The organism is Lysinibacillus sp. FSL K6-0057 (genome assembly GCF_038630885.1).
Classification (GTDB): Bacteria; Bacillota; Bacilli; order Bacillales_A; family Planococcaceae; genus Lysinibacillus; species Lysinibacillus fusiformis_F.
This window is the reverse complement of record NZ_CP152047.1, coordinates 3,338,019-3,453,361: the sequence shown is the minus strand read 5'-3', so window position 1 is coordinate 3,453,361 and position 115,343 is coordinate 3,338,019. Positions and strand designations below refer to the sequence as shown.

Here is a 115,343-nt window from a genome sequence, read left to right as displayed (position 1 = left end):
CTGAAAAAGTAGAGCGTTTATTAAAAATAGCTGCCTATTCCTTACCGAGTATTGAGCAGGAAGAGAATGAGCTATTATTAACAGATATCTTTGCTCTTTTAACTGAAGTGCTAGATGATGAAGAAAAAGCAACCATCATACGCAACGAAGTGCTGTCACAAAAGGGTGATGTGAAGCAGTGTCTTCAACAGTTTAAATTATTTGTTGATCAAGAACTTTCGGTTTAGACAATAGTAGACTATCTATTTTCAGAAAATAGCCAATACGACAAGAATCTACGCAACTAATTGTAATTAAATCAGCTTTTTGTACAATGTTCGATGTTGAAAAAGACTGATTTACTTGCCTAATTTAGTATCGTGGATTCTTTTTTTATTGTAGGGAAAGTAAAAAGACATATTATCTAGAAAGGTATTTATGTTTTTTTGTCGAATTATAGTTAAAAAATTGGTAATAGATGTGCTCACTCTGCTTAACGCTGTAAGAACTTATTGGAAGGGGGCTAGGCAATGATTGTAAATGGAATAGAAATAGATTTGGCGAATTTGGAAAAACCACTTTTACTAGTTAGTGAGGAAGATGAACTTTTATTTCAACAGCTTATCCAACCGACGATTGAACAGGAGCTTATTCAATGTCAATTAGCGCTCTCAACGAGGAAATCCATTTCATTGATCAAAGATATTTGGTTGGCTATGTATAGAGATCGAGAAAAGCTATACATCAATAGCGGCCATGCCATGCTTTACCCAATTCGTTTACTTCTTTTTGAATTAGTCACACAAGCAGAATATTTCCAACGCTTAGCAAAAAAATCACGTGGCGATGAATGTCTTTCCCTTATCTATGCAGTCATTCTTTTACAATTTGTCTTGCAGTGGTTAAAAGATCGATTTAGTGGAAATCAAGAGGTGTATGGTGCATTAAAACGGTTATACAGAGTGTCAGATGATGAATTAAGTAAGGAACCTTCCTGTGAGACGAGAGAACAAAAAATTGCACAAGCAATTGCTGTAAAAGCAATTCGCTTTGAGGTAAGAGAAAACAATCAAGAGTTTGCGAGCTTATTGTATCAGTCTTATAATTTGATTGTTTTTTTGCATAGTAAGGTAAATGAAGGAGATGTGAAAGAATCCATTTTGCCATCACTTCGACATGTAGCAGAACCTTTAAATTTGTTTTACCAAGAACGATACACAACAAATAACCCGAGCTTTACAGGATGATTGCTAGAGCAGTCTATCCTGTTGTTTTATAAAAAAGCAAAGTCATGTCAATTACTTGAGATAGTGACTTTGCTTTTATATGATTATTTCTTATCTTGATGGAATGATTTGAGTTTTTCGTAAATGCCTGCCATACGTTTTTCCTCGCCAGCAATTACAGGTTTATAGAATTCTGTCCCTACAAGTTCATCTGGTAAGTATTGCTGGTCTACCCAACCACCAAAAGTACCAATCGGCGTGTTATGTGGGTATTGATAGCCAACATGTCCTAAATCTTTTGCACCCTCGTAATGAGCATCTCGCAGATGATGGGGGATATCGCCTGTTTTACCTTCATGTATAGCCGTAATGGCAGCGTCGATTGCCACAATGGCAGAATTGGATTTTGAGGCAAGGCACATTTCAATGACAGCACTTGCAAGTGGGATACGTGCCTCTGGTAATCCCAGTCGTTCCGCAGCTTGTATGGCGGCTAACATATGAGGGCCAACTTCGGGATTTGCTAGACCAACATCCTCATAGGCCATAACAAGTAGGCGTCTGCTGACAGCCACTAAGTCGCCTGTTTCCAATAAATGGGCTAAATAATACAGAGCGGCATTGGTATCACTGCCACGCACAGATTTTTGCAGGGCAGAGAGTAGATTATAAAAATGTGAACCTTTTTTATCGCCATACACACCAATTCGGCTAATGAGATGCTCAATGACATGATCGGCAGCAATCGTTTGTCCATCCACCTCGTCACTGGCATAATAAATGGATTCTAGCAAAGTTAATGCCTTTCGCGCGTCTCCGTTCGCTGCGGCTGCAATTTGTTCAATTTGTGATGGTGTTAATGCAAAATGATATTTACCTAGTCCTCGTCTTTCATCAGCTAGTGCTTTTTCAACTAGTTCGATTAAATTTTCCTTAGTTAACCGTTTTAGCTGATAAATTTCACCACAGCGTGAACGAATCGCTGGATTTACATCATGATAAGGATTTTCTGTTGTGGCACCAATTAATACAATCGAGCCATTTTCTACATGTGGTAACAATGTATCCTGCTGTAATTTATTGAAACGATGAATTTCATCCAAAAAAAGTAGTACTTTTCCAGAAATTCTGGCTTCTTGTACAATATCTTCAACATCTTTTTTACCAGCTCGTGTGGCATTAAGTGCAAAGAAAGGGAGCTTGGAACTTCCTGCAATGGCATTGGCAATGGATGTTTTACCGATTCCAGGTTCTCCATATAGCAACATGGAGGGTACATGTTCATTTTGAATCATTTTATAAAGGGCTGTGTTGGGACCAATGAAATCCTGATGACCAACAATCTCATCAAGGGTTAAAGGGCGCATTCGAAAAGCGAGTGGTTCATTATGCAACATAATTCCCCCTTTCAGTCGTTGTCATTTTTTGCTTCGTACATGTTTTTACGCTAAAATAAAGCGCTGATATAGCTTTTGAACGATTTTGAATCGCTTTAATTAGTATATCATATCCTTCTAGGTGTATTTCCGAGTTCATCAAGAGGAGATTATGATATACTGTTGGTAGTATTTTGACTAGACTAATTGAGGGTGATAAAATGAAAATTTCAACAAAGGGCCGATACGGGCTTACGATTATGATTGAATTAGCAAAGCATTATGGGGAAGGACCCATTCCTTTGCGTAAAATTGCTGCGGAAAAGGAGCTTTCTGAAGCATATTTAGAGCAACTAGTATCTCCGCTTCGTAATTCAGGCTTAGTAAAAAGTGTACGTGGTGCTTATGGTGGTTATATGCTAGCCAATCCACCTAGCGAAATTTCAGCAGCCCATGTTATTAGTGTGCTAGAAGGACCTATTCAACCAGTAGAGGGTATTGAAAATGAAGAAGCACCTCAACGAGAGTTATGGCTACGTATTCGCGATGCAGTAAAAAATGTGTTAGATACAACAACAATTGAAGATTTAGCACAATATACAGAAGAGAATGTAGTAGAAGGCTACATGTTCTATATTTAAAAATGTTCAAGCTGAAGCGCTACTCCTACATTCACCTCATTCTTTAGGGCGGTTGTGAGCTATTCACATCTCAATGGCTATTTTTACGATGAGTGATGTGGGTTTTGCGCTTTTGTCTCGATTCAGCGAATGTTTTTTGTACCGAAAATGAAGCACCAAGTACAGAAGACTCCCTTCTCATAGAGGAGCGAAGAACGCTTGTATTGATTTTGCAAGCATTAACTGAATCAAGCTAAAGCCTCTGGCGGATGTTACAAAGTTTTAAAAGGAGCTTTTCGAGCGAGCTCGAAAAAATCCTGACTCAATTAGGCCGAGGCGTAATTGATGAAAAAAAGGAGTTTTCAACATGAATTCATATATCTATCTCGATCATGCGGCCACATCTCCGATGAATGGCCAAGTAATAGAAGCGATGACGACTGCTATGCAACAGGTATTTGGCAATGCATCCAGTATTCATAGAGCAGGTCGAGAAGCAAGAAAATATCTAGATGATGCACGTGAGCTATTAGCCAAATCTATTGGTGCCCAAGCTGGGGAAATTATTTTCACAAGTGGTGGCACAGAAGCGGACAATATGGCGATTTTAGGAACTGTCTATGCCCGTGCAAACGAAGGAAAACACATCATTACAACGCAAGTAGAGCATCATGCAGTATTACATACTTGTGAAAAACTTGAACGCGATGGCTTTGAGGTGACTTATTTACCAGTAGATCAAATGGGGCGAGTAGCGGTTGAGGATGTCCAAAAAGCTCTGCGTGAAGATACCATTTTAGTGACAATCATGTACGGAAATAATGAAGTTGGTACGATTCAACCAATTGCTGAAATTGGTGAGCTATTACGTGAGCATCGTGCCATATTCCATACAGATGCGGTTCAGGCTTATGGCTTAGAGCGCATTGATGTAAAGCAATTACAGGTGGATTTATTGAGTGTATCTGCTCATAAAATCAATGGTCCAAAAGGTGTTGGATTCCTTTATCAAAAGTCGGGCACACCGTTAGCGAGCTATGCTCTTGGGGGCGCACAAGAGAAAAAACGTCGTGCAGGTACTGAAAATATACCTGCCATTATTGGTTTTGCAACTGCAGTGCAAGTTGCAAATGAGTTGCGTGAAGAAAAGCGTTCACTATACAATCACTTTAAGCAAATTATGCTTGATGTTTTTTCGCAGGAAAAGCTAGCATTCCATGTGAATGGTGATGAGGTGCATTCATTGCCACATGTTTTAAATATTAGCTTTGAGGGCATGGAAGTAGAATCATTTTTAGTGAACCTTGATATGGCAGGAATTTATGCATCGAGTGGTTCGGCATGTACTGCTGGGTCGATTGATCCATCGCATGTGTTAGTAGCAATGTTTGGACAAAGTGCAGAAGAGCTACGAAACTCCATCCGATTCAGCTTTGGGCAGGATTTAACGGAAAAGGATATCCGAAATGCAGCGGAAAAAACGGCTCAAATTGTGAAAAAACTAGCTAAAAAATAATTTGCGCAATACCAATGTTATGTTTCTATAAATATTGAAGCATGCACTGTAATTAGATAAAAGAAAAGGTGACCACAATGAAAGAAACACGTGACCCCTCACAAATTCGAGTTGTTGTCGGCATGTCAGGTGGGGTAGATTCGTCGGTGGCAGCATACTTGTTAAAACAACAAGGATATGAAGTAATCGGGATCTTTATGAAAAACTGGGATGATACGGACGAAAACGGTGTTTGTACAGCAACAGAAGATTATGACGATGTGATTAAAGTATGTAATCAAATTGGTATCCCATATTATGCTGTCAATTTCGAGAAACAATATTGGGATAAAGTTTTCACATACTTTTTAGAAGAATATAAGGCAGGGCGTACACCAAACCCTGATGTGATGTGCAATAAAGAAATTAAATTTAAAGCATTTTTAGAGCATGCTATGAACCTTGGTGCTGATTACTTAGCGACGGGTCACTATGCACGAATTGATCGTAGTGGTGATGGCGAGGTAAAAATGTTACGTGGTGTTGATGATAACAAAGATCAAACATACTTTTTAAACCAATTATCACAAGAGCAATTGGCGCATGTGATGTTCCCGATTGGCGATATTGAGAAAAAAGAAGTGCGTAAAATTGCAGAGGAAGCTGGTCTTGCTACGGCCAAGAAAAAAGATTCAACGGGCATTTGCTTTATTGGAGAACGTAATTTCAAAGAGTTTTTGAGTCAATATTTACCAGCTCAACCGGGCAAGATGGAAACAATGGATGGCGTTGTAATGGGTCAACACGATGGCTTAATGTACTATACACTTGGGCAACGACATGGTCTTGGTATTGGTGGAGACGGCGAGCCTTGGTTTGTGCTAGGAAAAGATTTAGAACGTAATGTTCTGCTTGTCGGACAAGGCTTTGACAATGAATATTCGTATTCTACATCATTAACAGCTGTGAAAATGAACTATACTTCGACAAAAAAATTGCCTGGGAAATTTTCTTGTACAGCAAAATTCCGTTATCGTCAAACCGATACACCAGTGGAAGTTGAAATTTTACCAGACGGCCGTGCACATATTACATTCGCAGAACCTGTACGTGCAATTACACCAGGACAGGCTGTAGTACTATACAATGGAGAAGAATGTATGGGTGGCGGAACGATTGATGAAGTCTTTAAAAGTAATGAAAAACTAACATATGTTGGATAAATTGCGTTAAGACTGCTTTTACGGCCTCTTGGCTCCCTAAAAGCAGTCTTTCGCTACATAGAGGTGAAAAACGAATGAATTATAATGAACAGGGCATCCAAGCATTTCAAGAAAAACGTTATGAGGATGCTGCTCAACTATTTACAAAAGCAATCGAAGCAGAGCCTGAAAATGCTATTGGTTATGTAAATTTCGGCAATTTATTAGCCGTGTTAGAGGATACCGAACGTGCAGAACGTTTCTTCCAAAAGGCCATTACTGTGGATGAAACAGCAGCTACAGCCTATTATGGTCTAGCCAATTTATATTACAATGCTGAACGCTATGCCGAGGCTGTCAAGCTGTATGAACAAGCGCTAAAACATCATATTGAAGGTGCAGATGTCTATTATATGATGGGGAAATGCTTTGAGCGTATGGATAACTCAAAATTGGCCTTACCTTATTTACAACGTGCGGTAGAACTTGCTCCAGATGATACACAAATTCGTTTAGCCTATGCGATCGTACTATGTGCGTTAGAAATGTTTGATGAAGGGAAGAAGGAACTGGATCTCTTGATTGAACAGGATTGGAATAATGCAGATGCACATTATAATTTAGGTGTACTATATGCTGTATCCACTGAACAAACGGAAGATGCCATGTATCATTTGAAACAAGCCTTTACCTTACAACCGGAATACGACCAAGCACGTTATATTTACGATATGATTGCCCAACGATTTAACTGATAGATAATAAGCAGCGAGTTAATCTACTTGCTGCTTTTTTTATTGAAATTGTCTAGTAAAACTGCAAATCAATCGTTTATTTTTTCATAGAATGAACCCGTTTCTCTTTTATTTTTAGTTCAAACTTGGTAATGTATGTCATGCAGGAAAGGAAAAGGTGACAGGATGAATAAAGTATTTATTGCACTATTACTTGTAACAGCACTCGCTGCAATTGAAGGAACAATTGTTAGTACAGCTATTCCAAGTATTACGGCTGATTTATTAGGCGTAGACTTAATAAGCTGGATTTATTCCGCTTATTTACTAGCTTCAGCCATTGCGGCAATTATTTTTGGTAAGCTAGCTGATTTATTTGGGCGCAAACGGATGATTATTACAGGTATTATTATTTTTTTAGTAGGTTCTATGTTATGTGGTTTAGCGCAATCCATGGAGCAATTAATAGTCTTCCGAGCAATTCAAGGTATTGGCGCAGGTTCAATTTTACCCATCACATTAACAATGGTTGGTGAATTGTTTAAGACTGAAAAAGAGCGTGCCAAAGGACAAAGTTATTTAAGTATGGTATGGGGCGTGTCTGGCGTAGTAGGTCCATTATTTGGAGGCTTTATTGTTGACCAAGTATCTTGGCATTTCATTTTCTTCATTAATGTACCATTTGGTTTAGCCTCAATCTATTTAATTGCTAAACATTATAAAGAACAACTAGAAGCAGTGAAGCGTAAAATTGACTATTTAGGTGCAGCATTTTTTACAATTGGCATGGTGGCACTGCTATTTGTTATTATCGAAAACAGCAAAACACAGACTTGGTTATCAGGTCAATCGCTGCTAATGTATGGGGTTGCTCTTGTATTCTTAAGTATTTTTATCTGGGTGGAGTTGCGAGCAGAGGAGCCAATTATTCCGTTAACTCTGTTTAAAAATGGACGACTAATGGTCATTAATGCTTTAACTTTAAGCGGCATGTCTATTGTCATTGGTGTGACGGTTTATATTCCGATATTTGCCCAAAGTGTTTTAGGTAAAAATGCAACACAAGCTGGTTTATTATTAACACCGATGTCTATTTTTTGGACGGTGAACTCGATTATGGCAGGTTATTTAATCGGACGTTTAACAAATAAACGCATTATCCAAATGGGTACGATTTTACTTGTTACGGGTACGCTATTGCTGGCAAGATTATCTTCAGGTTCTAGTGATTTCAGCGTTTATTTCGCTTCATCATTAATTGGACTAGGGATGGGCTTTATCATGCCGATGTTGATGATTTCCATACAAAAGGTGGCAGATCCGAAGCAGCTTGGTATATCAATTGGTTTGAACTCCTTTACGAATACATTTAGCCAAGCAATTGGGGCAGCACTATTTGGTATGATTTTCAACCTAGCAACGAGTGAAAAAATGGCTTCATTAGGAAAAGGTGAAATTCAATTAAATGGTGAATTTGCAAAAGGTGGCTTTAATATAGAAGAAGTAAGCTTTTTAAAGGACACCATTGCGAATGGCGTCAGTTACGTATATGTCGCTACCTTTATTTTTGCCATTTGTGCTCTTATTTTCTCCTTCTTTGTAGCAACGAAATCCAAGGCGCAATAGCGAATAAACAGTAAAATCCACCTCATATTCTGTGATCATGCAGAGTGTGAGGTGGATTTTTCATTTGATGAACATATTTAAGAATGAATTTATTTTTTGAATAGAGCATTATCAATTATCTTACTGCCAGGAAGATCCGTTAAGTATTTAGCTAGATGGGCGATTGGGGTACTGTCTAGCAATGAAGGCTCTGCTTCATTTTCTTTTAAAATATTGATTTCTTTATTCAATTGCTCCATTTTTCGATCTAACTCAGCTGCTTGTAGAGCGGCTTCCTTTAATTCAAGTCGAATATGCTCGGGTACTTCTTTGTTATACTTATAATAAATTTTGTGTTCTAAGCTTGCCCAGAAATCCATTGCAATTGTACGAATTTGGATCTCTGTATAGACCTTTTCCATATGGTCTGACATAAAGATAGGGATTTTAATGATGAGATGTAGGCTTTGGTAGCCATTTTCTTTTGGATTGGCTATATAATCTTTCACCTCAACAACTTCTATATCATGCTGTGCTTGTAACATGGCGCTTACCTTGTAAATATCCTCCACGAAGGAACAGGTGATGCGAGCACCTGCTATATCACGAATATTTTCACGAACAGCCTCCATTGATGGAGGTAGCTCTTTTTTCATCATCTTTGTTAAAATACTTTTCGGTGATTTGACACGTGTAGAAATATGCTCAATTGGATTATATTCATGTATCAACTTAAATTCTTCTTGTAAGATATTAATTTTCGTTTCCACTTCTTGGAGAGCAAATTTGTAGGCTAAAAAGAAGCGTGTTAATTCAGTTTGGAATGATTTTAAAGTGTTTACTTCTAGTTCAGTTTTCATCGTTTGTAAATCCTTTCTTTCTTTGTTCGATTTTTATTTTTTGTAGGGCAGTGATTGCAATGAGATAGCCGATAATTGGTGAAATTCCATAGCCCATAATAGGCATTGGAAAATTACCAAGGAAAGTAACAAGGATTGTCATTAGAAAATATAGACCTAAAGCCATTGCCAATGTATCTTTTTTCCATGGGATAAAGAATGGATATACTAACATTAGGAGTGCTATCACACCTGCAAAAAGGAAAATACTTCCCATATCAGCCACTAAAAAAATAATTTGCTCTACATACGGGACTGGAGCTAAATGATCAAGAAACATCCATGATGCTAGGACAAATATGGCTAATATAATTAGGGTAATATACTTCCCTTTCGAATTTTCTATAGCTCGCCATAAAATAATGGTGGATGCACAAGCAAACGCAGTGAGTTGCCCTGCATCTGGTTGCATGATTAATATACCTTCTATGAGGATTATGAATCCTATAGAAAATAATAAATTTTTACTTTTTGAAAGCTTCCATAAATAAATAATTAACATAGGTAAAATAATACTAGCCATATAAAAATGAAATGGACCAACAGTTATCCATCGATGGACACCCTCTATACCATTAAACCAAAAGGGCATAATGAGTAATATAATTAATACAAATGTGATAGAAAGAGGGCTTTTATCTAAAAGTTTAAGGCTAGTTTTAGTTAAAACAACATAGCAAAAACGAACGCCTACAATCCAGATGAATAGGTTTTGTATCCAAATAGAGAAGCCTACGCCGTAAGAGATCATGGTGATTATCCCTATGAGAAGGGCGGGAAGCATAAAAAAATAAGGTAGGAAATTTTGAGTATGAAGTTTAGCCATGTGAACCCCCTATAGTTCATGCTATACAATATATAACTCACATGACAATGAAAAGGTTTCAGAAATACGAGAAAGGAATAATGCAGAAGAGGTGTGGGGTTAAAACAAAGGGAAGCTAGTTACCCCTTGTTTTAACTAATAATTTCAGCATTTAAGTTATAACGCTTATTAAACTCATCAACGAAAACTTGTAAATCAATATAGGTTCCGATATAAGGTTCTGTTTCTTGATCGCGTAAAAAGCCACATGTTGCCTTTAATGATTTTGAAAATTCCAGTAACATTTGTTCGTTGTCAAGTTGCACTTGAATCGCAAGAGAATCATCTTTTTTATTCACTTTAAAATATTTACCATCTATGATTCTCTCTAAATTTGTTTCTTGAAATGGAAAAACATAATCTTTATAAATAAGCTTCACAAGATCCCGCCTTTTTTACAATATTCTACTACATCTGTATAAGGTAAATCGCCACCAAAAATAGAGAGCGCACTCCCAATGGTTACATGAAGCTTTCCATTGGCTAATTGGTTAAATCTTTCTAAGTCTTCAATTGATCGGACGCCGCCTGCATAGGTAGTAGGGATAGATGTCCAAGCAGCTAAATCCCGTACCAAACTTTCCTGCATGCCACCCTTCTTTCCTTCAACATCGACAGCATGAATTAACAGTTCATCACAAAAACCTTCAATATAAGCAATGGATGTTGCATTGACTTCGAAATGACTAAATGTAGTCCATTTATCTGTCATGACAAACCACTTCCCGTCACGCATCTTACAACTGAGATCGATGACAAGGTGTTCTTTACCAATTAATTGATTTAAATGCTTTAAACGTGCTAAATCTAGCTGACCATCATGAAAAATATAGGATGTGACAATGACATGTGAAGCGCCTGCATCAATATACTTTTGAGCATTGTCAGCTGTGATGCCACCACCAATTTGTAAGCCTTGAGGATAAGCTGTTAAAGCGGATAAGGCAGCATCTTCATTACCTGAACCGAGCATGATAACGTGTCCACCTGTTAAACGATCTTGGGCAAACATTTGTGCATAGTAGCTAGCGTCATGATGAGAAATAAAATTTTCTACAACTGCTTGATTCGTATACCCCAAAGTGCTTCCTACAATTTGTTTTACTTTGCCATCGTGTAAATCGATGCAAGGTCTAAATTCCAATAATTTCACAATCCTTCCGTGCAACTAATTCTTATTTATCATAGCATGGAACGGAGAATAAAGGCAGAGAATTGTCATTTGTCAAAATAATGTAAAATATTGAAGCGATTATATTTTTGGCTGCTATATTTTCATGAGGCTATGGTAAAATAAAAAGATTGAAAACTATAAGAAAGGACGGACCGAACATGACAGATCACCTAGATTTATTTGAACTTAATAAATTTTTTATACTCGGACGTCCGATCGTCTCTATCTTTCATAATGCACAAAATATGTATTCGATTGTACGAGTGAAAATTCAAGAGACGAATTTGCAATATGAAGATAAAGAAATTATCGTTGTAGGTTATTTTCCACCATTACAAATGGATGAACAATATCGTTTTACTGGGATCTTAAAACAGCATCCTAAATACGGTGCTCAATTTCAAATTGAGACATTTACGAAAGAGGTTCCTGCAACTGAGCAAGGGATTATTCATTATTTATCTAGTGACTTATTCGTAGGGATTGGGAAAAAAACGGCTGAAACGATTGTTGAAAAACTAGGTGCTAATGCACTCCGTGTTATTTTAGAAGATCCTAGTGCACTCGATTCTGTTCCACGTCTATCCGCTGAAAAAAAAGAAGTCATTCATCGCACTATTGAGCAAAACTTAGGCTTAGAACGGGTCATGATTCAACTGAATGAGTGGGGATTTGGTCCCCAGCTTGGCATGAAAATCTATCAAACCTATCGAACAGAAGCCATTGAATTACTGACAGAAAATCCATACCGCTTGATTGAAGATGTTGAAGGGGTTGGTTTCTTTCGAGCTGACGAGCTAGGTGCAAAATTAGGTATAACCGGCAAACATCCTGATCGTGTCAAAGCAGCGATTTTCCATATTTTAAATACAGCTGCTTTATCGGATGGACATGTCTATCTAGATGCCGAACATGTTTTACCCCTCGTCAAGGAAATGCTTGAACAAAGCCAACGACAGGAGATACCATTCGAGGACATTTCTCAAGCCTGTATCGAACTGCGTGAAGAAGGCAAAATTTGTGGTGAAGAGACGAGGTTATATTTACCATCACTTTATTTTTCAGAGGTTGGAATTGCATCGAAAATCGTATCGCTAATTGAGCGAAATAACAAGGCTGAACATTTTAGTAAAGATGAAATTCGAAAAGCCATTGGGGAAACAGAGGAGCTACTCCATGTTACCTATGCAGAAACACAAGCAAATGCCATTGAACAGGCTTTAAATTCAGCTGTGATGATTTTAACGGGTGGCCCTGGTACGGGGAAAACGACTGTTGTACGTGGAGTCGTGGAAGTTTATGCAAAGCTTCATGGTTTATCCTTAAATCCAAAAGAGTATGCTCAAAAAGAAGAGCCTTTTCCGATCATCCTTTGTGCGCCAACTGGGCGTGCTGCTAAACGATTAGCCGAATCAACAGAGCTTCCTGCGATGACCATTCATCGACTGCTTGGCTTTACAGGGCAAGAAAAAGAGGAAGAAACAGAGCGGGAAGTGACAGGGAAGCTGATTATCGTGGATGAAATGTCCATGGTGGATACATGGCTCGCCCATCAATTATTAAAAGCTTTACATGAGGATGTACAGGTTGTCTTTGTAGGAGATCAGGATCAGCTCCCACCAGTGGGTCCAGGACAGGTATTAAAGGATTTATTAGCATCCAAACAGCTGCCAACTGTTGAGCTAACAGATGTTTACCGACAAGCAGAAGGCTCTACGATTATTGAACTAGCCCATCAAATAAAAAAAGGAACGATTCCAAAAGAGTTAACAGTTAAAACGTCTGATCGTTCGTTTATTAAAGCTTCAGCCGATCAAGTTGCCAATGTGGTCACACAGGTTGTCAAAAGTGCTGTCACAAAAGGTCAGGAAATCCGCAATATTCAAGTGCTAGCGCCCATGTATAAAGGACCGGCTGGCATAGATAATTTAAATAAAATGATTCAAGAGCTTATTAATCCAAATGATACAGGAACACGAAAAGAGCTAGTCTTTGGAGATGTCACCTATCGGATAAAAGATAAAGTCCTTCAGTTAGTCAATCAACCTGAAAGCAATGTCTTTAATGGAGATATGGGAGAGGTCATTAGTATTATTAAGGCAAAAGAGATGGTAGAAAAACAAGATTTACTGATCGTATCCTTTGATGGCATTGAAGTGACCTATCAACGAAGTGATCTCAATCAATTGACACTAGCTTATTGTTGTTCTATCCATAAATCGCAAGGCTCTGAGTTTCAAACGGTTATTATGCCTGTTGTTAGAGGGTATTCCAAAATGCTGCGGCGGAATCTTTTATACACAGGGATTACACGAGCTAAAAACTTTTTGATTTTATGTGGTGAACCTGATGTGCTTGCAGATGGCTTACAACGTACAGATGACCTACAGCGTTTCACCTCGTTACGTGCAAGACTTAATCCAATGGAAATCGATGAAGAACTTGTGAAAGTAGAGGCAGTGCCAATAGAAGATGAAGGAATGAACGAGCCTGTTTCCATTGAACAAAAGCTAACAGTAGAAACAGCCCCTTATATTCATCCAATGATTGGTATGAATGATGTCTCTCCATATGATTTTTTGGATGATTAAAATAAATACCATCAGCTATATGTACCCGATTAGACTGTCTAATCGGGTTTTTCTAATTGATCGTATCGTCACCTAATATTTGGACATTTCATATACTAGATGAGTACAAAAACATAGGAAATGTATAGGGGTGACAGCATGCCAATAATGACAGGGCAGCAGTATATTGAACGAATTGATGCTTTAAAAACGTATATTTCGATAGATGGGGAAGTCGTGACAGGAAAGGTGTCAGAACATCCTGCCTTTAAAGGAATTATGCAAAGTCAAGCGAAACTTTTTGATTTACAACATCAAGCGGCATTTCTTGAAAAAATGACCTATGAATCGCCAACTAGCAAACAGAGAGTTGGCATGTCCTTTCTTCAAGTATTGACGCCAGAAGATCTTGTGAAAAGGCGCCATGCGGCAAGGGAGTGGGCATTATCTTCTCATGGTTTTATGGGGAGAAGCCCTGATTATATGAATACAACATTAATGGCCTTGGCATCGGCGTCAGACTTTTTAAAAGATAAGCCAAATTGTTTTCCAGAGCATTTGCTGAAGTTTTATGAGTATGCTCGTGAAAATGATATTACGATGACACATACCTTTATCGAACCACAGGTAAATCGCAAGCGCTATTACTATGAGGATGAAGAAGTGACCATTGCTGCTAAAATTATTGGAAAGACAAGTGAAGGCTTAGTCATCAAAGGAGCAAGATTACTCGCAACACAAGGTGGCATAACGGATGAGCTCCTTGTTTTATCAACAAATGGCTATGATGAGGGAAAAGGTTTTGGCTTTTCTATACCGAGTAACACCAAAGGACTAAAGTTTTTATGTCGGCAATCATTTGTAGGAGGAGATTCTACCTTTGATTATCCGTTAAGTGCGCGTTTTGAAGAAATGGATGCAATCGTTGTGTTTGATGATGTAGTTGTCCCATGGGAACGCGTTTTTTACTACGAAAATGTGGAAGTAGCCAATCAATTTATGAATGTCAGCGGCTTCCAAGCTTACAGTTTACATCAAGTGCTTTCTCGTCAAATTGCGAAGACCGAATTTGTACTAGGCGTTGTGCAGTCGATTGTGGACACCATTAATATCGGTGACTACCAACATGTACAACAAAAAGTGGTGGATGTGATTGTGACATTAGAAACGATGAAGGCAATGCTAGTAAAATCAGAAATAGATGCACACAGAGATATGTTTGGCTTTCTTCGACCAGATCTCTCAACATTGCAAGTAGCCATTCAAATTTTCCCGAAAGTTTATCCAACTTTTACGGAAATTATCCAGCAACTTGGGGCAAGTGGATTGATGTCCATACCGACTGAAAAAGCTTTTGCAGCAGATGAGGGTGACCTAGAACATTATTTACAATCATTCCAAGATAAAGGCGAGGAGCGAGTAAAGAAATTCCGTTTAGCATGGGATTTAACGATGAGTAGTTTTGGCACAAGGCAAACATTGTACGAACGCTTTTTCTTTGGTGATCCTGTGCGTTTATCTAGCCTGCTCTATCAATCTTATCAACGGGAGCATTTAGTGCAAAGAGTGGAAGACTTTTTGAAAAATGATTGATTGACAGTCATGAGGCAATCCGCTATGATGTGGAGGAACAAAAAATTAATATCCCTTCGTTAGGTGAGGCTCCTATGCTGGAGATACGCTACTACCCAAAAATGTCGAGAGACGCCAATGGGTCAACAGAAATCATCGAAATAAGGTGTTTTTTAACGTAGCTGGACATATTCCTATGCCGCATAGTGCTAAAACTCAACGTTTGAAGGTAACAAGCATGCAATGTTTTTAATTGCTATTTTTTGATATGTGTATTCAACACGCCTTCATTCGTAGAAGGCGTGTTTTTGTTATGAAAGGAAGGTGATGAGAAATGGATAGTAGTCCTGAACCGAATAAGTTTCATTTAGGCAAACGGAAACAATTAAAAAGTCATCGATTTCTGATCACCGATGCAGACAAAAGGTGATAAAGGATGACCTTTTGTTTCCCTCAATAACAAAACACGAGGTGAAATGCAATGATTAAAATCCACTATTATAATAACAGCAGCAAGACAGTCCAACATGATTTCAATATGATTGATTTACAACTTCCTATCCCTAACGAAGACTTATTATGGGTAGATTTATATGCGTATAGTTATAATGAATTGAATAATATTGCAGATATATTTGGCTTTCATCCACTAGCAGTGGAAGATTGCTTACATGAGGGCTCACGTCCGAAAATGGATAGTTATGGTGATTATAAATTTTTTGTGCTCCATGCACCAATCTATAATGAGAAAAGTAATAATGAAATTACAACAGTGGAGTTAAATATTTTTATGGGACCAAACTATATTGTAACTGTGCATAAACAAAAGTTGCAATGGCTAGGCAACATGGAGAATGTTTGTATCAATAGTCCAAAATATTTGGAAAAGGGTACTGATTTTTTATTGCATACCATTATTGACGGGATTACAGACGAATACTTCCCGGTATTAGAACGAATTCGAGCACGTATAGATGAACTGGAAGAAGAAATTTATGATTATCAACCAAAAGTGGTGACAGAGGAATTTCTTGCACTGAAGCGGACAATTATTTTAATTCGTCAGGCCATTATGCCACAAAGAAGAATTTTTTCAACAATCAATGGCCAGTGGAAATTTGATATTCAAGAAGAAAATATTCCATTCTATAAAGATTTGAATGACCATCTAGAACGAATTGTCGACTCCACAGAGACTTATCGTGATTTAGTTAACAGTACGCTTGATACGTATTTTTCAATAATCAGTGGTAAATCTATTGAAAAGCTGAATTTATTAACGGTCATTTCGACAATTATGTTGCCGCTATCTGTAATTACTAGCTTTTTTGGTATGAATGTACCTTTACCTTATCAAGATTCACCCTATACAACTATTGCGATCAGTGCCTTTTTAGTCATTTTTACGTGGGGTATGTGGGTATATTTCAAAAAAATGATTGCTTAGTTCGTGTTAGTCACACTAGTACTAATTGACAGCGCAATAGATTTTTTTTATAATTTTTGATAGAAAAAGTAAAAACGATGATGGAAAAAGTACGTATTTGTCTGTGTACAAGAAAGGGATTTCTAGGCTGAAAAAATCCTCACAGCAGCAAATGCCGAAAGCTACTCCAGAGTGCAGCTAATCCCTGCCGTTCACTGACGTTACAAGTGCTAAAGAGGTAAGTAAGAATTTTTACTTACAACTAGGGTGGTACCGCGAGACTAATGACAAGTCCTCGTCCCTTTTTTGGGGATGAGGGCTTTTTTTATTTTCTTCGGTAAATCGCAGGATTCGTATCGTGATTTTACAATATTAAATAGGAGGAATTTATCCAATGAAAGCAGTAGATATTCGCCGTATGTATTTGGAATTTTTTAAAGAAAAGGGGCACCATCATGAGCCATCAGCACCACTTGTGCCGATAAATGACCCATCACTCCTTTGGATCAACTCAGGTGTTGCAACATTGAAACCATATTTCGATGGGCGTATCATTCCTGATAATCCACGTATTACAAATGCACAAAAATCAATCCGTACCAACGATATTGAGAATGTTGGGAAAACAGCTCGTCACCATACGTTCTTTGAAATGTTAGGAAACTTCTCTATTGGTGACTACTTCAAAAAAGAAGCGATTCATTACGCTTGGGAGTTTTTAACGGATAAAAAATGGATGGGCTTTGATCCAGCGTTATTATCTATTACGATTCACCCAGAAGATCAGGAAGCATATGATGTTTGGCATCAGGAAATTGGTATTCCAGAAGAACGTTTAATTCGTTTGGAAGGAAATTTCTGGGATATTGGAGAAGGTCCATCTGGTCCTAACTCAGAGATTTTTTATGATCGTGGTGTAGAATACGGCTCAGATGATAATGATCCTGAAATGTATCCAGGTGGGGAAAACGAGCGTTATCTTGAAATTTGGAACCTTGTGTTCTCTCAATTCAACCATAATCCTGATGGCACTTACACGCCACTACCAAAGCAAAATATTGATACAGGTATGGGCTTAGAGCGTATTGTATCAGTCGTTCAAAATGTACCAACGAACTTTGATACAGATTTATTTATGCCAATCATTGAAAAAATCGAGGAATTTGCCAACCGTAAATATAAGCGTCCTGGTGAAGTAGATTTAAATGAAATCTTTGGCTCAGAAGAAGATATTAATACACCATTTAAAGTGATTGCAGACCATATCCGTACAGTAGCATTTGCTATAGGCGATGGTGCCCTGCCATCAAACGAAGGCCGTGGCTATGTATTACGTCGCTTACTACGTCGTGCTGTTCGTTATGCTAAGCAAATTGGTATTGAAAAACCATTTATGTTTGAACTTGTACCAACTGTGGGTAAAATTATGGAAGACTTCTATCCAGAAGTTACGGAGAAATGCGAATTTATTCAACGTGTCATTAAAAATGAAGAAATTCGTTTCCATGAAACATTAGACGGTGGTTTGGCTATCTTTAATGAAGTAGTGGAATCTCAAAAAGCAGCTGGTCATGATTATATTCCAGGAGCAGATGCTTTCCGTTTATATGATACTTATGGATTCCCAATCGAGTTAACGGAAGAATATGCAGAAGAAGTCGGCATGAAAGTAGATCATGAAGGTTTTGAAGCAGCGATGGAAGAACAACGTGAACGTGCGCGTGCTGCTCGTCAAGATGTTGACTCGATGCAAGTACAGAATGAAGTATTAGCAAACTTAACGGTTGCAAGTGAATTTGTTGGCTATGATACGTTAACAGCTAGTACTGAAATCGCTGCAATGATCGTCAATGGTCAAGTAGCAAAAGTCGCTTCAGAAGGTCAAGAAGCATTGGTTATTTTAGCGAAGACACCATTCTACACTGAAATGGGTGGCCAAATTGCCGATAGTGGTACAATTTCAAATGATAGTTTTACGGCTATTGTAAAAGATGTTCAAAAAGCACCGAATGGTCAACCGCTTCATACAGTAGTAGTTGAATCTGGTGAAATGCATGTGGAAGATGCAGTGCAAGCAGTGGTCAATCGTGATGATCGTAATTTAATCATTAAAAACCATACAGCGACACATATTATGCAACGTGCATTAAAAGATGTGCTAGGCGATCATGTGAACCAAGCTGGATCATATGTAGGCCCTGACCGTTTACGCTTTGACTTCTCTCACTTTGGTCAAGTTACAAAAGAAGAATTACAACAAATTGAACGTATTGTAAATGAAAAAGTGTGGGATGATATAGAGGTCGTTATTGAAGAAAAAGGCATTGATGAAGCAAAAGCAATGGGTGCCATGGCCTTGTTCGGTGAAAAATATGGAGATGTTGTACGTGTAGTATCAATTGGAGATTATTCTATTGAGCTATGTGGTGGTATCCATGTTAAACGCTCTTCTGAAATTGGCTTCTTCAAAATTGTTTCAGAAGGTGGTATCGGTGCAGGTACTCGTCGTATTGAAGCTGTTACAGGTAAAGTTGCTTATGAAGCAGTAAAAGAAGAAGAAGCATTATTAAATGATGCAGCAGCATTATTAAAAGCAAATGCTAAAGATATTGTCACAAAAGTACAGGCATTACAAGCCGACTATAAAGAATTGCAACGTGAAAACGAAGCTTTATCTCAAAAAATCGCCAATGCACAAGCAGGAGCAATTGTAGATGCCGCTCAAATAATTGGAGATGTGACAGTTCTTTCTACAAAAGTGGAAGCGAAGGATAACAATCAACTTCGTCAAATGATGGATGACTTGAAAGTGAAAATGCCAAAAGCAGTCATTGTTCTTGGAGCAGTTGATGGCGAAAAAGTCATGTTATGTGCTGGTGTTTCAAAAGAATTAGTTGGTGGCAATTACCATGCGGGGAATATTGTGAAAATGGTTGCAGAAGCATGCGGTGGTAAAGGTGGCGGTCGTCCAGATATGGCGATGGCAGGTGCAAAAGATGCATCAAAACTTGATGAAGCACTACTTTCTGTGTATGATTATATTAAATCCATTTAATTAATTCACCAAAACATGTTATAATAAAGAGAAATTGGAGATGAGCGTGTTTGCACATCTCCTTATTTCTGAAAGCGAGGTGCTGGTCATGAGTTCATTTGATCAAACGATGAAATTTAATTTTCCAGAAGAATCAATGGAACAGGAAGTCAAGCAGGTAATGTTGAAAGTACATTCTTCATTAGAGGAAAAGGGATATAATCCTATCAATCAGATTGTTGGTTACTTACTTTCTGGTGATCCGGCGTATATTCCTCGCCATCAGGATGCTCGTAATTTAATTCGCAAGCTTGAGCGTGACGAAATTCTAGAGGAGCTTGTTAAATTTTATATCAAAAAGAATAACGAGGACTAGAAATGAGAATTATGGGATTAGACGTTGGGTCGAAAACTGTTGGTGTGGCAGTAAGTGATGCACTGGGGTGGACTGCTCAAGGTATTGAAACCGTAAAAATTGATGAGGCTAACGGAGAGTTCGGCATTGACCGCATCGCCGAGCTAGTAAAGGAATATACTATAACAGAATTTGTTGTAGGATACCCAAAAAACATGAATAATACGGTAGGACCGCGTGGTGAAGCATCCGAGAACTATAAAAAGTTGTTGGAAGAAACATTTTCACTACCGGTTAAGTTATGGGATGAACGTTTAACGACGATGGCTGCAGAACGCATGCTGATTGAAGCGGACGTGAGTCGCAAAAAGCGCAAGCAGGTCATTGATAAAATGGCAGCTGTGATGATTTTACAAGGCTACTTAGATAGCAAAAATTAATTGATGAGGTGACTTAGGCATGACACACGAGCATAACCATGAAGAAGAACTACATGTTCAACACATTACAGTGATTGACGAAAACGGAAACGAGCAGCTTTGTGAAGTGATTCACGTTCATGAATCTCCAGAGTTTGGCAAATCATATGTGTTTTACTCAATGGTAGGTGCAGAGGAAGATGAAGATGGTTCAGTTGAAATCTTTGTATCTTCATTCGTACCATCTGAAAATGGTGAAGATGGTGAATTAACACCAATCGAAACTGAAGCAGAGTGGGATATGGTTGAGGACGTTTTAAATGCATTAGAGGATGAAAACGAAGAATAATCTTCTAACTTCAAAGCTAGGAACAAGGATCGCAGCTTGCAGTCCTTGTTCCTTTTTTATTGACACTCTTCTTTGTACAAGGATTGTTAAATTAAGGAGTGAATGCTCGAAGATATGTGAATTTTGATCCACAAATGATGAGGATTGCTCTTAAAATGAGGCGACCCGCTCAGAAGTAGAGAAGAAGTGCTCCTAAAATGTGAGAATCCGTTCAAAAGTAGGTAAGAAGTGCTCCTAAGGAGGGTGGACCCGCTCAGAAGTAGGGAAGAAGTGCTCCAAAAATAGGAGAACCCGCTCAGAAGTAGGGAAGAAGTGCTCCTAAAATGAGTGGACCCACTCAGAAGTAGAGAAGAAGTGCTCCTAAGGAGGGTGGACCCGCTCAAAAGTAGGTAAGAAGCGCTCCTAAGGTGGGGCGACCCGCTCAAAAGTAGGGAAGAAGCGCTCCTAAGGAGGGTGGACCCGCTCAAAAGTAGGTAAGAAGCGCTCCTAAGATGAGGCGACCCGCTCAAAAATAGAGAAGAAGCGTTCCTAAGATGGGGTGATCCGCTCAAAAATAGAGAAGAAGCGCTCCTAAAATGTGAGAACCCGCTCAGAAGTAGAGAAGAAGCGCTCTTAAGGAGGGTGGACCCGCTCAAAAGAAGAGAAGAAGCGCTCCTAAGATGGGGCGACCCGCTCAAAAGTAAAGAAGAAGCGCTCCTAAGATGGGGCGACCCGCTCAAAAGTAAGTAAGAAGCGCTCCTAAGGTGGGGCGACCCGCTCAGAAGTAGGGAAGAAGTGCTCCTAAGATGGGGCGACCCGCTCAAAAATAGGGAAGAAGTGCTCCTAAAATGAGGGGACCCGCTCAAAAGTAGAGAAGAAGCGCTCCTAAGGAGGGTGGACCCGCTCAAAAGTAGAGAAGAAGCGCTCCTAAGATGGGGCGACCCGCTCAGAAGTAGGTAAGAAGTGCTCCTAAGATGGGGCGACCCGCTCAAAAGTAGGGAAGAAGCGCTCCTAAGGAGGGTGGACCCGCTCAGAAGTAGAGAAGAAGCGCTCCTAAGGAGGGTGGACCCGCTCAAAAGTAAGGAAGAAGCGCTCCTAAGATGGGGCGACCCGCTCAAAAGTAGGTAAGAAGCGCTCCTAAGGAGGGTGGACCCGCTCAAAAGTAGAGAAGCTCCGCTCGAAAATAGAAGAACCTAATCAAAAAGTGCCTTAACCCCACTAAATAAAAAACTTTTTAATAATTGACATCAAATTGTCAAAAAGGAGGAAACCGTATGAATGAAGAAACGCAAGAATTTATGATTATCGGAAAAGATGGAAAGGAACAGCAGTGTCGTGTGGTCTTTACATTTGATGCAGAGGACAAGTCTTATGTGTTATTTTCTCTTGTAGATGAAAAAGGTCAAGAAATCCCAGGGGACCTTTCAGCGATGACTTTTGATTACGATGATAATACAGGTGAGATGACCAATTTACAGCCTGTTGAAACAGATACAGAATGGGAAATGATTAATGAAGTGGTGTTAACACTACTTGATGAATTTGAGGAAGAGCCACAGCTAATTACGGTGACGGACGAAGAAGGGAAAGATCAAGTTTGTGAAGTCATTCATACGTTTTCATCTGAGCAATTCGGTAAATCGTATGTTTTGTATGTACCAGCGACGGATGAACCTATGGGGGAACGAGATATTTTTGCGGCTCAATATCTGTCTGGAAATGACGGTTCTATAGAAGAATTATTACCAATTGAAACTGATGAAGAATGGGCATTTGTTGAAGATGTATTAAACGAATTGTAAAAACTCTGAGTGGCTAACAACCACTCAGAGTTTTTTGTTTATTAATAGAAATTTTCTATCAATGGTCTAAAAATATTCTATCTGTAAATGGAATTTTTGTATTTTTAAATGAATTTAAGGGATTTTCGAGAAAAAACATGTATTTCTCCTCTTCGTTTTCTGAATTTTTTAATAAATAGAATAAAAGAGGCATTGACCAATTCTGAGTAAATAGATAAGATTTGTTTTAAATTAAACCAAGTAAATTTATTTACTAAGGAGGAAATGTGATGAGATTAGGTTTGAAATTGCTTATCGGTGCATTGGTAATAGGCTTGTTGGCTGGTTGCACAAACAAAGGAGAGGCTAGTAAAGAGGACATTGTAACATTAAAAGTAGGAGCTGCCAGTGTTCCTCATGCGGAAGTATTGGAGTATTTAGCAAAAGATCTTGAAACGGATGGAGTGAAACTAGACATTACCATAATAAAAGATGCTGTTCAAACGAACCAACAAACGGCAGATGGCGAGCTGGATTTTAACTATTTTCAACATGTTCCGTTTTTAGAACAGACGAATAAAGAAAGTCATTTAGATTTAGTCAGTGTAAAAGGAATTCATATTGAACCATTTGGTGTGTATTCGAAGAAAATAAAAAAAATTAATGATTTGCCACAAAATGCAAAGGTTGCTGTACCTAATGATGTTGTCAATTTTTCACGAGCGTTATTACTTTTTCAAAATAATGGCTTGATTGAATTAGATAAAACCAAGAAAAGTGATTATACAGTCGAAGATATTACGAAAAATGAGAAGAGTATTCAATTTATAGGTGTTGATTCTCCATTACTTGTTCGTTCATTAGATGATGTCGAAGCATCTGCTATTAATACAAATTATGCCTTAGAAGGGGGCTATAATCCTGTGAAGGATGCCCTCATTATAGAAGATTCTGAATCACCCTATGTCAATATAATAGCATCGACAAATGAAAAAAAGGATGATCCAGCTATACAGACAGTTGTTAAGTGGTTAACAAGTGAAAAGGCGCGTTCTTTCTTTGAAGATCAGTATAAGGGTGCTGTTGTCCCAGCATTTTAAAGCTTTGCAATCAACATAAATGCTAAGGAGGTAGACGTGCATGATTGAGTTTATTGAAACGACAAAAGAATTCCAGGTCGGTACTTCGACTGTAACGGCCCTAAATCATATCAATTTAACGATTCAGAAGGGGGATATTTTTGGTGTTATCGGCTTTAGTGGTGCTGGTAAGAGTACACTGATTCGCACAGTAAATTTACTGGAGGAGCCAACTTCTGGACGAGTACTTGTGAATGGCAAAGAATTAACTACGCTCACTAAAAAGCAGCTTCGAGAGGAGAAGAAAAAAATCGGTATGATTTTTCAACACTTTAATCTTCTTCATTCTAAAACTGTATTTGAAAATGTGGCAATGCCTTTAATCATAAGTGGCGTAAAAAAATCGAATTTGGAAGGTCAAGTAAAAGAGGCTTTAGCATTTGTTGGCTTAGCGGATAAAACTGATCGTTATATTGACGAGCTATCAGGCGGGCAGAAACAAAGAGTCGGCATTGCTAGAGCACTAGTGACAAAACCAACTATCCTTTTATGTGATGAAGCAACTTCGGCTCTCGACCCACAAACGACCAAATCGATTTTAGCTTTACTAAAGAAGGTCAATATAGAGTATGGTATTACGATTTTGATGATTACGCATGAAATGGAAGTTATCCGGGATATTTGTAATCGTGTAGCTGTCATGGAAAATGGAAGAATCATTGAAACAGGTAATGTACTTGAAATTTTTTCTACACCAAGAGAAGAGACAACTAAAAATTTTGTCCAATCAGTTGTTCGGGACGAAATCCCATCTTCTGTTTATGAACAGTTAAAAAGTATAGATGCCTCTAAAAAAATTTACAATTTAAAATTCATAGGAGTAGACGTCGGACAGCCGATTGTCTCACAGGTAGCTAAGAAGTTTGCTGTAGATGTCAATGTTTTATTTGGCAATATCACTGAGTTACAAGGAATCCCATTCGGCCATTTAATCGTGGAGCTCGTTGGTTCTGAAAAAGATATACAAAAAGCATTTCTATTTATTCAGGCTAAAAATATTCAAATAGAGGAGGTTGTTGCACGTGAAAGTGAGCACACAAATTATTATCAACGCGGTTCTAGATACGCTGTACATGGTTAGCCTTTCTTTATTTTTTGGTGCCATTTTAGGCTTTATTTTAGGGATCATCTTAGTTGTGACGAGAAAAGGACATATTCTTGAAAATAAATTAATCTTCTCGATTGTCAATCCGATCGTCAATACATTGCGTTCCATTCCATTCATTATTTTACTTGTTGCAATCATTCCATTCACAAGATTACTCGTTGGCACCGCTATTGGTACAACTGCTGCCATTGTGCCGTTAGTCTTGCATATTGGACCATATATTTCAAGATTAATAGAAAATTCATTATTAGAGGTGGATGAGGGCATTATTGAAGCAGCCAAAGCAATGGGAGCTTCTCCATTTCAAATTATTCGAAAGTTTTTGTTGCCTGAAGCCTTTCCATCCTTAATTTTAAGCGTCACGACTGCAACGATTGGACTTATTGGTGCGACGGCTATGGCAGGAGCTGTTGGAGGCGGTGGTTTAGGTGATGTTGCTATTACTTACGGATATCAACGTTTTGATAATACGACGATATTAGTTACAGTGGTCATTTTAGTTGCACTTGTACAGGTTATTCAAAGCATTGGTAATAGTCTTGAACGAAAAATACGTAGGGTGTCTTAAGGGAGAATGTGAACATGAAAAAGCTGAAATATGTAATAGGACTTTTTACATTATTATTTTTACTAGCAGCATGTGCAGAAGCAGATGAAAAAGATACTGTGAAGGTCGGTATCCGTAGCTCAGAATTGAAAACATGGGAGTATGTAAAGGAACAGGCTAGTAAGGAGGGCATTAACCTTGAATTAGTAACATTCTCTGCGCAATATGACCCGAATCAGGCATTGGCGGAGGGAGAAGTCGATATTAATGCTTTTCAACATGTTGCGTATTTAAATTTATTTAATACGAACAATAACTCGGATTTACAGGCAATTGGCACAACGATAATGGCACCAATTGGCTTATATTCAAACAAATATAAATCGCTAGATGATATAAAAGAAGGCGCAAAAATTGCCGTGCCAAATGATCCTTCCAACTGGGGTAGAGCTTTGCTGCTGCTTCAGGAGCATGGACTACTAACCGTAACGGACACTTTTGATGGTAACGGTGGAGAAGATCGAATTAAAGGTAATCCCAAAAACTTAACAATTTTGCCTGTTGATGGTGCAACAACGCCACGTGTGATGGAGGATGCTGATTTTGCCATTATTAATAATGGTGTTGCTGTAGAAGCTGGTCTTATATTGAAAGATGCCATCATTCATGAGAGTAAAACAGCTAAACCATTTATTAATGTTATCGTGGCAAAGGCAGAAGATAAAAATAATGACACATTGAAGAAAATAGTGGAAATTTACCAGCGCGATGAAACGGGGAAATTTATTAAAGAAGTATCAAATGGCAATTATATTCCAGTGGAGATGCCGCTAGATGAATTAGCAACATGGAAGGATTTCTATTCATATTAGGGAGGAGAATCATAATGACTAAGAAAAAAGAAATAAAACTGGCCTTATATTTAATTGGAGCAGGTATGCATGTGGCTGCATGGAGGCACCCATCTGCCCAAGCAAATGCAAGCATCGATATTCAAGCATTACAAAAAGTAGCGCAGATTGCGGAAAAAGGAAAATTTGATATAGCTTTTGTTGCTGACAGTTTAGCCATTAATCATGAGTCACACCCACATATTTTAAATCGCTTTGATCCATTAATTCAAATTACGGCTTTAGCGGCGGCAACAACTAAAATTGGACTGGGTGCAACTGCTTCAACGACATACAGTGAGCCATATGTGCTAGCAAGACAGTTAATGTCTATCGATCATATAAGCAATGGGAGGGTTGCTTGGAATTTAGTAACCACAGCAGATGCCACAGGGGAAACGGCTTTAAATTTTAGTCGCGATAAGCATTGGGAGCATGACCATCGCTATGAACGTGCAGAGGAATTTATCGATGTTGTTCAATCATTATGGGATTCATGGGAAGACGACGCTTTTCTTTATGACCGAGATAATAATCGATTTTATGATCGTCATAAAGTGCATGAAACATCATTTAAGGGAAACTATTTATCTGTTAAAGGTCCATTAAATATTGCTCGTTCTGTACAGGGGCAGCCTGTAATTGTAGAGGCTGGTGCATCTAAACCAGGCCAACAATTAGCTGCACGTACAGCGGAAGTTGTATTTGTCCATTGGGATGATATTGAAAAATCGAAAGAACACTACCGTCAACTAAAGGCACAGCTTATTCCATTTGGACGTAAGGAGGAGGAACTTCTTGTTTTACAAGGAATTTCCCCAATAGTGGGTGATACAGAGGAGGAGGCAGTTCATAAATTTAATGAGTTACAGGCATTGATTGATCCATACGAAAGCTTAAAATTTGTTTCTGGGTACATGGGAAATGTTGACTTTTCAAAGTACTCCCTCGATACACCTGCTATCGAAGTGGAATTCCCAGAAGTTAATAGTATTCAAAGTCACTTTTATGAACACTTAGAGATTATTAAAAAGGAAAATTTAAAAGTTGGCGATTTGTATGCACGCCTTTTTGGACCTGCAAAGCGCGATGCTTTTGTCGGAACACCAACACAAATAGCAGATGAGATGGAGCGTTGGATATTAGAGCAAGCAGCAGATGGCTTTATGCTACAGTTTCCGTTATTACCACGCGATTTAGAGGATTTTGTTGACAAGGTTGTACCGATTTTGCAGGAGCGAGGTATTTATCGTAAAGATTATACAGGCACAACGTTAAGAGAGCATTTAGGATTGAAAAAGCCGCTGAATCGTTTTGCTAAAAGTAAGGTGACTCAGGAATGATTGATATTTTTATTCGAAATGAACGAGAGCAAAGGCTTGTTCAATATGCTCAGAATTTAGCGAAACAAATTGAGAATACAGCTAATCGATATGATGAGAGTGGAGAATTTCCGTTTGAGCATTTTAAGATTTTAGAAGATGCAGGCTATTTTCGATTAACAGTGCCTTTAAAATACGGTGGAGAAGAAATTTCTCTATACGAATTGTTATTAGTCCAAGAACAATTAGCTAAAGGTGATGCGTCTACTGCATTATCTGTTGGCTGGCACTTATTGACGTTTTTGAATGTTCGTGAGGCGAAAACATGGCCAGAGCCTATCTTTGCAGAATTATGCCGAAAAGCAGTTGAGGAAGGTTCTCTTTTGAATATTATTAACAGTGAACGTGGAAAGGGGAATATTTCTCGAGGGAGTTTACCTGGTACAATCGCTAAAAAGGTACCAGGAGGATATTGCATTACTGGTGAAAAGGCATTTGCTTCATTAGCACCGATTTTAAAACAATTCACCATTATTGCTTATCTGGAAGAAGAAAATCTAACAGCTGAGTTTCTCATTACTAAAAATGAACAAGTGGAAATTGTTGAAACATGGGATGCGATGGGCATGAGGGCAACGGGCAGTCATGATATTATTTTTCATGACACGTTTGTACCAGAAGCAGCGTTACTTTACAGACATCGTCCAAATGAAGTTAATCGTTTTTTAGCTGATGGTCGCGTGTACTCGTTAGAGATTCCAGCCGTTTATTTAGGGGTGGCAGGAGCAGCAAGAGAATATGCCATTGATTTTGCTAAAAATACGTATTCACATAGCTTAGAAAATACAATCGCTCATGCTGGTCATGTTCAGCAAAAAATTGGTGAAATAGAAGTACTTTATCAAACTGCACGAAGAACATTGTATAGTATTGCAACACAGGTTGAACAAAATCTAGTTCTTAAGGAGCAACTATCGGAGTCTGTTAGTATTGCAAAGTATGTTATTTGTAATTACGCCATTGATATTGTAACAAAAGCTATGCAGGTTGTAGGGGGACGAAGTCTATCTAAAGAAAACAAAATCCAGCGTCTATTTAGAGATGTTCAATGTAGCCGCTTTAATCCGCCAGCAGATGATGTGGTTATATCTCAACTTGCGATGGGATTACTTGTCGATAAGAAGCAAGAAACTTTTCAATTATAGTATATATAATGAAGATTCTGAACCGTAAAAGGTTTGTAGAGAGGGGATCTGCCAGCAAAAATAGCTGGCAGATTTTTTTACATATGCAATTTCTCCTGAATTGTCGATTTCTGTTTGTCGTGAAAGTTGATTTCTAGTATGATATTGAATAGTGATAGGGGGGAAACCCGTGGATAACGGTTCTAAAAAACAAGAAATGTTTTCAAAAATGCAGGAAAGAAAATCTGAGGTAAAAATCGTGAGAAAAATCGTCGCCATTATTGCCATTGTTTTCGTACTTATAATTGGGGGCGCTGGTTTATTTGGGTACAATTATGTGAAGGGTGCACTAAAACCACTAGACCCTAATGCAACGAAGACAATTGCGGTGGAAGTACCAATTGGTTCTAGTTTGTCCTCCATTTCAACACTACTAGAGAAAAAAGGTGTCATAAAAGATGCACGTGTTTTTAAATACTATGCAAAATTTAAAAATGAATCACAATTTCAAGCGGGAAATTATGATTTAACACAGGCAATGACATTTGATGAACTCATTGAAAGCTTGAAAACAGGGAAGGTATATCGTAAGCCTGTCTTTACGATGACAGTACCAGAAGGCTTAACACTTGAACAAATCGGGAAAGTGATTGAAAAGAAAACACCGTACACTCAAAAAGAATTTATGGATCTTGTGACGAGTGACACATTTGTTCAACAAATGATGGCTAATTACCCTGAGCTAGTTACAGAGGCCGTTTTAGCTGACAATATTCGCTATGATTTAGAGGGCTATTTCTATCCAGCTACGTATTCTTATTATGAAGAAAAACCATCTTTACAAGCCATTGTAGAAGAGATGATAGCGGCCATGAATAATGTGGTGAAGAACTATAGTGATGTTTTAGCCGAAAAACAAATGTCAGTGCATCAGCTGTTAACGTTTGCGTCATTATTGGAAGAAGAAGCGACTGCTCAAACAGATCGAGAGACTATCGCGAGTGTCTTCTATAATCGAATCAATGAAGGTATGCCTCTACAAACAGACCCAACCGTGTTATATGCACTGGGTGATCATAAAGATCGTGTTCTATATGAAGATTTAGAAGTGGACAATGCCTATAACACTTACAAAAATAAAGGTTTACCACCTGGTCCAATTGCAGGCGCAGGTAAGACTTCGATTGAGGCATCATTAAATCCAAGTCAAACAGATTATTTCTACTTCTTAGCAGATAAAGAGGGTGTCAACCACTTCTCGAAAACATATGATGAACATTTGCAGAAGGTAGAAAAATATTTACGAAAAGAAGAGTAAACGTATAGGAAGAATAAAAATCATATAGCAAACAGAGGAATAGAAGGAAAGAAAAATAGCTTTCCTTCTATTTTCATGCTATTATAAAGTGTGATTTTTGATCAATCCGTTCATTTATGCGGGACAAATATGCGTGGTGGCAATTGTTTGAGCATATCTAAGCAATTGCTCATTTTTGTATGGCAAAGTACCAAGACATCACGTTTGGTCCTTTTCTTTTTGTTGATAAATGATGAAGTACAGACAACGACAAACGCTCGTTGCCTTTTAAATGAGGGTGGAAACAATGGAATTATCAGATGCATATATACAATCATTTATACAGCCACGTAATGAATTGCTTTTAGAAATGGAAGCCTATGCGGAGGAGAATCATGTACCGATTATGCAACTTGCAGGTATAGATGCATTAAATCAACTGTTGCGTATTCAAAATCCGACAAAAATTTTAGAAATAGGTACGGCAATTGGTTACTCTGCTATTCGTATGGCAGAGGCATTGCCCAATGTCCAAATTGTTACAATTGAACGTGATCAAGATCGTGTAACAAGGGCAAAAGCCTATATTAAACGTTCGACTGTATCAGATCGAATTACGGTCATTGAGGGGGACGCTTTAGAGGTGGACGATAAGGCCATTGATACGACTTTTGATGCTGTCTTTATTGATGCTGCGAAGGGACAATACCAACGCTTTTTTGAAAAATACGCTCCTTTAGTAAAATCAGGTGGGGTATTATATATCGATAATATGTACATGCATGGCTTGTCTGATTTAGAGTTGAAGGATGTTCCACGTCGTAAGCGCACAATGATTCGCAATTTAAAAAACTTCACGGATTGGATTATGCAGCACCCAGATTATACAAGTGCTTTTTTACCAGTCGGTGACGGTTTATTACTATGTTTGAAGAGGTGACTACTATGAAAAAACCAGAATTGCTTGTGACACCACAATCATTAGAACATATAAAAGCACTTTTAGAAGCTGGAGCAGATGCTTTTGTTATAGGTGAACAACAATTTGGTCTACGTCTAGCAGGGGAGTTTTCTGTTGAAGAAGTGGAAGAAGCAACGAAGCTTATTCACGCAGCAGGTAAAAAGGTGTATGTTGCAGTCAATGCCCTTTTCCATAATGAGAAGCTAGAGGCACTTGCTGACTATTTAAAAGAAATGCAACGTATCGGGGTGGATCGTTTAATTTATGGTGATCCAGCGGTACTCATTATTCGCCGAGAGCAAGATGTTACGATTCCATTACATTGGAATCCAGAAACGACGGCTACAAACTGGTTTACGGCTAATTACTGGGGGAAACGTGGTGCAACGCGTGCCGTGTTAGCACGTGAGCTTTCTCTTGATGAAGTATTAGAAATTAAAGAAAATACCGAGATGGAGATTGAAGTACAAGTACATGGGATGACATGTATGTTCCAATCTAAACGTCCATTACTCGGCCATTATTTCTTATATCAAGATAAAGTAATGGCTATTGAAAATCGCCAAGATAATCGTAATATGTTTCTACATGATGATGAACGAAATAATAAATATCCAATATATGAAGATGTAAACGGTACACATATTTTCAGTCCAAATGATATGTGTATTATTGATGAGCTTGGTGAATTATTTGAAGGTGGCATCCATGCTCTGAAAATTGAAGGTGTTCTTCAAGCTCCAGACTATGTGGTAGCGGTAACAGAAGCTTATCGAAAAGCAATCGATACGTATTTTGACGAGTCAGAAGAAGCGTATGAAGAGATCAAAGATGATTTATTAGCAAAAATTGAAGATATTCAACCAGCCATTAGACCATTAGATACAGGCTTTATCTTCAAGGAAACAGTTTACTAGGAGGGGCAATACCATGGCATTAGCGTTAGAGCAAAATGACAAAATCCGTGAGATTGTCGACGGTAAACGTGTCATTACTAAAAAACCAGAGTTACTTGCCCCAGCAGGTAGCTTAGAGAAATTAAAAGTAGCTGTTCATTACGGAGCAGATGCAGTATTTATCGGTGGGCGAGAGTTTGGTCTACGTTCGAATGCGGATAACTTCTCCATTGAAGAGATGCGTGAAGGTGTAGAATTTGCCAATCGATATGGAGCAAAAATATATGTAACGACAAATATTTTTGCCCATAATGAAAATATGGATGGCTTAGAACGTTACTTAAAGGACATTGAATCAGTCGGGGTAACGGGTATTATTGTAGCAGACCCGCTCATTATCGAAACATGTCGCACAGCAGCACCGAAGCTTGAAATTCACCTTTCCACACAGCAATCGCTGTCCAACTGGAAGGCCGTGCAGTACTGGAAAGAGGAAGGCTTACATCGTGTCGTTTTAGCACGTGAAGTAGGCGGAGAAGAAATGAAGCTGATGAAGGAAAAGGTGGATATTGAAATTGAGGCCTTCGTTCATGGCGCAATGTGTATTGCCTACTCTGGTCGTTGCGTTCTATCTAATCATATGACGGCTCGTGACTCAAACCGTGGGGGATGCTGTCAATCATGCCGCTGGGACTATGATCTATATGAATTAGAAGATGGTGAAGAAAAAGCACTTTTCGATGATAGTCATGCACCATTTGCGATGAGTCCGAAAGATTTGAAATTAATTGAAGCAATTCCTCATATGATTGAGCTTGGTATCGACTCGTTAAAAGTCGAAGGTCGTATGAAATCCATTCACTATGTAGCGACAGTCGTTTCTGTGTACCGTAAAGTAATTGATGCCTATTGTGCAGATCCAGAAAACTTTAACATTAAACGTGAATGGCTAGAGGAATTAGACAAATGTGCTAACCGTGATACGGCTGAAGCATTCTTCCATGATGCACCTGGCGTTGAGGAGCAAATGTTTGGTGTGCATGGACGTAAAACAACCTATGAATTTGCTGGTCTTATTTTAGATCATGATCCAGAAACAAAAATAGTGACAATGCAACAACGTAATTATTTTAAACCTGGTGACGAAGTAGAATTCTTTGGTCCTGAAATTGAGAATTTCCGTTTAACAATGGGCGAAATTTGGGATGAGGATGGCAATAGCCTAGATGCAGCTCGTCACCCACTACAAATTGTTAAATTTAAATGCGACACACTATTGAAACCGCATAACATGATGCGAAAGGAGAATAACTAATGGCAGTGAAGCGTCCTGTTGTCATCGGAATCGCAGGTGGCTCATGCTCAGGAAAAACGAGTGTGACGCGCGCCATTTATGATGTTTTCCGTGAGCATTCTGTTGTGGTAATTGAACAAGATTTTTATTACAAGGATCAAAGTCATTTAACATTTGAAGAACGCTTAGGAACAAACTACGATCATCCGTTAGCTTTCGATAATGATTTATTAATTGAGCACATAAAGAAATTGTTAGTGCGTCAACCAATTGAAAAACCTGTTTATGATTATGTCCAGCATACAAGAGCAGAAGAAGTTATCCATGTTGAACCAGTAGATGTTATTATACTAGAAGGTATTCTAGTGCTAGAGGATGCTGATTTACGTGATTTAATGGATATCAAATTATTCGTGGATACAGATTCAGATTTACGCATTATTCGTCGCATCATGCGTGATATTAAAGAGCGTGGACGTACAACGGATTCAGTGATCGAGCAGTATTTATCGGCAGTTCGACCAATGCATAATTTATTTATTGAACCAACCAAACGTTATGCTGATATCATTATTCCTGAAGGTGGGGATAATGAGGTGGCGATTGATTTAATGGTAACGAAAATTAAAACTATTCTTGAAACCGACAACGTATTGTAATAAGATAGAGTGGTATTGACAATATTTACATGCATATTTTGAAAAAGCATGCATACTATTAGGTCAAAGCGTAATTTGAAAACGTTTAAAAATAATAAAATTCGATTAAATGCATCTTCTACGCATTTAGTCGAGTTTTATGTTTTTATATTGAAGAAACAAGGAGTGAAGGACTTTGGCAAATGAAAAACAGTACCCTATGACAGCTGAGGGGAAACGTAAATTAGAAGAAGAATTAGTAAAATTAGAAACTGAAACACGTAAAGAAATCGTTGAACGTATTAAAATAGCACGTGATTTTGGAGATCTTTCTGAAAACGCTGAGTACGATTCAGCAAAAGAAGAACAAGCCTTTTTAGAAGGTCGTATTTCTACATTAAAATCAATGATTCGTAACGCGGTGATTATTTCTGAGGATGAGACAGATAACAGTGTGGTATCACTAGGGAAAACGGTTACATTTGTAGAAATCATTAATGGTAAGCCATCAACAGATGAAGAATCTTATACAATTGTTGGTTCTGCTGAGGCAGATCCTATGGAATTCCGTATTTCGAATGAATCACCAATTGCAAAAGGTCTACTTGGTCGTGCTGAAGGTGAAGAGGTTGTCGTTCAAACACCTGGTGGCGAAATGAAAGTGAAAATTCTTTCAATTAAATAATTTGTATATGTACAAGCAGTTAGCCTTTGGCTGACTGCTTTTACCATTTTTAGAGTGAAAGCTATGTAGTAAAATAGTGAGTATAATTATTTTGCAAGTGCTGTCGAACTTGATAGAATATTTGCTAGAGAGGGGGAGACATTATGAGTGAACGACAAACTCGAAGTGGTCGTCATTTGCAGCCATCTCGTAATAAAAAGCTAGATAAACTATTGAATGTTTTAATTGGTGTCGTGGTTGTACTTATTATTATCACAGCAACCTATGTGTTTAAATGGCAAGATGATGCAGATCAAGCAGTGAAAGAGGAACCAGCTCAAGAGGAACAGAGCGGCGATGCCGAAAAAGACGTAGAGAAAGAACCGACGAATGAAGAAGAGAAAGATCTTGCTGTAGAAGAAGATAAACCTTCAGAGCAAGAATCAGAACCTGAGACATCTCCGGAAGAACAAGGCACACCAGAAGAATCAACATCAGATAATCCAATTGTTGAAAAGGTCATCACGAATAAAAATTGGCAGCCAACACCTACAACACAAACAGGTCAGCATGTGTCTTCATATAATGACAAATCAGTAGACTGGGCTGAAAAGGTAGCAACCGTAGCAACTGTGACAGGTATCGATCAAAGCAATATGATCATCTGGCGTATGCAAAACAATGGTGGTCCTAATTCATCCATTGCTACTGTTTCGAGCAATGATAAATCTCAAATGTATCGTGTAAGCATGGAATGGGTTGATAATGAAGGTTGGATGCCTGTGAAGCTAGAGCAACTAAATACATTAGAAGGCGCCTATTGACGAAAATCACTCTTTTGATTATTTTTAATAGAGTTGATAAAGAAGGGAAGTAACAGTACATGAAAATTGCAGTAATCGGCGCAATGGAAGAGGAAGTGGAGCTTCTAAGAGCAGCATTAAACGATGCACACAGCACAACAATTGCAGGTAGTGAGTATACAACAGGAACTTATGAGGGGAAGGAAGTCGTCTTATTAAAAAGCGGTATCGGTAAAGTAAATGCTGCTATGTCTACGACAATCCTTTTACATGAGTTTAAGCCTGATGTTGTGATTAATACAGGCTCTGCAGGTGGATATGATGAAGCACTTGAGGTAGGCGCTGTTGTCATTTCTGATGAAGTTCGCCACCATGATGTAGATGTCACAATCTTTGGCTATGAAATTGGACAAATGGCTGGTATGCCAGCAGCATATAAATCAGATGAGCAATTGATGAAGGCAGCTGAGGAGGCTGTGAAGGCAGTTGGAGAGCATCAGTATGGCGTTGGCTTAATTTGCTCTGGGGATGCTTTTATGAATGATCCTGAACGTGTAGAGGCTGTTCGTCGTCATTTCCCTCAAATGAAAGCTGTAGAGATGGAAGCGGCTGCAGTTGCACAAGTTTGTTATCAGTTTGCTACACCTTTTGTAGTCATTCGTGCATTATCAGATATTGCGGGTAAAGAATCGAATATTAGCTTCGATGAGTTTTTACCAGTTGCTGCAAAGCATTCAACACAAGTAGTATTAAAAGCAATTGCCTCATTGTAAACTACACAAAATGGTCAAAATGTGTGGTTTATCTTGTGAGAAAAATCACAGTTAATCCAAAAAACAAATGCTACACTGACATTAATAAATCTCTTCATAATAGAATGGGAGGCATTCATGATGTTATTTTTAACAGTAGGTGTAGTCATTATTACAACTTTAATAGGTACGTTGATTTCAGCAGAACTCTCGGAATCAGCACATTAGTATGACGGGAAAGCTCCTTTGCGACATAGTCATGTCGCAGGGGAGCTTTTTATATGCCATGAAATAGGCACATTCTCCGCCATTGATGGATTGAATTTTTCTTATGGCCATTTTACAATATATTACTCGATAGTTTTTTGGTCTCGTTTGTACAGTTGATAGAGTTTAATGAGCGCTCGTTTTTCAATGCGAGATACATAGCTGCGTGAAATATTTAAGCGTGCTGCAATTTCCTTTTGCGTAAGTGCATCCTGTTGATTTAACCCATAACGTAGTGTCACAATTTCGAGCTCACGTTCATCAAGCATATGCAAATAGTGGTATAACTGTGCTACATGCTCTTTATGCTCTAGCTTCTCTGTGGCACTTTCTTCGTCACACTGAAGTAAATCACGAATTTGCAGTGCATTTCCATCTTTATCAGTTCCAATTGGCTCAAATAGTGAAACGTCTTTCTGTACTTTCTTTTGAGTGCGCAAATGCATTAAAATTTCATTTTCAATGCAACGAGCTGCATATGTGGCAAGTCTTGTTTTTTTGTCAGGGGTATAGCTCTCAACGGCTTTCATTAGTCCAATTGTTCCAATGGAAATATAATCATCGAGTTGCTCATGTTTTGGATGGAATTTTTTAACGACATGCGCGACAAGCCTCATATTACGTTCTATTAGGTCAAGACGCGCTTGCTCATCGCCACCTAAAAATCGTTCAATACAAGCAGCTTCCTCTTCTTTTGAAAAGGGTTTATGGAATGTTTGCCCCTTTAAATAGCCAAGCAACGCAGGGATTTCAAGCCATAACTGCAACATTGATGTAAAAATTCCGCTCATTGAATGATTTCATCCTTTCCCCATTTTTCGACAGTATATGTTTAAAAACTGTGGGAAATGAAAAAAGTGCAACAGCAAATGTGCTGTTACACTTTTTTTAGCGTAAATGTACTAATCATGAGTAAAGCTAAAATGGGAAAAAGGAAAAGATAAAATGCCGGATGGAACGTATTAGCTGCGAAATACGTTAAAGTTAAGAACGTACCTGCGGCTGTAATTGGTAAACCTGTGAAATAACCGTTTGCTTCACTAATATTGAAGCGAGCTAAACGCATCGCGCCACAGACGATAAATAATACGGCCATCATCATGCCGACAAAACCAAAATCAACTAGAACAACTTCATACATTAATAATGCAGGCGCCACACCAAATGATATAATATCACTCATAGAATCCAATTGTTTACCTAATTCAGACACTTGTCCGAGCGCTCTCGCTACCTTACCATCGTAGCGATCAAGAAGAGCTGCTAAAAAGATAAACAAGACACTATAGCTATAGTATTCATGTAAAGTGGCCATAATAGCCGCGCCTCCAAAGGACATATTACTAATTGTGATGAAGTTAGCTGCGTGCGATTTCATTTTCTTAACCGTGGTATCCACCAACTTGTGATAAAAAAACAAGGGGGATCACTCCTTTGCACTTAAGATATTGTACCATTATACTTCGAATGCGAAAAAATTGACAGTCTAAATTAATGGATAGGGGTTTTACTGTATGAAAGAAAAACTATATCAACGCTTGATAGAACTAACGAATGGTAAGCAATCTTCCCATCTTTTGCAAGCAATTGCGAAAGCGAAGTGGAGTAAACGTATAATTCCAAGCTACATGAAGTTATACGATATTAACCTTGAAGAAGTTTCAAAAAAACAACAACAATTTTCGTGTTTACATGATTTTTTTACAAGAGAACTGATAGAAGAGGCTCGACCTATTGAACAAAATCCTACCGTTTATGCCAGCCCTGTGGATGCCAAAGTGGAATCCTTTGGACGTATTGAATGGGATATGACATTTCTTGTGAAGGGCAAACCCTATGCATTACAAGATTTACTTGGTAATACAGAACGAGCAGCACAATATGCAGACGGACATTATATCGTATTTTATTTAAGTCCTGCTGATTATCATCGTATCCATAGCCCGATAGATGGAGAAGTATTGCGACAATATACACTTGGTCAGAAATCTTATCCTGTGAATCAGCTAGGTCTTACATACGGTAAAAAACCAATTTCTCATAATTATCGTTTAGTGACAGAGCTAAAAACAGCTAATAATCAGCATGTTGCCTTTATCAAAGTGGGTGCGACCTTTGTGAATTCCATTGTGCTTACCAATACAACAACGAAATGGCGTAAGGGGCAGGAAGTTGGTTATTTCTCATTTGGTTCCACTGTTGTGATGCTGTTTGAAAAGGATACGATTAAATTTACGGATAATGTTGTAAAAGGCAGCCCAATTCGAATGGGTGAAGCCTTTGCAAATATGCTATAATGGTCGAATAATACGTTAAGATTAGGGGTCGCTATTTTGTATAATTTTTTATTACCGAACGAATTTGTGACGAATATTTTTGAAATTACGCCGGAAAAGTTACAGGAATTAGGGATTAGAGGAATCATTACGGATTTAGATAATACGCTTGTTGAATGGGATCGTCCAGATGCAACAGAAGAGCTGAACATTTGGTTACGCATTATGAAAGAATCAGGTATTCGTGTTATTATTGCGTCGAATAACAATGAAGCTCGTGTGAAGCATTTTGCTGAGCCATTAGGTATCCCGTATATTCACAAGGCGAAAAAGCCACTTCGTAATGCTTTTTATAATGCGCTGATTCAACTAGGCTTGCGTCCAAATGAAGTGGTTATGGTAGGAGATCAACTCCTTACAGATGTAATGGGAGCAAACCGCTTAGGCTTACACACAGTGCTTGTGAAGCCTGTTGCACAATCAGATGGGCTTGTAACAAAATTGAATCGTTTCATTGAACGTCGCGTATTTAATGATTTGAAACGAAAAGGAATTATAACTTGGGAGGAACAAGAATGATTGAAATGCCAAATTGTATTGGCTGTGGTACAACAATTCAAACAGAAGATAAAACAGCAGTTGGGTATGCACCCCCATCATCATTAGAAAAGGATGTGGTCATTTGCCAACGTTGCTTCCGTTTGAAGAATTACAATGAAATTCAACCAGTATCATTAACAGATGACGATTTTTTACGTATTTTAAATGGTCTTGGTACACAGCAAGGCTTAATCGTAAAAATTGTTGATATATTTGATTTTAATGGAAGTTGGCTACCAGGACTTCACCGATTTGTAGGGAAGAATCCTGTCCTATTGATTGCCAACAAAGCAGATTTATTACCAAAATCAGTGAAACCGAAAAAAGTTATCAACTGGTTGAAACGAGAAGCAAAGGCTCTTGGACTACAACCTGTCGATGTCCTATTAGTCAGCGCCCATAAAGGCAAAGGGATGGCAGAAGCAATGGAAGCCATCGATGCGTATCGTAAAGGACAAAATGTATATGTTGTTGGCTGTACAAATGTTGGGAAATCTACGTTCATTAACCGAATTATTAAGCAGGCAACAGGGGAGGGTGAAGTTATCACAACCTCACATTTCCCAGGCACTACTTTAGACATGATTGACATTCCATTAGATGATGGTAGTGCATTATATGATACACCAGGTATTATTAATCACCATCAAATGGCTCATCATATTGATTCAAGTGAATTAAAATATATTATGCCGAAAAAAGAAATTAAGCCGAAAGTCTACCAACAAAATGCTGGGCAAACCTTGTTTATTGGTGCATTGGCGAGATTTGATTTTATTCAGGGAGACCGTTCTGCCTTTACAATCCATGTGGCAAATGATTTACCAATTCATCGTACAAAGCTTGAGAAGGCAGATGCGTTATATGAAGAACATAAAGGAGAACTATTGGCACCCCCAACTGCGGAATTTATCGACCAGCTGCCGCCATTGGTTCGTCATGAATTTTCCATCAAAGAAGAGAAAACAGATATTGTATTCTCTGGGCTAGGCTGGATTACTGTTCAGCATGCCAATGTAGTAGTAGCAGCTTATGCACCAAAAGGTGTACAAGTTTCAATTCGTCCTTCACTGATTTAAATGGAAGGACATAGTAGAGAGAGGGACTAGAACATGAAGAAGTGGTTTGCAGTTATGGGTGATCCAATTGAACATTCAAAATCACCTGCCATGCACAATGCTTGGTTCGAGGACATGTCCATTGATGCAACATATATTCCTTTACATGTCACGCCGGCCCAATTAGAATCAGCTATTGCTGGTTTGAAGACATTAGGCGCAAGTGGCTGGAACGTGACAATACCTCATAAAACAGCAATCATTCCATATCTAGATGAGCTAGATGAGCTGGCACAAAAAATGGGCGCAGTGAATACAGTTGTACGAACAACAGAAGGAAAGCTGAAAGGCTATAATACAGATGGTATAGGTTTTGTTCGATCACTCGAAGAAGCCGTTGGAGTATCTCATAAAGACAAGCCTGTATTACTTGTTGGTGCTGGTGGTGCTGCTCGTGGCATTGCCTTTGCTATGCAGCAACAAGGCTATTGTCATTTAACCATTGCCAATCGTACGGTAGCGAATGCACAAACGATTATTGATGAAATGGGTATGGGACGTGCCATTTCATTACAAGAAGCGGAAGAGACGCTAGCTGATTTCAGCATTATTGTGCAAATGACATCGGCTGGCCTTTCCACGGGCAATTTTTCAATGCCATTTTCATTAGATCGGCTGATGAAAGGAGCAATTGTTGCGGATATTGTGTATAATCCATTAATGACGCCTTTTTTACAAGCGGCTGAAGAAAAAGGGGCAACGATCGTCACGGGCTTAGGGATGTTTGTCCATCAAGGAGCCATCGCTTTTGAACACTGGTTAGGAAACTATCCAAATACAAATTCAATGATTGCGCAACTGAAGGCGCAATTAGGAGGAAACTAATTTTTATGTTAACAGGTAAACAGAAACGTTTTTTACGTGCAGAAGCACACCATTTAACACCTATTTTCCAAGTAGGAAAAGGCGGCGTTAATGATGAAATGACAAAGCAAATTCGTGAGGCATTAGAAGTACGTGAGTTAATTAAAGTACGTATTTTAGATAACTGTGAGGAGGATAAACATGAAGTCGCTGAAGCATTAGCAACAGGCGCTCATGCGGAGCTTGTCCAATTAATCGGCCTAACAGTTGTTTTATATAAAGAGTCACGCAATCATAAAAAGATTGTATTACCAAAAGCAACGAAATAAGGTGAGACGATGAAAAGGGTCGGTTTACTAGGAGGTACATTTAATCCACCACATATGGGGCATCTTTTGATGGCAAATGAAGTATTTCATGCGCTAGAACTTGATGAAATTCGCTTTATGCCTAATGCCATACCACCACATAAGCATGCACGTTTTGATGCCAGTAATGTCGAACGACTTGAAATGGTAAAGCGTGCGATTCGTCCATTTCCTTATTTTTCAGTAGAGTCGTATGAGCTTGAGAAGGGTGGCGTATCCTATTCTTATGAGACACTTTCTGCCTTGTGTAGAAGAGAACCGAATGTAAAATTCTACTTTATCATCGGTGGCGATATGATTGATTCGCTACATACATGGCATTGTATCGATGATTTAGTGAAACTAGTTCAGTTTGTCGGAGTAAAGCGTCCAGGGACAGCGGCGACAACCGAGTACCCTATAAGTATGGTGGAAGTGCCTCAAATCGATTTATCGTCCACACTGATTCGTGAACGCCTGGCGACTGGAGGAACGGTGACATTTTTACTACCAGAAGCGGTAGAGACGTTCATACGAGAGGAAGGTCTTTATGGAACGCGAACAGTATTTAGCGGCGATTAAGCCAAGAATGCCTAAAAAACGTTATATTCATACAATCGGTGTGATGGAAACGGCCATCGACCTAGCTCAAAAGTATGGAGAGGACGTGAAAAAAGCTGAAACAGCAGCTATCCTCCACGATATTGCTAAATATGCAGACATTGAGTGGATGGAGAAGATCGTTCGTGATGAAGAATTAGATGCAAGACTCATTGGGTGGGGCAGTGAATTACTACATGGTCCAGTCGGTGCATATATAGCACAAAGTGAGTTTGCCATCACAGACGAAGAACTGTTGAATGCTATTCGTTTCCATACAACTGGGCGCGCGGGTATGAGCCGTTTAGAAAAAATCATTTTTGTCGCAGATATGATTGAACCGAACCGTCAATTTGATGGTGTTGATCGTCTACGCAAAAAAGCGCAAAAAAATTTGGATAAGGCGATGAGTGCATGTGTACGCCATACTTTGGCATTTTTAATTGACACAAAGCAGCCAATTTATCCTTTATCAATAGAATGTTATAACGATATGATGAACAGAGAGGAAAGTGAAGGATGACTTCAACTTTATTACAAGCAGCGTACAAAGCAATTGACGACAAACATGGTGAGGACATTGTCGTTTTAAATATGCAAGGAATTTCCCTTTTAGCGGACTATTTTATCATTGCTCATGGTAACTCAGATCGCCAAGTGCAAGCAATTGCGCGTGAATTACAGGATGTAGCTGAAAAAGATGGCTATGAAATTCGCCGTATCGAAGGTTTCGATGGAGCTCGTTGGGTACTTGTCGACTTAGGAGATGTAGTGGCACATGTATTCCATAAGGATGAGCGTGCTTATTATAATTTAGAGCGTCTTTGGGGCGATGCACCGCAACTAGACATGCCAGAGGCCTAAGTGAGTTACGAACGCTTTGCCCATGTCTATGATGAGCTTCAAACGGATATTCCTTACAATCTCTATGTAGATTGGGTTGTACAACATGCACCAAGCAGCCAGTACCCAAAACTTTTAGATATTGGTTGTGGCACTGGTGTACTTAGCTTGTTATTTGCACAGTCTGGCTATCAAGTCAGTGGAATCGATTTATCAGAAGAGATGCTGTCCATTGCAGCAGAACGCTTTGCTGGTGCAGGCTACCATGCCCCATTATACTGTATGTCTATGGTCGAACTAGACGGGTTTGAGGAAATGGATATTGTCACGATCACAATTGACTCCTTGAATTACGTAGTAGAGGAACAGTCTGTCTATACCACATTAGAACGTATCTATATGGCTTTGCGTGATGGGGGTCAGCTGTTTTTTGATGTTCACTCATTATTTAAAATGAATGAGATTTTTTTAGATGGTCCGTTCACGTATGATGACGGTGATATTAGCTATATTTGGCATACGGAGCCTGCTGACTTCGAGCATTCGGTTATTCATCAAATGACCTTCTATGTGCGAGAGAAGTCAAGTGAATTATATGAACGCTTTGATGAGGAGCACGTGCAACGTACTTTCACTATCGAGCAGTATATGACTTGGTTACGTGCCATCGGTTTTAGTTATGTGGAAATCACAGCAGACTTTACGGATGAGGCACCTGATGATGAAAGTGAACGCATTTTCATTCGTGCGGTGAAATAAAGAAAAAGAAGCTACACTGTGTAAGAGGCAGTGTGGCTTTTTTGATGGATAGAAAGGGTGAAGTAGCGGATAGAACTCCTATATAGGTGGATAGAAAAGCGAAAGTAGCGGATAGAACACTTGGACAGGTGGATAGAGAGTCGAAAGTAGCGGATAGAACACTAGAACAAGTGGATAGAAAGGCTAAAGTAGCGGATAGAACACTAGAACAGGTGGATAGAAAGGCTAAAGTAAGAGGATAGCTCTCTTCAACAGGTAAAGAGAAATGCCTGAAATTTTTTTATCATTTTCAACTAACTAACCATAGTGTAAGATATATGTAACTCCATATGATGACCTTTTGCAAGGAAAGGATGGTACTGTGCTCCAATCTTTATGGCAAAAGTACAAAAAAAGTATGTTATTCCCCAGCATACTAGTCGTCAGTGGACTTTGTTACTTCTATTTTTCGAGTTCTGACTCTTCACATCCCCAAGAAGAGCTCATCGAGACAATCCAACCTATTGAAGAAAAGAATTTGAGTGCATCTGCTGAGGAAGCGGTGATGCAGCAGATATTTGTGGATATAAAGGGTGCTGTGATGTATCCAGGCGTTTATGAGCTTCAGCAAGATCAACGTATAAAAGATGTTGTACAGCTTGCTGGTGGCTATACAGAGAATGCTGACACACAGCTTATCAATCATGCCCAAAAAGTACAGGATGAAATGGTGATCTATATTCCTATCAAGGGCGAACAGCTAGAAGAAGGAGCTCCTTCTCTTTTAACGATACCTATGGAAAGTAATAATAAAGAGCAAAAGATTAATATTAATAAAGCTGATGTGGCAACTTTGGCAACATTGCCAGGCATCGGTCCTTCCAAAGCGCAAAGTATCCTTACGTATCGAGAGGAAAATGGTCACTTTCAAACGATAGATGACTTAAAAAATGTGAGTGGTATTGGTGATAAAACATTTGAGAAGCTAAAGGATGCGATTACCGTAAAGTAAAGGCTTTTGCATGCTGTGATATTGACGCCCCTTTTCTAAAAGGGCTACACTATAGTAGAAAAGCAAGAGAAAGATAATTTGTTAGACAATTTTTGGAGGTAGTCATATGGAGCGAATTACTTGGGATCAATTTTTTATGGCACAAAGCCATTTACTCGCATTACGAAGTACATGTACAAGACTAGCTGTAGGAACAACGGTTGTGCGTGATAAACGCATTATTGCAGGTGGCTATAACGGTTCCATTACAGGGGACGAGCATTGTATCGAAAAAGGATGCTATGTGGTTGATAACCATTGCGTGCGTACCGTACATGCTGAAATGAACGCCTTACTGCAATGTGCTAAATATGGAACACCGACAAAAGGGGCTGACTTGTATGTGACACATTTTCCATGCTTACCATGTACAAAGTCCATTATTCAAGCTGGCATAGAACGTGTGTATTACGCTACAGATTATAAAAATAATCCATATGCACAGGAACTATTTGCAAAAGCTGGAGTGGAAGTAGTTCATGTGCCCTTTGATGAACGTAAAATCGATTTTTTACGAGATGACAAGCTAGCCTTGTACACAGAAATGTTGCATGAGCTTCGCGAGAGTGGGGTATCGGCTGAAAAATTGCTCCCATATGAACAGAAGGTGAGTGCATTATTTGGCATCGAGCTTTAAAGCATAGATGGATCATGGTAGCACTTGCTGTACTTGTAGCTGCTATTGCGGCACATAAATCAGTATGGCTACTCATTTTTTTACTGCTACTAGCCCTGTGGCTCATCATAAAAGGTGAGTCACGTTTTCTTGCAATTTTTGTGCTAACTAGTGGTCTACTAGCTTATTTTTTCCTTTCTATCAATCAACTGACGGAACCTTCCCCTTTACCGTCAAATTTCCCTTTAACTTGGTCAATTGACTATAAAATAAACGGGCAAAAACTCCGTGGGTTTGCTACAACAACAAATGGCCAAAAGCTTTACGTGGTTTATACGTTTTCTTCGGAACAAGAGAAAAATTTTTATGAAAATACCTCATTATCGGGAATGACGTATGTTGCTAAAGGTGAACTTGTGACACCCTCTTCTCCTGCGCATGCTTATGCCTTTTCCATGTCCAACTATTTAACGAGCAAAGGAGCAACAGGCGTTGTTGAAATCGCAAATTGGCGTTATGTAGGAAAACGTGCCTCCTTTTTCACCCTTCTTGCTGAAGTAAGACACGGTATGAAAAAGCATATAGAGAGGACCTTTCCAGAATCCCTTGTAGCAGAGGCGCAAGCACTTCTAATAGGGGTACAAGATCAGATGGAGGATGAACTGCAGCGAGCCTATCAAAAGCTCGGTATCACCCATTTATTTGCGATTTCCGGATTACATGTCGCGCTGGTGTCTTGGCTATTTTTTGAAGGGTTACTTAGAATAAGCGTTCGCAAAGAAATGGCTACTGTAGTGCTGTTGATCCTCTTACCCGTTTATGGAGTGATCGCAGGTGGTGCACCTTCCGTATGGCGTGCAGTTTCTGTAGTTGAATTGATGATGTTATTGCGCTTTTTTAAGTGGGTTATATCGATGGATGATGCACTAGCGATTAGCTTTATAGGCTTTGTTTTGCTTGAGCCAGGTGTTATTTTTCAAATTGGTTTCCAACTGTCCTATTTAGCAGCTGTTAGTCTTATTTATTCCAGTATCATTTTCAAGCAGACGAGGAATTGGCTCAGTCGTTCTTTTTTTATCACATTCGTGTGCCAACTGCTCGTTTACCCACTACTACTCCATCATTTTTATGAGTTATCTATTTCCTCGTTTTTTGTCAATATTGTTTTTGTTCCACTGTTTTCCTTTGTTATATTACCCTTTAACATTGTAGCCTTTGTGCTATCCTATCTTTCCTTACCACTTGCCAACGTGCTATTTGCTGGCTATGAACCACTGCGTAATTGGCTGACCGAAATGATCTTTTATATGCAGGCGCTTCCTTGGCAATTATGGTCACCAGGCAAACCATCTAGTTGGCTGAGCTGCGTTGCGATGTTAAGTGTTTTAGCAAGCTTCTATTACTTAGAAATAAGACGTTTTAGGAAAGCTATTATGGTCCTTGTCATCCCCGCTATTTGGGTTCATCTGTCACCTATGTTGTATAACGAAACGAAGATCACCTTTTTAAATGTAGGACAAGGAGACAGTATCGTCATTGAATTGCCATTTAGGCGGGCAGTCTATGTTATAGATGCTGGAGGCGTATTACGCTTTGAGCAGGAGTCATGGAAGAAAACAGATCGTCCTTATGAGGTTGGAAAGCAAGTTGTCGTGCCATTTTTAAAAGGTAAGGGCATACGAACCATTGATATTTTTATAGCCTCGCATGCGGACGCAGATCATATTGAAGGAGCAGAGGAAGTATTACAAGAGATTAACATGAAGGAAATACACGTTACACCTGGTTCATTGAATGAGCCTTTAATGAATGATTTATTGCAAGAAGCAAACAAGCGAAATATTCCTATTAAAGAAAAGATAAAGGGGAATGCGTGGCGTGTAGGAGTGACAGATTTTTATTACTTATGGCCTGATGACACCTTTTATGAGGGAAATGATGACTCCCTTGTCCTGTACATGCAACAAAAGGCGTTTACAGCGTTATTTACAGGGGATTTGGAGCAATATGGCGAACAACAGCTGATTAAGCGTTATGGGCCTTTATTGGCCAATCTCACATTGCTGAAGGCAGGACATCATGGGAGTAAGACATCGAGCATAGAAGCCTTTGTTGAGCTACTACAGCCCCAATTAACAGTTTTTAGTGCAGGTCTCCATAATCGCTATGGTCATCCACATGAAGAAGTAGTACAACGTTTTGTCAGTCGAAATTTAGCGACATGGACAACAGGATTGGATGGAACAATCGAAATACGTATTTGGGATAATCGCTGGTCAGTCAGTAAATGAAAAAGGCCTTGTCCAATGACCAAGGCCCTTTTCCTGCATAAGTCCAATTACTGTGATACGAATTCTACTATAGTTGCAATAATAAACATAATTGTGAAAACGCCAAATGATACACCGAAACCAACACCAGAATCGATGGCATCGTTACGTCGACATTGTATGTTCTTTCCTTCAAATGGATTCATTGTTATCCCTCCAATTCTGTTATTTATTATAAGACAACATGGTCATAAAAGCTATATCGAAAAGGTGATTTCCCCGTCTGGCAAGGAATCGACACAATTCGGTCAAAGACACAAATGGCTATAAAATCATGTATACTAATAGTATTGCTAGATGGAGGGGAAATTATGATTTCAACGGTTTGGAATACAATAAAAAAAGGTGAGCTTGCACCAGTATATTTGCTTGTTGGTGAAGAAAGCTATTTTATAGATGAAACCATTAAACGCTTAAAAGAGGCGATGGGTCCAGAAGAAGATCTGGAAATGACCACATTTGATTTAGAGGAAGTGCCAGTAGATGCGGTCATGGATGAAGCAGATACCATTCCTTTTTTCTCAGAACGTAAGCTCATTATTGCTAAAAATGCTTCGTTTTTAAAGGCCACCGAGAAAGGGAAGGAAAAAATCGATCATGATGTGAAACGATTGGAAACATGGCTGTCGAATCCGTCTGATTTCTCCGTAACGGTTTTTATTGCTCCTTATGAAAAATTAGATGAACGCAAAAAAGTGACCAAAATGATGAAGGAGCATGCATTATTTGTACAAGCTGAGACACCAAAAGAGCAGGATTTAGCCGTCTGGATTCAGGGCATTGTCAAGGCAAAGAGTAATAGCATTGCACAAGATGCTATTGAACTGCTTGTTTCGATGGTCGGAGCCAACATGCTACAATTACAGATGGAAATTGACAAGCTAACCCTTTATTTAGGTGAAGGTGGCGAAATTACAACTTCGTTAGTGGAGGATTTGGTGGCAAAAACATTGGAGCAAGATGCCTTTAAAATGCTCAATGCTTATCTGGCTAATGATTCTGTCGGAGCCTTGTCCATCTATCATGATTTATTGCGACAAAAACAAGAGCCTATTATGTTAGTGGGCTTGCTCGCATCCAATGTTCGTACCATGTCAAATGTTTTTTATTTGTTGAAGAAAGGATATCATCCACAGCAAATCGCTAAAAATCTAAAAATTCATCCATATCGCGTCAAACTTATGATTGAGCAACGTCATCGCCCATCAGAAGAAAATTTGCTGCGAGCATTATATCAATTAGCAGAAGTTGATTTACAGCTAAAATCGACTGGTGGGAATAGAGAGCGCTATTTAGAGCTATTTTTATTGCGCCAACTATAACAAAGAAAGCTGTCCAATAAGGGGCAGCTTTTTAAGTTCTCTATAAAATTAAAAAGATCAGCTACTCCTAATAGAGTACCTGATCCTTTAAACAATTACGCTTTTTTAGCAAGGCGAGACTTTTTACGAGCCGCCGCGTTTTTGTGGATAAGTCCTTTTGAAGCTGCTTTATCTAAAGATTTGAAAGCTGCTTGTAAAAGTTCTTGTTTGTTTTCAGCGTTAGCAGCAACAGCGTTTTCAGCTTTTTTCACTGTAGTACGCATTGCAGATTTAGCTTGAGAATTAGCAATGTTAGCTTTTTCGTTAACTTTTACGCGTTTAATCGCAGATTTAATGTTTGGCATATATTTCACCTCCTAAATTAGGTACGAGATGATATCTTCTCATTGATTTCTTGTGTCAATACAACAAAAATCATTTTAACAAACGCTTGGCCAAATTGCAATAGATAAATGCAAAGAATATTTACTTGACAGTTTGAACAAACTACAGCTTGAGGTGAACTGTATGCAAAATTTTAATTGGCAACGAACAGATTTAATCGATGAATCAGAAGAGGTAGTTGTCCATCAGACGAAAGAGCAAAAAGAAAAGCTTGAACAATCAAGTGGCATTCAAATTGAAGATCGGAATGCTGGTAGAGTAAAAATTACAGATGTTCTTGTAGACGCTGAAGGGGAAAAACAAATTGGTAAAAAAGAAGGGCAGTATATTACACTTTCTGTCCCGACGCTGACATTAGAAGATCAAGAAGGTTTTACACAACTTGAGCAAGAATTGCTTGTAAATTTCAAAAAAATGCATGCTGATCTTGCTTGGCAAGAAAACGATAAAATTTTAATAGTTGGTTTAGGAAATCGTACCATTACACCGGATGCAATAGGTCCCTATTTAATTGACCATCTGCATAGTTTAGATGTCATTGATGAAAAATTTGTCATGTATGCTCCTGGTGTAACAGGACAAACAGGCTACGAAACAGGAGAGTTTGTGGCTGCTATTGCAGAGCGTCTACAACCGAAATTGATCATTGTAGTGGATGCACTTGCAACAAGAGCGAGTAATCGACTCTGTAAAACGATTCAATTAACTGACACGGGTATACACCCAGGTTCAGGGGTTGGCAACCAACGGCAAGAAATTTCTTATGAGATGCTTGGCATTCCAGTAACAGCGATTGGTATACCGACAGTAGTAGATGCACCCGTATTAATTGCGGATGCGGTAGAAACAATGCTTCGTTCGATAGCTGCCCGTGTGGCTGAACGCGGTAAACCGTCATCGAAGCTTTCCTTATCCTCGTGGCAACCAGATATCAACAAGGAACTGGATATGACGTTAGTACAACCTATTTTTGGAGAATGGGCGACATGGACAAAAGAGGAACGGCAGCAGCTGTTTGAGGAAACCTTCGCTGGCTCCCACACCCAATTAATGGTGACACCAAAAGAAGCAGACTATTGGATTGATCGCTATGCAAAATTAGTGGCTTCTATGCTAATGGATTGGGCAAGTGATTTATAAAAAAATCAAAAAACAATGCTTATAAAAGTCCTTCTAAAACACGCTTATTTATGCGTAAAACAAGAAAATTATTTTCGTTCTAATTAACACCCCCCCTCCATACGATATGGGGAGGAGGGTGTGACTTTGCTAAAAAAACTACAATGGTCATTTGGTATATTATTGTTCTTTTTCGTATTACCTGTCATTGCTGGGCAACTTCCGTTCAACAAGCAAGCATCGACTCCGATCAAACAATCAGAAGATAAGCAAGTCGTGTTTGCCGCTACCAATTTAGCTGAACAAAGTGTACTGGAACAAACGCAAGAGCCTGAACCAGATCAAGCCCTAGACCCGGACCCATTTAAAGTGTTAGTGTTATTTACTCATACGCATGAAGCATACGAACCGATAGTGAAAGCAGTGAGTGGTAAGGTAGCGACTTCTCATGAAACGGTCAATATTATGAGCCTGAAGGATAAGATTGTGAATCATTTTAATGTAAATGGTTTAAAGACGGATGTTCTTGATGTAGATATTATGAAGAAATTACAAGAAGAAGGTAAAGGCTATCATGAATCTTATAATGTGATGAGGCCATATTTAAGTAAGCATTTAGAAACAAATAATTATGATTTAATAGTTGATTTACATCGTGACTCATTAAAACATGATCTTACAACGATCTCATATAATGGGGAAAATTATGCGAAAATCGCTATTGTTGTTGGGGCAGAACATGCTAATTACCGCTGGAATACAGCCTATGCTGAAAGTTTATCATCCACACTAAATGCCATCGTTCCAAAAATTTCCAAAGGGGTTATTTCTAAAAGTGGTGATGGGGTTGATGGGCGATACAATCAGGATTTAGCAAAGCAAATGATGATTATTGAGATTGGTGGAATTGGTAATACTGAGGAAGAGGTTAATCGTACAATTGCTGTAATTGGTAAGGCAATATCAAAAGCGTTTGTCAATGATTCAACAAAATAGACCAATCATATTAAAAAGTGGGACTCTTGTGGGCTCACTTTTTTAATATTGTATGATAATAAAATTTCCAGAAATAATTCTCATTAATTGTCTTTCCATTGCTTCATTCTTGTCTTATAATTTTCAAGTTGGCTCGCGAATTTCATGATAAAACGTTAAATGAAGGCATATGCAAATAAAGCAAACTTACTTTTGGAGTATATACCATTTTTGGGAATGCCTCTATAGCAAATATACATATGAATTTTTAGAAGACTAAAAATGATAACGTTTCATTTTTCTCTCAAACTTTTATCGTATTTCAATCGTCAAACATATAAGTGAATAAGCAAAAATAATAGAGAGGGGATGGTTATCAATCCAAAAGGTTTATTACGTGACAACAGGTTTTATCTTGATGCAGAAGGGAATACCTTCAAAAAGCGATACTCCTTGTAGCATTTGGATGTAACTAACATCATTTAACCAAAGCCGTGTGCGGTTATTACAGATTGTGACAGCGCTTTTAGATTGACTTCTACTTTGTACAGCTAGAAAAAACCAACACATTATACCGAAACGAAATTGAGAGATTATTGAAGGAAGGAATAGTATGTCAGGCAAGTCATTAAATCATCGTTATATTCCTGGACTAGACGGGATTCGAGCATTGGCTGTATTAGCAGTTATTGCTTATCATTTTAACTTCAGTTGGGCTAGAGGTGGCTTTTTAGGAGTAGATATCTTCTTTGTATTATCGGGCTATTTAATCACCTCTACCATCTTACCTTTAAAGGGCAATCAATTAACAGTCAGCCTAAAGAAATTTTGGGTGGGACGATTTAGAAGGCTACTACCAGCTGCCTACGTTATGATTGTTACATCATTTGTTTGGGCAATGCTCTTTCATAAAGAGCTTCTCCATACTTTGCGTGGGGATGCTTTGTCCTCTATTTTTTATTCAAGTAACTGGTGGTTCATTTTTCATAAACTCTCTTATTTTGATAGTTTCGGTTCTCCGTCACCTTTAAAAAATTTATGGTCATTAGCCATTGAAGAACAGTTTTATTTGATTTGGCCATTGCTTTTAATGATTGGGCTTTTTGTTGTTAAAAAACAAAGTAAACTAGCATACATCGTCTTTTGTGGCGCCCTTTGTTCAGCGTTCGTAATGGCGATACTCTATCAGCCAGGTACTGATCCAAGTCGCGTCTATTATGGGACGGACACACGCTGTTTTGAATTGTTAATAGGCTGTTGGCTAGCCCTTGTTTGGCCAATGAAAAGACTATCTTCTCAAAAATTATCAGCAAACCATGTGAAGAAACTAAATACTATGAGCTTCATTGCACTTACTATTTTTTTAGTAAGCATAGTGTATATTGATGAGTATCAGTCCTTTCTTTATAGAGGGGGTATGTTTTTATTTTGCTTGAATGCTGCTGTTTTGATTGCATGTATTTGTCATCCTGTTAGCATACTAGGAAAAATATTGGCATGGAAGCCACTATGTTGGCTAGGCTCTCGTTCCTACGGCATTTATCTATGGCATTATCCTGTCATGGTTTTAGGGACACCCATTCATGAAATCGGGAACCCCTCCTATTGGCGCATCTTCCTGCAGCTTTTACTAATCTTGCTGATTGCAGAGCTATCCTATCGCTTCATTGAGATGCCTATTCGGAAAGATGGATTCCGAGTCTATTGTCAAAAATATCTGGTTTGTAATAAAAATAAATGGGGAAGCCTTTCTTTTCCACGAAAAATATCAACAGTTATGGTTCCGCTTTTTCTGCTTGTATTTTTCACAGGAATAACAGGCGTAGTAGGCGAAAGTCAGCAAAACCCATCTAAAACGTTTCCAACAACGATAAAAATTAATGGCGATGAGCCTACAGCCGATCTGAACAAGCATGACAAACAAGCTGAAACCTCAACCGACAAGCCTTCTCCAAACAAGGAAGAGGGAGTAGAAGATGTTCAGGAGATTGAAACGCCTAAGCAAGAAGAAAATAACACAATGACAGAGCCTGAAAAGGATGAATTTTATCGTGGCATACTAGCGATTGGCGATTCCTTAATGATTGATATTGCACCGAGCTTACATACTATGTATCCGACGATTACAATCGATGGAAAAATAGGCCGACAAGTTTCGCAAGCTGTCAAACTTGCACCAAATTATGCAAGTTTTAATCAGCCTAATTATGCAGTCATTCTACAATTGGGGACAAATGGTTATTTTACAACTAACCAAATGGATGCACTCCTTGGAGCATTTTCAAATGCCGATATTTATTTAGTGAATACACGTGTGCCGCGTTCATGGGAAGCAAAAGTGAATGAAGCTTTACTGCAAAAAGCACAGGAACATGAGCGAATCACACTAATTGACTGGCATGCAGCTGCAATCAATCACCCTGAATACTTTGCCCCTGACGGAGTACATTTAGAGAAAAAAGGGGTAGAAGTTTTAACAAAGCTCATTCAACAATCCTTAAACAATTAAAATAAAGAAAAAGTCAGTATACACAGTTTTACCTGCGTAGCTGACTTTTTCTATATCTGACATCTTTTCTTGGAGAGTTACGATTTCAAAACAGTTGACCTTTAGACTATTCGCTCTGCCTATATTTATTCTATTGGTTGTCGATCCTGTATAGTAAGCTGGACCAATTGATCTGTTCCTTCAGTACGTGGAAAATAGTACAATGTCCATTCTTTCTTTTTACTATCATAGTTTATGTTTGTAATAAGGGGATTGTGTTCAAGTTTTTTTGCTACATGGATAATGATATCTTTTGTAGAAAGCGTGCTTTTCACGGTTGTGGGTAAAACCTCAATCTTCTCTGTCTTTGTTTGACCAGGGTAAGATTCATCAATCGTATCCGCCCATACTTGAACATAATCCCCTATTTCTAACGTTTTGGTTGTTGTTACCCATAGTGCATCTACAAATTGTGTGTTGGAATCATTTGAAGGGACAGGTTCATTGCTTACAACGAGAAAGCTGCTTGCTTGAGCGGCTGTCACATATCCTTCAATTGTGGCCGTCTCTTTACTGTTTACATGATCTTTTGTTGTGCCACATCCAGCTAAGACAAGAAGCACCAACCATCCTACTATGAATTTTTTCAACGCAATTCCTCCTCTTGTCCAGTAGACGCATTTCCATCTAAACTGTTACACATCGTGTGCCACCACAGTTGATTTCTCTGTATTTATATACTTAATACTGTAAAATTTAAAAACGACATGAAACACTGAAAGTATTGATATTATAGGCTTTCTAGTCTAGTTGCTGTTGTACTTTGCATAACGTTCATAGTATAATTCATTATAGTTTAATTAGGAGTGGAAAAGATGAACCGAGAAGCACGTTTAAAACGACAAGAGAATATACGAAATTTCTCTATTATTGCACATATTGACCATGGGAAATCAACGCTTGCTGACCGTATTTTAGAGCAAACAAAATCTTTAACTTCCCGTGAGATGAAGGCACAGCTCCTCGACTCAATGGATTTAGAGCGTGAGCGAGGCATTACAATTAAGTTAAATGCAGTTCAATTAAAGTACGAAGCAAAAGACGGCGAAGTGTATACATTCCATTTAATCGACACACCAGGACACGTCGATTTCACATATGAAGTATCACGTAGTTTAGCTGCTTGTGAGGGTGCCATTTTAGTTGTGGACGCAGCTCAAGGTATTGAAGCACAAACACTAGCAAATGTTTACTTAGCACTTGACAATGACTTAGAAATTTTACCTGTAATAAATAAAATTGATTTACCTGCAGCTGACCCTGAGCGTGTACGTCAAGAAGTAGAAGATGTAATCGGATTAGATGCTTCTGAAGCAGTTTTAGCTTCTGCAAAAGCAGGTATTGGTATCGAGGATATTCTAGAGCAAATCGTAGAGAAGGTACCAGCGCCAACAGGTGATCCGGACGCGCCACTACAAGCTTTAATTTTTGACTCGGTTTACGATGCCTATAAAGGTGTTATCATTTCGATTCGTGTCATCAATGGTACTGTCAAGCCTGGCGATAAAATTCGCATGATGGCAACAGGTGCAGAATTCGAGGTTATTGAAGTTGGGGTACATACACCAAAGGTTGTGCCACAGGCTGAATTAACAGTGGGTGATGTAGGTTATTTAACAGCATCTATCAAAAATGTAGGTGACACACGTGTAGGGGACACTGTAACCTATGCGAATCGTCCTGCAACTGAGCCATTAGCTGGCTATCGTCGCTTGAACCCAATGGTTTACTGTGGTTTGTATCCAATTGATACAGCCAAATATAATGATTTACGTGAAGCGTTAGAAAAGCTAGAGTTAAATGACTCTGCTCTACAATATGAGCCAGAGACATCGCAAGCACTTGGTTTTGGTTTCCGCTGTGGATTCTTAGGATTGCTACATATGGAAATTATTCAAGAGCGTATTGAGCGTGAATTTAATATCGACTTAATTACAACAGCACCTTCCGTAATTTACAAGGTTCATATGACAGATGGTTCTGAACTTAAAGTCGATAATCCATCCTTTATGCCCGACCCGCAAAAAATTGATCGTGTTGAGGAACCCTATGTGAAAGCAACAATCATGGTACCAAATGATTATGTGGGAGCGGTTATGGAACTTTGTCAAATGAAGCGTGGTAATTTCATGACGATGGACTATATTGATACATCACGTGTAAGTATTATTTATGAAATGCCATTATCCGAAATTGTCTATGATTTCTTTGACTATTTAAAATCAAATACAAAGGGCTATGCATCATTCGACTATGAACTTATTGGTTACCAGCCATCGAAATTAGTGAAGATGGATATTTTACTAAATGGTGAGCAAGTCGATGCATTAAGCTTCATCGTACACCGTGATTTTGCCTATGATCGTGGCAAAATCATCGTAGAAAAATTAAAAGAATTAATCCCACGTCAACAATTTGAAGTACCAATTCAAGCAGCAGTTGGACAAAAAATCGTGGCACGTTCAACAATTAAAGCCATCCGTAAAAACGTATTAGCGAAATGTTACGGTGGAGATATTTCTCGTAAACGAAAACTTCTTGATAAACAAAAAGAAGGTAAAAAACGTATGAAACAAGTAGGCTCAGTCGAAGTCCCTCAAGAGGCATTCATGGCTGTGCTGAAGATGGATGATTCGAAGTAATATTGATGTAACAGCGTTTATAAGGGTTTAATCAAATTATTTTGTATCAGTTGGGTGGAGATTGCCACCGATTTGCCACCGCATTTAAATTGTGCCAGCAATTTATAAATCTTTAGCGATGGAATCAAAAATATCGGCAGCATCTCTTGCCATCTTCTGTGTTAAATGGACATAGCGGTCTTCAGTAATTGCTGATCTGCTGTGTCCTAATCTTTTTTGAACAGTTTTTATGGGTGTCCACTTTCAATTAGCATAGTTAATAATAATGCCGAGATACTCGTGTTTATTGAGTACCTGAGCATTTTTTGTTTTGGCTACTATCAGCTGCTTTTTTTCAGTTTTCACAGAGTCTCGAATCTCCTACTTTTAATTAAGTTATCTTCTCCTTACTTTTTTCTTTTCTTTTCAATTTTTCTAAATAATAAATAAACTATTGTAATTATAATATAAAGTATGACAAAATTTAGTATCAGATTATTTTCACTTTTACTAGCTATATATACGTATAACCCTACTACCACCGCTAAAATTAATGGTTTATATATTGAATTCATAATCAATCCACCTTTTCTCAGTATTAGAAATAATTTTACAATATTCTCTTGAAATATATAGTTTTTATATTAATATCTTAAATGTTAATATGTAATTAATTAGCATATTAAGAATAAAAAGAAAAAAGGATTTATTATGGTATCAAAGAAGATTTTATCAGCTTTCGTTGTTTCATCTTTAGTAGTTCATTTATTTTCAACAAATCTAGCAAGAACTACACAAGGTTGTATTCGCTGCACAAGTAAATTCTTTGAATTTATAAAAGCTAAGAACGTGCTATTTAAAATCGCTATGGATATTAAAGAGGGTATTCTGACAGTTACAAGCACATTAAGAGCCGTATTCACAGGCGCATATAACAAGGCTGTCGAGCTTTCTAATATGAAGCAAAGTAAATCCCTGTCTATAGAAGAAACTCCTGCTAATGAACGTCCAATACCTTTCTATAACTGGTTGAATGAACGTGATAGCCATCCACAATCAATAGTGCATGATAAACCCTCGTTAGAAAATTGGCTGGAATGATAAATGGAAATATTTATAAAAATTAATTTTTTATAGGTATTATTAAACTAAAAGAGTTTAATTAAGAAGTATAATATTTGTGAAAATCATAGAGAGGGGAATTAATTTTAAATGAGAAAAGTGTACTTATTATTTGCGATTATCGGCACAGTATTTCCGTATTATTTTTTGGTGAAATTCTTGAAAGAAAACGGATTTGATTTAGGGTTATTAATAGATTTATTATTTACAAACTCGATATCGACCTTCTTCGCTGTTGACTTTTTTATTTCATGCTTTGTTTTTATAATCTTTATGTTCAATGAGTCAAGAAAGTATAACATTAAAGAAAAGTGGATATGTCTATTAGCTTTGTTTACAGTTGGTTTATCATTGGCATTACCGTTATTTTTGTTTTTCAGACAGCCGTACATAAAGAAAGAAGTGTTGTTAAACTCCAATGAAAGAAAGTAAAAAATATTGCATTTTTGGGATGTAGTGTTGATTTTGCGTTACATGGATGGCAAACGGGAGCTTTAATAATTCGTAAAAAGACCACTCCATAATTGAAGTGACCCCTAAAAGTTAGACATGGTTATTTCCTTAGGCAGCTTGAGTAAAATGAGTTCGGTATGGTAGTGACCCCTTAATTTATGCGTTTTTTTAGATAACGTATAGAAGAATTGTTGATGAAAGAAATGGAAACTTTTCTGCTGTGTACGAACAGAATATTATGTTCCATTCATAATTGCACATGGAAGTGGTAACCAAATAATTCCGAAAGTTTATCATAGTACTATTGATTGCCAGCAACCAACCAAAAAAAGGAATCACTATTTTGAGTGATTCCTTTTTTAGTGACATCTGTTTTTGGAATTTAGTAAAACAATAGAAAAAACTTAGCCAATAAAAAAATGGGGACTCCTACAATTATTACGCCTGCAAAGAAATAACAAAACAACATAAAAACATCGAAAACCGCACCGGCTAAATCATCAATGAATTTTAACATTTCATTTCCCTCCAAACATAATAAGTATTGGCATTAATAATCTCTTTATTACTTACCAATAAAGATACTGACCCATCGTAATGGTTTATTTAAAATCTATCCTAATGTCTTTTTTTAATAATGTTTAAAGCCTCTTCCCACGCGATCGAGAGTCCCATATATTTCATAATGATGATTTTCATAAAATGTTAACGCTTGAAAGCTAATTGTGTCAACTTTAATGAAATCACACTGAGTATCCATTGCAATTTGTTCAATTGTTATCAATAGGTTAGATCCATGCCCTAAACTATAAAGCTTTTCGTCTACCATTAGTGTGTGTATTTCCTAATATCGACCTTATAAATCTTTTGGAAAGTGTTTTACATTGTATGCATGGAGCATGTTATAGACATAAGATTTGTTTACATGTAGTTCTGGTGGAATCTGATAGGACATTTTTTATTCCTTTAGTCGAAATGGCAATGTTCGTTTCCAAATCATATGGTGATTATTTGTTCCCCAATAGTTTTCAAGGATAAAATCTGGCTGGCCAAATTTTTTCTGCCAGATGATTTGGGCTTGTTTATACCCACTATCTAAACAAAAACCAAGAACCCTTCGATTTTTTAACGTCATTAGCATTTTCTCTAATAGCATGGTGCCAATACCACGATTTTGATAGTCTGGATGAACAAATATGGTACCGATTTCTGGACATTGGGATAGATCTTCTTTGATCGTTTGTTGGATGATTTCGTGGGCTTCACCATATTCGATAGTGCCTATTATTTCATCGGTTTCTTCGTTCAAAGCTAACCAGAAAAATCTTTTTTCGCCCTGGCTCTCTAAGTCCATTGCTACATACTGTTTTTTCGTCTCCCATTCATGCTGTTGATCGTCCACTAGCTCGGCAATGCCTTCTTTTGCAAAAGTATCTTGAATGACAAGAGAAAAGAATTGGTGTAACGCCTGGATGTCCGATTGGTTTGGACGTCTAATAAGTAATTTCATGATTGCTTGCTCCTTATGATGGGTGTCGTCTATGGTTTAGTAGGGATCGAGCTCGTTGCACATCCACATCTAGTAAACCATTTATATCTTGCTGTACTGTGGGCAATCGATCTAGTGCAAGCTGTAACCAATGATCGGAGGCATCATATTTTTCAGCATGCCATAGCAACTCTCCATAGCAAATGGCGGCTCGAATAAATGTGAGATGGTCATCCACCAGATTCGCAAAATGAGTGGCTTGTTTGAGACATTGTTCCCCTTGTGTTACCTTGCCATAATCCAAATAGCGAAGTGCTTTCAAAAATTCCGTGTTGGCTTGCTGTATTGTCTGTTTGTTCACATGTTGTGACATGACAGATCGCTCCCATCCGTTATTTTTGTGCTCGTTATGCATACTACCAGTCTATTTTAATGATTATAACATGTTCCCCTTAATTGGTTAATGATGGAATGTGTTAAAATGCAAAGAAAGACACTTGGCAACTAAAAGGAGGAAATCCCATTGAAAGATTTACAAAAGAAACTCGATGCAGTATTAGAGCAAATGCGTGATTTTATCGAAGAGTTTCAAGAGCGGGAATCAGCCTATCCAATGGTTTTTCATCATCAAGCCGAAGAGGATATTAGCCATTTTATGGATAGTGGATGGTCATTACCAGCAGAGTATGTTTATTTTTTGAGACATTATGTCGTTGAAAGGGTCACATGGGCTACAGGTGATTATATTAATCTAAAGATCTATGGAGCAAGAGATTTAATACGTGGGCAGGATGGCTATAATTATAATCCGGTGACAGATGAGGCGATTGTGGATTGGCCACATGATTATTTAGTCATCGCAACAGATGAAGGCGATCCCTATTGTCTGGATTTAACAAGAGGTGATACAGCTATTTTTACCGCTACTCATGGGACAGGCAGTTGGCATTTTTCAATGGCTTATGACAATCTAATTTTATTCCTTGAAAGTGTACTGATCCCACCTGGTTTAGAGGATATGCTGCCAGTAGAAAGTTCTGTAGCGTACTATGAACTAACTATTACTGGGGAAGGAAAAGATAAGCTAAAGACATTATTGTTGCTAAAAAAATTATTATCTTATGATTATTCACAAGCGAGAAAGGCTTTAGAGCAGCCCCCACTAGTAATTTATAGGGGAGTTGAAGCAGGTGCCTTAAAGTTAGAGGCCGAGTTACAGCATATCCGAGCAGATTTTCAAAAAAAGAAAATCAGCTTAGCGGAATTTATTGGATGAGAAAAATCCAAAGGAATCACGAACATAGACGTGATTCCTTTGGACAGTTAAAGTTTAAATTGTTGTACTAAGTCATTTAATGTAGTCGCTTGCTCTTTTAATAATTTTGCACTAACCTCCACACTTTCCATGGAACTGCTAGATTGTTCAGTTGTGGCAGTCACTTGTTCAATTCCAGCTGCCGTTTCTTCCGATACAGCGGCAATCGTATCAATTGAAGCGTTAATAACGTGCGTATTCTCTAAAACAGCCGTCATGGAGTTCGCCATTGAATCTACTTTGATACTAATGGCTTCAATTATCTCTTTTAGATGATGGAAGGCTCCACCCATTACATCAATTTGGTGCGTACCAAATGCTACTTTTTGATAGCTGTCCTCTAATGTTGCGACAACTTGCTTGGACGCTGATTGAATATCTATCACAATAGAGGTAATATTCGTGATGGAGAAATTAACCTGATCTGCTAGCTTCCGTACTTCACCTGCTACAACCGCAAAACCCCGACCGTGTTCACCAGCTCTCGCTGCTTCAATGGCAGCATTTAGAGCGAGTAAATTCGTTTGTTCGGAAATATCCTTAATAACGTTCACAAGCTCCGTAATTTGATTAGCCTTACGATCAAGTCCTTGTACCATTTCTAAAGAATTTTTAATTTGCCTATCAATAATTGTCATCTGTTCAATGGAGGAAGTCATATGTTGGTTTCCCTCATTGGTGATGGTCAACATTTTTTGAGATTGATCTTTAATGTTGTCCCCTTCTGTTGCAACAACATGTATGGTTTTAGAGAAAGCACTTATTTGTTCCAGCAACGATGTGGAAGAATGTGCTTGCTCTTCGACACCATTGGAAAGGTCGTTCATTGTAAGAGCGATTTGTCTTGAACCTATTCCAACTTCCTCAGCGGTATATGTCATTTCTTCACTTTGAACGGTCACCTGTTTAGAGACATTTACAATGTTGCTAATCATTGTAGCAAGATTTCCTTTTAGTTGAATTAATGAATTGTTTAATTGACCAATTTCATCCTTTCTGTTGACATTTATAGTGTCAATTTGAAGATTTCCTTCTGCAATCTCACTAAGTTGGCCTGCAATAGTTTTGATGGGTGATGCCAAATGCTTTGAAAATAACAGGGTGATAATGGTACCAATGATTAAGAAAATACCTATTGTCATCAGCATGGTATAAAGTATGGAATCAACAGGTTTATAGAAATCCATTGTATAGGTTGTAGCAACAATGATCCAACCCCAATCAGGTTCCATTTTACTATAAGCAATCTTTTCTTCGATTTTTTCTTCATTTGTTGGGTGCTGCCAATAATATGTTGTAAAGGTGCCCTCCGATTGTGAATGCTGGATGATATTCTGGATGTAAAGCTTACCTTTTGCATCTTCCATATCCCATGTGTTTTCATTTTCAAAAAGAGGACTTGCTACTTCAAGCCCTTGTTTATCTAAAACGAAAAAATAACCATTTTCTCCTAGATCCACAGGGTTTTCAATTTCTCGTGTGCCATCAGACTTTCTTGAACCGATTAAAGCAACTTTTGCTTGCTCTTGTGCTTCTTCAAACGTCATTCTTCCTTTTTCAACTTCCTTATTCAAGCTATCGATCATGCGAATGGTCATTTCTACACTATTTTTCAAGGTAATTTCACCTGAGTTTGTAAGGTGTTCCTTTGATTGGCTATATCCAACGTACCCAATAATAAAAGAAGGTAATGCAAATAAAATCAATGATATACTAATGATTTTTTGTTTGATCGACTTCATAAATAGCTCCCTTTCATACTAAAGATAAAAAATAGACTGTCTAATTTATAGAAGATATATCGGGAAGGGATATTTAAAGTTTAGTTCCTTTTACTTACAAGGTAAACATAGGTAAAAATATTTAAAAAAGAGGTAAAAATAGTTGTAATATGAAATCTAGAAAGGATGAAAACTAATAGAACATTAGAAACAACATGAGGGAATTGAATTTCCTCCGCGTTTACAACATCCAATGCGAAACGATTCACAGGAAGATGTAGAATTCCTCGTGATTTCGCAACCAAATAGCAGGGGAGACCGAGAGCTGCTTGAATTGATCTACATTGAATTTCATTCTTTCGCATGAAGCTATTCTTATCAGCTGCTTGTATAGTAGGGAGTGTAAAGGGGTGCTTAAAGATGAAGATTACGAAGGTAAAATTATATGTTCACGATGTGCAAAAAATGGAGCAGTTTTATGTTGATCTGTTAGGCTTTGCTTTGCTAGAAAGAACAGCTGACCATTTTACAATAGCCGTGGGTGAAAGTAGGATAACATTTGAAAAAATTTATTCTTATATTCCAAAGCAGTATCATTTTGCATTAAATATTCCTAGCAACTTATTTCAACAGGCAAAGATTTGGGCAAAGGAGCATGTAGGTTTGCTGGATTCAGAGGGGCAGGATGAAGTCTATTTTGAATTTTTAAAAGCTTATTCATGTTATTTTTACGATCCTGAAGGCAATATAGTGGAGTTTATTGCAAGACAAGAAATAAATTCAAAACATGATGCAGCCAATTTTTCTGTTGAGCAAGTGTTACATATTGGGGAAATCAATTTAACGACAGATGACATTCTAGCAATAGCTGAAAAGTTAAAAAAATATGCTATAAAGCCTATAGCAAACAAAGAAATCCGACTAGATGTTCTTAATTTTCTAGGCAACTATGAAGACGGAGCCAATATACTATTAGGGCCGAGTGAACGTCTTTGGTATTTTTCTGATAAGAAAGCGTTAATCAGCCCGATTTGTATTGAACTAAACGAAGCTTTACAATTAAATATGGATGAAAAAGGTCAACTAACCCTTGTCCAACTCTAACATCATAAACTTATTATGGATTAAATATGTGTTATTTTGTATATTTATTCAAAATGAGGAGGGGTATTAGATGTATGTAATCAAAGAAACAAATCCGACGATAGAGTCGTATAAAGCATTGCACCAAACAACGGGCTGGAATGCAAAAGGGCTGTATACGTATGAACAATTATACAAGGCTATTTGCAATAGCTGGTTCAGTACGTCTATTTATGATGACGACAATCTAATTGGATATGGACGTATTATTTCTGATGGTATCTATCAAACCTTTATCTGTGATGTGATGGTGCACCCTGATTATCAGCGAGAAGGAGTTGGCACTATGGTGATGGATACTCTTTTAGAGCAATGTCAGAAAGAAAATATAAAATGGGTTCAATTATTTTGTGCTGAAGGTAAACAACCTTTCTATCAGAAGCTTGGATTTAAGGAACGTGAAATAAATGCTCCTGGTATGATGTTGTTTTATACGTAATGAATAAAGGAGCTAGAATCGTTGAAAGCAAAATGCTTAAAAATTTATGAATTTGGAAATCCGCAAGAGGTGGTAAGGCTAGAGAATAAAACCATTGCACCTCCACAAGGTCAAGAAATTCTTGTTCGCATGCTAGCAAGACCAATCAATCCCTCAGATTTAATACCGATATGGGGGAAATATGCTCATAGAATCACTTTACCAACAGTGCCTGGCTATGAAGGCGTAGGAATTATTGAAGATGTTGGACCGCTTGTTTCACCCAAGCTTATTGGCCAGCGCGTATTACCATTACGGGGAGAGGGAACTTGGCAGGAAGTAGTGAAAACTCAAGCTGATTTTGCAGTGTCTATTCCTGCCACAATGGATGATTTTACTGCAGCGCAAATGTATATTAATCCGATCACAGCTTTTGTAACTTGTTCAGAGGTTCTCCATTTACAATCAAACGATGTTTTATTAGTAAATGCATGTGGCTCAGCCATTGGACATCTCTATGCTCAGCTTGCGAAATTGCTAGGATTTCAACTTATTGCAGTGACACGAAGTAATCAGCATACTGAAGAATTACAGCAACTTGGTGCAACTTTTGTCATCGATACCTCTCGAATGTCACTCTATGAAACCGTTATGGCATTAACAAATGGTAAGGGGGCAGATGCAGCAATTGATTCCATTGGAGGAGAGGCTGGCAATCAACTGGCGTTCTGCATAAAGCCTGGTGGAATTTTTTTAGCCATTGGTCTTTTATCGGGTATTCAGGTAAATTGGACAAACATTGTGAAGGAAGCAAAGGTACAAGCGAGGATGTTCCATTTGCGTCATTGGCAACATCAGACGTCAATAGAAAAATGGCAACAAACGATGCAACATCTTGTAAATCTTGTACATAATGGTTCACTAAAAATGATGAAAGTACATGCCCATTATCCATTACTGGACATTCATAAGGCAATCGATGCTGTTGAGAGGTCTAAAAAAGGAAAAGTATTTTTAACGAACGTTGACTAAGTAACATACTACTATAGTAGGCCAACTATGGATGAGCTGCTACTGGTAGTATGTTTTTTTATAAGGAAGTGGATGTTTTCTTTAATTGTGAAGGAGTAACCGTTCCAAAAGTGAGAGGGCCCGCTCCGAAAGTGAGAATCTACTTAGAAAGCGAGCCCCCGCTCCAAAAAAGTAAGAAAGACGCTCAAAAGAAGCGAAGACCTGCTCCAAAAAGTAAGAAAGGCGCTCAAAAGAAGCGAAGCCCCGCTCCCAAAAGAGAGGGAGCCGCTCAAAAGAAGTGAGGCCCCGCTCCCAAAAGAGAGGTAGCCGCTCAAAAGAAGCGAGCTCCCGCTCCAAAAAGTAAGAAAGCCGCTCAAAAGAAGTGAGGCCCCCCTCCAAAAAGAGAGAGAGCCGCTCAAAAGAAGTGAAGCCCCCGCTCCAAAAAGTAAGAAAGGCGCTCAAAAGAAGTGAAGCCCCGCTCCAAAAAGTAAGAAAGCCGCTCAAAAGAAGTGAATACCCGCGCCAAAAAGTAAGAAAGTCGCTCAAAAGAAGTGAGCCCCCGCTCCAATAAGTAAGAAAGGCTCTCAAAAGAAGTGAAGCCCCGCTCCAAAAAGTAAGAAAGCCGCTCAAAAGAAGTGAATACCCGCTCCAAAAAGTAAGAAAGTCGCTCAAAAGAAGTGAGCCCCCGCTCCAAAAAGTAAGAAAGTCGCTCAAAAGAAGTGAAGACCTGCTCCAAAAAGTAAGAAAGTCGCTCAAAAGAAGTGAAGCCCCGCTCCAAAAAGTAAGAAAGCCGCTCAAAGTAAGCAATCCCCCGCTCCGACCAAAAAAATCACTAGCAATAGTAGTAACATATAATTTTATAAAATTACTAAATTGGTAATTAGAGGTATTAAAAGGTATGATAAGATTAGCTGTTTTTATATAAAGGAGTACAGAATATGGAGAAGATCAACCAATTAAAAAAGTCGATACAACAATTGAGTGAAGCTGATGCGAAGACGATGCTTCTTTTAACTTTAATAAATGAACAGTCAAGGGACAGCATGCTGCAGTTTTTATTACAGCAAGCTGAGGAGCGGGATCTTTCAAAGGTACAAACGGTTCATATTGTATTCGGTCATTCACCTGGGGGGAGCTTGAAAGCAGCCTTTCGTCATACTGACTATGCTAAGACCGAGGAAATCATTGTTATGCCAGGTAATTTTTCTGTTGGTCCTTTGAAAGATGTACATACATGGGGCGGGATTGAAGCTCGTTTTCAATGGTTGGAAGAGCGTTATGTAATGGATGATGACGGATTGATCATTTTTGAGCGAGAGATGAAGGAAGCTGTAGAGAAAATAAAAAATATCCCACCTCATCAAGAAATAATGATTTGGACTTGTCAAAATGCTCATGAACAAATAGGCCTTCGACTGGTTTTGGCGATGCTCGAACAAAAAATAAATGATATCTATGTATTAGACACTTTTCAGTTATTTCATGAGTTGTATACTTTACCACAGTTAGCAGAGGATAATTATCCAAGATCCACTGGAGAGGTCAGCACAGAGAATTTACTTTATTTTTATGAACAATCTCAAGGACGGCCATTAAAAAAAGCATTGCGGGAGTCCTTATGCAAAGAAGGTTTAAATTTGTTAATGGATGATTACCATTGTATACACACCTGGCAATATCATGAACTTTGGGGCAATAACAATGAAGATAGAGAGGATGACTTTATTATTGCCTGTGCTAGACGTTTACAGGAAGAGCAAGAGGAAGTCCACTATCAAGTTGCAGCTAGGTTAATTGGAGAGGTACTGGGTCATATGGAAGAATTGAGAGAGGTTGAATGGATTGAATATCGTCTGCGCCAATTAATTCAGCAAGGGATTTTTTCTTATCAAGGCGAGCTACAAGGAATGCTACATTACAAAGTAAAATTAGCAGAAATGCAATGAACTGTAATCCTTCATGATTTTTATGCTATAATTTTTCTGATATAGACGGTAAGAAGGAGTGAGATCATTGTTAAAAACAGAAGTATTTGAACAATTAAAAACGGCAATGAGAGAGAAAGATACTTTAGCGAAGGGTGTATTATCTCTTTTAAAGTCAGCATTAGATTCTGCTGAAAAAGAAAAGGGAGAGACATTAACACCTGAGGAAGAAATGACCATTATTAATCGTGAGGTCAAACAAACGAATCAGGCTTTAGAAGGTGCACAAACGGCTGGGCGAGCAGACCTGATTGAAAAAGAGGAAGCCAAATTGACACTTTTGAAATCTTTTTTACCAAAGCAATTATCAGAAGAAGAAATTGCAGAGAAATTAGGGGCAGCGGGTGTTGAAAAAGGAATGAACATGGGCGAAGCTATGAAAATTGCTAAACCATTGCTTACAGGTCAAGCTGAAGGTGCCGTTATTTCAAAAGTTGTGAAAAGCATAATTGCCTAATCTTCTACCATTTTGTTAGGAGCTTTTTAAAGTTTTGCAGTATAATTCTATATTTTAAAATCACACAAAGAAATCCGCAATGCCCGATTATGGCATTGCGGATTTGTTCATTTTATAACTTGAATTTTTGAATGATATTGCGGAGTTGTTGAGCCATTTCAGCTAAGTTATTAGAAGAAGCAGTTATTTCTTCGATACTTGCGGATTGTTCCTCAGAGGCAGCTGCTACGTTTTGAATGTTGCCCGAAGCTTGTACAGCTACAACGCCAACTTGTTCAACAGAACTAGCGATACTGTTAACACCTTCATTGATATTGGACATCACGTTATTGACATGGTCCATTTCTCTCGTCAGTGCAGTGACTTGGGCATAGATATCAGCAAATGCCTCTCCAGATGCATTGAAAGTTGTTGAGCTTTCGGCAAGATTACTGCTACTGATAGCCATAGATTTGACGGCTTGTGCAGATTCTTCTTTAATCGTTTCAATACGAGTACGAATACTATTTGTTGCCTCTAATGATTGATCAGCTAACTTACGCACTTCCTCTGCTACAACTGCAAAGCCTTTACCGTGTTCGCCTGCACGCGCTGCCTCAATCGAAGCATTTAAAGCAAGTAAATTGGTTTGATCCGTAATTTGCGTAATCAATGTCACAATATCACCAATTTCATTTGTGTACGTGCTTAATCGTTCTACGACAGTTGCTGATTCTTGGATGGCTTGGGATGTCACGGCCATTTTTTCAGTTGCATCTTGGATCGTTGTATTGCCTTTTTCTGATATAGCAGATGCTTGGAATGCCTTATCTGTAACATCAGTTACACTTGTCACAACCTCTGACATTTTGCTTGAAATGGTTGTAATATGATTTTCCACTTCTTCAATCGAAGAGGTTTGCTTCTCTGAACCCGCTGCCACCTCTTGCATAGAAGAGGTAATTTGCTGAATGGAGGCACTTGTTTGTTCGGAGCTTGCTGTTAATTCTTCCGACATTGCGGCTACTTGTTCAGCGTTTTGAGCGATTTGTTTAATTAATGAACGCAAATCTTCCGTCATATTTTCAATGCCTGATGAAAGCTGGGCAATTTCATTGGAACCTTTTATTTGAAGTGGTTCGACAGCTAAATCACCCTGTGCAACTTGACCAACATAGCGCGTCATTTTTTTGATTGGCTTCGTAATGCCCACACTAATAAAGTAAGCAACGATTATACCAAAAATCACAAAGACAATCGTTAAAATAATACAAATCCAAAGTGTTTCCGTTTGTAGCTTAGAAATGAAGGAAGCATCCATATCTAAACCGAAAATAATATCCGTATCTTTAAATGGGATAAAAATGGACTTATGGATACCGTATTCATCCTTGTAAATATCACTCGTTTGAGTGGTGCCAGTGGCTACGGCTTCATGCATTTCTTTACTAAATACATAATCTTGCTGATGATTGTCGGTATTACTTAGAGCGATGATATGCTCTTTACCATTTGCTTTAGAAAGGACATAGGCGTTTTCGACATCATATTTTTTAACCGTTGCATTCAATTGATCTAAAAGTTTTTTATATTTGTCAGGGCTACCGTTATCCGCTGCTTTTACATCATTTTTCTCAATATCTTCAAAAATCGTATTCGATGTAATCTCTAAAGTAGATTCGAATTGTTTAATAACAAAATTGTCAATAATTCGGTAAGAAACTGCAAATAATACAACACTAAAGAGTAAGGAAATAATCGCTATTGGAATAGTGAAACTAGCAATATATTTATAGAGTAAAGAACTCTTAAATTTAGTGACGATACGCAATGTGTGACGCCTCCAGTACTTTAAGCTTTTGCTGTAAAAAATGAATCATATTAGGGATATGGTCTGTCTCCGTATAAGGTGAAATGGAGAAGAATTTTGCCGCTGCAACCGGAACCTGTTGTGTTGTATCACTTGTGCTAACCGTGCAGACACGCGTTGTGTCACCATAGAATACTTCATCTCGACCTTCTCCGATAATTTCAAAGAATGAAGCGTTCATGCCGTTAATGTGTTCAATTTGGTCTTGTGTATAATGACCAGCCTGTTCAGCTTGCCAATTCATGCCGTCTGGATATAAACGAAACGCTGTGACTGGCCCAATATTGGCTTCATTAACTACCTGTAGCATAGGGGTTTTCTCAGTTAATTGTGCACGGAATGCTAAATTCACACGTACATAATTAGCTAGTAGTTGTTGATAGCCTTCTTTACCAAACGCCTGCAATGCAGCAAAAATAGCGATGGAGCTACCCATACGAGAGCACTCTAATGTATAACCAGTATGATAAGAGCCATAACCACGATTGCCGACATACGGCGTATCAAAATCTTCAATATCTAGTAGCTGTAAACTTTTACCTTCCTTAATTAAGAATAGGCTAGTTAAATAAGGTGTTTGTCCAAGCTTTTGGAAGTCAAAGCACAGGCTATCTGCAATGGCTAGATGTTGCATACGTTCATGGATTTGTACTAAACCTTGTAAAACCTCCACCTCGAATTGGAGTGGATTTTTATTAAAATCATAATCATTGAAGAAGGCATAAAAACCACCTAAAGCCGAATCAGCATGAATATGTACTGGTTGTAAGTTGTATTTCTTCTCAAGCGTTGTTGTGACCTTTTTGATGGCTTGTACATCATCAATACCAAATTGATCAGTTGCACCTGTTGTCGCTACTACATAGACGGGAATGCCGCCATTTTCGATGACTTCTGTCATACGTGCACGTAAGTCTTCCACATCCATCGAGTGATCTTTGCCTGCTTTTACACGCACTAAGTGTTTACTACCAATCCCTACTGCTTCGACCGATTTTAAAAGACTGTAATGGGCATTCTCTGAAGCAAAGCAATATAAATTATTAGGAACACCATCTTCTTTTGCTTGAGGGAATTGTTTTGCAATGGCAAGACGAAGTCCACTGAAAACGGCACCTTGTCCACCCCATGTTGTATAGCCAAAGCTTTTTGTATAATCATAGCCTACTAATTTAGACATCATGGCTACTACTTTAACCTCACACTCAGCGGCAGCAGGACCATAAACATCCCATAAATTATTGCCATTCAATAGCGCATTCGTAAACTGGCCTAACACACCAGGAATACTTGCCATTGGTAAAACATTGGTAACAAAGTTACGTGTATGATAAGGATGTCCTTGCATTAAATGTGTCAATTCTTTTACAACTTGTTCTAGCCCAATACCAGTTGTTGGCACTTGATGTTCTTGCATAAGCTCTTGATAAAAATTAGCAGAACGTTCTTTTATTGGGCCAAGAGTTGTCTTATTTGGATTCTTTAATTCATCTAATGAGGAAACAATTTTCTCTAATAGGGATAAAAAATTCTCTCTTTGTTGGATATTTCCATCTTCGCTCTGGAATAATTGTTGGATATTTTGCATATTCATCATCCTTTTATAGTTCATATTTCCTCTATTTTTACCTAAATAAAAATAGGACATTATACTAAAGGTATAATAGCATATTTTAGCAGAGATGGTGATTATATTTTACTGAAAAAATATTTATAGACATTTCTGAAAAATTAAACATCTAATGACATTATATAACTGTATTGTTTTAATTATGGAGTAGTAGGCTTTATTCGATGTGGGAAGCAAAATTTGAAGAGAATGAGAAAGTTATATAAATTATAATGATAAGACTATATAAAAAGCGGGAAGAACTGCTGCTTTTTATATAGTAAGAATCTGCACAAAAGGAGGTGCAGATTCTTAGCGGCGTGTATCATTCGGAATAGTTGAGAAGCTCATCTACCGTGACGAATGTATAGCCCTCATCTGTAAGGGATTGAAGAATTCCTTCTATTGCCTGTAGTTCATTGTCAGTTTGATCATACATAGGGTGCATTAAAATGATGGAGCCTGGTTGAATAGTTTCTTTTACATAATTTATTTTATCCGCTGCCTTTGTAAAGAAGGTATCAGGCTCTAGGTTCCATGTAATGGTCTCGCGTTGATGTTTATTTAAGTAATAGGGAAAGCCAATCAACTTTTTACCATATGGCGGTCTTACAACGGGTGTTTCTTGATAGCCGGTATTGGCAATAAGGGCATCCGTTTTTTCTATTTCATTTTTAATAAAGGAAGGGCTTTTTAAGACCATACGTTTATGCGAATACGTATGATTACCAAGTTGATGTCCTGCCTCCATTATTTTTTTAGCTTCTTCTGGATGTTGCTCAATGTCCTGTCCAATTAGAAAAAACGTGGCTTTTACTTGGTAGTCGTCTAGTAACGATAAAATAGCGCCAGTATTGTCAGTTGGTCCGTCATCAAATGTCAATGCAACGACCTTTTCCTGAGTATCCACCCGAGAGGTAATAGGACCAAACAATTGATAGTCACGAGCATTCATTAATTTATAGGCTGAAAATGCTAAAGTAAAGATCAAGATAAGTCCGATGCCGATATAAGCTAGTTTCCTTTTCATTCACTGTCTCCTCTCTCACCATAAAGGATATATGGTTTTAATGTATGTTATCTCGAATACAATATCAATGTTGTTACTTTTTGATCGTCATTAGCTGTTTGAACACCAAAAAAATAACCATACTACAGTGGAGGTGAGAACATGTATAAATTATTAACACATAATGATTTAGACGGAGTAGGGTGTGGAATTTTAGCCAAGCTTGCTTTTAACGATAAGGTAAAGATACGCTACAACGCCATTACGGCACTTGATCGCGAAATCGAATTCTTTTTGGAGAACGACCAACAGAAAACATTTTTGTTTATTACAGACCTTTCTCCAAAAGAAGCGAATGAAAAAAGGATTCATGATTATTATCAGGCGACTGGTAATGTGCAATTGCTGGATCATCATAAGACAGCACTCCATTTTAATCAATATGAATGGGGAAAGGTAGTAGTTGAGGATGAGCAAGGCTTTTTAACGTCAGCTACATCTTTATTTTATCAATACCTGGTGACCCATGGACTATTAGAAAAAACAGAAGCCATTTCAGAATTTGTAGAGTTAGTAAGACAATACGATACATGGGAATGGGAAAAGAACGGGAATTTTCAAGCGCAAAGATTAAATGCACTGTTTTTTCTAGTGTCTATTGAAGAGTTTGAAGAGAAAATGCTTGAACGTTTAAAAATAAGTGATCATTTTGACTTTGATGAATTTGAAAAGAAAATTTTAAGCATGGAAGAAGAAAAAACAGAGCGTTACATTCGGCGTAAGAAACGTGAACTTATTCAAACCAATTTGGGCGATTTCTATGCTGGGGTTGTCTATGCAGAATCCTATCTTTCTGAGCTTGGCAATGAATTGGGAAAGGAAAATACGCATCTTGATTATATTGCGATGATCAATATGGGTAGTAAAAAAATATCCTTTCGAACAGTCCATGATCATATCGATGTGTCAGCTATTGCTGCCACATATGGCGGAGGTGGGCATCAAAAGGCTGCTGGCTGCTCATTAACGGTGGAAGCTTACAAGCAGTTTGTGGTGGACACATTCCATATAGAGCCTATTCCAGAGGATGCAAAAAGAAATCGTTATAACGTAAAGGGGTCTACGTTTGGAACTTACTATAAAAATCAGCAAGATGAAATGTATAGGCTCTATTCAAACGATGAGGTTGACTGGATAATTGAAAAAAATAACACGCCACTGCCACAAACCTTTGCAAGCTATAATGAAGCGGAGTGGTATTTAAAACGAAACAATCAAGCATGGCTCGTAAGAGATGATCTCTTTGTGGACCATTTAATGCAGGAAGTCTATAAAGTTCGTCATCTACATAAAGGGATGTAATATTCCTTTTATACATAATGAATCTTCGGCCTAGCTTGTAATCAAGGTTATATAATGCTTTATTGAGCACTACAATGAATCATAACGATTTTTATAAAAATGAGGTGTACTGTTGTCCAATGATATACTTCGAGTTGTGGATTTGGATAAGGAAAATCGGAGAAGTAAGAAATGGCTTATTGTTGTGATCTTTTTATTAATGGTTGCTAGTGGATTGGTACTGTATTTATGGTGGAATCAGGATGTGGATTTTGAAGCCTATAAAACAGTGGTAGGGGAAACAGCTAACAATAGCTTAGGGCGGTTAACATTAAATGAAGTGATAATAGATGACAATCAAATTTTACTGAATGCAACATACGAACCTGTAAAAGAATTTTCGCCAGATCATCAAGTATTTTTCTTTCCACAAATACTCGTCAATGGTCAAGATTATATGGTTCGTAATGGAGGCCAGTCCATTGCAAAGTCTGCCAACGTCTATACGATATACAATAGCATTAAAATGGATGATTTTCCGACAGATGAGCATTTAGAATTAGTTATTCGTTATAAAGATTGGAATGTGGAAACACCAATTGAGAAGCCGTGGGAATTTCAGGTAGATGCTTCTCAAGAGCAATTACAAGAGGATCGTGAAATCTTTTCCATTGATAAAAAAGTGAAGCATGTCGATCAGCAGGAGATAACGATTGACAAAATAGTCTCCACACCCATTTCGACAACCATTTATTTTCATGCTGAACAAAGTGTTGTCAATGAGGCATTACACTTTAAAATCCAATCAAAAGCAGGACAATCATGGACCTTTGCAACACCCTATCCATTAAATAAAGAGGGTACAAGGTGGGGGAGCCGTGTAGATGCACTGTATCTAACAGAAAGAAATTATACATTAATTCCAATCAATAAAGAGGGCAAGAAAGTGGATTCGGCGATAAAAATAAAGAAAGATTAATGGGAAAGTAAATTTTACAAACTCTTAATCTGAAAAAATCTCCTTTCCGTGTAAGATGAAAGAAAAGATATGGAAAGTAGTGGAGAGTTTGCGAACGCTATGGGAGATTTTTTTCGTTGCTTTAAAATTGGGCTGCACCTCGTTCGGGGGGCCAACAGCTCATCTCGGTTATTTTCAACAGGAATATGTACAGAAGCGCAAATGGCTTTCCACACATGATTATGGTCAACTCGTTATGTTAAGTCAATTTTTGCCTGGTCCGGCATCCAGTCAGGTGGGGATGGGGGTTGGTTTACTTAGAGGCGGAGTATTAGGAAGCTTTCTATCATTTCTTGGTTTTACTTTACCCTCTGTGTTGATACTTATCCTTTTTGCCTATTTCTCCATATATACAGAGCTTAAGATGGATTGGATTCATGGTTTGAAGTTAGTAGCAGTGGCGATTGTTGCCCATGCTATTTTTGATATGAGCAAAAAAATACTCTCGACAAAATGGCATTGGTCGATTGCTTTATTGACATTGATAACAGTGTTGACATGGATACATCCATTTGCACAAATCGCAGCAATATTGATAGCTGCGTTTTTAGGTTTTCAACTGCTAAAAAATGGCGACGAGGGTAATACGTCAACATTGGTTCATATACCTATTTCAAAAACCACCGGCATTGTTTTACTAGCGCTTTTTTTCATGTTACTCCTAGGTTTACCTATAATAAGCGCTTTATGGCAACATGAATGGATCGCCATGATGGAGAAGTTTTATCTTGCAGGTGCCTTAGTATTTGGTGGCGGTCACGTTGTCTTACCTTTACTAGAAACACAATTTGTTAAGAGTGGTCAAATAAGTACCTCCGATTTTCTAGCTGGCTACGGTATGACACAGGCAGTTCCGGGACCTTTATTTACATTTGCTGCTTATATTGGTATGGTCATTGCTGGCGTCCCAGGGGCGATTATTGCTACTTTCGCGATATTTCTACCAGCATTTTTGCTAGTGATCGGGGCGCTACCATTTTGGATTAGCCTAAGTCGTATTGCCCGACTTAGAGGTGCGATGGCAGGCGCCAATGCAGCGGTCGTTGGTATACTCGCTGCAGCTTTTATTCATCCCATTGTGACACAAACCATCCTTAGCACGTTAGATATTTTCATAGTCGCTGTCTTTTTATGGTGTTTAATTCGATGGGAAATACAGCCCTACTTATTGGTGCTTTTAGGTATAGTAGTAGGAATCATTTGTTATACATGAATTACCTTATTTCAAGTGCTCGATTTTACCCTTAACTATTTGGGGAAAATCGGGTTTTTTTGTCTTTCTCTTTTTCAACTCTATTCACATTTTGTTCATAAAAAAATCCATTTTATCCTTTTCATATTCCATAAAATGTTGAATACATTAAGTGAATGATATAACATTTTATCAATTGATAGTGAAATCTATCAATCTGATAAATGGGGAAAGAAGGGGTTTATGATGGTAATCACAGGATATGTTCCACGCCCAAAAATGTTTGGTCCACTCGGAAATTTACCTTTAATTGATAAAGAACAACCTACACTCTCACTTTGTAAGTTAGCTGAAACGTATGGACCTATTTACCGTCTAGAGATACCGGGTTATTCAGGTTTAGTGATTTCAGGACACGAATTAGTAGCTGAAGTTTGTGATGTCACGCGTTTTGATAAACAAATTTATAATGAGCTTGAAAATGTCCGTGCTTTCGGTGGTGACGGCTTATTTACTAGTAGAACGACTGAACCGAACTGGCGGAAGGCGCACAATATATTGCTTCCGACTTTTAGTAAGAAAGCGATGAAAGGCTATCATGATATGATGACCGATATTGCTACGCAGCTTATACAAAAATGGGCCAGATTAAATCCTCAAGAAGAGATCGATGTTCCAGATGATATGACACGCCTTACGTTAGACACCATAGGGCTAAGCGGATTTAATTATCGTTTTAATAGCTTTTATAAAGAAACACTTAGTCCTTTTATTATGAGTATGGTTCGTGCATTAAATGAAGCGATGATGAAAAGCTCGCGCTTAAAAATCCAAGAGTTTTTAATGATTGGAAAAAGACGGCAGTTTCAAGAAGATATTCAAACAATGTTTTCATTAGTAGATGCCATTATTAAAGAACGTAAAGCAAGTGGAAAGCAAGATGAGGTCGATTTACTTGCCCGCATGCTGCATCAACGAGATCCTGAAACAGGGGAGACGCTGGATGATGAAAATATTCGTTATCAGATCATTACCTTCCTCATAGCTGGTCACGAAACGACAAGTGGCCTACTATCCTTTGCGCTTTATTTTTTGTTGAAGCATCCAGACGTATTAAAAAGGGCCTATGAAGAAGTGGATCAGGTCATTACGGGTGATGTGCCGAAATATGAGGAAGTATTAAAGTTAACTTATATTCGTATGATTTTAAATGAGTCATTGCGTTTATGGCCAACTGCTCCAGGGTTTACACTCTATGCTAAAGAAGACACAGTAATTGGCGGACAGTATCCAATCAGAAAAGGGGAAAATGTAGACATTCTTTTACCGCAGCTCCATCGAGATAAAGATGCTTGGGGAGAAGATGCAAATTTATTTCGACCTGAACGTTTTGAAGATTCGAGCAAAGTACCGTTACATGCCTTTAAACCATTTGGTAATGGTCAGCGTGCATGCATTGGAATGCAATTTGCTTTACACGAAGCCACATTAGTCTTAGGCATGATCCTTCAACATTTCGACCTAATCGATTTTACTAATTATCAATTAAAAATACAGCAAACATTAACGATAAAACCAGATGATTTTAAAATACAAGTGAAACCACGTCACCGCCAAATAAAGCTATCTAGTGGCCAACAGCAAAATTACGATCATACTGTTTCTTACAAAGAAAAGAAGTCGAATTATTTAGGGACCAATCCAGAAATAAAATCTAAGTATCCATTATTAGTGTTGTATGGCTCCGATTTAGGAACAGCAAAGGGTGCTGCACAACAATTAGCAGATGAAGCTAGTTTGTATGGTATTCAAGGAGAAGTAGCTGCCCTTGATGATTATTGTGGTAATTTACCGAAAGAAGGAGCGGTATTAATTATTAGTTCTTCTTATAATGGGCAGCCTCCAAGAAATGCACGTAAGTTTCTCGCATGGTTAGATCTACTTGATTCAACGGCTCTTCAAGGCATTAACTTTGCAGTTTTTGGTTATGGGGATCGAAATTGGAATACGACGTATCAAAAAATTCCAAGACTCCTTGATGAACAGCTCTCTTTAAAAGGAGCCACAAGAATTTCCAAACGTGGTGAGGCTGATGCAAGTGGAGATTTTGAGAAGACGTGGGAAGATTGGCGGGCTCAATTATGGTTGGATCTAAAAATGATTTACTCCTTAACAATTCATGAAAATGTGCTTCCAAAACAAGAGAATATTTCAATTCAAATAATTCGCGATGAAGTGACAACTTCTTTAGCTTTCATGCACGGTGCTGCATTGGCAACTGTAGTAAAAAATGAAGAACTGCAAAGTATGGAAAGTAAACGTAGTACACGCCATATCGAGATAGCTTTACCTAAAGGTATAACATATCAAGAGGGTGATCATTTGGGCGTATTACCGAGGAATAATAGAGCCAAAGTGCAGCGTGTGCTACGGCGTTTTGGACTCAATGACAATGATCAAGTGATCATCACTGCTATAAGTGAACACACTCATCTTCCATTAGGTCACCCAGTAAGTTTGTATGAGGTACTTTCGCACAGCGTTGACATTCAGAACCCTGCAACCCGACTGCAAATCCGCCAACTGGCAGCATTTACAGAATGTCCTCCACATAAACGTGAACTAGAGGCTTTATTAGAGGAAGAAGTGTATAAGAATGAGATATTAAAGAAACGAATTTCCATGCTAGATTTACTTGAAAAGTATCAAGCTTGTGCTTTCCCATTCGAAAGATTTTTAGCATTACTTCCAGCCTTAAAACCTAGATATTATTCTATATCCAGTTCACCCCAAGTGAATTCTGAACAGCTGAGTATCACTGTTGGTGTTTTACATGAACCTGCCTGGAGTGGGCAAGGAGAGTATCGTGGGGTGGCCTCAAATTATTTAGCTCAAAGTCATACTGGCGATGAAATCGTCATGTTTATCCGTGCCAATGATTCTGGTTTTCACCTTCCCGAAGATCCTATTACCCCGTTAATAATGGTGGGACCAGGGACTGGAATCGCTCCGTTTAGAGGATTTTTACAAGCCCGCTTGGCACTGAAACAACAAGGAGTAGTATTGGGTGAGGCACATCTATATTCTGGTTGTAGAGATAATACTGATTTTATCTATCGCAAGGAGCTTGAACAATATGAAAAAGAAGGGGTTGTAACGCTCCATACTGCTTTTTCACGTAAAGAAGGGACACCCAAAACGTATGTCCAGCATTTAATGACCCAACATTCCGCTACTATTATTCAAATGATGGAAGGTGAAGGACAAATTTTCCTTTGTGGAGATGGTAGTAAAATGGCGCCAGATGTTGAAAGAGCGTTACTGTTTGCCTACAGTAGAGTAAAAGGGGTAAGGGAAGAAGATGCAAAGGTATGGATCAATCAACTTCAACAAAAAGGAAGATATGTGAAGGATGTATGGGTCCAAAATGAACAATAAAATAGTTTAATACATCAATAGCTACTCTTTTAATAGGCGAATTCTAAGAAAGAGTAGCTTATTTCTATCTCTAATGAAAATTTATGGAAAGTTGAAATCGTACCCTCTGTAGACTACAATTGTAGCAAATGATAGTAAAAACTATCTAGTTCATTTTAGGATTAGAAAGAAGTGATAGTTGATGAAGAATTCTAGATCAGCAACCAAAGAAGCAAGACTTAACGCTATTTTAGATGCAGCGACAGAACTCCTTGTGGAAAATCCAACTGCCTCTTTAAATGATATTGCTAGTTATGCTGGTGTAGGTATTGCCACTCTACACCGTTATATTGACAATAGAGAGCAATTAATGCTTCAACTCAGTTTTAGGGCTGTCCAGGTTGTAGGCGAAACAATGAGTGAAATAGCTGCGGAAGAAACGGATGAAGCATATATTCCTGAACTTGTTGAGGCTTTGATTCCTTTAGGAGATAAAATCTATTTTTTGGCGCATGAATGCTCTTTAAATTATAATGCAGAATTATTGGCGGCTGAGGATCAGTTGAAAGAGCCTGTTCGACGCACAATAAAATCATTGCAGTCTAAAGGCTATTTGCGACAGGATATGGATGGTGAATGGATGCTAAATGTACTTTATTCTTTACTGTTTACAACGTGGCAGCAAGTTCAAGAAGGAACTATTGCAAAAAAATCGGCAGCAACGCTCATTATAGAGACGCTATTCAATGGGATAAAAGCATAAGATATATTTCGATAATATCTTTATAAAAAACACTTGTTAACTAGTAGGCTAGAGAAATTTCTTTGGCATACTAGTTTGTTGTTTGTAAAAAAACAAGTGGGAAAAAAATGTGTAAGCTCACTTGAATGGTTTCATAGCGTTCCTTCTATTGATTCGTTATAATGTAGAAATGGAAAAGACTTAACGCGAAAGAAGGGATTGCTATGGCACGAGGTGTTTACATTCATATTCCTTTCTGTCATCAAATTTGTAATTATTGTGATTTCAATAAATTTTATTTTAAAAATCAACCAGTGGATGAATATATAGAAGCGCTTGGAAAAGAAATGGCTCTGGCAACAGAAAAATATCCTGAAAATTTCCGTAACATCGAGACAATTTTTCTTGGTGGCGGGACACCGACTGCTTTATCACCTGAGCAATTGGACAAGCTACTAACGTATATACAAACGTATATTCCAATGAATAGTGTGACAGAATTTACATCAGAGGCAAATCCAGATGAATTGTCCGCGGCCAAATTGCAGGTGCTGTTTGAGGGTGGCGTCAATCGTTTAAGCATGGGTGTTCAATCCTTTGACCAAGGGCTGCTCCAGAAGATTGGACGCACTCATAGTAATGAACATGTCTATGAAACAATCGCTTTGGCTAGAAAAATTGGCTTCCAAAATATTAGCATTGATTTAATGTATGGTTTGCCTGGACAAACAATGGCTCAATGGAAGGATTCATTAGACAAAGCTTTTGCTCTTGATTTGCCACATTTCTCTGCTTATTCTCTTATTGTAGAGCCCAAAACGATTTTTTATAATCAATACGCAAAAGGGAAACTGTATTTACCGACAGAAGATCTAGAAGCAGATATGTATGAGGTGCTGATGCAACAAATGGCCATACATGGGCTTCAACAATACGAAATTAGCAATTTTGCAAAGCCTGGATTTCATTCAGAGCATAACAAGATTTATTGGGATAATGATGAGTATGCTGGGTTTGGCGCAGGGGCCCATGGGTATCTAGCAGGTATACGCTATTCCAATCATGGTCCATTAAAAAAGTATATGGAAGCTGTTTTTGCGAGTGAGTTACCTATTGTCCATGCACATGAAGTATCACAAGCGGAGAAGAGAGAAGAACAAATGTTTTTAGGGCTACGAAAAACAGAGGGTGTTATGCACACTATATATGAAGAGAAATTTAAAGCACCAATGTCTGCCCATTATGATGCTGTAATAAAAGAATTAGTGTCAACAGGTCTTTTAGAACAAGATGAGGTGGGTGTGCGCTTGACTAGAAAAGGACGTTTTGTGGGCAATGAAGTATTTCAACAATTTTTGCTAGAAGATTGAGCGATATCGTTGACATAAAATGTGGGATTTGATAACTTAATAATAGTATTAGCACTCCTCTTAGTCGAGTGCTAACAGAGGTGATAATCATGCTAACAAATCGGCAGTTACAGATATTGCAAGTCATTGTAGACGACTTTATTGTGTCTGCGCAGCCGGTAGGTTCTCGCCAAATCTCCAAAAAACAAGGGATTACATTTAGTCCAGCCACTATTCGAAACGAAATGGCGGATTTAGAGGAATTAGGCTTTTTAGAAAAAACGCATACCTCCTCTGGTCGAGTGCCTTCGGAAAAGGGTTACAGATTTTATGTAGATCATTTGTTGAGTCCTCAAGGTATTAATTCCAAGGACATCCAACAAATTCAATCAATTTTTAATGATCGACTAGTAGAAGTAGAGCATATTATCCGAAAGTCAGCCAACATTCTATCAGAGCTGACATCGTATACTTCCATACTTTTAGGACCTGATGTCCAAAGGCATCGTGTTAAACGATTTTCGATTGTACCTCTTTCTAGCGACACAGCAGTAGCAATTATCGTGACGAATAATGGGCATGTAGAAAATCGCATGTTTAATTTACCGCCTGATTTTACCGCTTCTGATTTAGAGAAAATGGTGAATATCTTAAATGACCGCCTCATGGGTGTGTCATTAGAAGATCTCCATAAAAGCCTTGAAGCTGAAGTGCTAGCCGTGTTACAGCAACAAGTTCGATCAGCGGATGATTTTATTCGCGCACTTGTATCAGCAACAATGCATAATTCGGAAAGTAAAATTTTCTATGGTGGGAAAACGAATATGTTCAACCAACCAGAATTCCATGACTTAAATAAAGTCCGCATGATTTTGGACTTAATGGAGACGACTAGCCAAGTGCAGTCACTTTTCCATCCGAACGAATCAGGTATTCATATTCGGATAGGCTCAGAAAACAAACAACTAGAAATGGAAAATTGCAGTGTCATTACCACTACCTATTCCATTGGTGATGATCAACAGGGAGCCATTGCTATTATCGGCCCAACACGCATGGACTATAAGCGTGTCGTGGCTTTATTAGACGTAATGCGCTTGGATTTAACACAGGCGTTTACGAAGAATCGTAGTGAATGATAATGAGGAGGATTCAAGTGACGGAAACAACGGAAAACAAAGGTTTAGTACAAGAAGATGTACAAGCTGAAACGACAACAGAGGCAGTAGAGCAAACAGACGTTCAGGAAGAAGTAGAATTATCAATTGAAGAACAGTATGAGGCTAACCTGGCTGAACTACAAGCAAAGCTGGCTGACGAGGAAAATCGTCACCTACGCTTACGTGCTGACTTCGATAATATGCGTCGTCGTAATCAGTTAGATCGCGAGGCTGCTGAAAAGTATCGCGCGCAAAGCTTACTAACTGATCTATTACCAGTCCTTGATAATTTTGAACGTGCGCTCCAAGTTGAGACAACTTCTGAAGAGACAGCATCGATCATTAAAGGAATTGAAATGGTATATCGCTCTTTAATTGAAGCGACAGAAAAAGAAGGTTTGCAAGTGATTAAAGCTGAAGGTGAGCAATTTGATCCAACGATTCACCAAGCTGTCATGCAAGAACAGGATAGTGAAAAAGAGACGGGTATTGTCTTACGCGAGCTACAAAAAGGGTATATCCTAAAGGATCGTGTATTACGCCCAACAATGGTATCTGTGAACGAATAGTCTTTGCGCTATTTAGTCAATTAAAATTAGTTAGAAAACGCATCCCTTGCGTTGACATAATAGGAGGAAATTTTAATGAGCAAAATTATTGGTATTGACTTAGGAACAACAAACTCTTGCGTTTCTGTACTTGAAGGTGGAGAACCAAAAGTAATCCCAAATCCAGAAGGAAACCGTACGACACCATCTGTTGTTGCATTTAAAAATGGAGAACGCCAAGTTGGTGAAGTAGCGAAACGTCAATCAGTAACAAATCCTAACACAATCATTTCTATTAAATCAAAAATGGGTACAGCTGAAAAAGTAACAGTAGAAGATAAAGACTACACACCACAAGAAGTATCTGCTATGATTCTTCAATACTTAAAAGGCTATGCAGAAGACTACTTAGGGGAAAAAGTGACAAAAGCAGTTATTACAGTTCCTGCTTACTTTAATGATGCACAACGTCAAGCGACAAAAGATGCTGGTAAAATCGCAGGTCTAGAAGTAGAGCGTATCATCAACGAACCAACAGCTGCTGCACTTGCTTATGGTTTAGATAAACAAGATCAAGATCAAAAAGTATTAGTATTTGACCTTGGTGGCGGTACGTTTGACGTGTCCATCCTTGAGTTAGGTGACGGTGTCTTTGAAGTATTAGCTACAGCTGGTGATAACAAACTAGGTGGGGATGATTTCGATGACGCAATTATCGAGTATCTAGTAGCTGAATTCAAAAAAGAAAACGGCATTGACTTATCAAAAGATAAAATGGCGATGCAACGTTTAAAAGATGCAGCTGAAAAAGCGAAAAAGGATTTATCTGGTGTAACATCAACACAAATCTCTTTACCATTCATTACAGCTGGCGAAGCAGGTCCATTACACTTAGAAATTTCTTTAACTCGTGCGAAATTTGACGAAATTACTTTACCATTAGTAAATCGTACAGTAGGTCCAGTACGTCAAGCATTATCTGATGCGGGTCTTTCTACTTCTGAAATTGACCAAGTTATTTTAGTTGGTGGTTCTACACGTATTCCAGCAGTACAAGAAGCAGTACGTAAAGAAACAAGTAAAGAGCCTCACCGTGGTGTAAACCCTGACGAAGTTGTTGCAATGGGTGCTGCAGTACAAGGTGGCGTATTAACAGGTGATGTAAAAGACGTTGTATTACTTGACGTAACACCGCTTTCACTTGGTATTGAAACAATGGGTGGCGTGTTCACGAAATTAATTGACCGTAATACGACAATCCCTACTTCAAAATCACAAGTATTCTCTACAGCAGCTGATAACCAACCAGCAGTAGATATTCATGTTCTACAAGGTGAGCGTTCAATGGCAGCTGACAATAAAACATTAGGTCGCTTCCAATTAGCAGATATTCCACCAGCACCACGTGGTGTACCTCAAATCGAAGTAACATTCGATATTGATAAAAACGGTATCGTATCTGTAAAAGCAAAAGATCTTGGTACAAACAAAGAGCAAACAATTGTGATTCAATCTGATTCTGGTTTATCAGAGGCAGAAATTGAACGCATGGTAAAAGACGCAGAATCTAATGCTGAAGCAGACGCTAAACGTAAAGAAGAAGCAGATCTTCGTAACGAAGCTGACCAATTAGTATTCCAAGTGGACAAAACAATTGCTGACCTAGGTGAGCAAATTACAGAAGACGAGAAAAAATCTGTTGAAGATGCTCGTGATGAATTGAAAAAAGCGCTTGAAGCTGGTGAGCTAGAAGGCATTAAAGCAGCTAAAGAAAAATTAGAAGGCGTATTACAGCCACTAGTGATGAAAGTTTACGAACAAGCGGCAGCAGCTGCTCAAGCAGCTCAAGGTGGCGATGCAGGTGCAGACACTGGCGCTGGTAAAAAAGATGACGGTGTTGTAGACGCTGAATTCGAAGAAGTAAAAGACGATAAATAAGAAGTAACACAGTTAAGTGAAAAAGCCAAAGACCGCTTGCGGCTTTGGCTTTTGTCATGATGTGACGTCACTTCACGTAAATGGCACCATTTATGGGGTAGTTGCATACGTTAGCTGCTAGGAAGTGAGAATCTTCATTATTATGGAACATATAGAATGTTTAATCGAAAAAATGAGGCAGTTTTTTTAACTGCATGTTACAATAGATTTTATGCAAACAGAGCGGAGTGTGAATCATGGAGAAACGCGATTATTACGAGGTGCTTGGTTTAACAAAATCGGCTACAAAAGATGAGATTAAAAAAGCATACCGTAAATTATCAAAACAATATCACCCTGACCTTAATAAAGAGCCGGGTGCAGATGAAAAATTCAAAGAAATCGCTGAAGCATATGAAGTATTAAGTGACGACCAGAAAAAAGCACGCTACGACCAATTTGGTCATGAGGATCCGAATGCTGGTTTTGGTGGTGGCTTTGGAGGGGGCGGCTTTGGCGGCTTCGAGGATATTTTCAGTTCATTCTTTGGCGGAGGTGGTCGCCGTCAAGATCCAAATGCTCCACGTAAAGGGGATGATCTGCAATATCGTATGAACATCCAATTTGAGGAAGCAATTTTTGGAAAAGAAACAGAAATAGAAATCCCGAAAGATGAAACGTGTGAAACATGTCACGGTTCAGGAGCAAAACCAGGCACGCAACCAGAAACATGTTCGACATGTAAAGGTGCAGGTCAAATCAATCAAGCAGTGGATACACCATTTGGTCGTATGATGAATCGTCGTACATGCTCAACATGTCATGGAACAGGTAAAATTATTAAAGAAAAATGTACGACTTGTCGTGGAGAAGGAAAAGTCCAAAAACGTAAGAAAATTAAAGTGACGATTCCAGCAGGTGTGGATGATGGACAACAAATTCGTGTATCTGGTCAAGGTGAACCAGGTATAAACGGTGGACCTGCAGGGGATTTATATATTATGTTCCGCGTTCAAGGTCACAAGGATTTTGAACGAGATGGAGACGATATTTACTTCGAGTTGAAATTAACATTCCCTCAAGCAGCACTTGGGGATGAAATTGAAGTACCAACAGTCCATGGGAAAGTAAAATTACGTATTCCAGCTGGAACACAGTCAGGTGCTCAATTCCGTCTAAAAGATAAAGGTGTTAAAAATGTTCATGGTTATGGTATGGGTAATCAATATGTGACAGTAAAAGTGATGACACCAGAAAAATTAACGGAAAGACAAAAACAATTACTACGAGAATTTGCAGAAATTAGTGGCGATATCCCTGAAGAGCAAGGTAGTTCACTATTCGATAAAATTAAGAAAAAATTCCAAGGTGAATAATTAGAGGAGCTGAAGAGCTACGTGAAGTGGTCAGAATTATCCATTCATACAAAAAATGATGCGGTAGAAGCAATTTCGAATATTTTGCATGAAGCAGGTGCAAGTGGTGTTGTCATCGAAGATTCTGCAGAGTTTGCGAAGCCACGTGAAGATCAATATGGTGAAATTTATGCGCTAAATGAAGATGATTTTCCGAAAGATGGCGTGATTGTTAAAGCTTATTTATCGGAGTCTAGTTTTTTAAATGAAACAGTCGAAGAAATAAAAGCAGCTATCACAAATTTAACGAACTTTAACATTGATATTGGTGAAAATGTGGTATCCATTGTGGAAGTCAATGAAGAAGATTGGGCAACTGCCTGGAAGCAATACTACCATCCTGTTAAGATTTCTGAACGCTTTACTATCGTACCGACATGGGAGGAATACACACCTGTTTCAACAGATGAACTAATTATTGAATTAGACCCTGGTATGGCATTTGGTACAGGTACTCACCCAACAACGGTAATGTGTTTACAAGGACTTGAAAAGGTCATTAAAGAAGGGGATACGGTTGTTGATATCGGTACAGGATCGGGTGTATTGTCTATTGGTGCAGCATTACTTGGTGCCAAAAGTGTGCATGCGCTTGATTTAGATGAGGTTGCTGTACGTTCAGCGCGAGAAAATGTAGCATTAAATAAAGTGGAAGATAAGGTGGCAGTGTTCCATGGTAACTTATTGGATACTGTAAAAGAACCAGCAGATGTAGTAGTCGCTAATATTTTGGCTGAAATCATCATGTCCTTCACTGACGACGCGTATACAATTGTAAAACCAGGTGGATTATATGTCACTTCGGGCATCATCGGTGCAAAACGTGATGATGTTAAAGTAGCTTTAGAAGCTTCAGGCTTTGTGATCGAAGAAGTATTATTAATGGAAGATTGGGTAGCGATTATTGCCCGTCGTCCACTATAACTTGACTAAGGAAGCGCCAAATCGTGAGCCGTGTGCTTGTGATTTGGCGTTTTCGTTTCTTGCTAGAAAGGACTGTGTGGCATGCAACGTTATTTTATTGAAACAGCAATAGAGAATGCACGTATTAGTGGCGAAGATGCACGGCATATTGAGCGAGTGATGCGTATGAAACAAGGCGACAAAATTGTAGTTGTAGCACAAAACATTGCGCATATATGCACAATTGAAGGATTTGAAGGAGATGAGGTCGTCATTGAAGCGACTGGTCAAATAATCCCTTCATCAGAGCTACCTATTCAAGTAACAGTAGCTTGTGGTTTGCCAAAAGGTGATAAGCTAGAGCTCATTACCCAAAAAGCCACAGAGCTTGGGATGTTTGCTTTATTACCCTTTGAAGCTGAACGCTCCATTGTAAAATGGGACAAGAAAAAAGGAGCAAAAAAGCAAGAAAGATTACAGAAAATTGCCAAGGAAGCTGCGGAACAAGCCCATCGCACGCATATTCCAACAATTTTTGAACCCATATCATTTAAACAGCTGTTACAACAAATAGATCATTTCGACGCCGTGTTTATTGCGGATGAAGAGGATGCAAAGGCAGAAAAACGCACAAGGTTTGCGGAGAAGCTAAAAAACGTGTATGATAAGAAGTCGAAATCAATGCTTATAATATTTGGTCCTGAGGGGGGCATTTCTCGTCAAGAGTCGGAAGCGCTATTACAAGCAGGCGCTCAAACGATGTCATTAGGACCGAGAATTTTACGAGCAGAAACAGCGCCATTATACGCACTGTCTGCCATATCCTATGAATTTGAATGAAAGAGGTGTTCAGCCTTGTCAAAAGTGGCTTTTCACACACTTGGCTGTAAAGTAAATCATTACGAAACAGAAGCAATCTGGCAACTGTTCAAGGAAGAAGGCTATGATCGTACAGAATTTGATCATCAAGCAGACGTATATGTCATTAATACTTGTACAGTTACCAATACTGGAGATAAGAAATCTCGTCAGGTGATTCGTCGTGCAGTGCGACAAAATCCTGATGCCGTTATTTGTGTAACGGGATGCTATGCGCAGACATCCCCAGCAGAAATCATGGCGATTCCTGGCGTTGATATTGTTGTAGGAACACAGGATCGTACGAAATTGTTGGGCTATATTGACCAATATCGTGCAGAACGTCAACCGATTAATGCCGTACGTAATATTATGAAGAATCGTGTATATGAGGAACTAGATGTACCAGCATTTACGGACCGTACACGTGCTTCATTAAAAATACAGGAAGGCTGTAACAACTTCTGTACATTTTGTATTATCCCATGGGCACGTGGCTTAATGCGTTCTCGTGATCCACAAGAAGTTTTACATCAAGCACAGCAACTAGTTGACGCGGGCTATCTAGAAATCGTTTTAACGGGTATTCATACGGGTGGCTATGGACAAGACTTAAAAGATTATAATCTTGCACAGTTACTGCGTGATCTAGAAGCCAATGTAAAAGGCTTAAAGCGCCTTCGTATTTCATCTATTGAGGCTAGTCAATTAACAGATGAAGTCATTGAAGTTCTTCGTGAATCAAAGATTGTTGTTAACCATTTACACATTCCAATTCAATCAGGTTCTGATACGGTTTTAAAACGTATGCGTCGTAAATATACAATGGAATTTTTCGGTGAACGTTTAACGAAATTACATGAAGCATTACCTGATTTAGCTGTCACATCAGATGTCATTGTTGGTTTCCCAGGTGAGACAGAGGAAGAGTTTATGGAAACGTACAACTTTATTCGTGATCATAAGTTCTCTGAACTACACGTCTTCCCGTTCTCTCCACGTACAGGCACACCAGCTGCACGTATGGAGGATCAAATTGATGAAGATATTAAAAATGAGCGTGTACATCGCCTTATTTCTTTAAATGATCAACTGGCAAAAGAATATGCATCTCGTTTTGAAGAGCAAGTATTAGAAGTGATTCCTGAAGAATTTGTCCATGATGGCAGTGAAGAAGAAGGACTTCTAACTGGCTATACAGACAATTACTTAAAAATAGTGTTTGAAGGGCCAGAAAATCTCATTGGGCAGCTTGTAAAAGTAAAAATTACACAAGCAGGCTATCCACACTCACAAGGACAATTTGTTCGCGTTTTAGAAACAGTTAATTAATATGAAAAGGATTGCCAGCATCTATAGGCAATCCTTTTTTGTTCTTGGAAAATGCTAAAATAAATTCTAATATCGATGTCATAGTGCGAATTAAAATCAACCAAATCAATAATATAGAAAGATATTAGACGGCAACATGAAAAAGTGGTATGATTCGAAGAGGTACGTACATCTTGCTTAATGAAGGAGCGTTCAACAATGGAACAAAATTTTGCACGTATGATTGATCATACATTATTAAAGGCTGAGGCAACAAAGGAACAAATTGAAAAATTATGTGCAGAAGCTAAACAATTTAACTTTGCTTCTGTTTGTGTAAATCCAACTTGGGTTAAACGCAGCAGTGAATTATTACAAGGTACAGAAGTTGTAGTTTGTACGGTTATTGGCTTCCCGCTTGGTGCTAATACACCAGCAGTCAAAGCATTTGAAGCAAAAGATGCTATCGCTAACGGTGCAAAAGAAGTGGATATGGTCATTAATATCGGTGCGTTAAAAGATAAAAACGATGAACTTGTACAAGCGGATATCGCAGCAGTTGTAGAAGCGGCTAAAGGTAGCGCACTTGTAAAAGTTATTATTGAAGCATGCTTACTAACAGACGAAGAAAAAGTGAAAGCTTGTGAGTTAGCTGTAGCAGCAGGTGCTGACTATGTGAAAACATCTACTGGTTTTTCTACTGGTGGAGCAACAGCAGAGGATATTGCGCTTATGCGTAAAACAGTAGGTCCTGAGCTTGGTGTAAAAGCTTCAGGTGGCGTTCGTAGCTTAGAGGACATGAAAAAAATGGTGGAAGCTGGTGCAACTCGTATTGGGGCAAGCTCTGGTGTAGCCATTATGAATGGCTTAATCGCTGATTCTAACTATTAATTTTTTCTTTTTTATAGAAGCCATAAGCTCTTGCGTTTATTCGCAGGAGCTTATGGCTTCTTTGTGTCTAATCAGCATATCATTTTTTTATTCACATATACTCCACTGATGAATGTGAATACTGAAAGGAGGATGTCATGTTTACACAGTATAAGTCTTGGAGGCCCTATATTAGCCCATTCGACCCTTGTAAGCCTATAGAAGTAAAGTATTATGCCACACCCCCACAACTGTATATGGGTTTTCAACCACCTGGACTACCCCAATTCCAAACCCCAAGAGAAGCGCTAATGGCAGGTACGCTATGGCCACAGTTATTTAGCCCATACCCATTTCCCCCTAAAAGGAGGGAGGAAGAATGACTAAAAAGATGCCGCCCGAATTTTATAAGCAGTTAGAAGAAATACAAGCAATCGATTTCGTCATTGTTGAATTAAACCTCTATTTAGACACGCATCCACACGATTATGACGCCATTCAGCAATTTAATGAAAATACTGAGAAAAGTATGAAGCTCAAAATTGACTTTGAACAAAAATATGGACCACTCATGAATTTTGGGAGAAGCTATTCGAATTATCCTTTTAACTGGATTGATACACCATGGCCATGGCAAGTCTAATCAAAAGATTAGGAGGAAGAATTTTTGTGGTATTATGAAAAGAAGCTTCAGTATCCAGTAAAAGTTAGTACATGTAATCCAATGCTTGCTAAGTTTTTAATTGAGCAATATGGAGGGGCTGATGGGGAACTGGCTGCAGCTCTTCGCTACATGAATCAGCGCTATACGATTCCAGATAAAGTAGTGGGATTATTAACTGATATCGCAACAGAAGAATTTTCACACTTAGAAATGATTGCCACGATGATTTATAAGCTAACAAAAGATGCGACACCAGAAATGCTTAAAGAGGCTGGTTTAGGTGATCATTATGTGAATCATGATCGGGCTTTATTTTATCAAAATGCCTCGGGGGTACCGTTTACAGCAACCTATATTCAGGCAAAGGGTGATCCTATTGCAGATTTGTATGAGGATATAGCAGCTGAAGAAAAAGCACGCGCCACATATCAATGGATTATTGATTTATCCGATGACACCGATTTAAATGATAGCTTGAAGTTCTTACGTGAACGAGAAATTGTTCACTCTCAGCGTTTTAGAGAGGCTGTTGAAATTTTAAAAGATGATCAGGATCAGAAGAAGGTTTTCTAAAAATTTCTGGCTGTATCAAGTGGAACTTGAAACAGCCTTTTAGTTTGTCAAAATTATCATTTTCATTAGAATAAATATTGGATGTATTGCTAGCTAAATGTATAATGGGCAGGTTAACAAAAATAAAACCAAAAATTCACTTGATAATTTCGTATACTTTCTATTGACCATTATTAGACAATACGATATAATTTTTTAGTACACAACAGAAGGTTATTTGCCTAATTGTGTATTGACGTGTGTTCGGAGGGAGGGAAAGAGAGATGTCAAAAACTGTCGTTCGCAAAAACGAATCGCTTGAAGATGCTCTTCGCCGCTTCAAACGTACTGTATCAAAAAGTGGTACAATTCAAGAAGTTAGAAAGCGCGAGTTCTACGAAAAACCTAGCGTAAAACGTAAAAAGAAATCAGAAGCTGCACGTAAACGTAAGTGGTAATTTAATTTCCCATTAAAAATCCCTACGTTCATAACACGCAATTGTATGATTCACTGAGCAGACAAAGTTATACCTGAAATTAATCTCATTTTTGATTAATTTCAGGTATTTTACATTGCTCAACTTTACGTACATATGAAAAAGCCGAATGAAATCACATTGATTCATTCGGCTTTTTTACAACCCTCATGATGTGGGTAATTTTGATTCGAGATCATGATGTATAAATTAATAAATTTTTAAGATTTGTGAAACTTTTCGCATGATTGACCGTATATACAGAGGAGAAGCATGTTAGAAGGGAGGGAAAAAGGTGCGAAAACGGAGAATCCTCAGCTATTTACTAGTGATATGGATGACTTTTTTGTTAGCGTTTCCATTAACTTCGGCTTTTGCCAGTAATAAGGTTTATCATGTTCCGATTCATAATGAAGTAGAGCGAGGACTTCATGCATTTTTAGAACGAGCTTTTAAAGAGGCTGAAGAAAACAAGGCAGAGGCGATTATCTTAGAAATAAATACGCCTGGCGGTTTCGTGAATGCGGCAAGTGATATCGCCATGCTTATGGATGCAACGGACTTAAAAACGATTGCTTATATTAATAAGGATGCACACTCAGCAGGAGCTTTTTTAGCCTTACATGCGGAAAAGATCTACATGGTTCCAAATGGAACAATCGGTGCAGCGGCAGTTATCGATTCAGCAGGGAATGCAGCCGACTTAAAGGCCAATAGTGCTTGGCTTGCTCAAATGAAAGCAGCGGCAGAAACGTCAGGTCGCGACCCTAAGTATGCATTAGCCATGGCAGATACCAACTATGAACTACCAGAATACCGTGCTGGCGGTAAGAATTTATTAACCTTATCAGCCTCAGAGGCATTAAAGGTTAAGTACTCTGAGGGGACGGTTAAGAATTTTCAGGAGCTTTTAGAGGTAACTAACCTAAATGGTAGTGATATAGTTTCCATTGAACCAACCTTCTCTGAAAAATTGGCTCGTTTTATTACAAATCCCATCATTGTACCTATTCTATTATCTATCGCAAGTTTAGGACTTGTAATGGAGCTTTATTCGCCAGGATTCGGCGTTCCAGGTATAATGGGTTTATCAGCACTTGGTTTATTTTTCTTTGGACATATGGTTGCGGGCTTTGCGGGATATGAAACATTGTTGTTATTTATTATTGGTTTAGCCCTTTTAATTGCAGAGTTTTTTGTCCCCGGTGGTATTGTTGGTATTTTAGGTGGTGTATTAATAGTACTAAGTCTGATACTGGCAGGTGCAAATATGATGCAAATGATAGTAGCAATTCTCATTGCGCTTGTGATAGCGATGATAGGAATGGTGATTCTGATGAAATTTTTCGGAAAAAAACTGCATGTCTTAAACAGGCTTGTGTTAATGGATGCAACCACGACAGAAGAAGGGTATGTATCTAATGTGAATCGCACAGAACTGTTAGGGAAAATAGGGAAAACGCTTACGCCATTACGTCCATCTGGAACAATGGTACTGGGTAGTGAACGCATTGATATTGTATCAGAAGGTGGCTATATCGATGCCAACCAACATGTAGAAATTATTAAAGTTGAAGGCTCACGCATTGTTGTGAGACAAACAGATAAAGAGATGGAGGAATAGAAAATGGGTCTTGATTTAGGTTTGATTGGTCCTATTGCCGGACTAGTTATTTTATTCATTGTTCTTGCGGTATTCTTTACCTTTGTACCCGTAGCACTGTGGATTTCTGCATTAGCAGCAGGTGTACGTGTGAGTATTTTCACATTAATTGGGATGCGCTTACGTCGTGTAATCCCTTCACGAATTGTTAATCCGTTGATTAAAGCACATAAAGCAGGTTTACCTGTTACGATAAACCAGTTAGAGAGTCACTATTTAGCAGGTGGTAATGTCGACCGCGTCGTGAATGCCTTAATTGCGGCTCACCGTGCTAATATTGAGTTATCGTTTGAACGTTGTGCAGCAATTGATTTAGCTGGGCGTGATGTGTTAGAAGCTGTTCAAATGTCTGTTAATCCAAAAGTTATTGAAACACCATTCATTTCAGGTGTAGCAATGAACGGGATTGAGGTTAAAGCAAAGGCCCGTATTACTGTGCGTGCCAACATCGAGCGTTTAGTCGGTGGTGCTGGTGAAGAAACGGTAATTGCCCGTGTAGGGGAAGGGATCGTTTCTACAATTGGTTCCGCTACTAGTCATACGGAAGTATTAGAAAATCCGGATATGATTTCGCAAACCGTATTATCTAAAGGTTTAGATTCAGGGACAGCCTTTGAAATCTTATCCATTGATATTGCCGATGTAGATATCGGTAAAAACATCGGGGCCGAATTACAAATTGAACAAGCACAAGCGGATAAAAACATTGCGCAAGCAAAAGCTGAGGAACGTCGTGCAATGGCTGTAGCAAATGAGCAAGAAATGATTGCACGTGTTCAAGAGATGAAGGCGAAAGTAGTAGAAGCAGAGGCAGAAGTACCACAAGCGATGGCTGAAGCCTTACGTTCTGGTAATCTTGGTATTATGGATTATATGAACTATCGTAATATCCAAGCGGATACAGCAATGCGCGACTCGATTTCAAAAGTAAGTAATGATAAGCCTGAAAAAAATGAACCCAATGCTTAATAACGGAAAGGAGCAGAACTAACATATGGAACAGTTAATACTCTTTGCCATAATTGCCATAGTCAGCTCTATTTTCGGAAAATCAAAAAATAAAAAGCCTCAGAAACAGATGCCTCCTTTTAATAAAGACACAGTGGCAGAGCCTCCAGTTATGGAGAAAGCACCACATCGTACAGGGAAAGCACAGAGTTTTGAAGATTTTGCACGAGAATTTATAGGTGACTGGATTCCAGAAAATGAAAAAGTCGAGGAGCCTAAAAAATTTGTCGAAGAACAAGTGAAAAAGGAAATGCCAAGCTATATTGCCCCAACAGTCACTCCAGCAGATGTCCCTCGCCGTACTTCGAATCGAGAAAGTCGAGGACGTTTAGCTGCTGGAAAAAAAGAAGTGCAATCAGTTGGCACTCATTCGACTATACAACTACCTCAATCTAAAAATGATCTTGTGCAAGCAATCGTGATGGCTGAAATATTAGGGCCACCGAAATCAAAAAGAAAATAACTAGCATGTCCTCCTTTTTCGATGCATATATTGCCGAAGAAGGAGGCATTTTTTATGAAAAAATTATTTCAATTAACGCCACTACTTGAGTTGTTAGAATACGAATCATTAAAAATTATTGGACCCTACCGTTTTATTCATGCAGATGCTACGACCTGTTCGTTTGTCTATGCAGATTATCATATTACTGTCAATGCGGATTCAGTGACAATCAATGCGCTCAAAGAAGAGATGCTACATCTATCTGTTGACAATCTACAGGAACTTCATATGAAAATGACAAAGAATATGGGTGTGAGCTAAAATGTGGAATAATCGGCCTATTATTATACGTATAAAGCGCCATGAAAATGTTCATCCTTTTATTCAAGCATTGCACGCTCAACATGTTCCATTAAAGCGTGTAGTCTTTCGTGAGCAGGAAGTTTCCTTTGAAACGACGATGCATTATCTACCAAAAATTCGCCGTGTGCGAAGACGTTTTCGTTTGAAAATGGCTGTTTTTTATGCAGATGAGCTTCAAGTTTTTCGAGCGCAAATTTGGACTTTGTTGGGCTTAGCCTTAATGATTGCTATTCCGATCCTCTGTGCACAAGTCATTTGGCGAGTGGACATCGAAGCAGCGACACCAGAGCTGGAGCAGCGTTTAGGCAAGACCTTTCATGATACCTTTCAACTAGAAACCCCGCTATCCAAAAAAAAATTACCTTCAAATACGGTCATACGACAAAAGCTGTTAGAGCAGCACCGAGAGCTATCATGGGTGCATATTGATAAACACGGCGGACGAGTAATTCTGAGACCACAAGAATCACCGAAACAAACAGAGCAAACAAATGACAAATTAGCCTCCCATATAGTAGCCACGAAAAGTGGTGTCATTACCCACTTTAATATACAACATGGCGAGCGAAAAATTTCAGTAAATGATACAGCCTATGAGGGGGATGTCCTCGTTAGTGGTGTATTAGAAAGTGGTAAAGATCAAGTTTTTGTTGGAGCAAAGGGTGAGGTTTTTGCAGATTATTGGCTTGAATGTTCGTTTAAAATTCCAACAAAAATTACGGTGGAAACGTTGCAACAAAAACAATGGCGGGTATTGGTAAAGGGTATACATCAGGAAAAGGTAGATTATGTACAAAAGAAGGATTTACCGAATTGGCTAACCCACTATGTTTCGATTGTGGAGGAGCAACAGACGAAAACCATGCAAGTGGAGCTGGATGAATCGAAAATTGAGTCATTGTTGATTCCTTTATTGCATGAAAAAGTATTGCGTTCGTTACCTGCAAAAACAATTATTAAGAAAGAAAACCTTTTACAGGCAAAGTGGGGGAATGGTACAGTTGAAGGGAAAGTTCTATTTTTAGTCAATGAAAACATTGCAAGTCCAATACAAGGCCTACAAGGAGAATGATTATGTCAGAACAGTTAACTGTATTACAGGTGGATAATCCAAATGAAGCGGTTATGCTACTCGGTATTTCCGATGCAAATATGAAATTAGTTGAAGAAGCACTCAAAGTTCATATCATTACGCGTGGTGAACAAATTCAACTGGCGGGTGAAGAAAATGCTAAGGAACAGGCAACCTATCTTTTACATGCTTTATTGAAGGTCATTCGCAAAGGAATTAATATTGATCAACGTGATGTCTCAACTGCGATTGAAATGACACAAAAAGGAACGATTGAATATTTTGCAGAACTGTATGATGAAGAAATAGCACGCACGACGAAAGGCAAACCGATTCGTGCAAAAACAATTGGTCAACGAGAATACATACAAGCAATCCGTCATAAAGACGTTGTTTTCGGTATTGGTCCAGCTGGTACTGGGAAAACGTATTTAGCGGTAGTCATGGCAACACAGGCACTTAAAAATGGCCATGTTAAGCGAATAATATTAACTCGCCCTGCTGTTGAAGCAGGAGAGTCTCTAGGCTTCCTTCCAGGGGATTTGAAGGAAAAGGTAGATCCATATCTACGACCTCTCTACGACGCTCTAAATGACATCTACGGGTCCGAACAAACACAACGGCTGATAGAACGGGGAACGATTGAAATCGCTCCTTTAGCCTATATGCGTGGCCGTACATTAGATGATGCCTTCGTTATTTTAGATGAAGCACAAAATACAACCCATCAACAAATGAAAATGTTCCTAACACGTCTAGGCTTCGGTTCTAAAATGGTCATTACAGGGGATAAAACGCAAATCGATTTACCTAAAAATACGGAATCCGGCTTGATTGTAGCGGAACGTACATTAAAGTATGTGAAATCTATCCATTTCCAAGTATTAGAACAAGGCGATGTAGTCCGTCATCCAATCGTTGCCAAAATCATCCAAGCCTACGAAGAACAGCAACTTTAGAATTGCGTAGCAATTCTAAAGTCTGCCCCGAAAGCGAAGCGGCAGGGGCAACGAGGTTTTGAAGTCTGCCCGGAAAGCGAAGCGGCAGGGGCAACAGGGTTTAAAGTCTGCCCGGAAAGCGAAGCGGCAGGGGCAACAGGGTTTAAAGTCTGCCCGGAAAGCGAAGCGGCAGGGGCAACAGGGTTTAAAGTCTGCCCGGAAAGCGAAGCGGCAGGGGCAACAGGGTTTAAAGTCTGCCCGGAAAGCGAAGCGGCAGGGGCAACAGGGTTTAAAGTCTGCCCGGAAAGCGAAGCGGCAGGGGCAACGAGGTTTTAAAGTCTGCCCCGAAAGCAAAGCGACAGGGGCAACGGGTTTTGAAGTCTGCCGGGAAAGTAAAAGCCTAAATTACGAAATTAATCAAAATATGGAAAAAAATGTGACAGCTATGCGAAAAAGCATAGCTGTTTTTTGCTTTCTTATACATTTTTCGAGAAAAATGTATGTTGAATTGGTATGATAGTAGGTAGATAGAGGAGGTGCCAGATGGAGAAACAACTTCGAAAATTTACAGAGCTTATCGGTTTTCGCTACTTTCTTATCATCATTCTCATTTTAACAGGCGGCCTACAATTTGCATTTATGTATGGCAATGTTAAAGGAGTTACATATGATTTCAAACCATTACAGCTTGCGCCTGAAACCGTACGATCTACTAAAACGATTGAAGACACTTATAAGACACAGCTAGAGAGAGAAAAAGCTGCCAATGCAGTGGATTCGGTCTATCAATTTTCGGAGGATGTCGCCAAGCAAAGAGCAGCGATTGTAACATCATTATTTGATTATGTTTTGGAAGTGAAAAAGGATGTTGCAAATAGTAAGGAACCTATTCCTATTGCCGACCAAGTTGCACAGCTTCGCAAAAAATTTGAATCAATAGACGAAGACCAGATGCCGTTAATTTTTACAGATTCACAGCTGGAAGGTCTATTAGTGCAAAGTGAAGAAGATTTAACAAGAACAAGTACGCAATTATCCAAATTTGTAGAGGAATATTTACAAAAATCCATCCGACCAGAGAACGTTTTTGTTGCTCAAAATGATTTTGAGACCAAGATTCGTGGACAACGAGGGTACCCTGATAAAATATTCAATACAGTCGTGTTAATAGGACGTACAAGCATTATTGAAAATGAAACAATTAACGAAGAACAGACGAAGATTCGAAAACAGCAGGCCAAAGAAAGCGTAGAGCCTACACGCATTTTACAAGGTCAGATTATTGTTCAGGAAGGCCAAATTATTGATAATGAGGCTTTCAGACAATTAGAGCTATTAGGGATGGTTAGTAATAAAGCCTCCTTGAAGCCTATTGCAGGGCTTATTATTTTAACGCTATTGCAAATGATGTTTATGTATATTTTATTTGAGCGTTGGGAGGCTAACGAACGAAAAAAACGTAATGCACTGTTAGTGACAGTGATTGTTTATAGTTTGTCTATCTTGCTGATGGAATTTATTAGCTTAGTTTCTGGTGGCTTTGATGTGACGATTGCCTTCCTATTCCCAACTGCATTAGCTACAATGCTTGTACGATTGTTAGCAGATGAGCGAGCGGCTGTTTTGGTTACAGTCATGACTGCTGCTTCAGCAGGTGTTATTTTCCAAGAAGGCTATTCATCTGTTATGCAAATGGAAATTACGTTGTATATCATATTTGGAGGGTTTGCAAGCCTATTCTTTTTGCGTAGTGTGGAAAAACGCTCACATATTTTACATGCGGTTGGTGTGATTTCTCTTGTCAACATGGCATTTATCGCCTTTTATTTATTAATGACACAATCATCTTATGGCTTACCAGAATTAGTATTTTACTTAATAGCAGCGATGTTGTCTGCCTTGCTTTCAGGGGCATTGACAATGGGTCTTTTACCATTCTTTGAATCAGCATTTAGCTTACTATCGTCTTTACGTTTAATCGAATTATCCAATCCCAATCACCCATTATTAAAAAAATTACTAATGGAAACGCCAGGGACATATCATCATAGTGTGATGGTAGCGAATCTAGCAGAAGCTGCCTGTGAAGAAATCGGTGCGGACGGCTTATTAGCACGTGTTGGCTGTTATTATCATGATATCGGTAAAACTAAACGTCCAGCCTTTTTCATCGAAAATCAGATGTCGGGTATTAATCCGCATGATTCATTACCACCTGAAACAAGTGCAGAGATTATTATCGCCCATACGACAGATGGTGCCAACATGTTAAAACGTTATAAAATGCCTCAAGAAATCATTGATATCGCTTTACAGCATCATGGCACAAGTTTGTTAAAATTCTTCTTATTTAAAGCGAAGGAAGAAGGAAAAAGCATTGATGAAGCAAAGTTCCGATATCCAGGGCCTAAACCACAAACAAAGGAAGCGGCTGTTATAAGTGTTGCGGATAGTGTTGAGGCAGCGGTACGTTCAATGAAAGAGCCAAACGCAGAGAAAATTCAGAAGCTAGTACGAGCGATCATTGATGATCGCGTACAAGATAATCAGTTTGATGAATGCGATATTTCAATAAAAGAGTTAAAATGTATAGAGAGAGTACTTTGCGAAACGTTGAATGGTATTTTCCATTCACGTATTGAATATCCAAAGGCAGATAAGTAGGAGGATCTATGATCTTAACAATTGATTTTACGGATGAAACAAATGAAGTGGGAGCACAACATATGGAGCTTGTTGAAAAGCTATTACAGCATGCTGCAAGTGTAGAAAACATTGAGCCAGAAACAGAGGTTTCGGTGACGTTTGTAACGAACGAGACAATTCAAGATATTAATCGTGAATATCGTGGCAAGGATCAGCCAACTGATGTCATTTCCTTTGCACTAGAGGAGCTAGGGGAAGGGGAAATGGAAGTAACTTTTGAAGGGATGCCACGTGTATTAGGTGATATTATTATTTCGACAGACCGTGCAAAAGAGCAGGCTGAGGAATATAATCATTCCTTTGAGCGAGAATTAGGCTTTTTAGCTGTACATGGTTTTTTACATTTACTTGGTTATGACCATATGGAGCCAGAAGAAGAGAAAGTGATGTTTACAAAGCAAGATGAGATTTTACAAACTTTTGGCTTAGGACGAGACTAGATGGATTTACGCAAATACTTGCGATCTTTTGGCTATGCGTTTGAAGGCATCATAACTGCAAGTAAAGAACAAAATTTAAAATCACATATATTGAGTGCAATCATTGTTATACTGGCTAGTTATTGGACAGGTTTATCTCGTATGGAATGGTATATTGTGCTACTATTAATAGCACTAATGTTTGCGCTGGAAATGATGAATACAGCGATCGAACGGGTTGTCGATTTAGCTTCCCCAGAGATACACCCACTTGCTAAGCAGGCAAAAGATATTGCGGCAGGTGCAGTGCTTGTATTTGCGCTATTCAGTGCTATAATCGGATTACTCATCTTTCTGCCAAAATGGTTTTAATGGAAATGAGTGTCTTCTAAATGAAAATAAACCATAAATGTGAGGGAGAATTAGTATAGATGACAATAGATATGCAAGCATTATTAGAGGAATCAAAAAAAGCGCGTGAAAAAGCCTATGTTCCTTATTCAAAATTTAAAGTAGGGGCAGCTCTATTAACGAAAGATGGAGAGGTTATTCACGGCTGTAATATTGAAAATGCAGGCTATAGTATGACGAATTGTGCTGAGCGTACAGCGTTTTTTAAGGCAGTGTCAGAGGGGACTTACGAATTCGAAGCCATTGCCATTGTAGCTGATACGGACGGGCCATGTGCCCCATGTGGAGCATGTCGTCAGGTGATGATGGAGTTTTGTGCTCCAACTATGCCTGTTTATTTAACGAATTTAAAAGGTGATGTGACGGTAACGTCAGTGGGCGAATTACTACCGTTTGCATTTACGACGGAGGATTTAGAGAATGCAGGAAACTAACAATGGCTATAAATCAGGCTTTATCTCCATCATTGGTCGTCCAAATGTTGGCAAATCGACATTTTTAAATCGTGTCATTGGCCAAAAAATTGCGATCATGAGTGATAAGCCACAAACAACAAGAAATAAAGTACAAGGCGTACTGACAACAGATGATAGCCAAATGATTTTTATAGATACACCAGGTATCCACAAGCCGAAACATAAACTAGGCGATTTCATGCTGAAGGTTTCTAAAAACACATTGCGTGAAGTGGACGTTATTATGTTTATGGTCAATGCTGAGCAAAAAATCGGTAAAGGCGATGAATTCATACTAGAAATGCTAGCAGGAAATCCAACGCCTGTCTTTTTGGTTATCAATAAAATTGATGCCATTCATCCAGATGAACTAATAGGAATTATTGAGAGCTATAAAGAGCGCTATGACTTTGCGGAGATTGTACCGATTTCAGCGCTACAAGGCAATAATGTAGAAAATTTATTAGTGACATTAGGGAAGTATTTACCAGAGGGACCGCAGTATTACCCAGCAGATCAAGTGACAGACCATCCAGAACGATTTATTATTTCAGAACTTATTCGTGAAAAAGTCCTGCATTTAACACGTGAAGAAATTCCTCATTCGATCGCAGTGGTAATTGATAAAATTCGTCGTGATGAAGAAAATGATGATAAAATTCGTGTAGCGGCTACAATTATTGTGGAGCGTGATTCACAAAAAGGGATTGTTATCGGAAAACGTGGAGCCTTGCTAAAAGAAGTAGGGACACGTGCCCGAAAGGATATCGAAATGTTATTAGGGTCTAAAGTATATTTAGAGCTATGGGTAAAGGTGCAAAAGGATTGGCGCAATAAATCTACACATTTACGCGATTTCGGATTCCGTGATGATGAATATTAGGCTTTTTTCCTAATTTGTATCGAAAGCGAAGCGTCAGATACAGAAGACTCCCACTTATTCGGGAGATGAACATATGTTTTTTCAGCAGGTGTTTAGTGCCTGGTGGATCAGGATATAGACTCCAGATTTTGACGTGACAGTTTGGGTTCACTTCTTCTTGTAAGCGCAAAATCTGGCAGTATTTGATCGTTTTATTTTTGAGCTGTCCAAAATTATTTTGGGCAGCTCTCTTTTCATGGATAGTTCTTTTAAGAAAGGAGGGGGATTATGCTTCATAAATGGGAGGGTATTGTATTAAAGGTTCGCGCATATGGTGAATCCAATAAGATAGTTATTTTGCTAACGCGAGAAGCTGGCAAAGTGGCTACGATGGCTCGAGGGGCAAAAAAACCTTCTAGTAGATTGGCTTCCGTCACGCAACCCTTTACCTATGGCATGTTTATGGTACAACATCATACGGGTATGGGGACATTGCAACAGGGAGAGCATTTGAATTCAATGCGCCATATTCGTGAAGATATTATGGCTACTGCTTATGCTAGCTATATTATGGAATTAGTGGAGCGAGTTGTAGAAGAAGGGAAGCCAGAACCATTTGCGTTTGATGTCTTGCTACAAGCATTACAAGCAATTGAGGATGGCTATGATCCTGAAGCCATTACACTGTTTGTTGAATGGAAAATGTTGCCCTATACAGGTGTACAACCTATTTTACATGCCTGTGCTGCGTGTGGCGCTGTAGATGGGGAATTTGCTTTTTCCTTTGCTCAAGGAGGATTTTTATGCCATCGCTGTTATCAACATGATCCCTATATCATTCGCTTAACGCCAACACAGCTGAAACTGATCAGGATGTTCTACACTGTTCCTATCGACCAAATTGGAAAAATAGAGCTGAAAAAAGAAACAAAATATTTCATAAAAAAAATTATTACAACCATCTATGAAGAACAAACGGGGATTCGGTTTAAGACGAGAAAATTTATTGAGCAACTAGAACGTACCCCTGAATTGCAAATACGCTCGAAAGACGAAATGCCAGAAGAACCATAATGTTCATCTGGCATTTTATGATGTTGAAAAAAGACCTTTTAGCAAGGTGAGAGGTTGATTTCCGTTCCGCCAGCGTCCTTTCCAGGGGGCGTCCGATGAGCCGCTTCACTCACTAGCGTTCGCTCCAGGGTCTCCTCTGTGACGCTAAATCCCCTAGGAGTGACGCTGGCTCCACTCCAATCAACCATTCTGCAAAAGTGTCTTTTCCTTTTCTTTCATACTAACAGTAGTGAAAAAGGTGGAGAAGCGATGCGTGACAACATCTCTCCATAAAGAGTAGTGACACATCTTCACTTTCTTTGAAAACCTTTGCTAAAAAGGTTACATTTTTGTGGATTGGAGTGGCAGGCTACTTGACTTCCATGGAATAGCGAGACAGGCGAGCCTCTAAACGGAGCGGTAGAGAAGGAAGCAAGTAGCCTGTAACGGAAATCCATTATTACAAAAATTCTATTGATGGTTTTGGTTTCAACACTGCGAAATGCCAGAAGAACCATAATGTTCATCTGGCATTTTCCGTTATTTAAAATTCTTCCTCATCCTCTGACACTAAAAAGGCCCATTGTCCAGCAATTTTTTTACTTTCAATATAAAGGTAAGCCGTTTCTTCGTTTTTACCTGTTAAATGGAGAATCGCTAGACCTTCAGCTTTTGGCGTAACATGTAGTTGCCCATTAAGAATCGTCGCTTTTACAGGCACTGGCTCAAAACCAAAACTTTCGAGTGCTACATATGCTGGTTCAAAAGGTAATTCTTGCGTCGTCAGTATTAATTCATCTGTTAAATGATATAAATCAATGTTGCGAACAAAATCATAGGAATACACTTCTGCAGCCATCTTTTGTTGTTGAGTTCCATCTGAAAATGTAACAATGAATTGTCCGTTTTGCAAGATGGATAGTGTTTGATCTTGTTGATTAAAGCTGTATAAATTGGGAGCAAGTGCCTGTCCATTCGTATTATGGACCGTCACCTCTGTTGGCACGAAAGGTAAATGGCTCTCCGTTATATCAAGTGGTAAATTTTCTATATAATCTTCTTCCTTTACTTCTTCAAGCGTTGTCTTTAGCTTCCCATTAACATTTTTTACATGTACTAAATAAAAGATTTCAGTAAAGTCCTCTGAATCGTCTGTGAATCCAGTGATTACCAATTTGCCCGTTCCTTCTTTTAATGGGGTAATGGTGATAGATTCTGTCATGTCCTCATTTTCATCCCAAGTGAAAATATCCGTTGCTGGCTCTAAACCACCATAAAATGCAAAGATATAATCTTGCTTAAATTGTTTTGCATAGATGGTTGCATTGCCAAGCATCTTTTCAGCACGCACAACAAAAGCTGCCAGTTGGGAGCGCTTCACATTACTTTTTGGACCGAAAGTCGTTGCAGATGTTCCTTTTGTAATACCATTTGCAAACAATGCTTTAATATGAGGCTCAAATTCATTCCCCTTTTTGACATCTGTAAATGGTAATTGTGTGTTACTCGGACTTGTTAATCCAAAGCCTTTCGCAATCATTTTTGACATTTGCTCGCGTGTAATATTTTGAGTAGGGTAGAAATAACCATTTGCTCCATTAATAATACCAGCATTCGCTAATGCGGCAATGGCACCGTAGTTTTCATCGCCAGGTTTGATGTCCTTGAATTGAGGATTTTTTACGTGAACTGTATCGAGCTTTAAAATACCTGCTAAAATCTTCGCAGCCTGTGTACGTGTAATAGGGTTTGCAGGTTTAAATGTCCCATCCATATAGCCAGATATGATGCCTCGATCTGCTAACTGAATAATGGCTTTTCCTTCTTCGTTGGATGGGTTGATATCAGGAAAAAATGATGCAGCATGTGCTGGTGGTGCGACAATAATCGCACTTGTTGCTAAAGCAGTTGCTATAGCTAGTTGAAATAAACGTTGAGACTGCAATTGAATTCCTCCAAATAGTACAATAGAAAATTTTATAGTATGAATGTTTCAGGTCAGACCTTCCTATGTATCAGTTCAAACTTCCGGACGATTGAATGTTAAAAGGGGGTGTGTCTTTAGCTTGTTAATTATTCATTATTTAACAGCTAATACTAACTATAATACCTTATTTATACCAAAAAGATGGAACTCCGAATAGAGGAAATTTCATCCTCATCATGACGTAATTGGTAAGCAATCAGGTCTTAGCACAAAAGCATTCAGTTTTTTGAGTTTACAAGTTTATAGGTGGAAGCAACTATATCTGCCACCTCTCTTTCTATATCCAGGACCATAGTAGTGTTATATTCTTCACTTTAGATGGAATGTTAATCAATAAAATTTTAATTTTTACAAAATAAAATTATTAGAAAAATTTAATTTTATCTAATAATTATTTATCATGAATTGAAAAATATAGAGTCTAATTAACTTATAATTTATTTTTTATCTATATGTATACATAATTTTATAGGTAAAAGGATTTGTATTTTCGTTTAGTTTTCATTATATAAGTGGTAGAAACTGTTCATTTGAGTCCCATATACTAGTTGAAAAGGCATTTTAACCTATGATATTGTAAATGGTATAGATAATGGTAATTATATTTTTTAAATATAATATAGTCGTTTAATCCCCATCGAAACTGATGTACGTTAGATCACTTTAGACACGCCTATGAAATATAAAAGCCTCTATCAGCAAAACGTATTGTTATACGTTTATCAGAATAGCGCAGTCCTATGGAAGAAGGAGGGAGTCACATAGTGCTTAGTACATTGCGTATGTGGCAAAATATATGCTACGAAAAGTAACCTTAAGTATTCATGAAGTTGAAGCAAATGATATATTAGCAGAAGATATTTTTTCAGAGTATCGTTTATTGGCTAAAAAAGATTTAGTTTTAACGGAACGAATTATTGCCTTACTTAAACTTCGTAAAGTAGATGAATTATCTGTCTATTTGCCATCTGATTCAGTTCGAGTTGTCCATGATTTAAGTGCTCAACGAACAAGAGAATATGAAGATCTATTTGCCCCATTAATGGAAAAAAGAGATCCAGTGGATGATTATAAAGAGACAGTTAGTCAACTTTTTATGACAACACTGGAGAATGTCGTGCATGAATTACGCTATGGACAAATTCTTAAAAGCATGCAGGACACGGCTTATGTAAGAGGTGTTTTTGAAAAGATTTTGGAAAAAAAATATCGCTATGAGCTACTTATGCGTTTAAAGGAATGGGATGAGTATTCATTTGTCCATTCATTTGATGTATTTGTCTTAGGTACAATTTTTGCCAGATACTTAGGTTTAACAGATATCGAAACATTAGCTAGGGGCTACTTGTTCCATGATATCGGGAAGGTTTTTATACCTCAAGAAATATTAAATTTAAAACGTAAACTCTCTGAAGATGAGTTTGATATTGTCAAGGCACACACCACAAAAGGCTACGAGCTACTTATCGAACATAAAGAGGAAGACATCGCCTATTTGGCACGAGATCATCATGAACGTTTTGCGGGAAAGGGCTATCCAAATCAACTTTGTGCAGATGATATGAGTGATGGTGTACAATTATTACAAATTATTGATGTATATTCAGCAATGACATCCAAGCGAGTCTATCACGTTGGCTACGGTGCTACAGATGCTTTAGCTGTTTTATACAGAGATCGTCATTTATATAATGAGAGCTTTATGCATAAATTTGTAGAATGTTTAGGGATTTACCCAGTCAACTCTGTTGTTATGTTATCAGATAATCGCAGTGCACAAGTAGAACTTGTTTATGATTTATTTCCTACATTACCAAAAGTGAGATTGCTGGATGAGCAGAAATCTATGAACTTACCTTTGAACTATAGTGTGAGAATTACGAAAATGATAGACTATCGAGCTAATAGCTTTGAAGAGATTTTCAATTTATTTGTAGAGCAATTAATCCGCTGTGATGAAAATAATCTGAGAATTCATTTTAATAAATTAATTGACCATTTACATCCTAAAGAAATTGTCTTAAAAATTTTCTTACCAGCCTTTCGTATATTACGTTTATTAACAAGAGAAATCCAAACGGATATGACGAAATATCGAAATTCTATTGGTATCTTAAAAACACTATTAGAAGAGCAATTAAACGTTTTATATATGGATTATCAGCATGAACAAACAACCATTTTAGTTGTGGAAACATCGTTACGCGAAAATTTCTTCATTAAGCTTGTGCAAAGTATTTTGTATATTGATAAAATTGTGCCATTCTTCATAAATCCAGGTGATGATCAACGGATTACACAATTGATGGAGCATTGTGAGGTCAATGTCGCTTATTTTATTGAAGATGAACAAACGTTTGACAAACGGGTTCGTCCAATGCGAGAAGGTACATTCCTTTATTACTCACTAGCAGATATTGAGGAGCTATTAGTGAGCTTAATCGGGATGAGTATGAAAAAGTTTTCATTCGAGGAAAAAATGCAAGAGCGCTTATTTTCAACATATAAAGCATAAAAAAGAGGGAGTTGCCAATTGGCTACCCCCTCTTTTTTATTAGAATTGTAAATGTTTTTCAATATATGCTTTTACTTCAGCAATAGGCATACGAACTTGTGTCATAGAGTCACGATGACGTACTGTTACTTGGCCATCCTCTTTTGAATCAAAATCATATGTGATACAGAATGGTGTACCAATTTCATCTTGACGACGGTAACGTTTACCAATTGATTGTGATTCATCAAAATCAACAGGGAAGGCTTTACGCAGTTCAGCCCAAACATCTGTCGCTTCATCAGATAATTTTTTAGAAAGTGGTAGCACGGCAGCTTTGAATGGTGCTAAAGCAGGGTGGAAACGTAAAACGGTACGCTTATCGTCACCCTCTAGCTCCTCTTCATCATAGGCATCACATAGGAAGGCTAATGTTACACGATCAGCTCCTAATGATGGTTCAATACAATAAGGAACATAGCGTTCGTTTGATACAGGATCGATATAAGTGAAATCTTCACCTGAGTGCTCCATATGTTGTTTTAAGTCGAAATCTGTACGATCAGCTACACCCCAAAGCTCTCCCCAGCCGAATGGGAATTTGAATTCGATATCTGTTGTCGCGTTAGAGTAGTGAGAGAGTTCATCATCCTCATGGTCACGAAGACGCATCGAATCTTCCTTCATGCCTAGGTTTAGTAACCAATTTTTACAGAATTCTTTCCAATATGCATGCCATTCAAGGTCTTCGCCCGGTTTGCAGAAGAATTCAAGCTCCATTTGTTCGAATTCACGTGTACGGAATGTGAAGTTACCTGGTGTAATTTCGTTACGGAAAGATTTACCGATTTGTGCGATACCAAATGGTGTACGTTTACGCATAGAACGTTGAACGTTTTTAAAGTTCACGAAAATACCTTGTGCCGTTTCTGGACGTAAATAAATTTCGTTTGTAGAAGATTCCGTTACACCCTGGAATGTTTTAAACATAAGGTTGAATTGGCGAATATCTGTGAAATCAGCTTTTCCACAATCAGGACATACGACGTCATATTTAATCATTGTTTCTTTCATTTGATCGAATGTCATACCATCAACAATGATTTCATCGCCCTTTGCCAATGCAGCGTCTTCGATAATTTTATCTGCACGGTGGCGAGCTTTACATGATTTACAGTCGATCATTGGGTCATTAAAGTTACCAACGTGACCTGAAGCAACCCAAGCTTTTGGGTTCATTAAAATCGCAGCGTCAATACCTACATTGTGTTCTGATTCTTGGACGAATTTTTGCCACCAAGCTTTTTTAATATTGTTTTTTAATTCAACGCCTAGTGGACCATAATCCCAAGTATTTGCTAAACCTCCGTAGATTTCAGAACCAGGGAAGACAAAGCCTCGATGTTTTGCTAATGATACGATGGTTTCCATTGATTTGTTAGCCATAAAATAGCCTCCTTCAAAGTTTTCATATTGTTTTTTAGCGGTAAAACGCCAAAGTTTTTTTCATTCAGTGGCAACTAAATGAAAATAGCACCCGTCTCCGGGCACAATGTATGCCCAGGGACGAGTGCTAATACCCGCGGTTCCACCCTGATTGTTTTAAACGAGTAGTTTAAAACCTCTTTTCAAAAAGTTAGCTCAGGGAGTGCCTTTTCTCTGTTACTGTGTAGACTTTCACCATCTTCTACTCGCTTTTGAATGGAACAGATACTTTTTTCCCATCATCGCCTGTATAACGCAATTTGCTCGAAAATACTGATAGAGCAAGCGTATGTGTGAATATTGTAGCATGTAGTTCTTTAATTCGCAATAATTATTAAAATAGTATATAATAATTGAGCATAAGTATAACACTATTAGATTTGAGGCGGTGAGTCCAATCGAACTCAATAAACGTCAGGAAGACATATTACAAATTGTGAAAGAAAACGGCCCTATTACTGGAGAACATATTGCCGAACGTCTCAATCTGACAAGAGCCACTTTAAGACCAGATTTAGCCATCCTAACAATGGCAGGATTTCTAGATGCAAGGCCAAGGGTTGGTTATTTTTATTCAGGTAAGAAGGCATCTGTTGCATTAATAGATAGTATTCACAATTTAAAAGTGAAGGATTTTCATTCAGGCCCTGTAGTTGTCCCTGAAACAATGACGGTTTATGATGCAATTTGCTTTATGTTTTCAGAAGATGTTGGTACACTCTTTGTCGTAGATAAGAATGAGTTTTTGACAGGCGTACTATCTCGCAAAGATTTACTGCGTACAAGTATTGGCACGCAGGATTTAAATAAAATTCCAGTACATATTATTATGACGCGTATGCCAAATATTTCGTACTGTGAAAGATCAGATTCTTTAATTGTTGCAGCGAACAAACTTATTGAACGAGAGGTTGATTCACTACCAGTAGTTGAACCGCAAGAGGGTGGTTTAACGATTGTTGGTCGTCTTACAAAAACAACGATTACACGAGCTTTCTTATCTCTTGCACAAAATGTCTAAATTGAAGGAGAGCTGCATGAAAAGACTACGCGTATTTGTTGTATCTGATTCTGTCGGTGAAACTGGTGACCAAGTTGCAAAAGCAGTTATTAGCCAGTTCCGACCGGGTCTTGAAAATACTGTAATTCGTCGATTTCCACATATTCAATCAGAGGAGCTTATCCGTAAAATTGTTTTTCTTGCTTCGCAGCAGCGAGCATTTATAGTCTATACACTTGTTCGTCAAGAAATGCGCAAATTATTACATGATTTATGTGAACAAGAAAAAATCCAGGCTGTGGATATTTTAGGTCCAGCTCTACAATCAATGGCAGCTTTTATGGAAGAAAACCCATTGGAAACACCAGGAATTGTTCATATGCTGGATGATGATTATTTCAAAAAAATTGAAGCGATTGAATTCGCGGTGAAGTATGATGATGGTAGAGATCCGCGTGGATTATTACAAGCTGATATCGTACTCGTTGGGGTATCTAGAACATCTAAAACGCCACTATCACAGTATTTAGCTCATAAAAAATATAAGGTGGCGAATGTACCATTAGTGCCAGAGGTAGAACCACCAGAAGAGCTTTTACAGATAGACCCTAAAAAATGCTTTGGTTTAATTATCTCACCTGAAAAGTTAAACTTTATAAGGAAAGAAAGATTAATGTCTCTCGGCTTAAATGATGATGCCATCTATGCGCAGCATGAAAGAATTCTAGATGAAATACAGCATTTTGAAAAAATTGTCGGTAAAATAGGTTGTCAAGTTATTGATGTGACAAATAAAGCTGTTGAAGAGACAGCAAATACGATTATTGAACATATTTTGACCTGTAAATAAGGATAGTATTTTAAACCACCTCGGTTAGCAGAGGCGGTTTTTTTGAGTGGATTTTGAAAATGGTATAGATAAAAACTAATTTTTGTTTTATAATAATAAAATTGTGGTAAAAATATTTATAAGAGAAAAATCCTAATTTTTTGTCGAGAAATAAAGGAATTTTAAAACGAATAGCGAATTGTGTTTCTAGAACGCAAATATTAAAGATGGTGATGGATTTGGCAGGGAAGATTCCAGAAGAAGTAATTGAACAGATTCGCACACAATCGGATATTGTTGATGTTATTAGTGAATACATGCAGCTTACTAAGCGTGGGCGAAATTGGTTTGGTCTCTGTCCATTTCATGGAGAGCAAACACCGTCTTTTTCTGTATCTACAGACAAGCAAATTTTTCATTGCTTTGGTTGTGGTGCAGGGGGCAATGCCATTACTTTTGTAATGGATATTGAAGGCATTTCTTTTCCTGATGCAGTGGTGAAACTTGGGGAACGTGTTGGCATACATTTAGATGTTGAGCCAAGTTTTCCCGGAGGAACGAAAAAGATATCTAAAGCAGAAGAAAGGATGAAAGAAGCACACGCTTTTGCAGCAGATTTTTTTCATCATTTACTGTTGAACACAGAGGATGGTGAAGAACCTTTAAATTATTTGCTAGAAAGAGGATTTACAAGGGAACTTATAGAATCTAATAACATTGGTTGGTCTCTCCCAAGCTTTGATGCATTAACAATATTGCTTGAAAGAAAAGGTTATAACTTACAAGAAATTGCCGAAAGTGGCTTAATCATCAAAAGAGAGGGAGAAGAACGTTATTTTGATCGTTTTAGAGGACGTATCATGTTTCCTATTCGAGATGAGAATGGTAAAATTATTGCCTTCTCAGGACGTATCCTTTCATCCAATGGTGAGGAAGCAAAATATTTAAATAGTCCAGAATCACCAATTTTTCAAAAAAGTGAAGTGCTTTATAACCTAGATAAAGCACGAACTTCTATCAGAAAAAATCGTCAAGTAGTATTGATGGAAGGTTTTGTGGATGTTTTAGCAGCCAATTCTGTAGGTGTAATGAATGTTGTTGCGACAATGGGTACTTCGCTAACAAATCAGCATATCACAAAGCTAAAGCGCTTAGTAGAGCAAATTACGATTTGCTATGATGGTGATAATGCTGGATTTGATGCAGCGAAGCGAGCAGCGCAGCTACTGCACACAGAGCGCATGAAAGTCAATATTGCCGTGTTGCCAGAAAAATTAGATCCTGATGAATACATTCGCACTTTAGGTGGACAAGCATTTAAGGAACAAATTTTGGAAAACCCTCATGCGTATATTGCTTTTATGATGATGCATGCTAGACGCAATAAGAACTTTCAATTTGAAAATGATACGCTTCAATATATTCAAGAAGTCCTTGAACAGCTAGTGGGTAGATCCTCACCAGTTGAACGAGATTTGTATATACGGCAGCTATCAAATGAAACAAATATCTCGGAAGAAGCCATTTATGCCCAATTCCGAAAACTGGAGGCTAATCAGGTACGTTCTGCAAAAGCAGAGATGCCTACACAGATACCTTCAATGCCAGTCACGCAACAACAAAAGCCTATGGACGCAGCCGAACGTGCCGAACGTTTATTACTGGCTCATATGCTTCATAATATAGATGTAGTGGACAGGGTATTACGTAGTGAGCAAAAAGAGCCATTTGTACGAGATACTTATATGGCTGTTTTTGTTCGCTTAGTAGGGTTTTATGAGGAGTATGGTCATCCTGATTATCAACGTTTTGTGGAAATTTTGGATGACGCTGAATTACGGAAAATTGTCATGGAAGCAGCTTTAGTCGAGCGAGATCCTGATCAAGCAGAGGCAGAGGTTATGGACTCCATCCGTCAGCTTCAAAAATATAGAATTGAGCAAGAAATTTATCAAAAGATGCATGAGTCAAAGGAAGCGGAGAAGTTGCATGAGTATGCACGTGCACTTGAAATCGCCCAACAGATTATTCATTTAAGAAAATCGTTATCGGCGATTTAACCCGATTCGGTTGTTTAGAAGGAGGAAGGTTTATGGCGGACAAGTCAGAACGTTCAAAAGAGATAGAAGTAGAAATTACATTAGATGATGCAAAAAAATTCCTACAAGAAAAAGCGAAAACAGAAGGTGAAATTTCAATGAAAGAAATTTCAGAGAAACTAACACCTTATGAATTGGAAAACGAAGAAATTTTCCATTTCGCTGAGGATCTTGAAAAGCATAAAGATATTCAAATCATTGGAAAAGAAGAATTTGAAGAAGAGAGTCTAATGAAAGAAGAAGCGAACGAAGAAACTTTCGACTTAAATGATTTGAGTGTGCCACCAGGTGTTAAAATCAATGACCCTGTACGTATGTATTTAAAAGAAATTGGCCGAGTAGATTTATTATCTGCTGAGCAGGAAATTGCGCTTGCAGAACGTATAGAGCAAGGAGACGAGGAAGCACGTAAACGTCTTGCAGAAGCAAACTTACGTCTAGTTGTATCGATTGCAAAACGTTATGTTGGTCGTGGAATGTTATTCCTTGATTTAATTCAAGAAGGAAATATGGGTCTTATTAAGGCTGTTGAAAAATTCGATTACCGTAAAGGATTTAAATTCTCGACTTACGCTACATGGTGGATTCGTCAAGCGATAACACGTGCGATTGCTGACCAAGCGCGTACGATTCGTATTCCTGTTCACATGGTCGAAACCATTAATAAATTAATACGTGTACAACGTCAACTTTTACAAGATTTAGGTCGTGAGCCTTCTCCAGAAGAAATTGGAGAAGAAATGGATTTAACACCTGAAAAAGTACGTGAAATTTTAAAAATTGCACAAGAACCAGTATCTCTTGAAACACCAATTGGAGAAGAAGATGATTCCCATTTAGGAGACTTTATCGAGGACTCAGAAGCACAATCTCCATCCGACCATGCAGCCTATGAACTGTTAAAAGAACAATTAGAGGATGTACTAGATACGTTAACAGACCGTGAAGAAAACGTACTTCGTTTACGTTTTGGTTTAGACGATGGCCGCACACGTACATTAGAAGAGGTAGGAAAGGTCTTTGGCGTAACACGTGAACGTATTCGTCAAATCGAGGCGAAAGCACTAAGAAAATTACGCCATCCTTCTCGCAGTAAACGTTTAAAAGATTTCTTAGAATAAAATTAAAAATAGCTGGAGCTATCCAAGTAGTGAGAAAATGACTAATTGGTATAGCTCCTTTTTTATAGAAATGAAAAGTGAACAAAAAGAAATTAGCCCTGCTATTCACCTATCGATGTTACGCAATGATAGATAATTAGAATGAGGGAAATGCTAGATTTGCGACTTTATACAGATGTGTTTTCAAATAGTGTGAGATAAAATTGTAATACAACCATTATTAAGCAATGTTTGGAGCTAACACTATGACAAATCCTCGGAAAAAAATAATCCTTAATGAAATTTTGTTTTGGAAGCAAAATAAACTTTTACCTGAGCACTATTGTGACTTTTTAGCAGCTCTTTATACAGAGGGGGCTGATATAGAGGAGTTAGAACCAGTGCAACATCCTAAACAAGCGGTCTTGCCATCAGAAAAAAGAAAAATGATCCTGTTAGTAGTAGGTCTATGTATCGCCATAATGGCTGTTTTGGTACTCTATTTTACAATGCAATCTTTAACATTGATTTTTACAGTAATCGTGGGAGTAGGCGCTTGCATCTTATTTATTGCTGCGTGGCAAATGGCACAAAAAAAACATCTACTAGCCCCTATTTTTCATGTACTAGCGGCTATTCTGTTATTTAGTATGTCGATCCGCATTTGTACTACATATTTTAGTGGAAATAATATGGTTTTATTTTGCTTGATTGCAATGAATTGTGTCATTTGGCTTTGGTCAGGTATCAAAATGAAACTTCTATATTTCACAGTCTCAGGTGCTTTAGGATTAATAGCACTGATTGGGTACTATATCATAAATTTATCTTGATTTAGCGAATGTTTTTTGTATCGATGTGCAGAGGACTCCATCTACCATAATTTGTGACAATTTATCTATAATAAGAACATCATCATGTTAAAG

At 38.3% G+C, this 115,343-nt stretch carries 112 protein-coding genes, 1 pseudogene, 1 riboswitch and 1 other annotated feature (1 of these 115 only partly in view); of the genes and pseudogenes, 92 read left to right on the top strand and 21 right to left on the bottom strand.

Annotation, left to right across the window (positions count from 1 at the left end):
- A protein-coding gene (locus tag MHB40_RS17235; protein ID WP_205444584.1) for a hypothetical protein crosses the window boundary here: on the top strand, positions 1-227 show its 3' portion. It extends 292 nt beyond the left edge of the window; only the last 227 of its 519 coding nucleotides appear in the window; its start codon lies off the left edge, out of view; the stop codon is at positions 225-227.
- 282 nt (positions 228-509) lie between these two features.
- Positions 510-1,226: a hypothetical protein gene (locus MHB40_RS17230; RefSeq protein ID WP_205444583.1), complete on the top strand. Its 717-nt coding sequence runs from the start codon at positions 510-512 to the stop codon at positions 1,224-1,226.
- An 83-nt stretch (positions 1,227-1,309) separates the two neighbouring features.
- Here the strand turns inward: MHB40_RS17230 and MHB40_RS17225 are convergent, their stop codons facing one another.
- Entirely contained in the window at positions 1,310-2,599 is a 1,290-nt protein-coding gene (locus tag MHB40_RS17225; protein ID WP_342534795.1) for a replication-associated recombination protein A, read from the bottom strand.
- A gap of 203 nt (positions 2,600-2,802) precedes the next feature.
- On the opposite strand from MHB40_RS17225, the gene MHB40_RS17220 reads away from it, so the two are divergent.
- The 5 genes from MHB40_RS17220 (at position 2,803) to MHB40_RS17200 (ending at position 8,258) form a co-directional block, all read left to right on the top strand.
- Positions 2,803-3,222 carry an Rrf2 family transcriptional regulator gene (locus MHB40_RS17220; protein ID WP_004226809.1) on the top strand — a complete coding sequence of 140 codons (420 nt, stop codon included), beginning with the start codon at positions 2,803-2,805 and terminating at the stop codon, positions 3,220-3,222.
- Positions 3,223-3,568: 346 nt separating this feature from the next.
- Positions 3,569-4,717, top strand: coding sequence for a cysteine desulfurase family protein (locus MHB40_RS17215; RefSeq protein ID WP_342533045.1), 1,149 nt, complete (start codon positions 3,569-3,571; stop codon positions 4,715-4,717).
- A gap of 77 nt (positions 4,718-4,794) precedes the next feature.
- Positions 4,795-5,919, top strand: a complete 1,125-nt coding sequence (mnmA, locus tag MHB40_RS17210; protein WP_205444578.1) for a tRNA 2-thiouridine(34) synthase MnmA — start codon at positions 4,795-4,797, stop codon at positions 5,917-5,919.
- A gap of 74 nt (positions 5,920-5,993) precedes the next feature.
- The gene (locus MHB40_RS17205; protein ID WP_342533044.1) at positions 5,994-6,653 is read left to right on the top strand and encodes a tetratricopeptide repeat protein; all 660 of its coding nucleotides are present in this window, start codon (positions 5,994-5,996) and stop codon (positions 6,651-6,653) included.
- A gap of 165 nt (positions 6,654-6,818) precedes the next feature.
- Entirely contained in the window at positions 6,819-8,258 is a 1,440-nt protein-coding gene (locus tag MHB40_RS17200; protein ID WP_342533043.1) for an MDR family MFS transporter, read from the top strand.
- Positions 8,259-8,347: 89 nt separating this feature from the next.
- Here the strand turns inward: MHB40_RS17200 and MHB40_RS17195 are convergent, their stop codons facing one another.
- The 4 genes from MHB40_RS17195 to hisA all read right to left on the bottom strand — a co-directional run bounded on the left by MHB40_RS17195 (position 8,348) and on the right by hisA (position 11,145).
- Positions 8,348-9,097 (bottom strand): GTP pyrophosphokinase family protein, encoded by a 750-nt coding sequence (locus MHB40_RS17195; RefSeq protein ID WP_342533042.1) that lies wholly within the window; start codon positions 9,095-9,097, stop codon positions 8,348-8,350.
- Positions 9,087-9,887, bottom strand: coding sequence for a hypothetical protein (locus MHB40_RS17190; protein WP_342533041.1), 801 nt, complete (start codon positions 9,885-9,887; stop codon positions 9,087-9,089). The genes MHB40_RS17195 and MHB40_RS17190 overlap by 11 nt, the downstream gene beginning before the upstream one ends.
- A gap of 206 nt (positions 9,888-10,093) precedes the next feature.
- Complete coding sequence (locus MHB40_RS17185; protein WP_205444573.1) at positions 10,094-10,381, bottom strand: hypothetical protein; 288 nt, start codon at positions 10,379-10,381, stop codon at positions 10,094-10,096.
- Complete coding sequence (gene hisA / locus MHB40_RS17180; protein WP_342441064.1) at positions 10,378-11,145, bottom strand: phosphoribosylformimino-5-aminoimidazole carboxamide ribotide isomerase; 768 nt, start codon at positions 11,143-11,145, stop codon at positions 10,378-10,380. The genes MHB40_RS17185 and hisA overlap by 4 nt, the downstream gene beginning before the upstream one ends.
- Before the next feature lie 188 nt (positions 11,146-11,333).
- Between hisA and MHB40_RS17175 the strand changes: the two genes are divergently transcribed.
- From MHB40_RS17175 to mtnN, 22 genes are all read left to right on the top strand, one after another.
- Positions 11,334-13,766 (top strand): ATP-dependent RecD-like DNA helicase, encoded by a 2,433-nt coding sequence (locus MHB40_RS17175; protein WP_342533039.1) that lies wholly within the window; start codon positions 11,334-11,336, stop codon positions 13,764-13,766.
- Between the two features lie 138 nt (positions 13,767-13,904).
- On the top strand, positions 13,905-15,338 hold the full coding sequence (gene hpaB, locus MHB40_RS17170; RefSeq protein ID WP_205444568.1) for a 4-hydroxyphenylacetate 3-monooxygenase, oxygenase component: 1,434 nt from the start codon (positions 13,905-13,907) through the stop codon (positions 15,336-15,338).
- Positions 15,339-15,386: 48 nt separating this feature from the next.
- Positions 15,387-15,552: riboswitch (M-box (ykoK) riboswitch) on the top strand.
- Between the two features lie 246 nt (positions 15,553-15,798).
- Complete coding sequence (gene corA, locus MHB40_RS17165; protein ID WP_342441062.1) at positions 15,799-16,764, top strand: magnesium/cobalt transporter CorA; 966 nt, start codon at positions 15,799-15,801, stop codon at positions 16,762-16,764.
- A 68-nt stretch (positions 16,765-16,832) separates the two neighbouring features.
- Positions 16,833-17,049: a binding site (T-box leader), on the top strand.
- 88 nt (positions 17,050-17,137) lie between these two features.
- Entirely contained in the window at positions 17,138-19,798 is a 2,661-nt protein-coding gene (alaS, locus tag MHB40_RS17160) for an alanine--tRNA ligase (RefSeq protein WP_342533038.1), read from the top strand.
- Between the two features lie 88 nt (positions 19,799-19,886).
- Positions 19,887-20,153, top strand: coding sequence for an IreB family regulatory phosphoprotein (locus MHB40_RS17155; RefSeq protein ID WP_004226839.1), 267 nt, complete (start codon positions 19,887-19,889; stop codon positions 20,151-20,153).
- A 2-nt stretch (positions 20,154-20,155) separates the two neighbouring features.
- On the top strand, positions 20,156-20,572 hold the full coding sequence (gene ruvX, locus MHB40_RS17150) for a Holliday junction resolvase RuvX (RefSeq protein ID WP_016994166.1): 417 nt from the start codon (positions 20,156-20,158) through the stop codon (positions 20,570-20,572).
- Positions 20,573-20,591: 19 nt separating this feature from the next.
- Positions 20,592-20,900, top strand: coding sequence for a DUF1292 domain-containing protein (locus tag MHB40_RS17145; RefSeq protein ID WP_036124332.1), 309 nt, complete (start codon positions 20,592-20,594; stop codon positions 20,898-20,900).
- A gap of 1,253 nt (positions 20,901-22,153) precedes the next feature.
- On the top strand, positions 22,154-22,681 hold the full coding sequence (locus tag MHB40_RS17140) for a DUF1292 domain-containing protein (protein WP_342441060.1): 528 nt from the start codon (positions 22,154-22,156) through the stop codon (positions 22,679-22,681).
- Positions 22,682-22,950: 269 nt separating this feature from the next.
- Positions 22,951-23,760 (top strand): MetQ/NlpA family ABC transporter substrate-binding protein, encoded by an 810-nt coding sequence (locus MHB40_RS17135; protein WP_342441059.1) that lies wholly within the window; start codon positions 22,951-22,953, stop codon positions 23,758-23,760.
- A 40-nt stretch (positions 23,761-23,800) separates the two neighbouring features.
- Entirely contained in the window at positions 23,801-24,880 is a 1,080-nt protein-coding gene (locus MHB40_RS17130; RefSeq protein ID WP_205444559.1) for a methionine ABC transporter ATP-binding protein, read from the top strand.
- Positions 24,873-25,475 carry a methionine ABC transporter permease gene (locus tag MHB40_RS17125; protein WP_342534794.1) on the top strand — a complete coding sequence of 201 codons (603 nt, stop codon included), beginning with the start codon at positions 24,873-24,875 and terminating at the stop codon, positions 25,473-25,475. Before MHB40_RS17130 ends, MHB40_RS17125 begins: the two co-directional genes overlap by 8 nt.
- A 14-nt stretch (positions 25,476-25,489) precedes the next feature.
- Positions 25,490-26,326 (top strand): MetQ/NlpA family ABC transporter substrate-binding protein, encoded by an 837-nt coding sequence (locus tag MHB40_RS17120; RefSeq protein WP_342533036.1) that lies wholly within the window; start codon positions 25,490-25,492, stop codon positions 26,324-26,326.
- Between the two features lie 14 nt (positions 26,327-26,340).
- On the top strand, positions 26,341-27,687 hold the full coding sequence (locus MHB40_RS17115) for an LLM class flavin-dependent oxidoreductase (RefSeq protein WP_342533035.1): 1,347 nt from the start codon (positions 26,341-26,343) through the stop codon (positions 27,685-27,687).
- Positions 27,684-28,871, top strand: coding sequence for an acyl-CoA dehydrogenase family protein (locus MHB40_RS17110; protein WP_342533034.1), 1,188 nt, complete (start codon positions 27,684-27,686; stop codon positions 28,869-28,871). The genes MHB40_RS17115 and MHB40_RS17110 overlap by 4 nt, the downstream gene beginning before the upstream one ends.
- A gap of 169 nt (positions 28,872-29,040) precedes the next feature.
- Positions 29,041-30,168: an endolytic transglycosylase MltG gene (gene mltG, locus MHB40_RS17105; RefSeq protein ID WP_205444550.1), complete on the top strand. Its 1,128-nt coding sequence runs from the start codon at positions 29,041-29,043 to the stop codon at positions 30,166-30,168.
- 286 nt (positions 30,169-30,454) lie between these two features.
- The gene (locus MHB40_RS17100; protein ID WP_342441054.1) at positions 30,455-31,087 is read left to right on the top strand and encodes an O-methyltransferase; all 633 of its coding nucleotides are present in this window, start codon (positions 30,455-30,457) and stop codon (positions 31,085-31,087) included.
- A 5-nt stretch (positions 31,088-31,092) separates the two neighbouring features.
- On the top strand, positions 31,093-32,025 hold the full coding sequence (locus MHB40_RS17095) for a peptidase U32 family protein (RefSeq protein ID WP_342533033.1): 933 nt from the start codon (positions 31,093-31,095) through the stop codon (positions 32,023-32,025).
- A 13-nt stretch (positions 32,026-32,038) separates the two neighbouring features.
- Entirely contained in the window at positions 32,039-33,319 is a 1,281-nt protein-coding gene (locus tag MHB40_RS17090; RefSeq protein ID WP_205444546.1) for a U32 family peptidase, read from the top strand.
- Positions 33,319-33,957 (top strand): uridine kinase, encoded by a 639-nt coding sequence (gene udk / locus MHB40_RS17085; protein WP_004226858.1) that lies wholly within the window; start codon positions 33,319-33,321, stop codon positions 33,955-33,957. The genes MHB40_RS17090 and udk overlap by 1 nt, the downstream gene beginning before the upstream one ends.
- 175 nt (positions 33,958-34,132) lie before the next feature.
- Positions 34,133-34,621 carry a transcription elongation factor GreA gene (greA, locus tag MHB40_RS17080; protein WP_004226860.1) on the top strand — a complete coding sequence of 163 codons (489 nt, stop codon included), beginning with the start codon at positions 34,133-34,135 and terminating at the stop codon, positions 34,619-34,621.
- Between the two features lie 143 nt (positions 34,622-34,764).
- Entirely contained in the window at positions 34,765-35,424 is a 660-nt protein-coding gene (locus MHB40_RS17075; protein WP_342533031.1) for a YrrS family protein, read from the top strand.
- 59 nt (positions 35,425-35,483) lie between these two features.
- Complete coding sequence (gene mtnN, locus MHB40_RS17070; protein ID WP_342441050.1) at positions 35,484-36,176, top strand: 5'-methylthioadenosine/S-adenosylhomocysteine nucleosidase; 693 nt, start codon at positions 35,484-35,486, stop codon at positions 36,174-36,176.
- A 329-nt stretch (positions 36,177-36,505) separates the two neighbouring features.
- Here mtnN and sigK read toward each other — a convergent pair whose 3' ends face one another.
- Both sigK and pssA read right to left on the bottom strand, forming a co-directional pair.
- Positions 36,506-37,213 carry an RNA polymerase sporulation sigma factor SigK gene (sigK, locus tag MHB40_RS17065; protein WP_004226867.1) on the bottom strand — a complete coding sequence of 236 codons (708 nt, stop codon included), beginning with the start codon at positions 37,211-37,213 and terminating at the stop codon, positions 36,506-36,508.
- 86 nt (positions 37,214-37,299) lie between these two features.
- Positions 37,300-37,800, bottom strand: coding sequence for a CDP-diacylglycerol--serine O-phosphatidyltransferase (gene pssA / locus MHB40_RS17060; protein WP_205447010.1), 501 nt, complete (start codon positions 37,798-37,800; stop codon positions 37,300-37,302).
- Positions 37,801-37,936: 136 nt separating this feature from the next.
- Here pssA and MHB40_RS17055 point away from each other — a divergent pair, with 136 nt between their 5' ends.
- The 13 genes from MHB40_RS17055 (at position 37,937) to MHB40_RS16995 (ending at position 47,706) form a co-directional block, all read left to right on the top strand.
- Positions 37,937-38,719 carry a phosphatidylserine decarboxylase gene (locus MHB40_RS17055; RefSeq protein WP_342533029.1) on the top strand — a complete coding sequence of 261 codons (783 nt, stop codon included), beginning with the start codon at positions 37,937-37,939 and terminating at the stop codon, positions 38,717-38,719.
- A gap of 36 nt (positions 38,720-38,755) precedes the next feature.
- Positions 38,756-39,277, top strand: coding sequence for a YqeG family HAD IIIA-type phosphatase (locus MHB40_RS17050; protein WP_342533028.1), 522 nt, complete (start codon positions 38,756-38,758; stop codon positions 39,275-39,277).
- A complete protein-coding gene (yqeH, locus tag MHB40_RS17045; RefSeq protein WP_342441048.1) occupies positions 39,274-40,377 on the top strand; it encodes a ribosome biogenesis GTPase YqeH in 1,104 nt (367 codons plus the stop codon). Before MHB40_RS17050 ends, yqeH begins: the two co-directional genes overlap by 4 nt.
- Positions 40,378-40,410: 33 nt before the next feature.
- Complete coding sequence (gene aroE / locus MHB40_RS17040; protein WP_342441047.1) at positions 40,411-41,241, top strand: shikimate dehydrogenase; 831 nt, start codon at positions 40,411-40,413, stop codon at positions 41,239-41,241.
- 5 nt (positions 41,242-41,246) lie between these two features.
- Entirely contained in the window at positions 41,247-41,549 is a 303-nt protein-coding gene (yhbY, locus tag MHB40_RS17035) for a ribosome assembly RNA-binding protein YhbY (RefSeq protein ID WP_205444536.1), read from the top strand.
- 9 nt (positions 41,550-41,558) lie between these two features.
- Entirely contained in the window at positions 41,559-42,149 is a 591-nt protein-coding gene (locus MHB40_RS17030) for a nicotinate-nucleotide adenylyltransferase (protein ID WP_342441046.1), read from the top strand.
- Positions 42,118-42,690, top strand: a complete 573-nt coding sequence (yqeK, locus tag MHB40_RS17025; protein WP_342441045.1) for a bis(5'-nucleosyl)-tetraphosphatase (symmetrical) YqeK — start codon at positions 42,118-42,120, stop codon at positions 42,688-42,690. The genes MHB40_RS17030 and yqeK overlap by 32 nt, the downstream gene beginning before the upstream one ends.
- Entirely contained in the window at positions 42,687-43,031 is a 345-nt protein-coding gene (rsfS, locus tag MHB40_RS17020) for a ribosome silencing factor (protein WP_342441044.1), read from the top strand. The genes yqeK and rsfS overlap by 4 nt, the downstream gene beginning before the upstream one ends.
- Positions 43,032-43,769, top strand: a complete 738-nt coding sequence (locus tag MHB40_RS17015) for a class I SAM-dependent methyltransferase (protein ID WP_342441043.1) — start codon at positions 43,032-43,034, stop codon at positions 43,767-43,769.
- A gap of 86 nt (positions 43,770-43,855) precedes the next feature.
- The gene (locus MHB40_RS17010) at positions 43,856-44,011 is read left to right on the top strand and encodes a hypothetical protein (protein WP_342533026.1); all 156 of its coding nucleotides are present in this window, start codon (positions 43,856-43,858) and stop codon (positions 44,009-44,011) included.
- A gap of 98 nt (positions 44,012-44,109) precedes the next feature.
- Positions 44,110-44,760 carry a helix-hairpin-helix domain-containing protein gene (locus MHB40_RS17005; RefSeq protein ID WP_342533025.1) on the top strand — a complete coding sequence of 217 codons (651 nt, stop codon included), beginning with the start codon at positions 44,110-44,112 and terminating at the stop codon, positions 44,758-44,760.
- 106 nt (positions 44,761-44,866) lie between these two features.
- A complete protein-coding gene (locus MHB40_RS17000) occupies positions 44,867-45,436 on the top strand; it encodes a ComE operon protein 2 (protein WP_205444527.1) in 570 nt (189 codons plus the stop codon).
- 14 nt (positions 45,437-45,450) lie between these two features.
- Positions 45,451-47,706, top strand: a complete 2,256-nt coding sequence (locus MHB40_RS16995) for a DNA internalization-related competence protein ComEC/Rec2 (RefSeq protein ID WP_342533023.1) — start codon at positions 45,451-45,453, stop codon at positions 47,704-47,706.
- 47 nt (positions 47,707-47,753) lie between these two features.
- Here MHB40_RS16995 and MHB40_RS16990 read toward each other — a convergent pair whose 3' ends face one another.
- Positions 47,754-47,891, bottom strand: coding sequence for a YqzM family protein (locus tag MHB40_RS16990; protein ID WP_036121877.1), 138 nt, complete (start codon positions 47,889-47,891; stop codon positions 47,754-47,756).
- A gap of 165 nt (positions 47,892-48,056) precedes the next feature.
- Between MHB40_RS16990 and holA the strand changes: the two genes are divergently transcribed.
- Positions 48,057-49,067, top strand: coding sequence for a DNA polymerase III subunit delta (holA, locus tag MHB40_RS16985; protein WP_342533020.1), 1,011 nt, complete (start codon positions 48,057-48,059; stop codon positions 49,065-49,067).
- 95 nt (positions 49,068-49,162) lie between these two features.
- On the opposite strand, the gene rpsT is transcribed toward holA, so the two are convergent.
- Entirely contained in the window at positions 49,163-49,411 is a 249-nt protein-coding gene (gene rpsT / locus MHB40_RS16980; protein WP_004226906.1) for a 30S ribosomal protein S20, read from the bottom strand.
- A 163-nt stretch (positions 49,412-49,574) separates the two neighbouring features.
- Between rpsT and gpr the strand changes: the two genes are divergently transcribed.
- The 3 genes from gpr to MHB40_RS16965 all read left to right on the top strand — a co-directional run bounded on the left by gpr (position 49,575) and on the right by MHB40_RS16965 (position 54,054).
- A complete protein-coding gene (gene gpr, locus MHB40_RS16975) occupies positions 49,575-50,591 on the top strand; it encodes a GPR endopeptidase (protein WP_342441040.1) in 1,017 nt (338 codons plus the stop codon).
- A 120-nt stretch (positions 50,592-50,711) separates the two neighbouring features.
- Complete coding sequence (spoIIP, locus tag MHB40_RS16970) at positions 50,712-51,566, top strand: stage II sporulation protein P (RefSeq protein WP_342533019.1); 855 nt, start codon at positions 50,712-50,714, stop codon at positions 51,564-51,566.
- Positions 51,567-52,158: 592 nt separating this feature from the next.
- Positions 52,159-54,054, top strand: a complete 1,896-nt coding sequence (locus MHB40_RS16965; protein WP_342533018.1) for an acyltransferase family protein — start codon at positions 52,159-52,161, stop codon at positions 54,052-54,054.
- A gap of 125 nt (positions 54,055-54,179) precedes the next feature.
- Here MHB40_RS16965 and MHB40_RS16960 read toward each other — a convergent pair whose 3' ends face one another.
- Entirely contained in the window at positions 54,180-54,683 is a 504-nt protein-coding gene (locus tag MHB40_RS16960; RefSeq protein WP_205444518.1) for a DUF3221 domain-containing protein, read from the bottom strand.
- A 225-nt stretch (positions 54,684-54,908) separates the two neighbouring features.
- Between MHB40_RS16960 and lepA the strand changes: the two genes are divergently transcribed.
- The 3 genes from lepA (at position 54,909) to MHB40_RS16945 (ending at position 58,268) form a co-directional block, all read left to right on the top strand.
- Complete coding sequence (gene lepA, locus MHB40_RS16955; protein ID WP_205444516.1) at positions 54,909-56,735, top strand: translation elongation factor 4; 1,827 nt, start codon at positions 54,909-54,911, stop codon at positions 56,733-56,735.
- 690 nt (positions 56,736-57,425) lie between these two features.
- A complete protein-coding gene (locus tag MHB40_RS16950) occupies positions 57,426-57,815 on the top strand; it encodes a hypothetical protein (protein ID WP_342533017.1) in 390 nt (129 codons plus the stop codon).
- 111 nt (positions 57,816-57,926) lie between these two features.
- Positions 57,927-58,268, top strand: a complete 342-nt coding sequence (locus tag MHB40_RS16945) for a DUF2834 domain-containing protein (RefSeq protein WP_342533016.1) — start codon at positions 57,927-57,929, stop codon at positions 58,266-58,268.
- 403 nt (positions 58,269-58,671) lie between these two features.
- On the opposite strand, the gene MHB40_RS16940 is transcribed toward MHB40_RS16945, so the two are convergent.
- The 4 genes and pseudogenes from MHB40_RS16940 to MHB40_RS16925 all read right to left on the bottom strand — a co-directional run bounded on the left by MHB40_RS16940 (position 58,672) and on the right by MHB40_RS16925 (position 60,151).
- Positions 58,672-58,806, bottom strand: a complete 135-nt coding sequence (locus tag MHB40_RS16940; RefSeq protein ID WP_342533015.1) for a hypothetical protein — start codon at positions 58,804-58,806, stop codon at positions 58,672-58,674.
- A gap of 114 nt (positions 58,807-58,920) precedes the next feature.
- Positions 58,921-59,244: pseudogene (locus MHB40_RS16935) on the bottom strand (GNAT family N-acetyltransferase).
- 3 nt (positions 59,245-59,247) lie between these two features.
- On the bottom strand, positions 59,248-59,802 hold the full coding sequence (locus MHB40_RS16930) for a GNAT family N-acetyltransferase (protein ID WP_342534793.1): 555 nt from the start codon (positions 59,800-59,802) through the stop codon (positions 59,248-59,250).
- Positions 59,803-59,812: 10 nt separating this feature from the next.
- Positions 59,813-60,151: a hypothetical protein gene (locus MHB40_RS16925; protein WP_342533014.1), complete on the bottom strand. Its 339-nt coding sequence runs from the start codon at positions 60,149-60,151 to the stop codon at positions 59,813-59,815.
- 150 nt (positions 60,152-60,301) lie between these two features.
- Here MHB40_RS16925 and MHB40_RS16920 point away from each other — a divergent pair, with 150 nt between their 5' ends.
- On the top strand, positions 60,302-61,054 hold the full coding sequence (locus MHB40_RS16920) for an SMI1/KNR4 family protein (RefSeq protein WP_342533013.1): 753 nt from the start codon (positions 60,302-60,304) through the stop codon (positions 61,052-61,054).
- Positions 61,055-61,101: 47 nt separating this feature from the next.
- Here MHB40_RS16920 and MHB40_RS16915 read toward each other — a convergent pair whose 3' ends face one another.
- Complete coding sequence (locus MHB40_RS16915) at positions 61,102-62,835, bottom strand: cache domain-containing protein (protein ID WP_342533011.1); 1,734 nt, start codon at positions 62,833-62,835, stop codon at positions 61,102-61,104.
- 399 nt (positions 62,836-63,234) lie between these two features.
- Between MHB40_RS16915 and MHB40_RS16910 the strand changes: the two genes are divergently transcribed.
- From MHB40_RS16910 to MHB40_RS16900, 3 genes are all read left to right on the top strand, one after another.
- Positions 63,235-63,918: a VOC family protein gene (locus MHB40_RS16910; RefSeq protein ID WP_342533009.1), complete on the top strand. Its 684-nt coding sequence runs from the start codon at positions 63,235-63,237 to the stop codon at positions 63,916-63,918.
- Between the two features lie 70 nt (positions 63,919-63,988).
- The gene (locus tag MHB40_RS16905; RefSeq protein WP_342533007.1) at positions 63,989-64,396 is read left to right on the top strand and encodes a GNAT family N-acetyltransferase; all 408 of its coding nucleotides are present in this window, start codon (positions 63,989-63,991) and stop codon (positions 64,394-64,396) included.
- 21 nt (positions 64,397-64,417) lie between these two features.
- On the top strand, positions 64,418-65,407 hold the full coding sequence (locus MHB40_RS16900) for a zinc-dependent alcohol dehydrogenase family protein (RefSeq protein WP_342533006.1): 990 nt from the start codon (positions 64,418-64,420) through the stop codon (positions 65,405-65,407).
- A 394-nt stretch (positions 65,408-65,801) separates the two neighbouring features.
- On the opposite strand, the gene MHB40_RS16895 is transcribed toward MHB40_RS16900, so the two are convergent.
- The gene (locus MHB40_RS16895; protein WP_342533004.1) at positions 65,802-66,164 is read right to left on the bottom strand and encodes a hypothetical protein; all 363 of its coding nucleotides are present in this window, start codon (positions 66,162-66,164) and stop codon (positions 65,802-65,804) included.
- A gap of 160 nt (positions 66,165-66,324) precedes the next feature.
- Here MHB40_RS16895 and MHB40_RS16890 point away from each other — a divergent pair, with 160 nt between their 5' ends.
- Both MHB40_RS16890 and MHB40_RS16885 read left to right on the top strand, forming a co-directional pair.
- Positions 66,325-67,332, top strand: a complete 1,008-nt coding sequence (locus MHB40_RS16890; protein WP_342533002.1) for a DUF1835 domain-containing protein — start codon at positions 66,325-66,327, stop codon at positions 67,330-67,332.
- A gap of 67 nt (positions 67,333-67,399) precedes the next feature.
- A complete protein-coding gene (locus MHB40_RS16885; protein ID WP_342533000.1) occupies positions 67,400-67,828 on the top strand; it encodes a GatB/YqeY domain-containing protein in 429 nt (142 codons plus the stop codon).
- A gap of 112 nt (positions 67,829-67,940) precedes the next feature.
- On the opposite strand, the gene MHB40_RS16880 is transcribed toward MHB40_RS16885, so the two are convergent.
- The 3 genes from MHB40_RS16880 to MHB40_RS16870 form a co-directional block, all read right to left on the bottom strand.
- The gene (locus MHB40_RS16880; protein ID WP_342441027.1) at positions 67,941-69,638 is read right to left on the bottom strand and encodes a methyl-accepting chemotaxis protein; all 1,698 of its coding nucleotides are present in this window, start codon (positions 69,636-69,638) and stop codon (positions 67,941-67,943) included.
- The gene (locus MHB40_RS16875; RefSeq protein ID WP_342441026.1) at positions 69,622-71,265 is read right to left on the bottom strand and encodes a pyridoxal-dependent decarboxylase; all 1,644 of its coding nucleotides are present in this window, start codon (positions 71,263-71,265) and stop codon (positions 69,622-69,624) included. The genes MHB40_RS16880 and MHB40_RS16875 overlap by 17 nt, the downstream gene beginning before the upstream one ends.
- Positions 71,266-71,611: 346 nt before the next feature.
- The gene (locus MHB40_RS16870) at positions 71,612-72,316 is read right to left on the bottom strand and encodes a polysaccharide deacetylase family protein (RefSeq protein WP_342532999.1); all 705 of its coding nucleotides are present in this window, start codon (positions 72,314-72,316) and stop codon (positions 71,612-71,614) included.
- Between the two features lie 141 nt (positions 72,317-72,457).
- On the opposite strand from MHB40_RS16870, the gene MHB40_RS16865 reads away from it, so the two are divergent.
- The 31 genes from MHB40_RS16865 to recO all read left to right on the top strand — a co-directional run bounded on the left by MHB40_RS16865 (position 72,458) and on the right by recO (position 103,444).
- Positions 72,458-73,657 carry an oligoribonuclease gene (locus MHB40_RS16865; RefSeq protein ID WP_342532998.1) on the top strand — a complete coding sequence of 400 codons (1,200 nt, stop codon included), beginning with the start codon at positions 72,458-72,460 and terminating at the stop codon, positions 73,655-73,657.
- A gap of 112 nt (positions 73,658-73,769) precedes the next feature.
- On the top strand, positions 73,770-74,615 hold the full coding sequence (locus MHB40_RS16860) for a DUF4179 domain-containing protein (RefSeq protein WP_342532997.1): 846 nt from the start codon (positions 73,770-73,772) through the stop codon (positions 74,613-74,615).
- A 55-nt stretch (positions 74,616-74,670) separates the two neighbouring features.
- Positions 74,671-75,867, top strand: coding sequence for a chromate efflux transporter (gene chrA, locus MHB40_RS16855; RefSeq protein ID WP_342532996.1), 1,197 nt, complete (start codon positions 74,671-74,673; stop codon positions 75,865-75,867).
- Positions 75,868-76,092: 225 nt separating this feature from the next.
- Entirely contained in the window at positions 76,093-79,284 is a 3,192-nt protein-coding gene (locus MHB40_RS16850; protein ID WP_342534792.1) for a bifunctional cytochrome P450/NADPH--P450 reductase, read from the top strand.
- Positions 79,285-79,465: 181 nt separating this feature from the next.
- Positions 79,466-80,026, top strand: coding sequence for a TetR/AcrR family transcriptional regulator (locus MHB40_RS16845; protein WP_205444491.1), 561 nt, complete (start codon positions 79,466-79,468; stop codon positions 80,024-80,026).
- A 203-nt stretch (positions 80,027-80,229) separates the two neighbouring features.
- Positions 80,230-81,375 carry a radical SAM family heme chaperone HemW gene (gene hemW, locus MHB40_RS16840; RefSeq protein ID WP_342441021.1) on the top strand — a complete coding sequence of 382 codons (1,146 nt, stop codon included), beginning with the start codon at positions 80,230-80,232 and terminating at the stop codon, positions 81,373-81,375.
- Positions 81,376-81,464: 89 nt separating this feature from the next.
- Entirely contained in the window at positions 81,465-82,493 is a 1,029-nt protein-coding gene (gene hrcA / locus MHB40_RS16835; RefSeq protein WP_205444489.1) for a heat-inducible transcriptional repressor HrcA, read from the top strand.
- 17 nt (positions 82,494-82,510) lie between these two features.
- Complete coding sequence (gene grpE, locus MHB40_RS16830; protein WP_342441020.1) at positions 82,511-83,083, top strand: nucleotide exchange factor GrpE; 573 nt, start codon at positions 82,511-82,513, stop codon at positions 83,081-83,083.
- 75 nt (positions 83,084-83,158) lie between these two features.
- Positions 83,159-85,000: a molecular chaperone DnaK gene (gene dnaK / locus MHB40_RS16825; protein WP_342441019.1), complete on the top strand. Its 1,842-nt coding sequence runs from the start codon at positions 83,159-83,161 to the stop codon at positions 84,998-85,000.
- A gap of 236 nt (positions 85,001-85,236) precedes the next feature.
- The gene (dnaJ, locus tag MHB40_RS16820; RefSeq protein ID WP_016995416.1) at positions 85,237-86,355 is read left to right on the top strand and encodes a molecular chaperone DnaJ; all 1,119 of its coding nucleotides are present in this window, start codon (positions 85,237-85,239) and stop codon (positions 86,353-86,355) included.
- A gap of 21 nt (positions 86,356-86,376) precedes the next feature.
- Positions 86,377-87,318 carry a 50S ribosomal protein L11 methyltransferase gene (prmA, locus tag MHB40_RS16815; protein WP_004227050.1) on the top strand — a complete coding sequence of 314 codons (942 nt, stop codon included), beginning with the start codon at positions 86,377-86,379 and terminating at the stop codon, positions 87,316-87,318.
- Between the two features lie 81 nt (positions 87,319-87,399).
- On the top strand, positions 87,400-88,137 hold the full coding sequence (locus tag MHB40_RS16810) for a 16S rRNA (uracil(1498)-N(3))-methyltransferase (protein ID WP_342441017.1): 738 nt from the start codon (positions 87,400-87,402) through the stop codon (positions 88,135-88,137).
- A 15-nt stretch (positions 88,138-88,152) separates the two neighbouring features.
- Positions 88,153-89,487, top strand: coding sequence for a tRNA (N(6)-L-threonylcarbamoyladenosine(37)-C(2))-methylthiotransferase MtaB (gene mtaB / locus MHB40_RS16805; protein WP_342441016.1), 1,335 nt, complete (start codon positions 88,153-88,155; stop codon positions 89,485-89,487).
- A gap of 198 nt (positions 89,488-89,685) precedes the next feature.
- A complete protein-coding gene (gene deoC, locus MHB40_RS16800; RefSeq protein WP_205444479.1) occupies positions 89,686-90,357 on the top strand; it encodes a deoxyribose-phosphate aldolase in 672 nt (223 codons plus the stop codon).
- Positions 90,358-90,494: 137 nt separating this feature from the next.
- Positions 90,495-90,719, top strand: coding sequence for a spore coat associated protein CotJA (locus MHB40_RS16795; RefSeq protein WP_342441015.1), 225 nt, complete (start codon positions 90,495-90,497; stop codon positions 90,717-90,719).
- The gene (locus MHB40_RS16790; RefSeq protein ID WP_016994107.1) at positions 90,716-90,979 is read left to right on the top strand and encodes a spore coat protein CotJB; all 264 of its coding nucleotides are present in this window, start codon (positions 90,716-90,718) and stop codon (positions 90,977-90,979) included. Before MHB40_RS16795 ends, MHB40_RS16790 begins: the two co-directional genes overlap by 4 nt.
- Positions 90,980-91,003: 24 nt before the next feature.
- The gene (locus tag MHB40_RS16785) at positions 91,004-91,573 is read left to right on the top strand and encodes a manganese catalase family protein (RefSeq protein WP_342441014.1); all 570 of its coding nucleotides are present in this window, start codon (positions 91,004-91,006) and stop codon (positions 91,571-91,573) included.
- A gap of 263 nt (positions 91,574-91,836) precedes the next feature.
- On the top strand, positions 91,837-92,010 hold the full coding sequence (rpsU, locus tag MHB40_RS16780) for a 30S ribosomal protein S21 (RefSeq protein WP_004227078.1): 174 nt from the start codon (positions 91,837-91,839) through the stop codon (positions 92,008-92,010).
- 313 nt (positions 92,011-92,323) lie between these two features.
- Positions 92,324-93,652, top strand: coding sequence for a nodulation protein NfeD (locus MHB40_RS16775; RefSeq protein ID WP_342441013.1), 1,329 nt, complete (start codon positions 92,324-92,326; stop codon positions 93,650-93,652).
- 3 nt (positions 93,653-93,655) lie between these two features.
- Positions 93,656-94,660 (top strand): flotillin-like protein FloA, encoded by a 1,005-nt coding sequence (gene floA / locus MHB40_RS16770; protein ID WP_342441012.1) that lies wholly within the window; start codon positions 93,656-93,658, stop codon positions 94,658-94,660.
- Between the two features lie 25 nt (positions 94,661-94,685).
- On the top strand, positions 94,686-95,162 hold the full coding sequence (locus tag MHB40_RS16765; protein ID WP_342441011.1) for a hypothetical protein: 477 nt from the start codon (positions 94,686-94,688) through the stop codon (positions 95,160-95,162).
- A 54-nt stretch (positions 95,163-95,216) separates the two neighbouring features.
- A complete protein-coding gene (locus tag MHB40_RS16760; RefSeq protein ID WP_205444468.1) occupies positions 95,217-95,465 on the top strand; it encodes a hypothetical protein in 249 nt (82 codons plus the stop codon).
- A gap of 1 nt (position 95,466) precedes the next feature.
- On the top strand, positions 95,467-96,579 hold the full coding sequence (locus MHB40_RS16755; protein ID WP_342441010.1) for a sporulation protein YqfD: 1,113 nt from the start codon (positions 95,467-95,469) through the stop codon (positions 96,577-96,579).
- Between the two features lie 2 nt (positions 96,580-96,581).
- On the top strand, positions 96,582-97,538 hold the full coding sequence (locus MHB40_RS16750) for a PhoH family protein (RefSeq protein ID WP_205444466.1): 957 nt from the start codon (positions 96,582-96,584) through the stop codon (positions 97,536-97,538).
- A gap of 58 nt (positions 97,539-97,596) precedes the next feature.
- On the top strand, positions 97,597-98,034 hold the full coding sequence (locus tag MHB40_RS16745) for a hypothetical protein (protein ID WP_342532995.1): 438 nt from the start codon (positions 97,597-97,599) through the stop codon (positions 98,032-98,034).
- Between the two features lie 26 nt (positions 98,035-98,060).
- Positions 98,061-100,181, top strand: a complete 2,121-nt coding sequence (locus tag MHB40_RS16740; protein ID WP_205444465.1) for an HD family phosphohydrolase — start codon at positions 98,061-98,063, stop codon at positions 100,179-100,181.
- 8 nt (positions 100,182-100,189) lie between these two features.
- A complete protein-coding gene (ybeY, locus tag MHB40_RS16735; RefSeq protein ID WP_205444463.1) occupies positions 100,190-100,663 on the top strand; it encodes an rRNA maturation RNase YbeY in 474 nt (157 codons plus the stop codon).
- Entirely contained in the window at positions 100,664-101,014 is a 351-nt protein-coding gene (locus MHB40_RS16730) for a diacylglycerol kinase family protein (protein WP_205444462.1), read from the top strand.
- 59 nt (positions 101,015-101,073) lie between these two features.
- On the top strand, positions 101,074-101,487 hold the full coding sequence (locus tag MHB40_RS16725) for a cytidine deaminase (RefSeq protein ID WP_205444461.1): 414 nt from the start codon (positions 101,074-101,076) through the stop codon (positions 101,485-101,487).
- Complete coding sequence (gene era, locus MHB40_RS16720; protein WP_205444459.1) at positions 101,474-102,391, top strand: GTPase Era; 918 nt, start codon at positions 101,474-101,476, stop codon at positions 102,389-102,391. Before MHB40_RS16725 ends, era begins: the two co-directional genes overlap by 14 nt.
- A gap of 267 nt (positions 102,392-102,658) precedes the next feature.
- The gene (gene recO / locus MHB40_RS16715) at positions 102,659-103,444 is read left to right on the top strand and encodes a DNA repair protein RecO (protein ID WP_205444457.1); all 786 of its coding nucleotides are present in this window, start codon (positions 102,659-102,661) and stop codon (positions 103,442-103,444) included.
- 523 nt (positions 103,445-103,967) lie between these two features.
- Here recO and MHB40_RS16710 read toward each other — a convergent pair.
- Positions 103,968-105,368 (bottom strand): S-layer homology domain-containing protein, encoded by a 1,401-nt coding sequence (locus tag MHB40_RS16710; protein WP_342441009.1) that lies wholly within the window; start codon positions 105,366-105,368, stop codon positions 103,968-103,970.
- A gap of 838 nt (positions 105,369-106,206) precedes the next feature.
- On the opposite strand from MHB40_RS16710, the gene MHB40_RS16705 reads away from it, so the two are divergent.
- Positions 106,207-107,925 (top strand): HD domain-containing phosphohydrolase, encoded by a 1,719-nt coding sequence (locus MHB40_RS16705; protein WP_205444452.1) that lies wholly within the window; start codon positions 106,207-106,209, stop codon positions 107,923-107,925.
- 39 nt (positions 107,926-107,964) lie between these two features.
- Here MHB40_RS16705 and MHB40_RS16700 read toward each other — a convergent pair whose 3' ends face one another.
- Positions 107,965-109,350 carry a glycine--tRNA ligase gene (locus MHB40_RS16700; RefSeq protein WP_342441007.1) on the bottom strand — a complete coding sequence of 462 codons (1,386 nt, stop codon included), beginning with the start codon at positions 109,348-109,350 and terminating at the stop codon, positions 107,965-107,967.
- Positions 109,351-109,777: 427 nt separating this feature from the next.
- Here MHB40_RS16700 and MHB40_RS16695 point away from each other — a divergent pair, with 427 nt between their 5' ends.
- From MHB40_RS16695 to MHB40_RS16675, 5 genes are all read left to right on the top strand, one after another.
- Positions 109,778-110,410, top strand: a complete 633-nt coding sequence (locus MHB40_RS16695) for a helix-turn-helix transcriptional regulator (RefSeq protein ID WP_205444449.1) — start codon at positions 109,778-109,780, stop codon at positions 110,408-110,410.
- A gap of 16 nt (positions 110,411-110,426) precedes the next feature.
- Complete coding sequence (locus MHB40_RS16690) at positions 110,427-111,239, top strand: pyruvate, water dikinase regulatory protein (RefSeq protein WP_205444447.1); 813 nt, start codon at positions 110,427-110,429, stop codon at positions 111,237-111,239.
- A gap of 206 nt (positions 111,240-111,445) precedes the next feature.
- Positions 111,446-113,278, top strand: coding sequence for a DNA primase (dnaG, locus tag MHB40_RS16685; protein ID WP_342532992.1), 1,833 nt, complete (start codon positions 111,446-111,448; stop codon positions 113,276-113,278).
- Between the two features lie 32 nt (positions 113,279-113,310).
- Positions 113,311-114,438: an RNA polymerase sigma factor RpoD gene (rpoD, locus tag MHB40_RS16680; RefSeq protein ID WP_004227165.1), complete on the top strand. Its 1,128-nt coding sequence runs from the start codon at positions 113,311-113,313 to the stop codon at positions 114,436-114,438.
- A gap of 245 nt (positions 114,439-114,683) precedes the next feature.
- On the top strand, positions 114,684-115,250 hold the full coding sequence (locus MHB40_RS16675; protein ID WP_205444445.1) for a hypothetical protein: 567 nt from the start codon (positions 114,684-114,686) through the stop codon (positions 115,248-115,250).
- Positions 115,251-115,343: the final 93 nt, after the last annotated feature.

What these genes read in the sequence shown, in the direction of transcription:
- MHB40_RS17230 (WP_205444583.1), top strand. Translation starts at nt 510, where the DNA reads ATGATTGTAAATGGAATAGAAATAGATTTGGCGAATTTGGAAAAACCA.
- MHB40_RS17220 (WP_004226809.1), top strand. Translation starts at nt 2,803, where the DNA reads ATGAAAATTTCAACAAAGGGCCGATACGGGCTTACGATTATGATTGAA.
- MHB40_RS17215 (WP_342533045.1), top strand. Translation starts at nt 3,569, where the DNA reads ATGAATTCATATATCTATCTCGATCATGCGGCCACATCTCCGATGAAT.
- mnmA (WP_205444578.1), top strand. Translation starts at nt 4,795, where the DNA reads ATGAAAGAAACACGTGACCCCTCACAAATTCGAGTTGTTGTCGGCATG.
- MHB40_RS17205 (WP_342533044.1), top strand. Translation starts at nt 5,994, where the DNA reads ATGAATTATAATGAACAGGGCATCCAAGCATTTCAAGAAAAACGTTAT.
- MHB40_RS17200 (WP_342533043.1), top strand. Translation starts at nt 6,819, where the DNA reads ATGAATAAAGTATTTATTGCACTATTACTTGTAACAGCACTCGCTGCA.
- MHB40_RS17195 (WP_342533042.1), bottom strand. Translation starts at nt 9,097, where the DNA reads ATGAAAACTGAACTAGAAGTAAACACTTTAAAATCATTCCAAACTGAA.
- MHB40_RS17190 (WP_342533041.1), bottom strand. Translation starts at nt 9,887, where the DNA reads ATGATCTCTTACGGCGTAGGCTTCTCTATTTGGATACAAAACCTATTC.
- MHB40_RS17175 (WP_342533039.1), top strand. Translation starts at nt 11,334, where the DNA reads ATGACAGATCACCTAGATTTATTTGAACTTAATAAATTTTTTATACTC.
- hpaB (WP_205444568.1), top strand. Translation starts at nt 13,905, where the DNA reads ATGCCAATAATGACAGGGCAGCAGTATATTGAACGAATTGATGCTTTA.
- corA (WP_342441062.1), top strand. Translation starts at nt 15,799, where the DNA reads ATGATTAAAATCCACTATTATAATAACAGCAGCAAGACAGTCCAACAT.
- alaS (WP_342533038.1), top strand. Translation starts at nt 17,138, where the DNA reads ATGAAAGCAGTAGATATTCGCCGTATGTATTTGGAATTTTTTAAAGAA.
- MHB40_RS17155 (WP_004226839.1), top strand. Translation starts at nt 19,887, where the DNA reads ATGAGTTCATTTGATCAAACGATGAAATTTAATTTTCCAGAAGAATCA.
- ruvX (WP_016994166.1), top strand. Translation starts at nt 20,156, where the DNA reads ATGAGAATTATGGGATTAGACGTTGGGTCGAAAACTGTTGGTGTGGCA.
- MHB40_RS17145 (WP_036124332.1), top strand. Translation starts at nt 20,592, where the DNA reads ATGACACACGAGCATAACCATGAAGAAGAACTACATGTTCAACACATT.
- MHB40_RS17140 (WP_342441060.1), top strand. Translation starts at nt 22,154, where the DNA reads ATGAATGAAGAAACGCAAGAATTTATGATTATCGGAAAAGATGGAAAG.
- MHB40_RS17135 (WP_342441059.1), top strand. Translation starts at nt 22,951, where the DNA reads ATGAGATTAGGTTTGAAATTGCTTATCGGTGCATTGGTAATAGGCTTG.
- MHB40_RS17130 (WP_205444559.1), top strand. Translation starts at nt 23,801, where the DNA reads ATGATTGAGTTTATTGAAACGACAAAAGAATTCCAGGTCGGTACTTCG.
- MHB40_RS17125 (WP_342534794.1), top strand. Translation starts at nt 24,873, where the DNA reads ATGGTTAGCCTTTCTTTATTTTTTGGTGCCATTTTAGGCTTTATTTTA.
- MHB40_RS17120 (WP_342533036.1), top strand. Translation starts at nt 25,490, where the DNA reads ATGAAAAAGCTGAAATATGTAATAGGACTTTTTACATTATTATTTTTA.
- MHB40_RS17115 (WP_342533035.1), top strand. Translation starts at nt 26,341, where the DNA reads ATGACTAAGAAAAAAGAAATAAAACTGGCCTTATATTTAATTGGAGCA.
- MHB40_RS17110 (WP_342533034.1), top strand. Translation starts at nt 27,684, where the DNA reads ATGATTGATATTTTTATTCGAAATGAACGAGAGCAAAGGCTTGTTCAA.
- MHB40_RS17100 (WP_342441054.1), top strand. Translation starts at nt 30,455, where the DNA reads ATGGAATTATCAGATGCATATATACAATCATTTATACAGCCACGTAAT.
- MHB40_RS17095 (WP_342533033.1), top strand. Translation starts at nt 31,093, where the DNA reads ATGAAAAAACCAGAATTGCTTGTGACACCACAATCATTAGAACATATA.
- MHB40_RS17090 (WP_205444546.1), top strand. Translation starts at nt 32,039, where the DNA reads ATGGCATTAGCGTTAGAGCAAAATGACAAAATCCGTGAGATTGTCGAC.
- udk (WP_004226858.1), top strand. Translation starts at nt 33,319, where the DNA reads ATGGCAGTGAAGCGTCCTGTTGTCATCGGAATCGCAGGTGGCTCATGC.
- MHB40_RS17075 (WP_342533031.1), top strand. Translation starts at nt 34,765, where the DNA reads ATGAGTGAACGACAAACTCGAAGTGGTCGTCATTTGCAGCCATCTCGT.
- mtnN (WP_342441050.1), top strand. Translation starts at nt 35,484, where the DNA reads ATGAAAATTGCAGTAATCGGCGCAATGGAAGAGGAAGTGGAGCTTCTA.
- sigK (WP_004226867.1), bottom strand. Translation starts at nt 37,213, where the DNA reads ATGAGCGGAATTTTTACATCAATGTTGCAGTTATGGCTTGAAATCCCT.
- pssA (WP_205447010.1), bottom strand. Translation starts at nt 37,800, where the DNA reads ATGAAATCGCACGCAGCTAACTTCATCACAATTAGTAATATGTCCTTT.
- MHB40_RS17055 (WP_342533029.1), top strand. Translation starts at nt 37,937, where the DNA reads ATGAAAGAAAAACTATATCAACGCTTGATAGAACTAACGAATGGTAAG.
- yqeH (WP_342441048.1), top strand. Translation starts at nt 39,274, where the DNA reads ATGATTGAAATGCCAAATTGTATTGGCTGTGGTACAACAATTCAAACA.
- aroE (WP_342441047.1), top strand. Translation starts at nt 40,411, where the DNA reads ATGAAGAAGTGGTTTGCAGTTATGGGTGATCCAATTGAACATTCAAAA.
- yhbY (WP_205444536.1), top strand. Translation starts at nt 41,247, where the DNA reads ATGTTAACAGGTAAACAGAAACGTTTTTTACGTGCAGAAGCACACCAT.
- MHB40_RS17030 (WP_342441046.1), top strand. Translation starts at nt 41,559, where the DNA reads ATGAAAAGGGTCGGTTTACTAGGAGGTACATTTAATCCACCACATATG.
- yqeK (WP_342441045.1), top strand. Translation starts at nt 42,118, where the DNA reads ATGGAACGCGAACAGTATTTAGCGGCGATTAAGCCAAGAATGCCTAAA.
- rsfS (WP_342441044.1), top strand. Translation starts at nt 42,687, where the DNA reads ATGACTTCAACTTTATTACAAGCAGCGTACAAAGCAATTGACGACAAA.
- MHB40_RS17000 (WP_205444527.1), top strand. Translation starts at nt 44,867, where the DNA reads ATGGAGCGAATTACTTGGGATCAATTTTTTATGGCACAAAGCCATTTA.
- MHB40_RS16995 (WP_342533023.1), top strand. Translation starts at nt 45,451, where the DNA reads ATGGTAGCACTTGCTGTACTTGTAGCTGCTATTGCGGCACATAAATCA.
- MHB40_RS16990 (WP_036121877.1), bottom strand. Translation starts at nt 47,891, where the DNA reads ATGAATCCATTTGAAGGAAAGAACATACAATGTCGACGTAACGATGCC.
- holA (WP_342533020.1), top strand. Translation starts at nt 48,057, where the DNA reads ATGATTTCAACGGTTTGGAATACAATAAAAAAAGGTGAGCTTGCACCA.
- rpsT (WP_004226906.1), bottom strand. Translation starts at nt 49,411, where the DNA reads ATGCCAAACATTAAATCTGCGATTAAACGCGTAAAAGTTAACGAAAAA.
- gpr (WP_342441040.1), top strand. Translation starts at nt 49,575, where the DNA reads ATGCAAAATTTTAATTGGCAACGAACAGATTTAATCGATGAATCAGAA.
- MHB40_RS16965 (WP_342533018.1), top strand. Translation starts at nt 52,159, where the DNA reads ATGTCAGGCAAGTCATTAAATCATCGTTATATTCCTGGACTAGACGGG.
- lepA (WP_205444516.1), top strand. Translation starts at nt 54,909, where the DNA reads ATGAACCGAGAAGCACGTTTAAAACGACAAGAGAATATACGAAATTTC.
- MHB40_RS16950 (WP_342533017.1), top strand. Translation starts at nt 57,426, where the DNA reads ATGGTATCAAAGAAGATTTTATCAGCTTTCGTTGTTTCATCTTTAGTA.
- MHB40_RS16945 (WP_342533016.1), top strand. Translation starts at nt 57,927, where the DNA reads ATGAGAAAAGTGTACTTATTATTTGCGATTATCGGCACAGTATTTCCG.
- MHB40_RS16940 (WP_342533015.1), bottom strand. Translation starts at nt 58,806, where the DNA reads ATGTTAAAATTCATTGATGATTTAGCCGGTGCGGTTTTCGATGTTTTT.
- MHB40_RS16925 (WP_342533014.1), bottom strand. Translation starts at nt 60,151, where the DNA reads ATGTCACAACATGTGAACAAACAGACAATACAGCAAGCCAACACGGAA.
- MHB40_RS16915 (WP_342533011.1), bottom strand. Translation starts at nt 62,835, where the DNA reads ATGAAGTCGATCAAACAAAAAATCATTAGTATATCATTGATTTTATTT.
- MHB40_RS16910 (WP_342533009.1), top strand. Translation starts at nt 63,235, where the DNA reads ATGAAGATTACGAAGGTAAAATTATATGTTCACGATGTGCAAAAAATG.
- MHB40_RS16905 (WP_342533007.1), top strand. Translation starts at nt 63,989, where the DNA reads ATGTATGTAATCAAAGAAACAAATCCGACGATAGAGTCGTATAAAGCA.
- MHB40_RS16890 (WP_342533002.1), top strand. Translation starts at nt 66,325, where the DNA reads ATGGAGAAGATCAACCAATTAAAAAAGTCGATACAACAATTGAGTGAA.
- MHB40_RS16875 (WP_342441026.1), bottom strand. Translation starts at nt 71,265, where the DNA reads ATGCAAAATATCCAACAATTATTCCAGAGCGAAGATGGAAATATCCAA.
- MHB40_RS16870 (WP_342532999.1), bottom strand. Translation starts at nt 72,316, where the DNA reads ATGAAAAGGAAACTAGCTTATATCGGCATCGGACTTATCTTGATCTTT.
- MHB40_RS16865 (WP_342532998.1), top strand. Translation starts at nt 72,458, where the DNA reads ATGTATAAATTATTAACACATAATGATTTAGACGGAGTAGGGTGTGGA.
- chrA (WP_342532996.1), top strand. Translation starts at nt 74,671, where the DNA reads ATGAAAGAAAAGATATGGAAAGTAGTGGAGAGTTTGCGAACGCTATGG.
- MHB40_RS16850 (WP_342534792.1), top strand. Translation starts at nt 76,093, where the DNA reads ATGGTAATCACAGGATATGTTCCACGCCCAAAAATGTTTGGTCCACTC.
- MHB40_RS16845 (WP_205444491.1), top strand. Translation starts at nt 79,466, where the DNA reads ATGAAGAATTCTAGATCAGCAACCAAAGAAGCAAGACTTAACGCTATT.
- hemW (WP_342441021.1), top strand. Translation starts at nt 80,230, where the DNA reads ATGGCACGAGGTGTTTACATTCATATTCCTTTCTGTCATCAAATTTGT.
- hrcA (WP_205444489.1), top strand. Translation starts at nt 81,465, where the DNA reads ATGCTAACAAATCGGCAGTTACAGATATTGCAAGTCATTGTAGACGAC.
- dnaK (WP_342441019.1), top strand. Translation starts at nt 83,159, where the DNA reads ATGAGCAAAATTATTGGTATTGACTTAGGAACAACAAACTCTTGCGTT.
- dnaJ (WP_016995416.1), top strand. Translation starts at nt 85,237, where the DNA reads ATGGAGAAACGCGATTATTACGAGGTGCTTGGTTTAACAAAATCGGCT.
- MHB40_RS16810 (WP_342441017.1), top strand. Translation starts at nt 87,400, where the DNA reads ATGCAACGTTATTTTATTGAAACAGCAATAGAGAATGCACGTATTAGT.
- deoC (WP_205444479.1), top strand. Translation starts at nt 89,686, where the DNA reads ATGGAACAAAATTTTGCACGTATGATTGATCATACATTATTAAAGGCT.
- MHB40_RS16795 (WP_342441015.1), top strand. Translation starts at nt 90,495, where the DNA reads ATGTTTACACAGTATAAGTCTTGGAGGCCCTATATTAGCCCATTCGAC.
- MHB40_RS16790 (WP_016994107.1), top strand. Translation starts at nt 90,716, where the DNA reads ATGACTAAAAAGATGCCGCCCGAATTTTATAAGCAGTTAGAAGAAATA.
- rpsU (WP_004227078.1), top strand. Translation starts at nt 91,837, where the DNA reads ATGTCAAAAACTGTCGTTCGCAAAAACGAATCGCTTGAAGATGCTCTT.
- floA (WP_342441012.1), top strand. Translation starts at nt 93,656, where the DNA reads ATGGGTCTTGATTTAGGTTTGATTGGTCCTATTGCCGGACTAGTTATT.
- MHB40_RS16765 (WP_342441011.1), top strand. Translation starts at nt 94,686, where the DNA reads ATGGAACAGTTAATACTCTTTGCCATAATTGCCATAGTCAGCTCTATT.
- MHB40_RS16760 (WP_205444468.1), top strand. Translation starts at nt 95,217, where the DNA reads ATGAAAAAATTATTTCAATTAACGCCACTACTTGAGTTGTTAGAATAC.
- MHB40_RS16755 (WP_342441010.1), top strand. Translation starts at nt 95,467, where the DNA reads ATGTGGAATAATCGGCCTATTATTATACGTATAAAGCGCCATGAAAAT.
- MHB40_RS16750 (WP_205444466.1), top strand. Translation starts at nt 96,582, where the DNA reads ATGTCAGAACAGTTAACTGTATTACAGGTGGATAATCCAAATGAAGCG.
- MHB40_RS16740 (WP_205444465.1), top strand. Translation starts at nt 98,061, where the DNA reads ATGGAGAAACAACTTCGAAAATTTACAGAGCTTATCGGTTTTCGCTAC.
- ybeY (WP_205444463.1), top strand. Translation starts at nt 100,190, where the DNA reads ATGATCTTAACAATTGATTTTACGGATGAAACAAATGAAGTGGGAGCA.
- MHB40_RS16730 (WP_205444462.1), top strand. Translation starts at nt 100,664, where the DNA reads ATGGATTTACGCAAATACTTGCGATCTTTTGGCTATGCGTTTGAAGGC.
- MHB40_RS16725 (WP_205444461.1), top strand. Translation starts at nt 101,074, where the DNA reads ATGACAATAGATATGCAAGCATTATTAGAGGAATCAAAAAAAGCGCGT.
- era (WP_205444459.1), top strand. Translation starts at nt 101,474, where the DNA reads ATGCAGGAAACTAACAATGGCTATAAATCAGGCTTTATCTCCATCATT.
- recO (WP_205444457.1), top strand. Translation starts at nt 102,659, where the DNA reads ATGCTTCATAAATGGGAGGGTATTGTATTAAAGGTTCGCGCATATGGT.
- MHB40_RS16705 (WP_205444452.1), top strand. Translation starts at nt 106,207, where the DNA reads ATGCTACGAAAAGTAACCTTAAGTATTCATGAAGTTGAAGCAAATGAT.
- MHB40_RS16700 (WP_342441007.1), bottom strand. Translation starts at nt 109,350, where the DNA reads ATGGCTAACAAATCAATGGAAACCATCGTATCATTAGCAAAACATCGA.
- MHB40_RS16690 (WP_205444447.1), top strand. Translation starts at nt 110,427, where the DNA reads ATGAAAAGACTACGCGTATTTGTTGTATCTGATTCTGTCGGTGAAACT.
- dnaG (WP_342532992.1), top strand. Translation starts at nt 111,446, where the DNA reads ATGGTGATGGATTTGGCAGGGAAGATTCCAGAAGAAGTAATTGAACAG.
- rpoD (WP_004227165.1), top strand. Translation starts at nt 113,311, where the DNA reads ATGGCGGACAAGTCAGAACGTTCAAAAGAGATAGAAGTAGAAATTACA.
- MHB40_RS16675 (WP_205444445.1), top strand. Translation starts at nt 114,684, where the DNA reads ATGACAAATCCTCGGAAAAAAATAATCCTTAATGAAATTTTGTTTTGG.